Genomic DNA, 115,343 nt, shown 5'->3' with positions numbered 1-115,343 from the left:
TGGACGATCCTTTCGCCATCGTGGCGGAAAGTTCTATTAAACCTGGCAGAAGCCATGGACACATCGACATGGCTTTTGTTAACTTCACCCCGGATGTTACGACGAGGTGAACCGCCGCAGGGGCCAGCGCCACGCTCGTGACCTCCGACGGCCCCTCGGACACCTGCCCCCAACTCCCAGTTTCCCGCGCCCGCGTCGCCCACCGGCGACCCAACGGGCCATTCGGTGCTGCCCGACACCCGGAGGAGAAGCCCAGCACCCGTACGTCCCGACCTGCCCGACCCGTCCTCACACCAAGGAGAGGCAGTTGAAGAGACGACTCGCGCTCGCGGTGGCCGGTCTGACGACCATCACGCTCGTCGCCCCGCCCGCCAGCTCGATGGCCGCGCCGGCCAACCCCACGGCCGCCGGCACCAGCAGTCCCCCGCCCGACACGGCCTTCCAGAAGGTCACTCTCAACGACCGTCCCGGCGAGCCGATGGACCTCGCCGTGCTGCCCGACGGTCGGGTGCTGCACGTGACCCGCGCCGGCCAGGTGTGGCTGCACAACCCCGACACCGGGCGCAACACCATCGCGGCCACCCTCGACGTCTACCAGCACGACGAGGAGGGCCTGCAGAACGTGGCCGTCGACCCGGGCTTCGGCCGGCGCGGCAACAACTGGGTCTACCTGTACTACTCGCCGCCGATGGACACCCCGGTCGACGACCCGTCCACCCCGGACGTCAACGAGGGCGACGCCCCGGCCTGGGGCACCGAGGAGGAACTCGCACCGTTCCAGGGTGTCATCCGACTGTCCCGGTTCCGGTTGGTCAAGGACACGCTGGACCTGCGTACCGAGCAGCGGATCATCGACGTGCCGGTGAACCGGGGCATCTGCTGCCACGTCGGCGGAGACATCGTCTTCGACGCGAAGGGCAACCTGTACCTGTCCACCGGGGACGACACGAACCCGTTCGAGTCCGGCGGGTACGCCCCGATCGACGAGCGGCCCGGCCGCAACCCGGCGTACGACGCGCAGCGCACCAGCGCCAACACCAACGACCTGCGGGGCAAGATCCTGCGGATCAAGGTCGGCGCCGACGGCAGGTACACCATTCCCAAGGGGAACCTGTTCAAGCCCGGCACCCGGGGCACCCGCCCCGAGATCTACCTGATGGGGCTGCGTAACCCGTTCCGCATCGAGCTGGACCGCAGGACCGGCGACCTGTACGTCGGCGACTACTCACCCGACGCCGGTCAGCCCGACCCGCTGCGCGGACCGGCCGGGCACGGCAAGTGGTTCGTGGCCCGCGAGGCCGGCAACCACGGCTGGCCCTACTGCGTGACGCCGCAGTTGCCGTACCGGGACTACGACTTCGCCACCGAGGAGTCCGGTACGGAGTTCGACTGCGCGGCACCGGTCAACGAGTCGCCGAACAACACCGGGCTGCGCAAGCTGCCCGCCACGCAGCAGCCGGACGTGTGGTACAGCTACGGCGCCTCCGCGCAGTTCCCCGAGTTGGGCACCGGCGGCATCGGCCCGATGGCCGGGCCCGCGTACCGCTTCGACCGCTCCACCACCCGGGGCCGCAACCCGGTGGCGTGGCCGTCGTACTACGACGGCAAGCCGCTGTTCTACGAGTGGACCCGCGACTACGTGAAGGCGTTCCAGCTGGACCGGCGCGGCACCCTCGACGGCATCGAGCCGGTGCTGCCCTCGGTCGTCTTCGACAACCCGATGGACCTGGAGTTCGGCCCCGACGGCGCGCTCTACGTCCTCGAGTACGGCGACGGCTTCTTCAGCGAGAACCCGGAGGCGCAGGTGGCCCGGATCGACTTCATCGGTCGGGACGGCAACCGCAGCCCGATTCCGGTGGTCTCGGCCAGTCAGACCGCCGGTCTGGCCCCGCTGACCGTGGAGTTCTCCAGCGAGGGCACCACCGATCCGGACGGCGACCGACTGCGGTACGAGTGGTACCTCGACGACGACGACCGGGTCGACTCGCGGTCGGCGAACCCGACGTTCACCTACCGCGAGAACGGCAGCTACGAGGCGACGCTCAAGGTGACTGACCGGAAGGGACGCTCGGCGTCGGCGTCGGTGCGGGTGGTGGTCGGCAACGCCGTGCCGGTGGTCGAGCTGGTCGCGCCGGTCGAGGGCCAACCCTTCGCCTTCGGCGACACCATCCGGTACGAGGTACAGGTCACCGACGACCAGCCGGTGGACTGCGCCCGGGTCAGCGTGACCTACATCCTCGGCCACGACGACCACGGCCACCCGCAGACCACCGCCAACGGCTGCACCGGCTCGATCGTCACCACTGTCCCGTCGGGGCACGACCCGGCCACCGACAACCTGTCCGCCGTGTTCGTCGCCAACTACACCGACCCCGGTGACGACGGACTGCCGCCGCTGACCGGGACCGACCAGGTCGTGCTCGTACCCGGCGTGTAGATCCACGAGAGGAGTCATCATGTGTTACGGATATGACGGGATGGCCGCGCTGCGGCGTTCCGTTCTCGACCGGCGGGGCCTGCTACGCGGCTCGGTGGCCGCGATGGCCGGTGTCGGCCTCGCCACGGCGGGGGTGGGCGCGACCGCCGCCTCCGCCGGTTCCAAGCACGGTCCCGGCCACGGGCACGGGCATGGCGGTCGGCGGCGGGTGCCGCCGGGGCTGATCAGCATCCAGTTGTGGACCGTCCGTGACGCGCTCAACGGCGAGCCCGGCTACGACGCCACCCTGCGGCATCTCGCCCGGATCGGCTACCCGAAGGTGGAACTGGCACTGGGCTACTTCGGCCGCAACGCCGCCCAGCTGCGTCGCTTCCTGGACAGCATCTGCATCAGGGCCACGTCCAGCCACGACGGGATCAGCGAGACGCCCGCCGCGCTACAGGAGAAGATCCGCAACGCGGTGACGCTGGGTCAGAAGTTCATGGTGGTGCCGTACCTCTACTCGGAGAACGCCGACGACTGGAAGCGGTGGGCGGAGCAGATGAACGTCGAGGCCGCCGCCGCGGCCCGGGCCGGTCTGCGCTACGGCTACCACAACCACGCCCACGAGTTCACCATCGACCTCGGCGGCGGTCGTACGCCGTGGGACGTGCTGACCGAGGAACTGGATCCCCGGCTCGTCCACCTGGAGATCGACATCTACTGGGCGGTCACCGGCGGCATCGAGTCCGGCGACGGTGTGCGCGACCCCGAGGGTTTCACCCTGGACGTCATTCGCGCGGCGCCGCAGCGGGTGCTCCAGTACCACGTCAAGGACCGGCACGCCGCCGACGGCGACATGGCCGACCTCGGCACCGGGATGATCGATTTCAGGCGGATCTTCCGAAAGCACCCGGTGCTGGAGTACATCGTGGAGAACGACACTCCCGACGTGACGCCCCAGCAGACCGCCGAGGTCGGCTACCGCTACCTGCGCAACCTGCGGTACTGACGAACGTTGTCCCGGTAGTCGCCGGGGTGCCGAGTCGACCAGATCGGCACGGCACCCCGGCGATGCGGCGGCTCGTACGTCGCCGGACCTGCTCACTCAGTCGAAGTCCGCGGGGGTGAACTCCCGCTGTTCGACCAGGACCAGCCAGTTGCCCGAGTTGTCCCGCGCGACGGCCTCCACCCCGTACGGCCGATCCGCCGGTTCCTGGATGAAGTCGACCCCCTTGGCCCGCAGGTCGTCGTAGGTCTTGCGGCAGTCGTCGACGGCCAGGCCGACGGCGAACAGGTTGCCCTCGTCCTGCGCCCGGCGGAACATCTCCGCCACCTCCGGCGTCAGCGGCGGCCCGGGAAGGGTCAGGTGCACCTCCAGTTCCGGTTGGCTGGGGTGCTTGACGGTGCACCACCGGTAGCCCTCGCCGAGGGTGATGTCGACGCCCTCGACGAAACCGAGAATGTCGACGTAGAACGTCTTGGCGGCGTCGATGTCCTTGACGAACACGCTGGTCAACGAAACGTTGGTAATCATGGGACCAGGCTAGGAGACGGTCGGCGGCGTCCGGCTTCTCCTGGCTTGCGGCGTCACCCGCGGCGTTCGGCGAGCCCCCACATGAAGACGAAGCAGCCGGGGATGTGCGGGGCTCCGCTGCTCGCCCAGCGGCGCTGGAATTCGCTCGGCGTCTCACCGACCACCTCACGAAACCGGCTGCTGAACGAGCCGAGACTGGCGAACCCGACGGCGTAGCAGACCTCGGTCACCGTCAGGTTCGTGCTCCGCAGCAGATCCTGGGCCCGCTCGATGCGCCGCTGCGACAGGTACGCCGCCGGGGAGCAGCCGTAGGTGATGGTGAACAGGCGCTGGAAGTGGTACTTGCTGACGCTGGCGACAGCCGCCACGGCGGTGAGATCCAGCGCCTCGGTGTAGTGGCGGTCCATGTGATCGCGGGCGCGTCGCAGGTGAACCAGCAGGTCACCGGAGGCGCGGCGAGGTGGAGCGCTCATCACCGGCAAGCTTATGCCGTGGTCGGCCCGAATGCCCTGGCACAATCGCGGGCCGTGACCGCTGCCGCGCCGGTTCTGGTGCTGCGTTACCGCAGAGCGGTGACGTACGGCCTGCTCAGGGCGCTGGAGCAGCACGAGACCCCGACCCGCTGCGAGGTGCGATCGTCTCAGTTGGGCGAGACTGGCAGCTGCTCAAGGAAGTCGAGAACCCGGTGCCAGGCGTCGCTGCATGCCTGCTCGTGTTCATCGAAGGAGATGTCGAAGAACGAGTGGGGAGCGTTCGGGTAGATGATCAGCTGGTGGCGCACTCCCGCCTGGCGCAGAGCCAGGTCGAACTGCGTAATGTCCTCGGCGGGGATCGAGGGATCATCCCCGCCGAACAGACCGAGCAGTGGGACGCCGATGCTGCGTGCCCGCTCAGCGGGCCTGGGCAGCCGGCCGGGGCTGAGCTTGCCGTAGAAGCCGACCACCGCGTCAAGGTCGAGCCCACGGTTCGTCGCGGCCAGGAAGGCGTGAGTGCCGCCGAAGCAGAAACCGATCGCTACCGCCGGCCGGACACCGATGCGCCTGCGCAGCGCGGCAATCGCCGCCGCGATGTCAGCCTGCACCTGCTCCAGGGTGGTGGCGGAGAGGTGTGGCTGGAAATCGAAGTCGTCGCCGCGCGGCGCGAGACCGGCGGTGCGGGCAAAATAGTCCACGACGATCGCATCGTGACCTGCTTGGGCGAACCGCTCGGCGAGTTGCTCATAGAACGGGTAGAGGCCACGCACATCGGGCAAGATGACCACACCAGGCCCGCCAGGTTGAGGTGCCTCGGCCAGCGCGGCGGACACCAGGGCCCCGTCAGCGGAGATCAACTCGAGACGTTGAGCCGGCACGAGGTCGTCCGCGACTGCCCGAACACGCTCCTGAGGTAGTTCCGGCGGACTGGCATCAGCCGCAAAGCACATGATCGACTCCCTGACGCGAAGGACAGCCCGCGAACCCGGAGGCGCGACAACCGCGGAAGAGGCACGACGCGAGCCGCCAGGACTTCGCGATCCCCGCCTTGGCGGCCACCGTGCCTTGCGCAAACACGCGGTGCTGGCCGGGTGGCGGTGGTGACCCGCATCGAGGGCCGGCTGCGTCCGAACTGGATCTTGCCGGGGATCACCCTGATCCGGCGGCGCTCCGCGCGGTTGCCAGTGTCGCATACGCCCCTGGCGCATCGGTGCCCGCCAAGGTTGCCAGCGTTACAGCTAGCGCAGCCGGCGGGCGGGGAAGCGCGGCGGCGGGTCGGCGATCGCGGCCTGGGCGGCGACCAGTTGGAGTTCCCGGGTGCCGGCCGCCAGGGTGGCCTCCAGCACCGCGAAGATCGAGGCGGTGGTGCGTTCCAGCGCGGTGGCCGGCGATCCGGTCGTGGACAGGTGCGCCAGGTACAGGGCGGCGGTGACGTCGCCGCCGCCGTTGGGGTTGATCGGCAGCAGCGGTGTGGTGACGGCCCAGGCACCCGCGTCCGAGACGGCCACCACCTCCAGCGAGCCGGCCGGCAGGTCGCCGTGCAGCACGCTGGTCACCAGGACGTGCCGGGGCCCGGTGGCGCGTACCGCGTCGACGGCGGCCAGCAGGTCGTCGAGCGTGTTCGTCGGGCGGCCGGCGAGGAACTCCAACTCGAACTGGTTGGGGGTGACGATGTCCGCGCGGGGCACCACCACGTCGCGCAGGTACTCCGGGATGCCGGGCCGGACGAACATGCCCCGGCCGACGTCACCCATCACCGGGTCGCAGCAGTAGAGGGCGTCCGGGTTGGCGGTCTTCACCAGGGTCACCGCGTCGAGGATCACCGCGCCCATCGCCGGATCCCCCTGGTAGCCCGAGAGCACCGCGTCGGCGTCGCCGAGCACCCCACGGTCGGCGATGCCGGCGATCACCTCGGCGACGTCGGTGGGGGCCAGCAGCGGTCCGCGCCACGCGCCGTAGCCGGTGTGGTTGGAGAAGTGCACGGTCAGCACCGGCCAGACCTCGTGGCCGAGCCGCTGCAACGGGAACACCGCGGCCGAGTTGCCGACGTGACCGTAGGCGACCGAGGACTGGATGGACAGGATCTTCACCGTCTCATCATGGCGGTCGGCGGCCTCCGATGGAGCCGGGCCCCCGCTACCCGCCGCGCCGACAGCCGGGCGACCGGGTGGCAGCTGACCCCGACCGGGCGCGCTGACACTCCGCTGCGGCACCCTGACCGACGTGGCCGCCCGGCCGCGCTCTCCGCTATCGCCCGTCGCGCAGGGTCAGCACGTACCTGGCGGTGGCCGCGACGGTGCGGTCCGCGTCCCCGGACAACTCGGTGAGGGCCCGGGTGGCGGTGGCCCCTGGAATGTCGGCGAGCGCCTGCGTCAATCGGCTGCGTGCCGGCGGCCCGACGCCGTCGGTGGCGAGGCGCTCGACGAGCCGGGCGGCGATCTGGTCCGCCAGCGCGGGCTCACCGGCCAGCGCGGTCAGGGCGTCGGCCGCGTCGGCCTCGTTGGTCTCCTCGACGACCATCTCGATCAGGGGCGGGATCGCCTCGGCCACGCCACGTGCCCCCAGCGCGAGGGCCGCGTACCTGCGGACGACGGCGTCGGGGTGGGCGAGGGCGTCCCGCAGCAGCACGGTCGCGGCACCGTCGGGGATCTCGGCGATGGACCGGACGGCGCGTTCGCGTACCTCGGCGTCGGGTGCGTCGAGGCCCGCCGCCAGCAGCGCCGCCGCATCGCCGGCCGACTGCGCCAGCGCCCAGCGCAGCGCACCGGCGACGTTGGGGTCCGACTCGCCCAGCACCGCCTGGACAAGTGCCTCCGCCGGCATCGCCGTGTCACCGGCCGAGGACAGGGCGGCGCGCTGACGGCGGCCGGCGTTCTCCGAGCCGAGCGCCTGGAGCAGGGCGACGACCTGGAGCACGTCCGCCCAGTCGGTGGGTTGCGCGGCCCCGATCCGACGCAGGCGGGTGAGCAGCTCCGTCTGCGCCGCGATCCGCTCCCGGGTCTGTTGGATCAGGTCCGCCACGAGCCGGGCGGGGGTGAAGGCGGGATCGTCGAGCGCCCGCCTCACCTCCCGCAGCGACAGCCCCAGCGACCGCAGGCTCTCGATGTGGAAGATCCTGCGGATGTCGTCGTTCGAGTACTCGCGGTAGCCGACCCCGCTGCGGCCCGTCGGCTCCACCAGGCCGAGCGACTCGTAGTGCCGGAGCATCCGGGCACTGACGCCGGAGCGTCGGGCCACCTCACCGATCAGCACCGCCGGTCACCGGATCCGGTCGTTCTCGCCGAGCGCCACCACGCGCTTCGCCTCCTCGATCGCGAACTCGAAGCCGGCGTCCGGGTCGTCGACCAGGCGTTGCGTGGCGATCGCGTGCTGCCGCACGCCGGGGTCGGGATGCGTCCCGGCCACGGCCAGGACCGGCGTGACCACCTCACCGAGCGCGATGAGTGCCCGGCTGAGGCTCAACCGCGTCTCCCGTCCGCCGCGCCCGAGCTGGGTCGCCAGCACCTCGGCCAGCGCCGGCCGGTCACCCTCGGGTGCCAGTACCACCGCCGCCCGCCAGGCGCTGCGGGCCACCTCGTCGTCGGCGTCGGTCAGCAGCGCTCGCGTGATCGCCGGCCACGCCCGCCGGTCCCCGATCTTGGACAGCGTGTGCAACGCCTGGCTGCGCGCCTGTGCGGTCTCCGAGCGCAGCTCCGCGACGAGCCCGGGGACGGTCAGTGCGGCCGGGTGCCGGGTGAGGGCCCAGGTGAGCATCTCGCGTACGGAGAAGTCGGGCTCGACCGCGCAGCGCTCCACCAGCTTGTCGATCAACTGCGGGTCGGGGGTCGTGCCGGCCGCCAGCGCGGCCCGCAGCCGCACCGACGCGTCGCCGTGTGCCAACCCACGCAGCATCCGTGCGGTCTGCGTGGCCTCCTGTGACGTGTTCATCCGGATCACCTCCTCGACACAGTGAAGACCTTGTCACTCTGTCAAGGTCAAGCCGTGGGTGCCGGCAGATCGCCGGGGCACCCACGGCTCGCCGGGGCGTCCGGTCAGCGCTTCGGTGCCTTGACCTTCTGCTTGTTGTGGTTGTTGCCCCGGCCGTCGGGCTTGTAGTTGCGCTCCACGTTGCCGGCCGCGTCGACGGAGAACCAGTGCACGGTGGTGCCGACGGGGATGGTCAGCGTCTCGCCGCCCTCCCGGATGCCGGCCGAGCCGTAGAGGGTGGCGGCGTAGGTGGGTCGGCTCCGGTCGAGGGTGTAGAACACGGCCGCCGGCTCGCTGGTGGAGAAGGTGACGTCGACCATGCCCGGGGTGGCGCTCGCCCGCACCGACAGCGAGCTTCTCGGCCGCTTGCGGTCGGTGTCGAAGTCCCGGGCCACCCGCAGCATCTCGGTCAGGCCGTTGGCGAACTCCATCGTCTCGGCGTGCGCCTCCTGCCAGTCCGGCTGGAACGAGGTGCCGACCTCGAAGTTCCAGGCGTAGATGCCGTACTTGTACCAGAGCATGTCTCCGGAGTTGCCGGCCGCCGAGTAGAGCACGTCGGCGATCGGGCCGGTCCGGGCCGGGGTGACGGCCAGGTTGCGGTGCCGCTTGATGGCGGTCAGGATCCGCGACGAGGCGCCCCAGAACAGCGACTCCTCGGCCAGCGTCGGCCGCGGTGCCGAGACTCGGCCGGGGACGGCGTACGAGCCGGGCGACCACATGAAGTAGTTGCCGGACGAGTGCAGGTTCATCGAGAACCTGATGTTCGGTCGGGCGGCCAGCCAGTCGACGTTGCGGTTCTCCGGCTCGGACAGCTCGCCCGGGCCGGCGTAGGTGCCGCTGGTGCAGTTGGTCGACGCGCCCGCGTACCCGTCGAACAGGCTGTACTCGGTGTAGTTGCGGTTGTTGTCCACGCCCCACGAGTTGCGGCCGAGGAAGTCCGCCGGCGCCTGCGGGGCGCAGTGGTTGGTCATGTTCTTGCGCTGGGAGTTGAAGTCGTAGAACGAGTAGTGCCCGCCGTCCGGGTTGATCGACGGAGCGATCCAGATGTCGAGGTTGTCGACCAGTTCGCGGGTCTTGCGGTCGTGCGCGTAGTTGCGCAGCAGCCGTTCGGCGGTCTCGATGGTGACCAGCGGCGGCACCCACTCCCGGGCGTGTTCCTGGGCGTACGCGAGCACCCCGAGGCGGGAGCCGTCGCGGTGCTTGCCGATGCGGATGGCGTACACCGGGTGCGGGTCGCGGGAGACCGACGCCGGCGCGGCGAGGCCGTCGGAGAGCGCGGTCCGCGCGGCAGGCGCGACCACGCCGGTGCCCGGGCTGCCCCGATAGGTGTACGCGGTCAGCAGCGTCCCCGCCTGCGCGTTGAGCGCGGCGACGACCTGCTCGGCGGTGCTGGTGACGGTGCCGCTGCCGTCGGTGGCGAGGTCGACGCGGACTGCGGTGCCGGTGACGGTCACCGCCAGGGGCGCGTCGGCGACGCCGGGATCGGCCAGTTCGACGGAGATGTCGTTGCCGCCCTGGTGACCCCAGGCCAGCGAGTCGACCGCGACCCGGCTGGCGTCGACGGTGCCGAGCACCGCCTGCGCCTTGCGCCGGTAGCCGTTGGTCCGGTGCGGCAGCTCGACGATCTCCGAGATCTTCGGGTACTGCGCGGACAGCGCCTTGATCCGGTCGTACAGCTCGGTGGGGGTCAGGTAGCTGGCCACGAAGTCCTTCATGTAGCCCGGCCCCTCCGGGTCCTTCGGCGGGACGGGCAGCCATTCGTTGACCTTGGCCACCGCCACGTCGCCGCTCGGACTGGTGATCCGCACGTACGCCGGACGGCTGGTCACCTGCGCCGCGCCCCGGTGGTAGAGGTAGACACCGGCGTCGACGAACCGGGAGATGGTCTGGGTGCCACCGGAGCCGATCCCGGTGCCCGGCCCGCTGTCCCGCTCGACGGTCAACGGGCTGGAGTCGGCCTGTCCCGACGCCCACTTCGCCTCGACCGAGAGCACCTGCGTGTCGCCGGAGGTGTAGTAGTCCGCCCGGATGATCCTGACGTCGGAGACGGTGGACCGGGCCGAGAAGTCGGCGGCGGCGGCGTACTCCTGGTTCTCGGCCAGGTGGGCGGCGATGGTCGCCTCCCGCTCGGCCACCCGCTGCGCCGCGTCCTGCGGGGTGTGCAGCACCGTGCCGAAGGTGAAGCCGGCCCGGGTCAGCGTCGCGACCTCGTTGCCGGTCACCACGGCGTGCACGACGATGCCGTCACCGGTGTGGGTGACGTGGTGGTCGAGGTCGACGCCGGTGGCCACCAGGGCGTCCAGCTCGGCGGTGTCGGCCAGGATCACCTCGACCACGCTGGCCCGCTCGTCGGCGAGCCGGCCGAGGTCGGCGGGCGCGGTCACCGGGGCGGCGGCCTGCGGCACGATCGCCGCAGCGGGACTGACCAGCAGCAGGACGGCCGCGAAGGCGGCCAGTGCGGTGGCGGCGGGCAGCTGGGGTCGCCAGCGGGAGCCCGTACGGACCTTGGACATGAGGCGGTCGCCCCTCTTCTCGGCGCGCGGCGCGGAGGCAGCGGGTTCAGCGCGGATCCACCGGGCCACCCCGCCTGCGGGACGGCCACGACGGCGCGCTCGGCGGTCGACGCTGCCCGCATCGCCGATTACGCAGCGCCGCGCATCCGGGTCGTAGGAGTGATCGAGATGCCGACATCCTTCGCCCGCAGATAGGGATCTGTCAATCACTGGCGGCCCCGCCCCCGGTGACCACGCCCACCTCGCCCGACCGTCGCGGAACTCGTGTTTGACCTGCGTGCAGACTGGAGATCAAGAGCGTGAGGCTCGACTACGAGGGGGATCACGCGTGTCCGAGAACGCCACCGACCGGCACCACCAGACCGCCGACCGTCCGGCCGGAGTCACCGACCCGCTGCTGTGGCGGCTCGCCCTGGACGTCGCCGACGCGCACGCACCCGGCGAGGACGGCGGCTGCACCCACCTGCTGTGCGCCGGTCAGAACTGGCCGTGCGAGCCGTGGCAGCAGGCTCAGCGGGCGCTCAATCTCGCCCAGGGCGGCGCGGCCGACGAGACGACAGCCCCTGCCACCACTCAGGACGACACCTGGGCAGCCCCGACCGCCCGCCCGACCTGGTCGACGGACCACGCCCGCCGCCAGTCCGCCGCCGCCTGAGCGAGCCGGCCCGGCCGAGGGCTGTCAATGTAACGTTGACAGGTGGTTGACCCGATCGATCAACTCGCCGACGTCCCGGCCACCCGGGACCGGATCGACGACACCGAACTCGATCTCATCGACCGGGCCCGGCAGGCCGGCGCCACCTGGAACCAGGTCGCCGGAGCACTCGGGCTGGGCAGTCGCCAGGCGGCCGAGCAGCGCCGCCAGCGCCTGGCCGTCGCGCGCGCGAGTCGCCGGAAGGAATCCGACAGACGCTGGCCGGCCGAGGTCGCCGCACTGCGCGGTCTCCTCACCGACCTGTGGCGCTGGATCGACGCCGACCGTCGCTGGGATACCCGCTTCCCCCGGGCCGCGCTGACCCGCCGGACCACGGTGCTCGCCTTGGAGGCCGAGCCGGGTGCCCTGTACGACCTGGCCGCCCGGATCAGCGCCGACCTGCCGGCCGCCGATCCCGGACTGCCCGCCCCGGTACGCGCCGTCGCCCGCCACCTCGCCGAGGCGCTGTCAACGAGACGTTGACACCTACCCGCAGCTATTGCCTCGACGCGACTCAAGACAGGACGCTGTGAGCCACTCTGACTCGATCCCGGAGGGCTCGTGCGGCGCAACGCGATCCTGTTCGTGGCGGTGTCCCTGCTGTCCGGCCTCGGCGGCAGCGCGATGGCCCTGGTCACCGGCATCTGGATCCTCGACCTCACCGGCTCGCCCGGCCTGGCCGCGCTCGCCGGCCTCTGCGCTTACGCACCCACCCTCGCCGGCCCGTGGCTCGGCGCTGTCGTCGACCGGCTGCCCCGACGCCCGCTCGTCGTCGCGGCCAACCTGACCCTCGCCGCCACCCTGCCCAGCCTGCTGGCGGTCCGCGGCCCCGGCCAGGTGTGGCTGCTGTTCTGCGTGGCCACGGTCTACGGCATCGCGTACGTCCTGATCGACGCGGGTGAGAGCGCTCTGCTGCCGGCGGCCCTGTCGCCGGTGCATCTCGGCCGGGTCAACGGGTGGCGCTCCAGCGCCCAGGAGGGCGTCAAGCTGGTCGCACCGTTGGCCGGTGCCGGCCTGTACACCTGGCAGGGCGGGCACCTGGTCGCCCTGCTCGCCGCCGTCCTGCCGGCCCTCGCCGCAGCCGGCTTCGCGGCGCTGCGCCTGACCCGCACGCCGCCGCCGGTCGCACCCCGGGACCGGGGAGTCCGAGTCGGCCTGGCCGTCCTGTTCGGCTCCCCGTCCATCCGACGACCGGTCGTGCTGGCCGGGGTCGCCATAGGCATGTCCGGCTTCGTCACCGCCGCCGGCTACGCCGTCGTCACCGACACGCTCGGCCTGCCGGCGACGTTCCTGGGCGTGCTGCTCAGCGCCCAGGGTGCCGGGTCGGTCGCCGGTGGACTGGTCGTCGGCCGGTTGATCGCCCGGTTCGACCCGACAGCGGTGGCCCTCGCCGGAGGCGGGCTCTTCGCGATCAGCTGCCTGGGCCGTTGCTCGCCGTGGTGGCCAGTGGTGGTCGCCGCGTCGGTGGTGACCGGTCTGGGACTGCCGTGGGCGCTCGTCGCGGCCGTCACCGCCGTCCAGACACACAGTCCCGACGCGCTGCTCGGCCGGATCGCCGCCACCGCCAACACGGTCATGTTCGGGTCGATCGCGGCGACGACACCGCTCGGCTCCGCCGCCGTGCTGATCGGCCCACGACCACCGCTGGTCCTCGCCGCCGCCGTCTGCCTGACCGCTTGCGCGCTGACCTGGCGACGTCGGCGCGAGCGGACATCGTCGCGCCGCTCCCCCCCATGTCGGCCGGTCGACGGGGCTGACGTGGCGAGCTGGAATGCCGGACGCCGTCAATGAGAGAAGGGCTCCGGACACCCGAACTCGGCAGCCGAGCCGCTGACCTCGACCATGACGCGGTCGGGCCGCACGGCCCCGGTCAGGCAGCCCACGTCCGCGAAACGCACCGCGTACCCGGCACCCGGGGGCGTTGTGATAGGCGCTGATCATTGGTATCCCGCACAGCCGAGATCATTGCGCCCGATGATGCGACCACGATCTTTCGCATCAAGCGCCGACAGTTTCGCTACTCGATGGCGACCCAGGCAGCATCGCGGGACCATTCGTCCTGACGAGGTCGTTCGATTCGCGGATTGCCGAATCGATCGCGATATGGTGCTTCGTCGCCGCCACGTGCGCCAACCTCGCCGCCCTGCGGGATAAGAAGAAGCACTGCCTCTACAAACGCTTCTGCGGCACCGCCAGGAACGGCCAGCCACCGCCCGGATTCCACGGCTTCGCCGTGTGTCGGGCCGCACGCCGCCGCGTGTCACGTAAATGGTGACATTGAGGTACAACATTGACGGCCATGCGTACTTGTATTCGCCGACCTCAATTCAGTACGTGCTTTCACGCCGCACTCCGTCTAACCTTGGGTGCACAGTCGGCTCACGCCGCGAGCCAATTCCCCTTTACGTCTGGAGTACGCATGTCCCAAGTCCGTTCCTCCCGCTTCATCCGCCTGTTGGCCGCCGGCGCCGCCGGCGCGGCCGCAGTGGCCGTGCTCCCCGCGGCCGGCGCCCAGGCAGGCACGGCCCCGTTCAGCGTGTCGGTCAAGGGCGGCTACAACAACACGGTCCCGCTCGGCACCGCCACCGGCACCCTGACCGGGGCGGCGGGAAGCGCCCAGGCGAGCTACTCGGTGACGCTGTGTGGACAGAGCACCTACCCGAGTTCGACCGTGACCATCAAGGGGGGAACCGCCACCGCCACCCACGTCGTCTACTACCAGAACTGCGAGACCTTCACCGGCGAGCTCGTCTCCAGCTACGCGTTCAGCAGGGCTGACGTCACCGTGTCCGGATCAACCTTCTACCCGGGCAACCAGTACACCACGTACTCGAAGACCAAGACGGTGTACTTCTGACCCAGCCCCGCAGCACCAACCCGAGTTGTGGCACTCGTCCCCTGACCAGCTCGACACGCGGTACCGCCTCGGACGGCCGTTGACCGGCGTCGGCCAGACGTAGCCGACGCCGGTCACCATTCGAACCGCGCACCCGTACGCTCGATCGCCAAGCGGAAGACCCTGTTACGGGCATCGGTCTTCAGGTCAACGCGGGCCACTTTCCACACCTCGAACGCGTTGGCGAAAAGTTCGCGCTGGCGCTCTTGACCTGGGGTGACAATAACAACTTCATGCTGTGAATGGTGACTGTGGACTCGACGAAGGGTGAGGCGTGACCACGATCCTGGTGCCCTACCACCAAGATGAGCGGCTGCTGGACGATGAGATCCCGGTGCCGGCAGACATCACCGTTCGGTCGCAGGTACTCGACGGGGACACCTGGAGGCGCCTGGCGGGCGTGTGCTCCGCCACCGCGGCGGCAGTGTCGCCGGTGGTGGCGGCGGGCCGCGTACCGGTGGTGGTCTCCGGCGACTGCATGGTCGCCGGCGGCACCGTCACCGGGGTGCAAGGAGCGGGAGTCGACCCGGCGGTTGTCTGGTTCGACGCCCACGGTGACGTGCACACCGTGCAGACGAGCACATCGGGCTATCTGGGAGGTCTCGCGCTGCGGCTACTGAACGGCGCGCATCCGGAGCGGTACGCCGACGTGATCGGGTTGCGGCCCGTACCGGCGGAGCGCACGGTGTTGGTCGACGCGCGGGACCTGGATCCCGCCGAAATCGACTATCTGGCTGGCAGCGCGACCCGCCGGATCCCGATCCCTGAGGTTTCCGCGGACACCGTGCCGTCCGGCCCGCTGGTCCTGCACGTCGACGTGGATGTCATCGACCCCGGCGAGGTACCCGGTCTACGTTTCCCGGCGCCGAACGGCCCGTCGGCGGATGCCGTCCTGGCCGCCTGCGCGCGACTGTTCGCGACCAACCGGGTGGTGGCGTTCGATGTGGCCTGCCCATGGTTGCGGACCGAGGACGAGGGCCAGCGGGCCATCCGTACGGGGCTGCTGTCCCGGCTGACGGCTCTCGCCACCCGCTGAGCCGCAGTCCAGGCCTGCGCGCTGGTCGACTGACGGCAGCTTGTCCGGCGGTGATCGGAGGCGCATCCGCGCCCGCTGCCGACGACCCGCCTGTCGCACCTCGGTGCTCGGCTGCGACGGCGTCACTCGGGAACGTCGCGAAGCCTCTTGACCAGGAACAGACAGCGGTCGGTCACCTCGTGTCGGGTTCCTCGCTCGTCGATGTGGTGGTAGCGGTCGAGGTAGCGGTAGCCGGTGTCCTGGTATCCGAGTCGAAGGTAGAGCGCACCCGCCCGGGAGTTGTCCTCGCCGACGCCCATTCCGATCCGGTGGTGACCGCGCCGCAACGCGATTGCCTCGGCGGCCCGGATGATCGTCGTTCCGACGCCCTGAGACCGATGTCCGGCAACGACGATCAAGCCGTTGATCTCCGGGCAGTCGGGGAAGCGGCCACGCACATCCGACTCTTTGGCTCCCTCCCACAAGATCTCGCCGCAGCCAGCCGGAACGTCATCGAGGTGGGCGATCAGAAAGGTGCTGGTGCCCTCGCTCTGACGGCGATAGCGGGCCTCGTGGTAGCGGTTCCGACCGGTGGGTGCGGACTCCTCCAGAGCGGCGACGTCCCGCTGTCGGCATTTCCGGACGACTATCCGCGAAGGTCCGTCACGCACAGCGGACACTGTAGTGACGGCGGCAAGCCCTGTCCCTGCGCCACGGCTGCTTTATCCAGACGCCCGCAGCTACATCGCCGATCGATCCCCGATAATGGCCGGTGTGGATGAGGTCACGGTCGTCGTCGCCCACAGCGAGCGCGCGACCCTGCGGGTCGGTGAGCTGTTCCTGAAGGTCGACAGTGACCGGGCGCGCATCGATGTCGAGGTCGAGGCGATGCGGCTGGCGCCCGTTCCGACTCCCGAGGTCCGGTGGTGCAAGCCGCCCGTCCTCGCGATCGCCGCCGTGCCCGGCCAGGCTCTCGGTCGTCTCGGCGAGCCCTCGCCCGCGTCACCGGCGGCGTGGGCCGCGGCGGGCGCGGTGATCCGGGAGCTGCACGACACGCCACCACCGCCGTGGGTTGGCAGGAAGCTCGTCGGCCTCGACGCGGAACTCGAACGCGAATGCGCCTGGCTCGTCGACAGCGGCGCCCTGCCGGCGGATCTGGTCGACCGCAATCGCGAGATCGCCGAGGCCGCGATCCGGCCGTGGACGCCGGTGTTCATGCACGGCGACCTGCAGATCACCCACATCTTCACCGACGGCGACGAGGTCACCGGCGTGATCGACTGGTCCGAGGCGGCACCCGGCGACGCGCTGTACGACCTGGCCGTCCTGACCCTCGGGCACGAGGAGCGACTCGACGATCTCCTGGCCGGTTACGGTACCGACGTCGACCGGGACGTGATTCGCGCGTGGTGGTCGCTGCGCAGCCTGCTGGCGTCCCGCTGGCTGATCGAACACGGCTTCGACCCGTCCGCACGAGGCTGCGAGTTCGACGTGCTCAGATCGCGGATGTGAGGCTCACTGTGGCGTGGCCGGGGCCTCCTCGGCGTTCCGCTCCGGGCAGCACACGGTCAGGGCGGCGGGCACGGCGCGTACCTTCAGTTTCCGGGCCGTGCTGCGGGCACCGCCGTCCAACTCGTACGTCTTGGGGTCGGCGAAGCGGACCTTGACCTTGCGGCCCCGGGTGATCCGCACGAACTTGGAATCCTCGGAGCGGCCGGTGGCCATCTTGCCGAGGGTACGGGCCCAGTCGACGGCGCCGCTGGCGGTGGAGACCCCGATCTCCAGCGAACCGCTGTCGGGGCGGGCGTCGTCGAAGGCGGGGATGCCGCCGGTGATGGTGCCGACGTTGCCGAACAGCACGCAACTGGCCTCACCGTCGAACCACAGGGCTCCGTCGACGATGATCCGGGTCCGGGTCAGCTCGCCACGCACGTGGCGCAGCCCGGTCCACACGTAGGCGAGCCGGCCGAGGCGCCCCTTCATCTCCCGGTCGGCCTCGCGGATGAGGTCGCCGTCGAAGCCGGCACCGGCCATCACCGCGAAGTGCTCGCCGTTGAGCTTGCCCAGGTCGAGCCGACGCCGCCGCCCGTGCAGACCGATCCGGACCGCCTCGCGCAGATCCTCGGGAACGCCCAGGTTGGTGGCGAACAGGTTGGCGGTGCCGGCCGGCAGGATCGCCATCGGTACGCGGGACCCGGCGAGAGTGTCGGCGCAACGTTGGACCATGCCGTCGCCGCCCCAGACGAAGACCAGTTCGGCACCCTTGTCGAGCGCCTTGCGGACCTTCTTCGGTGCCTTACGGCTCTTGGGCACCTCGTACCAGAGCAGCTGCTCGACACCCGCGCCGACCAGGGCGGCGCGCAGCTCGTCCAGGCCCCCACCGAGGTTCTTCTTCCGGTGGGCCACCACCGCGACGGTGCCCACCGCCACGGCCGGCGCAGGCCGGTCCGGATCCACCAGCACACTCGCACTCATGCCGGCCACTGGTACCCGGCGGCCCGCGATTTCACGCCTGGTCAGGTGTTGGCGGGGCGGTACTCCACGCCGTCCGCGAGGGGCATCAGGACCGCGGCACGCCGCTCGTCGCCGCTGATGTCGCGGTCCTCATCGATCTCGAAACCGATGAGCGCGCGCTGGAACGGCACCTCGTCGTACACGGCGATCGCGATGTCGGCCAGCCACCGGTCGAGCGCGCTACGCCACGTCAACGATTCCACGCCACTGACGTCGTCGAAGGGGTAGCCGCCGATCCGGCCATCGAGGCGGGACAACGCGCCCAGTGGCAGGTAAAGCTCCAAGGTGTCCAGGCCCTCGTACCGGGACAGGAACCCACCGCAGACGACGCGGGCGCCCGAGGGCAGCGTCAGCGTCCCGAGTAAGTGACCATGCGTTTGGAGGGCGGCCACGCCAAGCTCGACCACCACCAACCCGGCCCCCTCGGCCTGACGAACATGGCAGCCTCGGACCCCGGCGGCACGCCACAGGGACCGTAGGGCCCGGTCGACGTTGTCATCGTCAGATGCGCCGAGGACCAGGCAGAGTTCGTAGAAGCCACCCGTCCAGTTCTGCTCGTCGTCCATGTCGTCCGCGATCGTCACCGCATCACGATCCCTGACTCGGCCGCGGACGTCATCCTCGTTACTCAGCCGCACGGGTCGCGGCCATTTCGCGCACTCGCCTGAACTGTTGCGCAAGGTCCGCACGCAACCGTCAAGGCTCCCGCGGGTGTCCACTCGGACGACGTGCGATACCTTGCCACCGGTGGCGAGGCGAAGGTACGTGGCGAGGGGCGTTGATGGCGGCTACCGGATCTGGGACAACCGAGGTCGCCGGTGGTGGGGCGATCTTTATGAACTCTGCCCAGACGAGTTGCTCAACGAGCTGAACGGCGCCCGTGACTACGCCAAGATTACGGCGCTGCTCCGGAAGTACCGAGCACAGAAGCGGTAACGCAGTACATCAGGCCGCCGCGTTCGGTGCGGCAGGAGCGATATCCCAACCGCTTCGATTACTGCTGGTCGCGGACAATCCGTATCGCTACGGTTCTGTGGCATGCCCGACGCCATCTTTGCCCACCCGCGCCTCGCGCCTGTCTACGACGCGTTCGATGGCGACCGCGTAGACCTCGACGCATATCTTCGCATCGCCGACGAGTTCGACGCCCGACACGTGCTCGATGTCGGATGCGGCACCGGATCCCTGGCCATCCTGCTGGCGAGAAGCGGACGACAGGTGACCGGCGTCGATCCCGCCGCCGCCTCCCTCGAGGTGGCGGCATCCAAACCCGGCGCCGCAGCGGTCACCTGGCTCCACGGGAATGCCACGACGCTCCCCGGGCTGTCAGCTGACATCGCGGTCATGACCGGCAACGTGGCTCAAGTCTTCCTTGACGACGATGACTGGAGCGCGACACTGCAGGGCATCCGTGGTGCGCTACGCGACGGCGGCCACCTCGTGTTCGAGACGAGACGCCCGCAGCGCCGCGCCTGGGAGGAATGGGTCCTCGACACCGATCCCGTCACCCGAAACCTTCCTGGCATCGGTGAGGTCGAACGGCGCATGGAAGTCACCAGGGTGGCGCTGCCATACGTCTCCTTCCGGTACACGTACACCTTCGCCTCCGACGGCTTCTCGGTGGAATCCGACTCCACCCTCAGGTTCCGCAGTCGAGCAGAGGTCGAGCAGACCCTGGTGACCAGTGGTTTCACCACCATCGACGTCCGCGAGGCCGCGGACCGCCCTGGGCGGGAGTACGTGTTCGTGGCGCGACGAACGCACTGACCGCACCAACACTGAACTTCTCGGGCGTGTCCTCGCGCCTGCCCATGGGCAGCGGCTGCGCTCCGTGACGCCCGGTCCGCGGCTAAATCCCGACGCCTGATCTTGGCGAGTCCTGTGGCCGGCAGGGAGGCAGCCCTCGATGGCTCAGCACGGCGACCTCGCGTTCTCAGGTCATCAGCCGATCGGATGGCCGACGGCGATGATCGGCTGTTTCCATGGGCGATGGACACCCTGCGACGTCTAGGAAGGAGGCATGACCAACGAGCGGACCGTTCCCCTGCTGCCGTGCGCGTCCATCGACGACATCGAGGCCTTCTACGGAGTTCTCGGTTTCCGCACCACGTACAAGCAGCGCAAGCCCAACGCGTGTGTGGGGGTGCAGCGGGAAGACCTGCAGCTGCAGTTCTTCGAGATCGCCGGGTTCGACCCGGAGCAGTCCTACGGCTCCTGTCTCGTCCTCACCGCGGACATCGAGGGACTGCACGGGGCGTTCGCCGCTGGGATGCGCGCCGCGTACGGCAAGGTCCTGGTCTCCGGAACGCCGCGGATGACCCGGCCCCGGGCGCGGAAGAACGCCGACGGGTTGGGCGGGTTCAGCGTCATCGACCCGGGCGGCAACTGGATCCGCGTCTACCGGGACGCCGCCACCGCGCCGATACCGGCCGCCACGCCGGCCGGGCGGCTGGCCAAGGCCCTGGCGAATGCTGTCGTGCAGGCCGATTCCAGAGGAAACGTCGGACAGGCCGTACGGATCCTCGACAGCGCGTTGGTCCGACCACAAGCCGACGACGACCCGGTCGAGCAGGTGGAGGTCCTGGTCTACCGCGCCGAACTCGCGATGGTGCTGCACGACCCCAACACTGCGGCCGAGATGCTGACCCGCGCAAAGTCCGTCACGCTCACTGAGGACGAATCCGAAAGGGCGGCACCCGCGTTCGACAACGCCGCCGACCTCGCCGCGGCACTGCGGTGACTCGGAACGCCGACGCCACCCATCTCGGCCGAAGCAGAACGAGGTGGTGATCCGGCGCGACGGGTGCCGGCGGCTGCGGCCGAGCACCGGACTGCCTACCACCGGCCGGCGTGGCGCGGCTGGCCACCATCGCCGGCCTCACCCGCTGAGCCGCCGCCCCGACCGACGCCGAGACCCGACGCCGCCCCGCGTCTCGACGGCATGTTGTGGGCCTTGCCGACTGCGCGCCGAGCCGGCCCGCTGACGGGATCGAGTGGGCTCCGACGTCACCCGATCCCGACAGCGGGCCGCGACTACAGGGTGCGGGCGAGACGGTCGGCGAGGATCCGGGCGAACCGCGCCGGGTCGGCCAGGTCGCCGCCCTCGGCGAGCAGCGCGGTGCCGTAGAGCAGCTCGGCGGTCTCCGCCAGGGCGTCGCCGGTGGCGCCCTGCTCGTGTGCCTTGCGCAGGCCGGTGACGAGTGGGTGGGTCGGGTTGATCTCCAGGATCCGCTTGACCTTCGGCACCTCCTGCCCCATCGCCCGGTACATCTTCTCCAGGGTGGGCGTGAGGTCGTGCGCGTCGCCGACCACACAGGCCGGCGAGGTGGTCAGCCGCGACGACAGGCGGACCTCCTTGACGTTGTCCGCCAGCACGGTGCTCATCCAGCTGAGCAGGTCGGCGTACTCGGTACGCTGCCGCTCCCGTTCGGCCTCGGCCTCGGTACGCTCCTGCTCGGTGTCCAGGTCGACCTGCCCCTTGGCGACCGAGCGCAGCGTCTTGCCCGCGTAGCTGCCGACCCGCTCCACCCAGACCTCGTCGACCGGGTCGGTGAGCAGCAGCACCTCGTAGCCCTTGGCGCGGAACGCCTCCATGTGCGGGGAGTTCTCGATGGTGGCCCGGTTCTCGCCGGTGGCGTAGTAGATGTCCTGCTGGCCCTCGCGCATCCGCTCGAGGTAACCGGCCAGGTCCGTCGGCTCGGCCGGGTCGTTGGTGGAGGCCACCGAGATGATCTCCAGCAGGGTGTCCTGGTTGTCGGTGTCCTCCAGCAGACCTTCCTTGACCACCGGCCCGAACTCGGTCCAGAAGGTGCGGTAGCGCTCCGGCTGGTCGGTCTTGAGGTCCTTGACCGTGGCGAGGATCTTCTTGACCAGGCGACGGCGGACGGCGCGGATCTGCCGGTCCTGCTGGAGGATCTCCCGGGAGATGTTCAGCGACAGGTCGTGGGCGTCCACCACACCCTTGACGAACCGCAGGTAGTTGGGCATCAGCGCGTCGCAGTCGTCCATGATGAACACGCGCTTGACGTAGAGCTGCACCCCCCGGCGGCCCTGAGGGGAGAACAGGTCCAGCGGCGCGTGGGTGGGGATGAACAGCAGCGCCTCGTACTCGAAGGTCCCCTCCCCCCGCATGTGGATGGTCTCCAGCGGGTCCGCCCAGTCGTGGCTGACGTGCTTGTAGAACTCGTGGTACTCAGTGGGCTCGACCTCGCCGCGCGGGCGGGCCCACAGTGCCTTCATCGAGTTGAGGGTCACCGTCTCGGTGGTGGCGGGGGCGTCGTCGGAACCGGGCCGCTCGACGGTCATCCGGATCGGATGGGCGATGAAGTCGGAGTAACGCTTGACGATCTCCCGGATCCTCCACTCGGCCGTGTAGTCGTGCAGGTTGTCCTCGGCGTCGGCGGGCTTGAGGTGCAGGGTCACCGCCGTGCCCTGTGGGGCGTCGTCCAGCTCGGTGATGGTGTAGGTGCCCTCGCCGGTGGACTCCCAGCGGGTACCACCGCTCTCCCCGGCCCGCCGGGTGACCAGCTCGACCCGCTCGGCCACCATGAACGCGGCGTAGAAGCCGACGCCGAACTGGCCGATCAGCTCCTGCGAGGCGCCCGCGTCCTTGGCCTCCCGCAGCTGCCGCAGCAGTTCCGCGGTGCCGGACTTGGCGATGGTGCCGATGACGGAGACCACCTCGTCGCGGCTCATGCCGATGCCGTTGTCCCGCACGGTGAGGGTGCGGGCGTCCCGGTCGACCTCGATGGCGATGTGCAGGTCGCCGGCGTCGACGGCGAGATCCTTGTCGACCATCGACGCCAGGCGCAGCTTGTCCAGCGCGTCTGACGCGTTCGAGATCAACTCGCGGAGGAAGACGTCCTTGTTCGAGTAGATCGAGTGGACCATCAGCCGGAGCAGCTGACGCGCTTCGGCCTGGAACTCCAACGTCTCGGCCCGGTCGTTCACACCAAGTCCTTTCCGGTCGTCGGCACGACGGTTCGCGGAAAGGATACGAGTCGTCGCGCTGCGCGCGCGTCGGGTGGTCCGGTCCTCGTCACCGAGGATTGATCAACACGGCGTAGTCGGCCGCGGTGAGCGGTCCCGACGACAGCGAGCCGTCCGCCCGGGGGACGCTCAGCGGCGCGCCGCCCTCCAGGAACAGCACCGCCGTGACATCGGTGCGGGCGGTGAGTGTGCAGACGATCTGACCGTACGCCAGCCGGCCGTCACTGCGTCCGGTGTCCACCGCCGTCAGCCCGACGGTGACCCGGGCCAACCCGTCGACCAGCTCGACCACCGCGCTGGTGAAGGCTCCCGGCAGGGCACTGGTCAGCCCGTCGTCGCGCTCGGCGGGGGTCGGCCCGGCCAGCAGGGCCCGCAGCTGCGCGTCGAGCGCGGGCACCTGGTCGGCCCGGCGGATCACCGGCACCAGGCGTTCGTCGCGGGCGAAGTAGAGCACCTCGGTCACCGCGCCGGTCTCCGCCGCCGTCGGCGCGGCCGAGGCGGTCGCCGGGAAGGGAACCGGCGGTGGGGTGACCGCGCGGGGTCGATCCTCGGCGGGCACCCCGCACGCGCCGAGCAGGGCGAACATGGTGACGAGCGCCGCGACCCCGACCGTCCGCGCGGCCTGGCCGGTGCCGGGGCGGGTCATGACAGGCTCCCCGGCAGGGTGACCCGGAACCGGGCGCCGCCCTCCGGGCGGTCGCTGACCGAGGCGTCTCCGCCGTGCGCGGCGGCGTGCTGGGCCACCAGGGCCAGCCCCAGCCCGGTGCCGTCGCCGCCGCCCCGGTAGTTGGCCGCCCGGCCCCGGACGAAGCGGTCGAAGATCGCCTCGCGGTCCTCCATCGGCACTCCCGGGCCCTCGTCGTCGACCTCGATCACGCCCGTGTCCCCGTCGTGGGACAGCCGCACCGCGACCGGTCCCGCACCGTACCGCTCGGCGTTGTCCAGCAGGTTCGCCAGCACCTGGGCGACCCGGCGACGGTCCACCCGCCACCCGGCTGGCGTCCCCGCCGCCAGCTGCACCATCGACTCCGGCAGGTCCCGGTCCCGGCACGCCTGCCGGGCCAGCTCGGGCAGGTCCACCGACTCCCGGTGCACCGGTTGGTCACCACGGGCCAGGTCCAGCAGGTCGTTCACCAGTTGCTGAAAGCGGTCGATCTCGTCGGCGACGAGCCGGGCCGCGGTGGCGGTCCGCTCGTCCTGGTTCTCCCGGCGCCGGGACAGCACACTCGCGGCTGCGGCGAGGGTCTGCAACGGCGACCGCAGTTCGTGACTGACGTCGGCGGCGAAGCGCCGGTCCCGGTCGATCCGCCCGGCCAGCTCGTCCACCATCCGGTTGAAGGAGGTGGAGAGACGGGTCAGGTCGGGATCGGTGTCGGGGGCGAGCCGGGTGGTGAAGTCGCCGGCCGCGATCCGCTCGGCCGCGTCGGCGACGGCGGTCAGCGGACGCAGCCCGTGCCGGGTGGCGTACCAGCCGAGGGCCGCCCCGGACCCGGCGATCATGATCGCGACCGCGGTGAGCGCCAGCGCCAGCACCTGGAAGGTCTGTTCCAGTTCCCGCAGCGAGGCGATCTCGTAGAAGGCGGTCGACTCGGACAGCGGCACGCCGACCAGCATCACCGGACTGTCGTTGACGCGGACCCGCTGCACCGCCGGCTCCCCCGCCGCGACCAGCTCCTGGAGCCGGGTCGGCACGATCGTGGTGAGCCCGTTGTCGGCGCTGCGGGCGTACCACTCGCCGTCGAGCAGCACCAGGGGTCGCCGGCCGGTGCCGGTGTCCAACGCCCGCAACGCCTCCGCGACGTCCGGGTTGTCGGTGTCGAGCCCGGCGCGGACCACCGCCGCGTCGTAGTAGGCCGCCCGCAGCACCGTGCGTTCCCGCTCGTCGAGCAGGGTACGGCGGGTCAGCTCGTACGACACCAGGGCCATCGAGGCGGACAACAGCAACGCACCGATCGCGAACGCGGCGGTGACCCGGGCACGCAGTCCGAGGCGTCTCATCGTTGCAGTTTGTAACCCAGCCCGCGCAGCGTCACCAGGTGCCGGGGGTTGGCCGGATCGGCTTCGATCTTCTGGCGCAGCCGACCGACGTGCACGTCGACAAGCCGTTCGTCGCCGCTGTCGTACCCCCAGACCCGGCTGAGCAGCTGCTGCCGGGAGAGCACCCGCCCGGCGTGTTCGGCCAGCTCGCACAGCAGCCGGAACTCGGTCCGGGTGACCGCGACCGGCTCACCGGCGCGGCGCACCTCCCCCGCCTCGGGGCTCACCTCCAGGTCACCGAAGGCGAGCACCGGCACGGGCTGCGGGCCGTCCGAGGCGGTCACCGTACGTCCGCGCCGGCGCAGCGCGCGCAGCCGAGCGGTCAGTTCCTTGATCGCCACCGGCTTGACCACGTAGTCGTCGGCGCCGGCCTCGAGGGCGGCGACGATGTCGTGGGTGTCGTCGCGGGCGCTGACCACGACGATCGGTACGTCGTCGTCGCGGCGCAACTGGCGGATGCCCTCGAAGCCGTCGATGCCGGGCAGCATCAGGTCGACCAGGACGTAGTCGGCGGGATCCCGGCGCTGCGTGCGCAGCCCCTCCTCGGCGGTGGCCGCTCCCCGGGCCTCGTAGCCCTCGTCCTCCAGAGCGAGCAGCAACGCCAACCGGATCCGGTCGTCGTCCTCGATCACCAGTACCGCTGTCATACCGGAATCATCCCCAAGCCCTGACCGCCGGGCCAACCACGATCGACAACAGGGGGTTTTGTCACGCAACTGTCATCCGTCCGCGCGGTGCCCGCCAACCCCGCTGGGCAGGGTGAGAGCCACTCGGAGACCGCAGGAGAGGGGGCCTTGGCCGTGACCGCACCACGACGCCCCGAGTGCTCGGTGCCGCTGGTGGAGGTGTCCATCACCGAGTTCGATCTGAGCTGCCTGCCGGAGACCGGCGCGGTCCTCGATCAACTCCTGGCCCTGCGGCCCGGTCAGGTCGTGATCGACCTGGCGGGTTGCCGGCACATCGACGCCGCCGCCATCGGTCTGCTGCTCGACGTGCACCGACGGATGGTCCGTGCCGGCGGTGTGCTGGCCGTACGCAACCCGAACCCGCGCATCACCCGCATCCTGCAGACCGCCCGGCTGGACCAGATCCTGCCGGTGCACACCGACGCCGGAGCCGCCTCGACCCCGGTCGCCGAGGCGATCACCGCCGCGCCGGGTGTCCCGACGGCCGACGCGACACCGGCACCGGCACCGGCACCGGGGGGTACGGTCCCGCGCGCTGCCGCGTACGGCCGCGCCGCCGTCACGGTACGCACCTGACACACCGCAGCCGACGCATCTGACCGCGAGCACGAGGAGCAGCATGACCAGCGCCGGGATCGTCACGGCCCTCGCCGTCGGCCTCGCCGTCGGCGCGCTCGGCCGACTGGTCCTGCCCGGCCGCCCGGGTGCGCCGCTGTGGCTCACCATGACCATCGGCGCCGTCGCCTCGTTGCTCGGTGCCATCACCGCCTGGCTCGCCGGCGTTCAGGGGTTCAGCATCCTGGGTCTGGTCGTGCAGGCCGGGCTGGCCGCGGTCGCGGTGGTGATCGTGGTCGCCACCACCGGCAAGGAACGCTCCGACTCCCTGTGAGGAGTCCGTACGGCGAGGGTGTCTCACCCGCCCCCGCCCCGAGTCCCGTACCGCGGCCGACCGGCCGCGGTACCGGAGAGGAAGCAGGATGACCGTCGTACCGGACGACAACCTGATGACCCTGATCTGCGACGTCTGTGGTGACACCACCACCGGCACCGCCTGCGTGCTGCCCGACGCCGAGGTCGTCTGGACGCTGGTCTCCGACCACGGGTGGAGCGGGTCACCGTTCGCCACCGGCCCGCACCGCTGCCCCCGGTGCAGCGCGTTGCCGCCGGGCAGCCCCCTCGGTGACGGCGACCGCGCTGGATCGGGCGTCGCCGAGGCGGCGGTGGTGCCCGCCGACGGCGGCGGAGACCAGGACACCGGTGACGCGCTGCGGGCCGCGCTGCGCGGCGCGTTCGACGTGGCCGGGACGGTGGTGGTGGACCTGACCCACGTGCAGGTCATCGACTCGCTCGGGCTGGGCATGCTCGTCCGGTCGCACCGCGACGTACGCGAGCGCGGCGGGCGGCTCTGCCTCGCCGCGCCGTCAAGGTTCATCCGCACCGTGCTGCACACGATGAAGCTCGACGGGGTCTTCCCGATCTTCGACAGCCTCGACGCCGCCCTCGATCAACTGCGGATCGCGGCGTCGCAGGACGCCGTCCCGGTCGGTGTCTCGCCGGTGGACGTGACACCGTCCGACCTACCGCGGCCCGCCGCCGAGGTGCCGTCGGTGTCCACGGCCCGCCGCCGGGCGGCCAGCCGAGTCACCGTCTGACCTGGACCGGCCCTCGGTCGCGCGGTTCACCCGGCAGTGCGGGCGTCCCTCACTCCACCACCGAGTCCGCCCACTGCCGCCACCAGGCTCCGTCGGTGAGCTCACCAGCGGCGCCCAGTACCGCCACCAGCGCGTCGGTGGTGCCGTCGGTGTGACCGGGCCGCAGGTCGGCCAGCATCCGCTCCAGTTCCTGCTGTCGGGCGCGCATGCCCAGGCCGACAAGTTCCTTGCCGGCGACGGTCAGCCCGACCCAGGCAGCCCGGCGGTCGGCCACCCGCTCGTGCCGGGCCACCAACCCCTTGCGGACCAGTCGGTCGCACATCCGGGTGGCGGTCGACGACTGCACGCCGAGCAGCTTCGCCAGGTCGATCACCCGCTGCGGGCCGGGCACCAGCACCACGAGCGTCCGGAACTGCTGGAGCGTCACGTCGGCGTCGATGCGCGCCAGCGTCCGCATGGCGACGGCCACCATGACCCGGCTCAGCGAGACGAGGGCGCCGACGAACTCGTCGGCCGGCTCACCGCGCACCTCGTCCGTCAACGCCATCGGGTCGGACTGGATGGTCATGTCCTCCATGCTGGCACAACACGGACGGGATCGGGCCGACCGGTCCACATGGGGCACATCCGCAGCACCGACGGTGAGCGAGGGGATCGATCCGGGACGGTCGGCGCGTACCGGGTCGCGGTCGCGTACCGGTGGCTGGACACCGATTCGGGAAAGGAGCAGCTCACGCCCGATCCGGCCCGAGTCCAACCTCGATCTAAAGGCGACGGGCGGCGGGCATCGTTCCCGAGACTAGCATTTCCGTGCGGCCCGGAGCGTTACGGATAGATTGCCAGCAATTGACGATACATATGCTCGGTTAATTGCTGGGTTCGGTTCGGCCGCTGCGCCCTGCCGGCTTGGCGGGGGCGGCGGCACCACTTGGTGCGACCCGACGACACGGTGCGCGTCTCCCGCGACCAACGAAACGCCACACCGGCATTGAGCTGCTGAAACGCGACGACTATCGGCCAATGGGGCGGCACCGGTCCACCAGTTGATCACTTAGGGTGAGCCTAACACCTCGCAGGGCGATCATGCAACGCTCGTCGGCTGATTGACTGATCAGAGCCCACCAAACCGGTCGCAAACAGGGTGAGCCTCCCGGAGGCAGCAATCCATAACCACTTACCAAAATGAGTCATATGATTGACGGTTGTCACCCGGGAAACACCCTTGTAGATTTCGGTGGTCGCCAATTCGCCGACGTTCTTCTCGTCTCGGGACAGCTCGGAGGTCGGTCATCCATGTCCGAATCCCGCACTGCCGACACAGCACCCGCGAAACGCCGCGGCACGCTCGGCTTCCTGCTCGGCGTGGCGTTGGTGACGGCCGGCGTGCTTTTTCAACTGCCCGACGTGAAGATGATGGTCGACCATGCCCGGATGGGGTCGGCCGAGCCCGGCATGGACGGCATGGACGACATGGAGAGCATGCCGGGCATGGAGGGGATGAGCCCCGGCGAGCCGATGGACATGTGGACGCCGACGATGATCCTCGGCATGCTGCTGCTCGTCGTCGGCCTGGTGGTGGCCGGGCGGGCGCTGTTCGCGGGGGTCCGACGACCGGACTCCGCGAGCGTCACCGTGGAGTCGATCGAGCACGGGCGGCTGCGACCCGCGTACTGGATCACCTGCGCGGTGCTGACCATCGCCCTGGTGGTCGACATCATGAAGCCGCTGACCCTCGGCTTCGTCATGCCCGGCATGAGCGACGAGTACGGCATGTCCCTCGAATCGGTCTCGATCCTGCCCCTGGTGGCACTCACCGGCACCGCGGTCGGGTCGGTCGTCTGGGGCCTGCTCGGCGACCGGTACGGTCGACGGACCGCCCTGCTCCTGGCCACCCTGCTGTTCATCGCGACCTCGGCGTGCGGGGCCATGCCCACCTTCGAGTGGAACCTCGTCATGTGCTTCACGATGGGCACCTCCGCCGGTGGCCTGTTGCCCCTGGTGTTCACGCTGATCGCCGAGCTGACCCCACGTCGGCACCGCGGCTGGGTGGCGGTGACCGTCGGTGGGATCGGTGGTCTGGGCGGATATCTGGCGGCCAGCGAGGCGGCACGCCACCTGGAGCCGGCGCTGACCTGGCGCGCACTCTGGTTGATCGGGCTGCCCTCCGGGCTGCTGCTGTTGCTGATGGCGCCGTTGATCCCCGAGTCGCCGCTGTACCTGCTGCGCGCCGGGCGACGCACCGAGGCGGAGGCGGTGCTCCGCCGCTACGGGTCCCATCTGGGTGCCACGCCACCGGTCGCCGACACCGCCGCCGCGACGCGCCCCGGCGTGGGGGCGATGCTGCGGGCGTATCCGGTGGTGACATCGGTGATCGGCGTGGTCGGTGTCGTCTGGGGCCTGGTGAACTTCGGCTTCCTGGTGATGCTGCCCGCCCAGCTGCGCGAGGCGGGCCTGGCCGGTGGTGTCGCGAGCGGGCTGCTGGCCGACTCGGCGCTCTACTCCACCCCGGCCCTGGCGCTGGTCGTGCTGCTCTACGCGGCCTGGAGCGGCCGCCGCGCGCTGGCACTGTTCATCGCGATAACCGCGGTCGGGCTCGGCGGAGTGGCCCTCTGGACCACCGACAGCGGCGGGACGGTGCTGCTGCTGGCCTCCATCGGCCTGCTGGTGCTGTCGTTGTCCGCGGTCAACGCGATGCTGCTGCCGTACAGCGCCGAGATCTACCCGACCGCGATGCGGGCCACCGGCTCCGGCTTCGCCGGCGCGGCCACGAAGGTCGGTGGCATCCTCGGACCGTCCACCATGCTGCTGATTCTCTCCCTCGGCGGCGGGCTCGTCGCGCCGGCCATCGCGCTGGGTGTGCTGTGCCTGGCCGCCACCGCCCTGCTGCTGGTGTTCGGACCGGAGCTGGGCGCCTCGGTCGGGCCGCTCGCGCGTCGCGGCGTCGGCACCGGGCCGGTGGACCGGACCGGGGCCGCGCCAGCCACCGGCCCCACCGGCACCGAAAGCCCGGCGCCGGTGGCGTGGCCGGCGACCGGCAACGGTGTGCCGGCGATCCGGCCGGCAGCCTCCGACGACGACGATCCGCAGGATGCCCGTACCGCCGCGACACCCACCCGCACGTAGTTGCGCAACCACTGTCGGCACGGAAGCCTCTACCACGGCAACGGGCGTGACAACAAAAAGGAGCGAGGAGTGTCGATGGCCACTGAGGACGAAGGTCGACCACGCGGCGCCCGGCTGGTGCTGCTCATCCTCCTGGTGGCGCAGATCATGGCGACGATGGACAACTCCATCGTCGCCGTGGCCACCAAGACCATCAAGGATGACCTGAACACCTCCGGCGCCGTTCTGCAACTGATCCTGTCCGGATACACGCTCATGTTCGCGGTGCTCGTGGTCACCGGCGCGCGCCTCGGCGGCGACGTGGGGCACCGGCGGCTGTTCATGATCGGGCTGGCCGGTTTCACCGCCAGCTCCCTGCTCTGCGGGATCGCCCCGACCGCGGGCACCCTGGTGGCCGCCCGCCTGCTGCAGGGCGCGTTCGGGGCCATGATGGTGCCGCAGGTGCTCTCGGTGATCCAGCTCGTCTTCACCGGCTCGGCCCGGGCCCGCGCCATCGGGCTCTACTCGATGGTCCTGGCGCTCGGCGTGGCCGCCGGTCAGATCGCCGGCGGCGTGATCGTCAGCGCCGACGTGCTGGGCAGCGGCTGGCGAGCCGCGTTCCTGGTGAACGTGCCGATCGGGTTGGCCCTGCTGGCGGCGGCACCGCGTTACCTGCCCGGGCACACGCCCAGCTCGCGGTTCCGGCCCGACATCGTCGGCATCCTGCTGCTCGCCGTCTCGATGGGTGCGGTGGTCGCACCGCTGGTCTTCGGCCGGGAACAGGGCTGGCCCGCGTGGGCACTGGCCAGCATCGCCGCCGGCACGGCCGGGCTCGTCCTGTTCGTCCGGTACGAGCTGCGGCTGGGCGCCCGGGGCGGACAACCCGTGCTGGAGATCGACGCGCTGCGACCCCGAGGAGTCAAGTCGGGACTGCTGGCCTGCTGCATCCTCAACTTCGCCTTCGCCGGGGTGCTGTTTCCGCTCACCCTGCACGTGCAGAACGGGCTGGGCTACACGCCGTTGCAGGCCGGGCTGATGTTCATCCCGTACCCCGTGGGTTTCGCGGCCGTCAGCCTCACCTGGACACGGCTGCCGAAACGCTTCCACCGCCCGCTACCGGTCGCCGGCCTGCTGGTGTTCGCCCTGGCCCTGGCCGCACTCGCGGTCGTGGTGGCCGGCGGCTGGCCGATCGTGGTGGTGTCGGCGCTGCTGCTGCTCGCCGGTGCGGGGATGGCGGCCGGTTTCAGCACGCTCGTGGAGCAGACGGCCGCGACCGTGGGTCCCCGCTACGCCGCCGCCCTGTCGGCCCTGGTGTCGACCGGAACGCTGCTGGCCAGCGTGGTGAGCGTGGTCGTCGTCGGCGGGGTCTACCTGGCGACCGCCGAGAACGACCCGAGCCGTTCCGCGCTCGGGCTCAGCCGTAGCCTCTGGGTCGACGCCGGTCTGCTGATGCTGGGATTCCTGCTCGCCTACCGGACCTGGCGGCTGTCCACCCGGGTGTCGGCCGAGACGACGCCGAGCAGCGACGCCGTCGAGCAGGTCGAGGCCGTGGCGGCGCCGGGCAACGCACCCCCCGGTGAGGTCGAGGTCGAACCGGCAGCGGACCCCGTCGAGGAGGCGTCCACGCCGACCGGAGCGCGCCCCGCCCCGAGGTGACCCGGGGCCGCCGCCGGTGACGATGCTCGTCCGGGGCCCGCCCAGCCGATGGTCTGGGCGGGCCCCGACGCCGGTCAGCCGAGGTCGAGCACCCGCGCCACCTGGTCGTCGATGAGAGCCGCCAGCGCGGGCAGGTGCTGCGGGGACCACATCGAGTAGTGGTCGCCCGGCAGCGTCACCACCTCCATCGCCGGGCTCCACCGGCGCCACGCCGCGCGGCTGGCCTCCCGCTCCGCCTGCACCAGCACCGTCCGGCCGGCGTACGGTGCCGGTTGGTAGCCGTAGATGGCCCGCATGTTGGCGCGGAACACCGCGTACCGGTTGGCGACGAAATCGGCCCGCACGTCCGAGGGGATCAGTCCGTGCCGGACGAGGAAGCCGGTGAGCGCCGCGATCGGATCGGCCGCGTCGACCACCTCGGCGTCCAGCGGCGGTGCCGGTGCCGCGGAGAGCCCGGCCAGGTCGGCCACGAAGGTCTCCATCACCTGGCGCTCACTTGGCAGCGGCAACGGGCCGGGTTCATTGGAGTCGATCATCACCACGAGATCCGGTGCGGCACCGGCGGCGGCGAGCTGCCGGGCCATCTCGAAGCAGAGGAAACCCCCCATCGACCAGCCGGCGAGCAGGTACGGCCCGTGCGGCTGCCGCTCGCGCAGCGCGCCGACGTACCGCCCGGCGAGCGTCACCAGGTCGTCGACCGGCTCGATGCCGCCCTCCAGTCCCGGCGCCTCGAAGCCGTCCACCGTCTGCTCCGGGTGCAACGCCCGGCTCAGCGGCAGGTACCAGTACGGCGAGCCGGAGACCGCGTGCGGGCAGTAGAGGCGGGGCCGCGAACCGGCGGCCTTGAGCGTGACGAGTGGCGAGGCGTCCACCACCGGCCCGTGCTCGACGAACCGGGCCACCGCCCGGACGGTCGGGGTGGCGTAGAACTGCTTGAGCGACACCGACGTGCCGATCCGTCCGGCGATGCGGGCCAGCACGTGCGCCGCCTGCAACGAGTGCCCGCCGAGGTCGAAGAAGGACGTCTCCGCGCCCACCCGCGCCACCCCCAGCACCTCCGCGAAGATCTCCGCGACCTGGCGCTCGGCCCCGGTGGTGGGGGCCGCGCCGGTGTCGTCGGTGTCCGCCGCCTCCGGTGCCGGTAGCGCCCGCCGGTTGACCTTGCCGCTGGTGGTCAACGGCAGGGCGGGCAGTCGGACGAACCGGCCGGGCACCAGGTGGGCGGGCAGCTCCGTGCTGAGGTGCGTGCGCAGGTCCGCGTCGCTGGCCGGCTCGGCACCGTCCACCACGTACCCGACGAGCCGCTGCACCCCGTTGCCGTCTCGGACCACGGTCACGGCGGCGCGGGCCACCCCGGAGTGCCGGCTCAGCAGTGCCTCGATCTCGTCGAGTTCGACGCGTAGGCCGCGCAACTTCACCTGGCCGTCCAGCCGGCCACCGAAGTGCAGCCGGCCCTGCGCGTCCCAGTGACCACGATCGCCGGTGCGGTAGACCCGCCCCTGCGGATCGAACGGATCCACGGTGAACCGGCTTCGGGTCAGCTCGTCGTCGTTGAGGTAGCCGGTGCTCAGCGCCGCGCCGCCGACCAGGATCTCCCCCGGCACCCCGACCGGGACCGGGTTGTCCCAGCGGTCGACCAGGTAGGTGCGGCGGTTCGGCATCGTCACGCCGATCGGCGGTGGGGTGGCTGCCGACCAGTCCGTACAGTCATGGGCGAGGCAGCCAACCGTGGCCTCGGTCGGGCCGTACAGGTTGACGAACCGACGCCGGCCCGGGCGCGCCCACCGGGCCACCAGGTCGGCGGGGCAGACCTCGCCGCCGACCAGCACCTCCCGCAGCGCGTCGAACCGCTCGGTGTCGCCCTCGACCAGACCGAGCGTGGTCGGGGTCAGGAACAGGTGCGTGATCCGTTCGGCCGCCAGGACCTCGGCGAGCCCGCCCGGCGATAGCAGCCGGTCCTTGCCGATCACCACCACCGTGGCGCCGGAGGTGAGCGCCGCCAGCACCTCGCCCGCCGCCAGGTCGAACACCGGCGCGCAGCCGTGCAACACCCGGTCACCGGGCCCGCAGCGCCACTGGTCGCGCATCCAGTCCAGATAGGTGACGAAACCCCGGTGCGGCAGCTGGACACCCTTCGGATCACCCGTCGTGCCCGAGGTGTGCAGCACGTACGCCAGGCCGTCCGGGCCGGTGGACGGCTCCGGGGCGAGCCCGGCGGCGGAGTCCAGGTCGCCGCTGTCGAGCAGGAGGGTCCGCCACGGACCGTCCGGCACCCCGGCGACGTGCTCGGTGCGGGTGAGCACGAGCCGGGCGGCGCAGTTGGTCAGGATCCGGCGCAGCCGGTTCGGTGGGGCGGCGGTGTCCAGCGGCACGTACACCCCGCCGGCGTGCCAGATCGCCAGCGGCGTCAGCACCTCGTCGACGCCCCGGTCCAGCAGCGCCGGCACCCGGTCGCCGGGTCGCAGGCCGGCGGCGCGCAGACCGGCCGCCCGCCGCGCGGCCCGATCCAGCAGCTCGCGGTAGGTCAGCTCGTGATCGCCGTGCCGGACGGCCACCGCGTCGGGGTTGCGTTCGGCCTGCGCCCGGACCAGCTGGTGGACGGTGGCCGGAGCCACCTCACGTCGTTCGCCCGTGCCGAGGGCCAGGACCCGATCGCGTTCGGCGGGATCGAGCATCGGCAACCGCGACAGTGTCGTACCCGGGTCGGCCAGACCCGCGTCGAGCAGCCGGGCGACGTGGTCGAGCATGGCGCGTACCCGCCGTGCGTCGAACAGGTCGGTGGAGTACTCGGTGAGCACCGAGTACCGGTCGCCGTGGTCGACGAGGCTGACCATCATGTCGAAGCGGGACCGGTCCAGCCGCAGGTCGACCGGGGTGCTGTCGGTGCCGGGCAGCGTCGGTCCACCCCAGGTGGAGCCGTCCAGCAGTTGCACGGCCACCTGGAACAGCGGGTTGCGGCCCGGGTCGCGGGGTGGGGCGAGCCGTTGCACCACCCGCTCGAACGGGGCGTCCTGGTGTTCCCACGCGCCCAGGCAGGTGTCCCGGGCCCGGTCGACCAGGGTGGCGAAACTGGGGTCGCCCGAGGTGTCCAGTCGCAGCACCCCCATGTTGGCGAAGAACCCGACCACACTCTCCAGCTCCGGGCGACTGCGCCCGCTGAAGGTGGTGCCGACGGCCAGATCGTCGGTGCCGGTGTAGCGGGCGAGCATCGCCGCGAAGGCGGCCACCAGCACCATGAACGGACTCGCGCCGGTCTCCTTGGCCAACGCCTGCACCCCGGCGTGCAGTTGCGGATCCAGTGGTTGCTCCAGCAGCGCCCCCCGGAACGACGCGGTGGTCGGTCGGGGTCGATCGGCCGGCAGCTCCAGGGTGGGCAGATCGGCCAGCCGCTGCGCCCAGTACCCAAGGTGGTTGTCCAGTTCGGCGGTGGCCAGCTGCTGATGCTGCCAGCGGGCGAAGTCCGGGTACTGCAGGGCGGGCGGGTCCAGCCGCGCTGGCGTGCCGTGCCGGTGGGCGTCGTACGCGGCGGCCAGTTCCCGCAGGATCAGGCCCATCGACCAGCCGTCGACCACGATGTGGTGCGCCGCGACGGCGAGGGCGTGCTCGGTGGGACCGAGCCGGACCAGCCGGGCCCGGAACAGCGGGCCGGTGGCCAGGTCGAACGGGCGGTGCACCTCCTGCTGTTGCAGCAGGGTCAGCGCCGCCGGCCGGCGCTGTTCCTCGGGCAGCCGGGACACGTCGTCGACGACCAGGCTGGCCGGCCCCGGCGGCAGCACCCGCTGGTACGCCACGCCGTCGACGCTCTCCACGACCGTGCGCAACGCCTCGTGCCGGGCGACCACACCGTCCAACGCCCGCCGCAGCGCGGCGGTATCCACCTCGCCGGTCAGGTACGAGGCCTGCACCAGGTTGTACGTCGGCTCGGCCGGCGCGAGCTGGGCGAGGAACCACAACTGTTCCTGGGCCCGCGACAGCGGCACCCGCTCGTCGCCGGCCGGGCGGGCGCCGATCGTCGCCGGTGGCTGCCGGCGCTGTTGCCGCATCCGTTCCAGCAGCAGCCGCCGACGCTCGTCCAGTCGGGCTACCCTGCCGTCGAAGGTCTCGTCGGACATCTCACTCCTTTCAGGACACCGCCGGCCCCGCCGCGCGCGGCGGCGGGGCCCGCGGACGCGACCGGCGATCAGTCCGCCGCCAGCAGCCGTTCCACCTCGTCGTCGCTGAGCTGCTCGATCTCGTCGAGCAGCTCCCACTGCGCCGCCTGCTCGGCGGCCCGTCGGCGTCCGGCCAGCTCGGCCAGGGCCGCGACGGTCGGTGCCGCGTAGAAGTCCCGCACGGTCAGCGGCACACCGAGTGCGTCGTTGAGCCGGCCCACCGCCCGGATCGCCTGCAGCGAATTGCCACCGCTGAGGAAGAACTCGTCCTCGCGGCCGGCCCGTTGCAGACCGAGCAGGTCGGCGAAGACCCCGGCGATGAGCCGCTCGTCGTCGGTGCCCGGCGGCACGTACGCGGCCTGGCCGGCACCGGCGTCGGGAGCGGGCAGCCGCTTGCGGTCCACCTTGCCGGTGCGGGTCAGCGGCAGCTGCGGCAGGCGCAGCACCACGTTGGGCACCATGTACCCGGGCAGCTTCCCGGCGAGCGTCGACCGCAGGGCCTCCGCGTCGTCGTCCGACAACTCGCCGACCACGTACCCGACCAGGACCGCCTCGGCGCCCGTGCCGTGCACCGCCGCGGCGGCCCCGGACACGCCGGCCGCCGTGCGCAGGGCATGCTCGACCTCGCCCAGCTCGACCCGCAGGCCACGCAGCTTGACCTGCCCGTCGCGGCGGCCGAGGAACTCCAACTGGCCGTCCCGGTTCCACCGGGCCAGGTCACCGCTGCGGTACGCCCGCCCCTCCCCGGCCCGCTCGTCGGCACCGAACGCCGAGGCGGTCAGCTCGGGGCGGTCGAGATAGCCACGCGCCACCCCGTTGCCGGCGACGACCAGCTCACCGGGCACACCGACCGGTGCCAGGTCGCCGCTGTCGTCGACGACGTACACCCGCCGGTTCGGCATCGGACGACCGATCGGCACCGTCGCCGCGGGTGCGCTGCCGGCCGGGCACTCGTACCAGGTGCAGCCCACCGTGGCCTCGGCCGGGCCGTACAGGTTGAGCACCCGCCGGCCGTCGACGTGCCAGGCGGCCACCAGCGACGGCGGCGCCGGCTCGCCGGCCATCATCACCGACCGCAGTTGCGGCAGTTCGGCCGGATCGAGCAGACCCAGCACCGTGGGAGTGGTGAAGATGTGCGTCGCGCCGGTCTCGCGGGCCAGCCCGGTCAACGCGCCCGGACGGTGCACGTCGTCGTGACCGGCCACCACCACGGCCGCACCGGCGGTGAGGGCACCGAACAGTTCACCGACGGCCAGGTCGAACACCGGCGCGCAGCAGTGCATCATCCGGGACCGTGGCTCGATGCCGAAGTCCGGCACCATCCAGTCCAGGTAGCCGGCGACCATGCCGTGCTCGATGAGCACACCCTTCGGCTCGCCGGTGGAACCGGAGGTGTACAGCACGTACGCCAGCGACTCGGGGGTCAGCTCGGACAGCCACGGCTCGTCGGCCGCGTCCGGCAGCTCCGCCGCCGGGTCCACGACGGTCACCCCGGCCACGCTGCCGAGCCGCGCCGGGTCGCCCACCACCACCCGGGCGCCGGTGTCGCGCACCTGGAAGGCCAGCCGGCTCGGCGGCGCGGCCGGGTCCATCGGCGCGTACGCGGCACCGGCCCGCAGCACGGCCAGCACGCTCACCACCTCCGCGAGGCTGCGCTCCAGCAGCACCGGCACGACGTCCCCGGTGCCCACCCCGGCGGCACGCAGCCGCGCGGCGAGCCGACGACTGCGCTCGTCGAGTTCGGCGTAGCTCAGCGTGCCCTCGGCGGCGATGACCGCGGTGGCCTGCGGGGTGCGGGCCACGCTCGCCGCGAACAGCTCCGGCAGGGTCGCGGGCCGGTGGGGTCGTCGCTCCCCCTGAGCCAGCGCCAGCAGTTCGGCCCGCTCGGTGTCGTCGAGCAGTGGCAGGGCCGACAGCGGCGTCTGCGGTGCCGCCACGGCGGCCCGCAGGAGCCGCTCCAGGTGGCCGAACATCGCCTCGATCCGGGCGCTGTCGAACAGATCGGTGGCGTACTCGATCCGGAAGGTGATGCCGTCGGTCTCCTCGTACGCGTTGATCGCCATGTCGAAGCGGGAGACACCGGGATCGACGTCGAGGAACTCGGCGGCCAGCCCGGGGAACCGGAAGTCCACCAGGTCGCCGCTGAGCAGGTCGATGGAGACCTGGAAGACCGGGTTGCGGCTGGCGTCGCGACGTCGACCCAGCCGCCCGACGACCCGCTCGAACGGCGCGTCCTGGTGGTCCCAGGCCGCCAGCAGGGTGCCCATGGTGCGGCGGACCGCCTCGCCGAAGCTCGGGTCGCCGGAGAGGTCGGTACGCAGGGCCAGCATGTTGACGAAGAAGCCGACCAGGTCCTCCAGCTCCGGACGACCGCGACCGGCACCGGCGGTGCCGACCACCACGTCGTCGACGCCGGTGTAGCGCATCAGCACCGTCTTGAAGCCGGCGAGCAGCACCGCGTACGTGCTGGCCTGCTCCTGTTGGGCCACCCGGCGCAGGCCCTCCAGCACGTCGACGGGCATCCGACGCACCAGCAGGGCGCCACGGTTGCTGGCCGTGGCCGGGCGGGGCCGATCGGTGGGCAGGTCCAGGATGGGCGCGTCCGCCAACTGCCCCGCCCAGTACGCCAGCTGCGACTCCAGCTCACCGGCGTCGAGTTGCCGGCGCTGCGCCAGCGCGTGGTCGGCGTACTGCAACCGCAGGGCGGGCAGCTGCGGCTGCCGGTCGTGACGCAGCGCGTCGTACAGCTCGGCGAGATCACGTACCAGCAGCCCGGCCGACCAGCCGTCGGCGCAGATGTGGTGCAACACCATGCTGAGCACGTGCTCCTGGCCGTCGAGGCGGATCAGCCGGGCCCGCAGCATCAGGTCGCGAGCCAGGTCGAACGGTTCGGTGGCGTCGCGCTCCAGTTCCACGCGCAGTGCCTGCTCCCGGTCGTCGGCTGCCGTCGCGTCCAGCTCGTGCACCGGCAGCGGCACCTCACCGACGGGTGACACCAGTTGGTACGGGGTGTCGTCGTCGGTGCCGAAGGTGGTGCGCAGCGCCTCGTGGCGGGCCACCACGGCGGTCAGCGCCCGACCGAGCAGCTCGACGTCGAGCGGTCCGGTGAGCCGTACCGGCACCGGGATGTGGTACGTGGGCTGGCCGGGTGCGAGCTGTTCGAGGAACCAGAGCTGCTCCTGGGTCGGTGACAGCGGCAGCCGCTGTCCCTCGTGCCCGCCGGACGCCGGACCGTCCTGTCCGGCGAGGGCCGCCCGGGCGGCCCGGAGCCGCTGTTCCAGGTCGGCGATCTCCTGCTCCAACCGGGCCCGGGTCTGGTCGGCCACCGGTGCCGCGTCGGTCGGGGTCGCGGTGTCGGTGCCCGACGGCGTGCCGGCGAGCAACTGCGCGATCTCGCTGACCCGCGGTTTGGTGTAGAAGTCCCGCATGGTCGCGCTGGCCCCGCCGAGTTCGGCGATCCGGGACAGCACCCGGGCCGCCATCAGCGAGTTGCCGCCCAGCTCGAAGAAGTTCGCGTCGGCACCGACCCGCTCGACACCGAGCACCGCGGCGAAGATCTCGGCGACCCGCTCCTCCTCGGGGGTGCGGGGCGCGACCAGCTCCACCTCGGCCGACCCGGTCTCCTCGGGAACCGGGAGCCGGTTGCGGTCCACCTTGCCGACGCTGGTCAGGGGCAGTACGTCCAGGGCCACGAAGACGTGCGGCACCATGTACGGCGGCAGGTCGGCGAGCAGGTGTTCGCGCAGTTCCTCGGTCGGTGGTGCCGCCGCGCCGGCCGGGACCACGTAGCCGACCAGCCGCTTGCTGCCGGGGCTGTCCTCGCGCAGCGCCACCGCCGCCTCGGCGACGCCGGGATGCGCGGTGAGCGTCGACTCGATCTCCTCCAGCTCGATGCGCAGCCCGTTGAGCTTGACCTGGGTGTCGATGCGGCCGAGGAACTGGATCTGCCCGTCCTCGGTCCACACGCCCAGGTCGCCGGTGCGGTACATCCGCTCCCCCGGCCGGTACGGGTTGTCGATGAACTTCTCGGCGGTCAGCTCCGGCCGGTTGAGGTAGCCCCGGGCGAGGCCCTCACCGCCGGTGACCACCTCACCGGGCACCCCCACCGGTTGCAGGTTGTTCCAGCGGTCCAGCACGTAGGCCACCCGGTTGGGCATGGCCCGCCCGATCGGCGGTTGGCCGATCCAGGTGCGGTGCTCGCACTCGTAGAAGATGCAGCCGACGGCGGCCTCGGTCGGTCCGTACCCGTTGATGAACCGGCGGCCCGGGGTGTTCCAGCGGTTGATGAGATCACCCGTGACCGCCTCACCGCCGGCGATCATGTACTTGAGGTCGGGGTAGCTGCCCGGCGGGATGCGGCCCAGGATGGCCGGCGGCCCACCGATGTAGGTGATCCTCTCCGAGACCAGCAGCTGCCCGATCACGTCCGGGTCGGTGCGGTGTTCCTCCGGTACGAAGACCATCGTCACGCCACGGGTCAGCGCGGTGAAGATCTCGCCCTCGGCGAAGTCGAAGATGGGCGCCATGTGTTGCAGCAACCGGTCGCCGGGGCCGAAGTCGAAGATGTTGCCGAGCCAGAGCAGGAACGTGTTCAGTGCGTGATGCTCGATCATCACGCCCTTGGGTTTGCCGGTCGACCCCGAGGTGTAGAGCACGTAGGCCAGCGAGTTCTCGTCGGCCAGCTCGTCGAGCGGCGCCGCACCGGCGGCCGCCGCCGACAACTCGTCCCACTCCGTGTCGACCAGCACCGGCGTGGCGGCGGTGCCCTCGGGCAGCCGGTCGGCCAGCGCGCTGCGGGTGACCACCGCCTTGGCCGCAGTGTCTTCCAGGATGAACTCGATGCGGCGTACCGGGTGGCCCGGGTCCATCACCACGAACGCGCCGCCGGCCTGCTGCGCGGCGACCATGCCGACGATCAGGTCGAAGCCCCGTTCCAGCAGCAACGCCACGATGTCGTCCCGGCCCACGCCGAGCGCCCGGAACCGGTGCGCCAGCACCCCGGCACGGCGATCCAGCTCGCCGTAGGTCAGCTCGGTACCGTGCAGGGTGGCCGCCACCAGGTCGGGTCGTTCGGCGGCCAGCCGCGCGATCTGCACGTGCACCGGTTCGCGGGCGCGCTCCCCCCGCGGTCCCTGCCAGGTGTCCAGCAGCAGCGTCCGCTCCTCCTCGTCGAGCAGCGGCAGCGCCGACAGCGGGGTGTCGGGGGCGTCGACAGCGGTCCGCAGAACCCGTTCCAGGTGCCGCAGCAACCGCGCCATCCGCGGCTCGTCGAACAGGTCGACCGAGTAGTCGGCGACCAGCCGCAGCTGGTCGGGGCTCTCGGTGCAGGTGATCGACAGATCGAACGGGTGCCCGCCCGGGTTGGCGTCCAGCGAGGTGACGGTGAGCCCGGGCAGGTTCGGCTCGGTGCTCTGGGTGGCGCTGCCCAGCAGTTGCAGGCCCACCTGGAACAGCGGGTTCCGCGAGGGGTCACGGACCGGCTGGATCCGCTCGACGACCTTCTCGAACGGCACCTGCTGGTGCTTCCACGCCTCCAGCACCACGCCGCGGACCCGGGTCAGCAGTTCGCCGAAGGTCGGGTCGTCGGCGACCTCGGTCCGCAGCACCACCATGTTGACGAAGTAGCCGATGAGGGGCTCCAGCTCCGCCGGCTCCCGGCCGGTGGTGGTGGTGCCGACGACGATCTCGTCCTGTCCGCTGTAGCGGGCCAGCACCGCCTGGTACGCCGTCATCAGCGTCATGAACAGGGTGGCGTTGTTGCGGGCGGAGAGCTGACGCAGCCGGTGCAGCAGATCACCGTCGAGGGTGCGGGACACCGCGGCGCTGCGGTACGACATCGTGGCCGGTCGCGGTCGGTCGGTGGGCAGTTCCAGGGTGGGCAGCCCGCTCAGCCGCTGCTGCCAGTGGTCGAGCTGGTCGGTGAAGACCTCGTCGCTGAGCTGGTTGCGCTGCCAGGCCGCGTAGTCGCCGTACTGCACGGGCAGCGGTGCCAGCGCCGGCGGGCGGCCGGTGTGGTGGGCCGCGTACAGCTCGGACAGCTCGTTGGTGAGCACCGCCTGCGACCAGCCGTCGGAGGCGATGTGGTGCATGGTGACGGCGAGCAGGTGGTCGGCGTCGTCGAGGCGGACCAGCAGCGAGCGGAACAGCGGCCCCTCCGCCAGGTCGAACGGTCGCCGGATCTCCTCCTGCACCCGCCGCTGCGCCTCCGCCAGCCGCACCGCCGGGTCCGCGACGTCGCTGAGGTCGTCCACGACCAGGTGGTGCGGCTGGTCCCCCGGCTTGGCGATGTGCTGGTACGGTTCGCCGTTCTCGGCCCGGATGGTGGTCCGGAGCGCCTCGTGCCGGTCGACGATGTCGGCCAGCGCCCGGCGCAGGGCCGTCAGGTCCAGCGGTCCCTGCAACCGGAACACCGACGGCACGTTGTACGTGGACTGTCCCGGCACCAACTGGTCGAGGAACCACAGCTGTTCCTGCAGGTAGGACACGGGCGCCCGGTCCGCGTCCCCGACCCGGCGGGGGATCCGGGTGGACGGACGTTGGCGTTCGGTCAACTGCGCACCGACCTGCTTCAGCAACAGGGCGCGCTGCTCGGCGGTCAGAGTGGAGAGGCGTTGGGCGTGCTGGTTCATCTCGCTCCTCGGCACGGACTGCGGTGACGACTGTCGGATCGGTTCGGAGGTCATCGGTAGTGGCTGCCTATGACGGACAACGCCTCGTCGAGGATGTCCAGGCCCTCGCGGATCTCGCGCTCGGTCGCGGTGCACGGCGGCACGACGTGGATCCGGTTGGTGTGCAGGAACGGCCAGAGCCCGCGCTTGCGGCAGGCCGCGGCCAGCTCGTCCATCGGACCGGGCGGGCCGCCGGGCGCCCCCAGCGGCGGCAGCATCTCGCGGGTGTCCCGGTCCCGCACCAGCTCCACCGCCCAGAACACGCCCAGCCCGCGTACCTCGCCGATGACCGGGTGGCGTTCGGACAGCTCCCGCAGGCCGGGGCCGAGTACCTCGGCACCGAGGTGGGCGGCGTTCTCGACGATCCCTTCCTCGCTCATCGCGGTGATGGCAGCCACCGCGGCGGCGCAGGCCAGCGGGTGACCGGAGTAGGTCAGGCCGCCGGGGTAGGGCCGGTCGGCGAAGGCGTCGAAGACGCGCGGACCCATCAGCACCCCGCCGAGCGGGACGTAGCCGGAGTTCACCCCCTTGGCGAAGGTGATGAGGTCGGGTACGACGTCCCAGTTCTGCACCGCGAACCAGCGTCCGGTCCGGCCGAAGCCGGCCATCACCTCGTCGGCGATCAGCAGGATGCCGTGCCGGTCACACAGCTCGCGTACGCCGGCCAGGTAGCCCTCCGGCGGCACCAGCACCCCGTTGGTGCCGACCACCGGTTCCAGGATCACGGCGGCGACGGTGCCCGGCCCCTCCAGCGCGATCACCTGCTCGAGGTGGGCCAGCGCCCGCTGGGCCTCCTCCGGCTCGGTGCGGGCGTGGAACGCGCTGCGGTACAGGTAGGGGCCGAAGAAGTGGACCACGCCGGCCGCGCCGGTGTCGATCGGCCAGCGGCGAGGGTCGCCGGTCAGGTGCAGCGTCAGGTGGGACCCGCCGTGGTAGGAGCGGTACGCGGCAAGCACCTTCGGCCGCCCGGTGACCAGGCGGGCCATCCGCACGGCGTGTTCCACCGCGTCGGTGCCGCCGTTGGTGAACAGCACCCGGTCGAGGTCGCCCGGTGCCCGTTCGGCGATCAGCCGGGCCGCCCGTGCCCGCTGGTCGTTGCCGAACGCCGGGCTGACCGTGCACAGCCGTTCGGCCTGGCGCTGGATCGCCGCCACCACCTTCGGGTGCTGGTGACCGATGTTGACATGCACGAACTGGGACGCGAAGTCGAGGTAGCGGTTGCCGTCGTAGTCCCAGAAGTACGAGCCGAGCGCCCGCGCCACCGGCATCGGCGACAGTTGTCGCTGCGCGGACCAGGAGTAGAACAGGTGGGCCCGGTCCTCGGCCAGGATGCCCTGCGCCGTGTCGGGCAGCGGATCGCTGTGGTGGTCGTGCGCGCTCACGCGGCTGCTCCCGTCGGACTGAAGTGGTGGATACTGCCGGGCATCGATGACCGAGAGGGGTGATGGGCGTGCCGAAGCTGGCCGTGGTTTCCGGAGGTGGCACCGGGATCGGGCGGGCGATCGCCGAGGAGCTGGCCGCGGAGCACGAGGTGGTGCTGCTCGGCCGGCGCGCGGAGGTGCTGCGACGCACCGCCGAGGAGTTGTCCGGCGAGCACCGCCGGGTCCGGGCGGTGGTCGCCGACCTGTGCGAACCCGACGAGGTACGCCGCGCCGCCGACGAGATCACCGCCGGGGACCGTACGGTCGACGTGCTGGTCAACAACGCCGGGGGCAACTTCGCGCCGCAGCCCGCCGAGGATCTGTCCACCCTGCGCGAGCAGTACCTGCGCAACCTCGGTGGCAACGTGTTGCCGGTGGTGCTGCTGACCCAGGCGCTGCTGCCCGCGCTGCGACGCCCGGGTGGGCGGATCGTCACGGTGACCTCCATCGCGGCCTTCCGTGGCAACGCCTCCTACGGGGCCGCCAAGGCGGCGCTGCACCCCTGGTCCACGGAGTTGGCCGGGCGGCTGGCCGGTGCGGGCATCACGGTGAACGTCGTCGCGCCCGGCTACGTGGGCGGCACCGAGTTCTACCGGGACCGGATGACGCCGGAGTTCCACCGGCAGCGTTCGGCGCAGGCGCCGGTCGGCCGCGGCGGCACGGTGGCCGACGTCGCCGGGCTGGTCGGCTACCTCGCCGGCGCCACGGCGGGCTTCGTCACCGGCCAGATCATCCAGATCAACGGCGGCGCGCTGATGGGCCGCGGCTGAACCGGAACCGGCCGGCGGCCGCCGGACGGGCCCCCGCCGGGGTCCGCCGCCGGCTCGCCGGCGCGTCGGCCGGTCCCGTCGTCGCGCACCGGTCACCCGCGGCCTGCCAGCCACTTGCGCGCCTCCGCCACGGCACGATGGGTCAGGTCGGTCGACGCACCGAGATAGCGGGCCGGATCGAAGATCACCTCGACCTCGTGGTCGGGCAGCAGGCGGCGTAGCTCGGCGCAGCCGTCCAGGGACTCCCGCAGCGAGCCACCCGCGTCGTGGGCCTGCTGGCTCAGCTCGTAGACACGCTCGTGGGCGGTCTGTTTGCCCACGTGCGCGCCGAGGGCGAGCATCAGCCGCTCGGAGGCGAGCTGGTCGGCGACGACCCGGGTGTTCTCCCGCAGCCGGTCGACGTTGACGGTGAGGCCGCTGACCAGCTCCCGGGTGATCTCGCAGGCGGCCAGGGTGTAGTGGGACACGTCCGGCACGCACGCCCACTCCACCCGCAGCGCCCGCGAGTCCCGCTCGTGGTCACCGATCATCCCGCTGTACGCGATGCCCGCCTGGGCGGCGGCCAGCTTCGCCATCACCACCACCTGCTCGCACCGCTCCGGGTTGCGCTTGTGCGGCATGGTGCTCGACCCGACCTTGCCGTACCGCCACGGCTCGGTGACCTCGCCGAACTCGGGCCGGCCGATGGTGCGGATCTCGTCGGCCACCCGGCCCAGGGTGCCGGCCACCATGGCCAGGGTGGTGACGAACTCCACCACCCGGTCGCGGGCCACGTGCCAGCCGATCGTCGGTACGCCCAGACCCAGCCGCGCGGCGAACCGCTCCAGCAACCCGATGCCCTCGGTGCCGAAGCCGGCCATCGTCCCGGCACCGCCGAACAGCTGGGCCACCACCACCCGGGACCGGACGGTCGCCAGCCGCTCGGTGTGCCGCAGGATCTCGTCGATCCAGCTGGCCGCCTTGAGGCCGAAACTCATCGGCAGCGCCGCGCGGGCGTGGGTGCGTCCCACCGCCACCGTGTCGGCGTGTTCCTCGGCCAGCTCCACCAGGCAGCCGAGAATCTCCGTCAGCTCCCGGTCGATCTCGTCGAGGGTGTCGCGGATCTCCAGCGACTGCCCGGTGTCCTGGATGTCCTGGGTGGTGGCGCCGAAGTGGATGAACTCCCCGGTGCCGTCCGGGCAGGCCGCCTGGAACACCCGCAGCAGGCCGACGAGCGAGTGCCCGGAGCGTTCGATCTCCTGCTGCACCGCGTCCAGGTCGATGCGGTCCAGCCGGGCCGCCGACACGATGCCCTCGACCGCCGTGGCGGGAATCATGCCCAGCTCACCCTGCGCCTGGGCCAGCGCCGCCTCGATGTCGAGCCAGCGCTGCTTGCGACAGACGTCGCAGTAGATCCGCCGGCTGGCGGCGGTCGCGTAGCGGTTGCCGTAGAAGCGGGAGTCGGTGATGTGGCCCCGCTCGTGGCGGCAGGTCTCGACCGAATGGGCGTGGGTGACGGACATCGGTGCCTCCGTGGTTCAGCGACGAACGGATCGGCTGGTCGCGGTCAGTGGTCGGGTGAGGAAGGGGCTGGTGCCGTACGGCGGCTGATCGGGGGTCACGTGGGCGGCGGCGGCCGTGTCGTACGCGACCTGGCGCAGCGGGAGGCCCCGGCGGCGGGCCTCGTCGGTCAGGTGGTCGACGAGCTGACCCATCAGCTCCGTCACGCCGTCGAGCACCCCGCGCGGGCTCGGACAGCGGGTGGGCCCGAACAGCGCCTCCATCGAGGCCGATCCGCCGATGCCGCCGACGAAGTCGGGCACCACGAGTACCCCCGCCCGGTGCAGCGCGTGCTCCGCCTGCGGGCTGAGCCCGCAGTTGGCACCGACCACCACCACCGGTGCCGGCAGCCGGTCGGCCCGCTCCGCCGGCAACCCGTCGGCGCCGGCGGCGAGCAGGACCAGGTCGGTGGGGAGGTCGAGCAGCGCGGCAGCGGGCATCCGTCGGGCGTGCCGGGCCAGTTGCGACACCGGCGTGCCGGCCGGCTCGGCCAGCATCGCGGCGACGTCCAGGCCGCGCGGGTCGGCGACGCAGCCGTACTCGTCGGCGATCCCGGTGATCCGTACGCCCTCCTGCGCCAGGGTGTACGCCGCCGCGCGTCCCAGGTTGCCGAACCCCTGCAGCGTGCAGGAGAGCGGACCCGGCAGGGCACTGGCCCGGGCGGCCATCACCGCCGCCTGGGCCAGGGCGTGCCCGGCGCGGCGCTGGGCCAGGGTCAGCGCGCCGACGTGCTGGTCGAGCAGGCCCATCCGGGCGACGAACTCCGCCTCACTGAACTCCTGGGCGCCCCGGACGGCGTACTTGATCGACGGGATGCCCTCCAGCAGGGCGAGCTGTTCCAACTCGTCCCACTGGGTGCCCATGTCGCAGCCCATGCTGAACCGGGTCATCAGCTGCCCGCGCAGGAAGCGGAGGAAGCGACGCAGCGCCGCCGCCTTGCCCGGTGCCCTCGGGTCGTAGTCGATGCCGCATTTCGCGCCGTCGACGTTGATGCCCAGCAGCCGCTCCTTGAGGGTCATCCGGGAGGCCAGTTCGCCCAGCTCCGCCGCGGTCAGCCCGGGTTTCACCCGGCAACCACCGGCGGCCAGCCGGCAGTCCAACCCGTCGTAGACCAGCCAGCCCCGGAACCCCTCGATCGGGTCCACGTACTCGATGACAGCGTTCACGGCTTCCCCCGCGATGATGGTGCGGACCCGCGCACGCCCCCACCCTCGCCCAGGTACGCGACCAGGCAGCGGGCGGTCAGCAGGCAACGCGGGAGTCCTCCGTCGACCACCAGCACGGCGGTCGACGGCTCGGACAGCATCGGAACCACGTCCGGCAACGGCGTGCCGGCGCCGACCTGCGGCGGCGGCGGACTCAGGTGATCGCCGACCAGGTCGTCGGCGCCGGCGCCGGCGGCGTACGCACCGGCGAGCGTCGCCTCGGTGACGCACCCCAGGATCTCCGCCAGCCGCAGCGGCGGCGCCGCCGCACTGACCAGCAAATGCGTGGTGTCGGCGTCGCGCAGCAGCTTCGCCGCGTTGGCCAGGGTCTCGTCCGGCCGGATCAGCGGCGGATGTCCACCGGTCGCGGCGTCGCGCACCCTCGGCTGGTCGGTGGGTGGGTCGTACAGGCCCAGGCCGGCGAGCCAGTCGTCGTTGAAGATCTTGGACAGGTAGCCACGGCCGGAGTCCGGCAGCAGCACGACGACGAGGGCCTCCGGTCCGGCCGCGGCGGCGACCCGCACCGCCGCGGCGGCGGCCATCCCACCGGAGCCGCCGGTGAGCAGGGCGTCCTCGCGGGCCAACCGGCGGGTCATCAGGATCGACTCCTGGTCGGTGACCGCGATGACCTCGTCGACCACCGACGGGTCGTAGGAGTCCGGGCGGCTCGGCTGGCCCACCCCTTCCACCAGGTACGGCCGCCCGGTGCCACCGGAGTAGATCGAGCCGTCCGGGTCGACGCCGATGATCCGCACCGTCCCGCCGGAGACCTCCCGCAGGTAGCGCCCGGCACCGGAGATCGTGCCGCCGGTGCCGATTCCGGCGACGAAGTGCGTCAGTCGGCCCTCGGTCTGCCGCCACAGCTCCGGTCCGGTGGTGTGGTAGTGCGAATCCGGGTTGCTGCGGTTGGCGTACTGGTTGAGTTGGACCGCGCCGGGCCGCTCGGTGGCTATCCGGGAGGCCACGCTGCGGTACGAGTCCGGGTGCTCGGGCCGCACGGCGGCGGGACACACCACCACCTCCGCCCCGTACGCCCGCAGCACGTCGATCTTGTCCCGGGACACCTTGTCGGGGCAGGTGAAGACGCAGTGGTAGCCCTTCTGCTGGGCCACGATGGCCAGCCCGACCCCGGTGTTGCCGGAGGTGGGCTCGACGATGGTCCCGCCGGGCCGCAGCAGGCCGTCGGCCTCGGCCGTCTCCACCATCCGCAGGGCGATGCGGTCCTTCACCGAGCCGCCCGGGTTCAGGTACTCCACCTTGGCGTAGAGCGGGGCCGAGCCGGGCGGCACCACGCTGCGCAGGCGCACCAGCGGGGTGTCACCGATCAGCTCGGTAAGGGATTCGTGCAGGTTCACGCGACACCCACCTCCATGCTCACCGGGCCGCGCACGCTCATCCGGCGGTACGCCGAGATCCAGGACAGGCTGGTGCGGACGTCGACCACCACCGGCCCACCGTGGGCCAGCGCCCGGGCCAGGCACGGCTCCACGTCCTGTTCCGTGGTGACCGCGAGCCCCAACGCGCCGTACGCGCGGGCGAGCGCGACGAAGTCGGGGTTGTCGAGGTCGGTGGCGATGACCCGGCCGGGATACACCCGCTCCTGGTGCGCCCGGATGGTGCCGTAGCTGCCGTTGTTGGCGATCACCACGATCAACGGCAGGCGGCGGCTCACCGCGGTGGCCAGTTCGGAGCCGGTCATCAGGAATCCGCCGTCGCCCACGATCACCACCGTCGGCCGGCCGGTACGCAGCGCGGCGGCCACCCCACCCGGCACCCCGAAACCCATGGCGCTGGAACCGACGCCGAGCATCCGCGCGTCGCCGGTCAACCGCAGGTAGCGGTAGAGCCAGCTGGTGAAGGTGCCGGAGTCGAGGGTCACCACCACGTCGCCGCCGGTCAGCTCGTCCAACCCGGCGACGAGCGCACCGAAGGCCAGGCCGTCGTCGCTGGGGTGCGGCGACCACCGGGCCTTGGCCACCTCCAGCTGGTGCAGCTCGTCGACCCAGCCGACCCGTCCCGCGTCCACCCCGGCCGGTGCGAGGTCGGCCAGTTGCCGCAGGAACTGCACCGGGTCGGCGGCCAGCCCGACCGTCGGCGGATGGGTGCGGCCGAGCCGCTGCGGGTCGGGGTAGACGTGCACCAGTGCCTGTGCCGGGTTGCCGGGCCTCGGCAGCCGCCGCGACAGTGTGGTCACGTCGTCGAGTCGGGTGCCGACCGCCAGCACCAGGTCGGCGCGGTCGAGCAGGGTCCGCTGCCGTTCCTGGGTGTTGTTGTGCAGGTGACCGGCGTAGCACGGGTCCCGGTTGTCGAACAGGTCCTGCCGCTTGTTGCTGGTCAGCACGGGCAGGTGGTGCCGGTGGGCGGCGGCGGCCAACGCCAGCCGCCCGGCCTCGCCGCCGAGGGTGCCGCCGGCCAGCAGCAGGGGACGTTCCGCACCGTGCAGCAGCTCCCGTACCCGGTCGAGATCGGCCGGGGCGGCCGCGGGCGCGCCGGGCTGCCAGCGGGTCGGTGCCGCGCCGACGGGGTCCGGCAGGTCCAGCACGTCCTCGGGCAGCACCAGCACGACCGGTCCCGGGGTGCCCGACTGGGCGGTGCGGAACGCGCGGGCGACGAACTCACCGGTGCGGGCCGGCTCCAGCAGCACCAGCACCTCCTTGGCCAGCCCGCTGAAGGCGCGGGCGTAGTCGACCTCCTGGAACGCCTCGGTGCCGAGGTCGCAGCGGGGCACCTGGCCGACCACCAGGACCAGCGGTGTGGCGTCGTACCAGGCGGAGTGCACCGCGATGCTCGCGTTGGTGGCTCCCGGGCCCCGGCTGACCAGGCACACCCCCGCTCGTCCGGTGAGCTTCGCGTCGGCCACCGCGGCGAAGCCGGCGGAGGCCTCGTGCCGGCTGGTGACCACGTCGACCGTCGACGCGGCGTGCAACTCGTCCAGCACCGCCAGGTAGCTCTCCCCGGCGACGCAGAAGACCCGGTCCACGCCGTGCGCGAGCAGCGTGTCCACCACGGTGGCGGCGACGGTGCGCGGTGCCGGCGACGCCCGGCCCGCCGCCTGCGGGGCCGTTGTCACGGCAGTTCCGCGTCGGCTGCGGAGGACCGGAACTTGCTGTCGGCCAGGGCCGGCGGGTAGATGATCGCCGCCTCGTCGAAGGTCTGCCCGACCGTCTGGTACTGCATGACCACCAGCTCCGGCGGGTTGTGGTGCCAGTGCTCGGCGCCCCGCTCGAAGCGCAGCGGGCCCCGCCAGGTGTCGAACTCGGTGGACTCCAGGGCGTCGAGCAGTCCTTCGCGGCTGTCCGTGCCGGCCACCTGCAACGCCTGGCCGATGATGGTCACGTCGGTGAAGGCGCTCAGGCAGGTGTCCGGCGGTGCGAACCCGTAACGCTGCATGAACCGGTCGGTGAACCAGCGTCCGATCGGGGTCATCTCCGACCACGAGGGACGGAACTTCGTGGCCGGCCACATCACCCCGTTGCCGCCCGCGCCGGCCATCCGCCAGTAGTCCTGCGAGCGCATCGGGAAACCGAACGTCACCATCATCGGCACCGCCGGCAGCAGACCGAGCTCGATGGCCTGCTGGAGGATGTGGTAGCTGTTGCCGACCGGGCCGCCACCGGCGACGACGTTGAGGCCGCCGTTGATGAACGCGTCCGGCTGCCACTGCTTGATCTGCCGCAGCTGCTCCCGCCAGTCGAGCGCGACCTCCTGCTCGAAGTCGAACCGGAGGAACTCCATGCCGTGCCGCGACTCACCGTACTGCTGGAGGGTGTCGGCCATGGTCTTGCCGAACACCGTGTCGGGCGCGATCATGCCGATGCGGCGGGCACCGATGTCGGCCAGGCAGTCCATCATCAGCGGCACCCGGTCGGCGATCGAGAAGTAGGTGCGGAAGATCGTGCGCCGCCCGTGGGTCACCGTGCTGTGCCCGTTCTCGACGAACATCGGCACGCCGATCTTCTCGCACATCTCCGCCACCCACGGGGTGGTACGCAGGTGCCACTGGCCCAGCACGGCGAGCACCTCGTCGACCATGGCGAGCTTCGCCATGCCCGCGACCGCGGAGCGTGGGAAACCCTCCTCCGCGGCGGTCGCCATGTCGTTGTACGCGATGAACGAGACGTTGCGTCCACCCAGTACGCCGCCGTGCTCACGCAGGTACTCGGCACCCAGGCGGGCACCTCGTGAGACCAGTACGCCAGCCATCGCGTCACCGGGGCGGCTCATCGGCGACAGGATGCCGATCTTGATGGGGTTCTCGCCGGCGACCGAGTTCACCGCCTCGATCTCCTGCAACGCCAGCTCCATCGGAGTGCTCGCCGGTGCGGTCGGCTGCGGGTTGCGCGGCGCGGGAACCTCGGCGTTCGTCGTGGTGGTCACGGCATCTCTCCTTCTGCGGTCGGCTCGTGCCAGATGGGACAAGGTCACAGTCGGTAGGCGGCCCGGTAGTCGGCGAAGCGACGGCGCAGGCCGTCCGCGTCGAGCCCGTAGTCGCTCAGTCGGTACTGGTGGCGGCCCGGAGCGGTGTGCGCGGCGGTGCGGATCGCCGACCGCACGGCGTGCTGGGCCGACGCGTCGAACGGCAACCCGGCGAACTCGCAGACCCGGCCGACGGTCGTCACCGGGTCGGCCACCAGGTCCCGGTAGCGCAGGTCGAGCACCGGCAGACCGGCGAACGCCTCGGGGTCGCGCAGGCCCGGCAGGGCGGCGGCGGTGCGGTCCAGCCAGAAGGCACCGATCTCGTACGGGTCGACGTGCCGGGAACGCGCCGCCCGCACCGTCCGGGTGAGACTGCACACCGAGGCGACCGTGGTCACCGGATCCCGGTGCAGCCGGACGACCCGGGCCTGCGGGTAGGTGCCGGCCAGATCCGCGGCGTGCCACAGGTGGAACGGGCATTTGAGCACCACGTGCCGGCCCGCGCCGCAGCCGACGATCGCGGTGAGCTGTTCCCGGTGCAACCCGTACGCCGCGGTGTGGTCCTGACGGGACAGCCAGTCGAGGTATCCGGGCACGTGGTAGCGCAGGCCGAAGATCTCGGAGTGGAAACTGTTGGCGATCAGCCGGTGGCACTCCTCGGGCTTGCGCGGATGCAGCGGATGGATCGCGGCGAAGGCCGGGGCGGCGCGGTGGTACTCCGTCACGTATCGGTCGGCCGCGGCCACCAGTTCCTCCGGCGGCTGCGTCGCGGCCGGTGCCAGCAGCTCCCACAGCTGCGGCGCGCGCACCCGCGGATGCGCGGCGAGCAGCAGTTGCAGCAGGGTGGTGCCGGTGCGGTGCAGTCCGGTCACCACGGTCACGGCCGGCGGCGGCTCCGTCGACGACCGCTGTCGGGCGGCCAGCCGCTGCTGGACGCGCAGCGCGTTCACCAACGAGTCCCGCGCCACCCGTGCCCCGTCGGGCGTGAGCTGCGCCTCCTCGTTGATCGCCCGGACCAGCCGGTGCAGCGCGGGCTGGAAGCGCAGCTGTGCGGTGGCCGCCTCGCCCGCGCCGAGCGCGGCCCGGGTCACCTCGTCCGGATCCAGCAGGACGGTGGTCATCATCGGACACCTCCCGAACTCGCGGCGGCGCCCGGTCCGGCGGTGGCCGGGCCGGGGCACTCGACCGTCGCGCGGTCCGCCTGGAACCGTCGCTCCGCGTGCAGGAAGAAGTTGATGTCGGAGCGGATCTCGTCGATCAGCCGGCGGCTGAGGCTGGCCCGGTCCACCCGCAGACACTGCTCGTTGCGGCGCAGGGTGGGCCGGCTGAACGGCAGCCGGCCCGGGTTGAGATAGCGGATTGCGCCGGTGGCGTCCCGCTTGGGGATCACCTCCGATCGGGCGTGCACGCTGGCACTGAACGGGATGTCGAGCCGTCCGTCGGCGAAGGCGTCGACGATCGCCGCCGCGAGGTCCGGGGCGGCCAGCACCGGTTCGACCAGCTCGGCGACCTCGCGTTGCAGCCAGTAGGTCTCCTCCTCGACCGTCGCCTCGTCGACCCGTACGAAATCGAGCAGGTCGGTGCAGGCCAGCGCGGCGGTGCGGATGCCGGCCACGTTGGCCTGCGCGTCGGGGATGCCGCGGGCCTCCTGGTTCGTCTTGTTGATCACTTTGGCGGCGCCGCCGAGTCGGGCGGTGAGCCCGCCGTACAGGATCAGGGCGTCGGCGACGTCCGGGTCGGCCGGGAAGACGCCCATGAACTCGTGCAGGACCGGGAAGATCTCCACGTTCTCCGGCAGGTACCGGCGGGCCAGTACCGGGATCGAGCGTAGGGCGGCGATGTCCTGGTGCACCTCGCCGCCCTGCGGATACGCGATGGACAGGCAGCGCACCCCGGCCAGGCTCGCCGCGCGCGCCTCCAGGACGCAGACCGCCAGGCTCACCGACGGGGGCACCAGTACGGCGGTGAGGGTGCCGAACAGTTCCCGGTCGACGATCACCCCCTCCTCGGCGAGCAACCCGCAGAGCCGGTCGACCTGCGCCCACGCCGCCAGGGACCGGGTCAGTGACACGTCCTTGGAGTACGGCAGGTTGTAGTCGATCCCGCCGCCCTCGAACGAGGTGAACCCCGAGGCCAGCGAGACCGCGAACAGCTCACGCGGGTCGGGTGAGCCGTGCCGGACCTCGATCGGGGCGTCCACCGACTCGTTGAGTTCCCGGCCGCGCCGCCAGCCGTGGGTGACCAGCGGGTAGCCGTTGAGGTCCGCCGGCTCGCGCTGCAACGTCTGGGCCGCGGTGCGGAACTGTTTGAGCCGGGTGAACGAGTCGATGGTGATGGTCAGGATGCCGGGCCGGGCGCTCCGTTCCAGAGTCGTCAGCAGGGTCCGCATCTCGTCGTGTCCGCCGACGCCGCAGCGGGGCTGCACCACCGGCCGGCCGCGCGCGGCCGCGGCCCGCAGCACCTCCACCGGTGCTCGCTTCGGCGACTTGCGGATGTACTGCATGGTCTCCGTCCAGGGCGGCAGCATGGCCGCGACTCGTGGCTCGACGTCGAGCTCGGGTAGGTCAGACACCGGTCAGCGGGGTGGCCCGGGCGGCGTGCAGCAGGTCCAGCAGCAGCGGGATCTGGTCGGCCTCGTCGAGGATGTGGTCGACGCCGAGACTCAACAGCCGTTCCCGCTCGTCGCCGTCCTTGTGACTGCCCACCGAGAGGTTCCCGCCGACGATCAGTGGGCAGTGCAGGCGTCCGGCGGCCCGCAGCGCCGGCAGGTCACGCAGATCCTCGTACGCGTGGCCGTTGAGGCTGCCGATCAGCACCGCCTCGGCGTCCGGGTGGGCGACCAGCGCGTCGGCGAAGTCCTCCAACGGCGTGCAGACGCCCAGGTTGACGACGCAGAAGCCGGCTTCGCGCAGCCGCATCGCGATGAGATGGTTGGCCACCGCGTGGGCGTCGCTGCGGGCCACCCCGATGATGACGGTTCGTTGGGTCTTGCGACTGGACATGTCGTCGTACCTCCCGATGTGCGCAGTGCGTGCCGGCCGTCAGTCGTCGAAGGCGGAGAAGACGCTGCGCCCGCTGACCTGAGCGATCCGGGCCCGGTCGTACTCCTGTGGATCGGCCCGGCCCAGCGAGTCGAAGACCAGGTTGATCGCCGGGACCAGGCCCCACACCTCGCGGTACGGCGGCCATCCGCGATGTCCCGCCTCGATGTCGGCGTGCCGGGCGAAGATGTAGTTGGCCCAGTCGCGGCTCATCGGGTGCCGGTGGTGGAAGTCGTGCACCACCGTGTCGCCGGTGAGCACCAGGTACCGTGCCGGCAGGTGCACCACCAGCATCCGCAGCGACCAGCGCAGCCACCGGCCGGCGCGGCGCAGCGGCCCACCCGACCGGTCGGCCGGCGCGCGCTCCCCGATCAGGATGGCGTTGGTGAGACTGGCGAAGTAATCCCGACCGCGCCGCTGGGTGACCTCCGGGCCGGGGAAGGTGTGCTTGACGCACAGCCGCAGGGTGTTGCTGATCTGGTAGAAGACCGTCATCGGCAGCACCCAGGCGACCAGCAGGAAGACCCACATGTCGAGCAGGACGGCCGCCGCGACCACGGTGGCGTAGCCCGCCACGGTCGCCACCCGCAGCGTCCGGCTGGCCGGGGCGAAGTAGGACTGGATCCGGCCCAGCAGGAAGTTCAGGTGAAACGCCGGGGACAGCAGCTTGTGCCGGACGAGGTGCCGCCACATCTGCCGTCGGGTCATCCCGGGCCGCAGTTCCAGACCGATCAGGAACGCCTGGACGGTGGGGTCGCGGACGGTCATGTGATGCACCGCGTGGTGGTCGATGACGTGCTCGGTGCTGTAGCGGTCGAAGTCCTGCACCATGAGCGCGGCGGCGACCAGCCGACCGACCACCCGGTCCCGGCGGGGGCGGGCCCACATGTTCCGGTGCGCCGCCTGGTGGTACATCATCATCCGCAGGTTCCGGGCCCCGTGCAGCGTCATCGACCAGCCCAGCAGCAGAAGCAGCAGCCACCAACCGCCGGTCGCCAGCGCGACCCAGCTGACCGCCAGTCCACCGATCATCGAGGCCGTCGCCGCCCAGAGATGGAATCCGGGCGTGAGCCGTACCGGCCGCTGACCGGTGTGTGGCTTGCCGGTGAGGAACGTCAGCGGCATCGCCAGTACCCGGGGCAGGACGTTCATCGAGTCACGGATCGACACCGACTCGTCCGCCGGTGTGTAGGCGAGCGTCGTACCGTGTTGCTGCATCACCATCGTTGCGCTCCCTGACGGATCTCTGCGGAAGGGGCGTCAGGACCGGCCCGCCGCCTCCAGCGCCGCACCCGCGGCCAGCACGTCGTCGATAACCTGGTCGAGCTGCTCACCGGTGGTGTCGGGGTTGAGCAGCATGAGCTTGAGCCACACGTCCTTGCCGCCGCCGGGGCGCGGCAGGAAGACCCGGGCGAGCATGGCGTGCCCGTCCCGCATCAACTGCCGCCGCAGGCTGCTGTTGAACGCGTCGAGATCGCTCCCGTCGCCGGGCAGGTAACGGAACAGCACGGTGCTGAGCACCGGCTCCGCGGCCAGTTCGAGCTTCGCCTCCCGAGCGACCCGCGCCGCGCCGTACCGGGACAGCTCGTGGCAGGCGTCGACCATGGCGCCGATGCCGTCGCGGCCGTACGCCCGCAGGGTGGCGGCAATCTTGAGCGCGTCGCAGCGGCGGGTGGCCTGGATGGAGTGCCCGTAGCGGCCGACGAAGCCCTCGGCCACGTCGTCCGGCGAGTTGAGGCTGGTCTGCTGGACGGCGAGATGGTCCAACATGGCCGCGTCCCGGGTCAGGAACACCCCGGCCGACGCCGGTACCCAGCCGAACTTGTGCAGGTCGAGGGTGACCGAGTCGGCCTCGGCGAGCCCGTCGAACAGCGGCCGCAGCCGCTCGGAGAACAGCGCCCCACCGCCGTACGCGGCGTCGGCGTGCAGCCACACACCATGCTCGCGAGCCACCCGCGCCAGCTCGGGCAGCGGATCCACCCAGCCGAAGTCGGTGGAACCGGCGCAGACGAAGAGCATCACCGGCAGGCAGTCCGACGGCAGCTCGCGCAGGATCCGGTCGGCCTCGGCGGGGATCATCCGGCCCAGCTCGTCGGCGGGTACCCGGATGATGCCGTCCGCGCCGATGCCCGCGATGCTCGCGCCCCGGTCGACGGAGAAGTGCACCGTCTCGGTGCACAGCACCACCGGACGGACGCCACCGACGGCCAACCCGCTGTCGAAGGTGGACCGGCCGAGTCGACGGCGGTACGCCTCGTCGCGGGCGATCAGCATGGCCATCACGTTGGAGATGCTTCCGCCGGCGGTCAGGGTGCCACCCGCGTCGGCGCCGTAGCCGACCAGGGTGGCCAGGTCCTCGATCAGCCGACGCTCCAGCTCCAGCGCGAACGGGCCCGCCTCCCACGCGTGCATCGACTGGTTGAGCGCGCCGGCGACCAGGTCGGCGGCGACGGCGACCGCGGTGGGTGGGCACTGCATCCGGGCCACCGTCGCGGGGTGGCTGACGTCCACCGACCAGTTGGCGTACGCCTCGACGAGCTTGCGCAGCACCTCGGCGGGGTTGCCGCCGGTCGCCGGCAGCAACGGCTCGGCGAGCACGTCGTCCGCGTACGCCCGGACGGCCGTCGGGCCGCCCGGCGCCACCGGGTTGGCCCGTCCCTTGCCCACGTCCTCCAGGACGCCCAACACGTCGTCGATCAACGTCCGGAGCTGTCGCATGCTGTCGTGGTCAGCGGTCGCCACGAAGGTGGGTGCGTCGCCGACGCTCGGCACTGACACGGCTTTCCCCTTTCTGGTTCAGCAGCGGGAAAGGGCATTCGGGTACGGCCCTACACCGAACCGAATCCACCTTCGTGGAGTCGGCCCGGAACCGCCGTCAATTATGTGACCGAAAGTAGTCGCCGAACTGGACTGCCAAACATGGGCGTACCAGGAAGCGAATGTCTCATCGCTGCTCATCGCGCTCCGACAACGACGGTACAACCGACCGGCCCCTTGCGCCAGTGGAGAATCGAGGAACTAGAATCTCCGGCATGTCCGATTTGGAGAGACTAAGTACGACCAGTTGGGAACGGTCCGACCGACTGTTCCTGGAAATGGGCAAACTCGACCGGACGCCGACCGGCTTCCGGCTGTCGGGAACCGCCCTGTACCGAGGCAGGGGCGGACCGACCAGTGCCACCTACCTCGTCGAGACGGACGCCTCGCGGCGGTCCCGGTCCGTCCGGATCGAGGTGGACGAGCCGACCGGGTTACGCACGCTGGCGCTGCACGCCGACGACGAGGGTCGCTGGCACTCCGCCGACGGCCCCCTCGACCTGCCGTTTCCCTGCGAGGACGTGGATCTGGCGGTTACCCCGGCCACGAACGGCCTGACCATCCGACGGCTCGATCTGGCCGTCGGCGCCGAGGCCACCGCCCGGGTGCTGTGGATCCAGGTGCCCTCGTTCGGCGTACGCGCCGTCGAACAGGGATACCAGCGGATCGACCGCGACACCTATCGGTACAAGGGCCGATACGGCAGCTACAAATTGACGGTCGACGCCAATGGAATGGTGCTCGACTATCCCGGCGGCGGGTGGCGCTCAGTGGCGCACAAGGTTAGCCGTCGGGTGCCGTGACAATTGTGCGGTCGGGGGTGGGTGCGGCCCACCCGACCCCGACCCGCAATTGCGGCCTCAGCCGCCGATATCTGCGAACATACGCTCCAGCTCCTCCGCGGGAATGGCCTCCAGCATGCGCTCCTCGATACGCGTCGCGAGCGCTTCCAGAACGGGTACCTCAAAGATGTCCTGAACCGCCAGGTCCACGCCGAACCGCATGCTAACCGCCGCGATCATCGGTACGGCACGCAGCGAGTGGCCACCCAGCTCGAAGAAGTTGTCGTCGAGACCGACCGACGGCACACCGAGGATCTCCTGCCAGATCTCGGCGACGGTCTGCTGGGTGCCGGTCTCCGGCGGTCGGTGCGCCGCGCCGGCCGCCAGCTCCGGCGCGGGCAACGCCCGGAAGTCGACCTTGTTGTTCGGAGTCAGCGGGATGGTGGGAATCGTGACGTAGTGGGCCGGCACCATGACACTGGGCAGCGCGGCCGCCACCCGGGCCCGCACCGCGGCGGGGTCGAAGGTGTGCCCGTCGGCCGGCACGACGTACGCCACGAGCGTGCGCCGCGTGCCGATCACCGGTGCGGTCACCACGGCGGCGGCGACCGACTCGTCGTCGGCCACCGCACTCTGGATCTCGCCGAGTTCGACCCGCAGCCCGTCGATCTTCACCTGGGTGTCCAGCCGGCCGTGGAACTGGATGGTGCCGTCGGGCAGCCAGCGGCACCGGTCGCCGGTGCGGTAGAGCCGGTGACCGTCGCCCGGGCGGAAGGTGTCCGGCAGGAACCGCTCGGCGTTGAGGTCGGGACGGTTGTGGTAGCCGAGCGCCACGCCGGGGCCGCCGAGGTACAGCTCGCCCCACACCCCGACGGGTACCGGCTGGCCCAGCGGGTCGAGGATGTAGGCGGTGGTGTTGTGCATCGGCCGCCCGATCGGGATCGACGGCCAGTCCGGGTCCACGTAGGTGATCCGGTGGCTGACGCTGAAGGCGGTCACCTCGGTCGGCCCGTACCCGTTGACCATCGACACGTGCGGCAGCCGCTCCAGCACCTGACGGATGTGCGGCAGCGACAGCACGTCCCCGCCGGCCATGAACTGGCGCAGGTCGCGCAGATCCTCCAGGTGGGTGTCGATGGTGAGGTTCGCCAGCGGCGCGACCAGCCAGAGGGTGTCCACGCCCTGCTCGCGGACGGTGCGCGCGACCCGGGCCGGGGTCGGCACCCCGGGCGGCAGCAGCACCACCCGTCCGCCGTTGAGCAGCGGCCCGAAGATCTCCAGCGTGCAGGCGTCGAAGGACAGCGGGGAGATCTGCAGGTAGCTGGTCCGCTCGTCGAGTTCGAGGATGTCGGTGTTGATGACCAGACGGACGACCCCCCGGTGGATCGTCTCGACTCCCTTCGGCCGGCCGGTCGAACCCGAGGTGTAGACGATGTAGGTCAGGTCGTCGGCGGTGTTGACGTTCACCGGGTTGTCGGTGGGCTGCGCGGCCAACGACGCCGCGTCGGCGGGGTCGTCGAGCACGAGCACCGCGACGTCGTCGCCGACCGGTGCCAGCTCACGCAGCCGCTGCTGGGTGACCAGGAAGCGGGCCTGCGTGTCGGCCAGCATGAAGGCCAGCCGGTCCGTCGGGTACGCCGGGTCGAGGGGCACGTACGCGCCGCCGGACTTCAGCACCGCCACCACGGCGACCATGAGTTCGAGCGAGCGTTCCAGGCAGAGGGCGACCAGGGTGCCCCGCCCGACGCCACCGGCCCGCAGCCGGTGGGCGAGCCGGTTGGCCTGCTCGTTGAGCTCGCGGTAGGTCAGGTGCCGCCCCTCGATGGTGACCGCCCGGGCGTCCGGCGTACGCAGCACCTGCTCCTCGAACAACTCGTGCACGGTGACGTCCTGCGGGAACGGCGCGTCGGTGCGGTTGAACTCGTCGAGCAACCGGGCCCGCTCGGCATCGTCGAGGATGTTCAGTCGGTGCACCGCGGTGTCCGGGTCGGCGACCGCGGCACGCAGCAGGTTCACGTAGTGGCCGAGCATCCGCTCGGTGGTCGTCGGGTCGAACAGGTCGGCCCGCCAGGTCAGGGTGAGCCGGGTGCCGCCCGGGTCGGGCTGGGCCAGCAGCGCCAGGTCGGGCAGGGTGGCCGCGGCCGGTACGAGGGTCTGCGCCAGCACCGTGAGCTCGCCGAAGCAGTCGGTCGCGGCGGTGGCCCGGCGTGCGGTGAACGCCGCCTGGAACAACGGGCTGCGAGCCGGATCGCGGGGCGGACGCACCTCCTCGACGAGCGTCTCGAACGGCAGCGGCTCGGGGGTGTCGGACGGGGCGCACAGCGCGGCGAACGGGGTGTGCTCGTCGGTCTCGCTGCGCAGCACCCGCCAGGTCGCCACCGGTCCCACCAGGCCGGCGGTGTCCGGCGTCCGGCGCTCGTCGCTGACTCCCAGCGCCAGCACCGGTTGGCCGGACCAGCGGTGCAGCAGGGCCTGGAAGCACGCCCGCAGCACGTCGGCCGAGGCCACGCCGAGCCGGGCGGCCAGGTTCTCCACCTGCTCGTGCAGCACCGGCGGCAGCCGCAGGTCGGCGGTGCCGGCCGCATAGTGAGGTTGCACCGGGCGGATCCGGTCGGTGGGCAGCTCGAGCGGGGCGACGTCGGCGAGGTACTCCCGCCAGGCGGCACCAGCGACCACCCGGGCCGCCTCCGCCGCGGCGCGTTCCCGCTGCGCGAAACCGGCGAACTCGTCCCGGACGGTGGTGTCGGCCGGCGCGGACGGTTCGGCGAGCCGGGCCCGGTAGGCCGCACCGAGACGGGCGACGACAAGAGTGAGGGAGGCCGGGTCCACCACGGCGCGGTGGGCGATCAGCAGCAGCAGGTGTTCGTCGGCCGCCAGGCGCAGCAGCTCGGCGCGGATCAGCGGGCCACGGCCGAGGTCGAACCGGGTCTCGCCGGCCCGCCCGACGGCTCGCCGGACCGCCTCCTCGCGTTCGGTGTCCGACAGCCCGGACAGGTCCGCGCCGGCCAGCGCCGCCGGAACCGGCGCCGCCGCCCGACGGTCGGCCCGGCCCTGGTCGGTGCCGATCGCCAGGCCGAGCACGGCTTCGGCGGCGACCACGTCGCCGAGCGCGGCGGCGAGCGTGGCCGCCCGCAGCGGGCCACGCAGCCGCACCTGCTCCACCAGCACCTCTACCGGCGCGTCCACGTACTGATCGATGAACCAGGACCTCTCCTGCCCGAGCGACAGGCTCGGTCCGGTCTCCCCCTGCTGCATCTGCTCGTCACTCCCGTCTCGACATGCGGTGGTCATACATACGGAATGGAAGATCAACGTGGACACGACGATGCGGCCTGTCCCTGCCTGTCGGGTGCCACCCGCCGGCCGGTCTGTTCACTCCTCGGCGGCGATCACCTCCCGGCGGGTCGGCACCGAGGAGACCGGATAGGAACCGGCGGAGTGCGCGTTGTGGAAGGCCATCGCGATGCCGAGCAGGATCACGCAGCCGAGCAGGACAGGTACGAAGAGGAACAGCCATCCGGGCTGCGCCAGCATCACCAGCACGGTGTCGCCGCCGGCCGGCGGGTGGAACGACCGGGTCAGTCCCATCAGGGCCATGGCCAGGCCGACCGCGGCGGCGATCGTCCACGGGGCGTTGCCCAGCACGCGTACGCCGAGCAGACCGACCAGGGTGCAGATCGTGTGTCCACCGAGGACGTTGCGCGGCTGGGCGAACGGCGCCTGCGGCGCCCCGAAGATCATCATGCAGGTGGAGCCCAGCGGAGCGATCAGCAGGGGCGTACCGACCAGCAGTGCGATGGAGCCCACCGCTCCGATACCCAGGGTGCCTCCGACCCCGGCGAGCACCGCCGTCCGAGGCGGCCACGGGCGTCCGACTCCACGCACCAACGACCGTACGACAAGCACGCGCTTCCCCCAGCCATGCCTTGATGTTGCCGTCGCGTTAAACCGCGCCCGAAAGGGCTCTCGATCCCACGAATCCCGACCCACGGAGCGGACGCCGGTCCGCCCTCCAGCCTTCGATTGGCACCCCGGACAGCTCGACTACCAGGCAAGACATCGGATCCCCGGTCCCCGCACCGACGGATCCAACGACCGGAAGCTTATCGCTTTGGATGCATCCTGTCACTGGATGACATGTGACATGGAAGTGACATTCACCGATGTTGCTGATTTGCGGTTATCCCACGCGAGGGACGAGAAAACATGGCCTAACCGGGCACTGGCGACATCCCGCGAGAGGTTTCCCGGCACCTGATTGAACCCATCCACCACCTCCGCCCGTACCTCTGTGCGAAGGGAGTGGCCCATGAAGCGCCTGACCCCGTTGCTCACCCTCCTGTCGGGGGCGGTGACGGCTGCCGTGCTGTTCACGATGAGTGCACAGGCATCCCCGCCGGGCACCCAACCCGCCGCCGGCGGCGGTGCACCGGCCGCCGCGCCGGCCCCACCCGCCGACGAGGCGGCGGATGCCGACGCCGAGGTGGACCCCGACGCGGCCGCGCCCGACGAGGAACCGAGCGACGCCGACGCCCGCCGACCGGCCGGCACCTCGCCACCGACGGACCCGGACGGCTCGTCGGCCGGCACCGAGGTGACGTCGGTCGAGCAGAACTGGATCGGTGAACTCGAGAACGGGGCCACCATCGCCATCACCGTCACCGACGGCAAGGCCGAGGCGTACGTCTGCGACGGTCGGAGCATGGAGCTGTGGCTGTCCGGTACGGTGCGCGACGGCAGGATCGAGCTGACCGGCAAGGACGCGAAGCTGACCGGTGTCATCCGGGGCGACCGTGCCAGCGGTGAGATGGTCGTCGGCGTACGGCGCTGGAAGTTCACCGCCCGACCCGATGACACGTCGACCGACGAGGCGGTGGTGAAGTCCGGGTCGGGTACCGCGCCGGCGATCTACCGGGTGACCGACGAGACCCGTGAGGCCGGCTTCGACGGCGGCTGGATCATGCTGCCCGACGGCACCCAGATCGGCATCGTCACCTGGAACGGCAAGCCCATCCCGGCTCCGCCGCTGGACCCCGCCTTCAACAGCACGGTGGTCGACGGCGTCACCCTCGTCGCCGAACCGGTCATTCCCGGGGCGCGGTGATGTCCCAGCATCGGCAGGGCGGGGCACGCACCGTGCCCCGCCGGGCGTCCGAGCCCACCATCGAGGTGATGCGCGACTTCGGCGCCCCGCCGCCGAGCGCACCGAGACGGCGGCCCTCGCTGCTGGTGCCGCTCGTCGTCGGGGCCGGGGTGGCGGTGGCACTCGGCGTCTACGGGCGTACCCACACCCCCACCGGCATCGCGGTGAACGTGGCCGGCTTCTCCTCGCCGTTGACGGTGAAGGTGTGGCTCGGCACCGGGGCGGCGTTCTTCGCCGTCATCCAACTGCTGTCCGCGCTGGCGATGTGGGGTCGGCTCGGTGGCTTCTCCCCGTCCTGGGCCGGCGCGGCGCACCGCTGGTCGGGACGGATCGCGTTCCTGCTCACCGTGCCGGTCGCGGTGCACTGCCTCTACGCGCTCGGCTTCGCCGACTACGACACCCGTACGCTGCTGCACTCCCTGCTGGGCTGCTTCTTCTTCGGGGCGTTCGCCACCAAGATGCTGACCCTGCCCAAGCGGGGCCTCGCCGGTTGGGTGCTCCCCACGGTCGGCGGGGTCGTGTTCGTCGCCCTGATCGGGATCTTCCTGACCTCCTCGGTCTGGTACTTCACCACGTTCGGCATCCAGTTCTGATCATCACCGGAAAGGCAAGGCACCGCAGATGAACCACGAGCAGGCTGACTGCTGCCGGTCGCGACGCGCCCTGCTGGCCGGTACCGGCGCGGTGGGTGTGGCCGCGTTGGCCGGTTGCGCGACGTACGGTCAGCCGACGGCGGCGCCACCGGCCGCACCGCCCGCCGGCACCGCCGGCGCCGACCCGTCAGGCACCTCCGGTGCCGACCCCTCCGGCACCGCCACCCCGGGCGACGACGGCGCGGACGCCGGCCCACCGGCACTGGCCACCCTCGCCGACATCCCGGTCGGTGGCGGCGCGATCTTCGCCGACGCCGGCGTGGTGGTGACCCAGCCGACCGACGGAATCATCAAGGCGTACTCGGCGACCTGCACCCATCAGGGCTGCACGGTGACCTCGGTCTCCGACGGCACCATCGTCTGCGCCTGCCACAACAGCGTGTTCGACATCGCTGACGGCTCGGTACGCAGTGGCCCGGCGGGAGCACCGCTGCCCGCCGCGAACGTCACCGTCGACGGTGACGCCATCCGGTTGGCCTGACCCGGCGCCCGGCGATGCGAACGCGGTGACGCGGCCCACCCAGGCCCGGGCCGCGCGGGGCCGTCCGAGGTGGCGTCACGCCCCCGGACGGCCCCTGCTCCACCCACGATCCGCAGGTGGAGCAGGGGACGCCGCCGGGTCAGGACGCGGCGCAGGTCAACCCGGAGGGCGTACCCGATCCGCTGCCGGTCAGCCCGAAGGTGGTGCTGGCGCCGGCGGCGAGTTGCCCGTTGTAGGGCTCGTTGCGCACCGTCACCGTGGTGCCGGAGGTGGTGAGCCGGCCGTTCCACAGTGACGCGATCGTGGTGCCGGCGGGGGCGGTCCAGGTGACCGTCCAACCGGAGATGGCCGCCGTACCGGTGTTCCGGACGGTGACCTCCGCCTGGTAGCCACCCTGCCACGAGCTGGTGACCCGGTACGTCGCGGCACACCCGCCGTCGCCGTTGTCGTTGCCGGCCGGAGTGGTGACGGTCAGCGCCGGCGAGGCCGCCGAGACGTTTCCGGCCGCGTCGCGGGCCCGCACGGTGAAGGTGTAGCTGGTCGAGGCGCTCAGCCCGGTCGCCCGGTAGGTGGTTCCGGAGACCGTGCCGACCACGGTGGCCGCTCCCGATCCGGTGGCCCGCAGCACCTCGTACGAGGTGACACCCACGTCGTCCGTGGCCGCCGCCCAGTTCAGCGTGGCCGCGGTGGCGGTCACGTCGGTGGCGGTCGGTCGTCCGGGGGCGGTCGGCGCGGTGGTGTCACCGGGGCCGGGCCCGCCGGCGTAGCGCTCGGCGAGGCTCATGCCGGTGGTGGAGTCGGTGCCGCCGAGGCGCACCTGGTGGTCGAGGCCGACGAACTTGCCGTTGTGCTGCCACAGCGCCGGCTTGAGCATCTGGTTGTACTTCGTCTCGTCCCAGCTGGCCCAGTCGTCGAGCAGCAGCCCCCCGGTGTCACCGGAGTTGGGGTTGAGACACCAGAACGTGTGGTGGATGCCGTTTTCGATCATCAGGTCGCGCAGCGCGGCCATCCAGCGGTCCTGCCGGGCGTCCTGCCCCAGCCGGCCGCCCCACTCCCCGATCAGCAGCGGCGCGATGTTCTGCTCGTGGATGTAGAACCAGTTGGGCCGCCACACGTCGTTGGTCAGCGAGTCCTTGTCGAAGTCGCCGGCGAACCACGGCTGCTCGTACACCAGCGGTCCGTAGTCGTGCGGCGAGTAGACGAGCTGGTCCTGCTGGGCACCGAGGTTGACCGGGTGCTCGGCGACGCCGCGCAGGTTGCCGCCCCACCAGTTGTAGTGGTAGTTGGGGCTGCGGTCGGGGTTGGTGTTCGGCGAGTTCCAGGTGGCACCGGCGCGCGGGTAGATCTCGATGCCCTCGCAGAGGATCAGCAGGTTCGGGTTGATGGCCAGGATCCGCCGGCCCGCCGTCTCGCACGCGTACTTGAAGTTGTCCTGGTCGGTGCTGGAGTCCCACTTGGCCCGTTGGGGGTCGTTCGGGGTCCCGTGCGGCTCGTTCTTGATGTCCATCGCGACGATGGTGTCGTTCGTCCGGTAGCGGGTGGTGATCCACTCCCAGCCCTGGAAGAACAGCTCCGGGGTGATGCTGCCCTTCCACCACACCGGATAGACGTGGCCGGAGTTGTCCGCCTCGGCGCTGTGCACGTCGAGCATGACCTTCAACCCGTACTTCTCGCACAGGGCGAGCCAGTGGTCGAAGACCTGGAGGTTGTTCAGGCCCTCCAGCTCCGGGTTGACGTACGTGTTGACGTTCGGCCGGATCGTCTGCCCGGCCTTCCACTCCAGCAGCAGTTGCGTGGAGATGGGCACCCGGACGATGTTGATGCCGCGCTGGGCCATCTGGCGGGTGATCGATTCGAGGTTGCCCGACCACAGGCCGTGGAAGACCCGCTCGCTGGCGTTGAAGCCGAACCAGTTCGCCCCGGTGAGCCAGACCTGGTTGCCGGCCTCGTCGACGATCCGGTTGCCGTCGGTGTGCAGCCAGTCGGCGGTCGGCGCGGCGGCGACGGCCGGAGCGCCGACCGTCGGCGCCGCCGTCGCGGCGGGCGCGGCGGCGGCCAGGCCGAGCAGAGCCACGGCCACCGTCGCGGCGGCCTGAAGTTTTGTACGTGCAGACATGCGACTTCCTCTGTGGTGGGTGAGGGAGCGAGCACGTCGAGAAACAGTCCTGCCCAGGGACCGTGGGAGCGCTTCCACACCCACCTTAGGCGCTCACCCCCGCCAACGGAAGGCCCACCCGCCGACCTCGCCGATCTTGCACTTTCCGTCGTCACAAAAGCCGCGACAAGGGGCATCTCGGCGACCGAAAGTGCAAGATCGCGGGGGTCACACCGCGAGAGCCTCCCGGACGGTGTGTTCGGCGGTGGTGCCGCCGTCGCCGGCGGAGGTGACGCGGCCGGATTCGAGGACGTGGTAGCGGTCGGCGACCCGCAGCGCGAAGCCGAGGTGCTGCTCGACCAGGAGCACGCTGAACCCGCTCTGGGCGATGAGCGCGACGATCCGGTCCTGGATCTCGGTCACCACCGACGGCTGGATGCCCTCGGTCGGTTCGTCGAGCATCAGCAGCCGGGGCCGGGTGATGAGTGCCCGGGCGATGGCCAGCTGCTGGCGCTGGCCGCCGGAGAGCAGCCCGGCCCGTCGGCGCAGCAGCGGACGCAGCGCCGGGAACAGGTCCAGCACCTCCGCGGTGGCCGTCGCACCGTCCCGGCGACCGTCGGCGACCAGGCGCAGGTTCTCCGCGGCGGTCAGGTGCGGGAAGCACTGCTGCCCCTGCGGCACGTACGCGATCCCCCGGGCGACCCGCTCGTGCGGCGCCAGCCGGGTGATGTCCTCGCCGTCCAGCTCGACCCGGCCGGCGGTGGGCCGCAGCAGGCCGGCGGCCACCCGCAGCAGGGTGGACTTGCCGGCTCCGTTGTGGCCCAGCACCGTGGCGACCCCGTCGTCGGGCACCGCCACGTCGACGCCGTGCAGCACTCGGCTGCGCCCGTAACCGGCGTGCACGCCGCGCATCGCGAGCATCATGCCTCCGTCCGCGTCGGGGCCGACCCGGCGTCGACCGGGTGACCGAGGTAGACCTCCTGCACGCGTGGGTCGGCCTGCACCTCGGCGACGGTGCCCTCGCTGAGCACCCGACCCGCGTGCAGCACGGTGACGGTACGCGCGAAGCGGCGCAGGAAGTCCATGTCGTGCTCGATCACCACCACCGTGCGGTGCTGGCTCACCTTCTCCAGCAGTTGCCCGGTGGCGTCGCGTTCCTCGTGGCTCATGCCCGCGACCGGCTCGTCGAGCAGCAGCAGCCGGGTGTCCTGCACCAGCAGCATGCCGATCTCCAGCCACTGCTTCTGCCCGTGGGCGAGGGTGCCGGCGAGCTGGTCGGCGCGGCTCGCCAGGCCGATCACGTCGAGGGCCTCGGCCACCTCGTCGGGCACGCCGTGGCGGCGGCGCAGCAACGTCGCCCAGTTGCGCCGGGCGCCGGCGGCGATGTCGAGGTTCTGCAACACGGTCAGCTCCTCGAACACCGTCGAGGTCTGGAAGGTGCGGCCGACGCCGAGCCGGCTGATCCGGTGCACCGGCCGGCCGAGCAGCTCCCGGTCGCCGAAGCGCACCGAGCCGGTGGCCCGGACCAGCCCGGTCACCGCGTCGACCAGAGTGGTCTTGCCCGCGCCGTTGGGCCCGATCAGGAAGCGGATGTCGCCGGGGGCGACGTCGAGGGATACCCCGTCGACGGCGGTGAACCCGTCGAAGCTGACCCGCAGGTCACGCACGTAGAGCCCGTGCAGCTGCCCGGTCATGCCGCCCCCTCCCGCCGCCGTGCTCGGAATCTGGCGAATCGGCTCGGGCGGGGTTCGCCGTCGTCGCGGCGGCGGGCCAGACCGATCAGTGAGGCCAGGCCGCCGGGCAGGAACGCGACCACCACCACGAACAGCAGCCCCTGGAGGTACGTCCAGGTGCCCGGGAAGCGCTCCGACAGGGCGGTACGCGCCCACGCCACCGCGACCGCCCCGAGGACCGGGCCGAGCAGCGTGGCGCGCCCGCCGATGGCGACGCCGATGACGAACTCGATGGACGGCACGATCCCGATCAGGGCCGGGGAGATGATGCCCACCGCCGGCACGAACAGCGCGCCGGCCAGCCCGGCCATGCCGGCCGCGACCACGTACGCGACAAGCTTGACGGTGGCCGGGTCGTAGCCGAGGAAGCGGACCCGCTCCTCCGAGTCGCGCACGGCCACCAGCAGCTCGCCGTAGCGGCTCTGCATCAGGTGCCGGGCCAGGGCCAGCAGCGCCAGCAGGGTCCCGGCGATGATGAAGTAGACCATCCGCTGGTTGACCGGGTCGTCCAGGTCGTAGCCGAAGAAGCCCTGGATGTCGGTGAGCCCGTTGGTGCCGCCGGTGGTGCCCTGCTGGCCGATCAGCAGGATCACCATGGCGGCGGCGAGGGCCTGGCTGAGGATGGCGAAGTAGGCGCCGCGCACCCGGCGGCGGAACACCAGCGACCCGAGTACGAAGGCGACCGCCATCGGCAGCAGCACCGTGGCGGGCAGGGCGAACCACGGGCTGGCGAACGGCCGCCACCACAGCGGCAACTCGTCGAGCTGCCCGTAGAGCATCATGAAGTCGGGCATGTTGCCCGGCCCCGCGTCGGCGAGCTTGAGGTGCATGGCCATCGCGTATCCGCCGAGGCCGAAGAAGACGCCCTGGCCGAGAGTGAGCATGCCACCACGCCCCCAGGCCAGGCCGATGCCGACCGCGACCATGGCCACGCAGAGGTACTTCGCCAGCAGGGAGAGCCGGAAGTCCGACAGCAGCAGCGGCGCGACGGCGAAGAGCAGGGCCGCGCCGAAGGCGAATCCGACGGCGGCCCGGTACCGGTGGCGCGACGGTCCGGCCGCCGGTCTGGTCGGTGGTGTCGGCACCGGGTCGGCGGCGGCGACGGGATCTCGGGCGACGGTGGTCATGCCAGACTCCTGGTGCGCAGGGTGAACAGGCCCTGGGGTCGCCACTGGAGAAACGCGACGATGGCGATGAAGACCATCACCTTGGCGACGCTGAGGGTGGTGAGGTACTCGCCGGTCGCCTGGAGCACACCCAGGGCGAAGGCGACGATGACGGTGCCCTTGAGCTGGCCGATCCCGCCGACCACGACGACCAGGAAGGCGTCGATGATCAGGTTGGTGCCCATGGTGGGACCGATCGGCCCGAGCAGGGTGAGGGCCACGCCGGCGATGCCGGCCAGGCCGGAGCCGATGAAGAAGGTCATCCGGTCGACCCGGGCGGTGGGGATGCCGGACACGGCGGCCAGGTCCCGGTTCTGCACGACGGCCCGGATCCGGCGCCCCAGCGGGGTGACCCGCAGGGCGAGGGTCAACGCGACGACCGCGCCGCCGGCCAGGGCCAGGATGAACAACCGGTTGTTGGCCACCGTGATGCCGCCGGGCAGCGCGATGTTTCCGGTGAGCAGCTCCGGCGCGCGGGTCTGCACGTTGGGGCTGCCGAAGATGTCCCGGGCGAGCTGTTGCAGGATCAGCGACACCCCCCAGGTGACCAGCAGGGTGTCCAGCGGGCGGGCGTAGAGGCGGCGGATCAGCAGCATCTCCAGCAGCACGCCCATCGCGCCGGCCACCACGAAGGCGACCGGCAGGGCGATCAGCAGTGACCAGCCGGCCGCGGTGATGACCTGTTGCAGCACGTAGGTGGTGTAGGCGCCGGCCATGATGAACTCGCCGTGGGCCATGTTGATGACGCCCATCTGGCCGAAGGTCAGGGCCAGGCCGAGGGCGATGAGCAGCAGCACCGCCCCGATGCTGACGCCGGTGAAGAGTTGGCCGATGAGAACTGTCACGGTGCGTACTCCGAACTGCTGGTGGGTGCGGGCCCGGGCGGGTGCACCGCCCGGGCCCGCCGGGTCAGCTCAGGCCGCCGGCCCACGGGTAGCTCTTGAGGTACGGGTCGGGGGTGATCGGTTCGCCGGAGTTCCAGACCTCCGTGATCAACCCGTCCGCACCGACCTTGCCGACGCGCGCCGTCTTGGCGATGTGCTGGGTGGCGCCGTCCACGGTGACCAGTCCCTCGGGCGCCTCGAAGGTGATGCCGTCGGAGGCCTCCCGGACCTTCTCCACGTCGAAGGTGCCGGCCTTCTCGACCATCGCCTTCCACAGGTAGACCGAGACGTACGCGGCCTCCATCGGGTCACTCGTCGGCTTGTCCGCCCCGTACTTGGCCTTGTACGCCGCGACGAACTTCTCGTTCGCCGCCCCGGGCGTGGTCTGGTAGTAGTTCCAGGCGGTTAGCTGGCCCTCCAGGTACTGGGTGCCGATGCTCTTGACCTCCTCCTCGGCGATCGACACCGACACCACCGGCATGCTGCCGGCGGTCAGCCCGGCGGACTTGTACTCCTTGAAGAACGCCACGTTGCTGTCACCGTTGAGCGTGTTGAAGACCGCGTCCGCGCCGGAGGACTTCACCTTGTTCGTGATGGTGCCGAACTCGGTGGAGCCCAGCGGGGCGTAGTCCTCGCCCAGCACCTTCATCCCGTTGGCCTCGGCGTACGCCTTGATGATCTTGTTTGCGGTGCGCGGGAAGACGTAGTCGGAGCCGACCAGGTAGAGCGACGTGGCGCCCTGGGCCTTGAGGTAGTCCAGGCCCGGAACGATCTGCTGGTTCGTCGTGGCTCCGGTGTAGAAGATGTACGGCGACTGCTCCAGACCCTCGTACTGCACCGGGTAGAACAGCAGCGCCTTGTTCTTCTCGAACACCGGCTTGACGGCCTTGCGGCTGGCCGAGGTCCAGCAGCCGAAGACGGCCGCCACGCGGTCCTCGCGGATCAGCTTCTCGGCCTTCTCGGCGAAGGTCGGCCAGTCCGAGGCGCCGTCCTCGCCGACAGGTTCGATCTTCTTGTCGAGTACGCCCCCGGCGGCGTTGATCTCCTCGACCGCCAGCATGATCGCATCGCGGACGGTGACCTCGCTGATGGCCATCGTGCCGGAGAGGGAGTTGAGCAGGCCCACCTTCACGGTGTCCCCGGAGACATCGGCGGCGACTCCCGCCGAGGTGTTCCCGTCGGTGGTCTTGCTGCCGCACGCGGCCAGCGCGGCCGCGGCGACCAGGGTCATGGCACCCGCCAGGATGCGGCGGCCCCGGATCAGTGTCATCAAATCTCCCTGCGTCGCGCGTGTGACGTCAGTCAGTGCCCGGGAACGGTCGTCGGCCCCGAGTCGAAGTGCGGATCTGTCTAACTGCGGTGCGGTCCGTCGGAACATTGGGCGCTGCCCGGCGCGGTGGGTGGACACCGATCCGGTCGCGCTGCGAATATCGGGCAGGGCAAGCTTCAATCCGTTTCATTGCACGGATGTTTCCCAGTCCTCAATAGACTGTTTCCGCTGGCCGAGCCGCCCTCGTCACGGGCACGAAAAATGCCGGTGCCTCGCCGGGAAGAATCGGCGCGATGACACCGGCACACGATTTTCAGCCGCAATCGGCTGCGCTATTCCGTCCCACATCGGACGGTGGTGGAATCCGGCATGACGGCCGGATGCTTCACGTAGGAAGTATCTTTGCCGCCGGCCGGCGGACCTGTCAAGACACGGTCCGGTCACGCCCGGCCGGGGTCAGAGTTCGGTCAGGACGGTGAAGTCCAGGCCGTCGGCCTCGGCCAGGTAGATGCGCTGGCGCACGTGCCGACGGTGCAGCCGCAACTCACCGCGCGGTCCGTCGTACGTCACCACCTCGGCGGAGGCCTCCACCGCCCGTACGTCGAGCGTGCCGGCCTTGGCGATGAGCGCGGCCAGCAACATCACGCCCTCGTAGCAGGACTCACCCAGGCTGCCCAGCGGCGGTGCCTCCAGCCCGAAGCGGCGACCGAAGCTGCCGTGGAAGTCGAGATTCTCCTGGGTCACCAGGCCGGCGAAGAAGCCCGCCGCACTGAACAGCCCTCGGGTGTTGGCGGCACCGCTGGCCAGCAGCATGTTCTCGTCCATCAGGGTGCTCAGGCGCCGGCACCGCTGGTCCAGGCCGGCCCGGGCGAACGCCCGGTTGAACCGCACCGCGTCCGCGCCCACCAACAGCATGAGCACCGCGTCGGCGTCGCTGTGTTCGACGCGCCGCAGCACCTCGGTGTAGTCGTGGGTCTCCAGCGGCAGGAAGTGCTGGCCGACCACCCGCCCGCCGCTGCGTAGCGCGTACCGGTGCGCCGCGCGGGCGGTCCGACGTGGCCAGACGTAGTCGTTGCCGACCACGAACCAACGCCGCACCCCGAGATCCCCCGCGAGCACCCGCATCGCCGGCCACAGCTGCGCGTCCGGCGTCTCGCTGGTCAGGAAGACACCCTCGGTACGCTCGCCCCCCTCGTACAGGGCGGTGTACACGTACGGCACCCGGTGCGCGATGCGCGGCGCCACCGCCTGACGTACCGAGGAGATGTGCCAGCCGGTGACGCCCTGCACCGCGCCCACCGCCACCAGCGCCTCGACCTCGGCGGCCACCTCGGCCGGCGGCGCCCCGCCGTCGACCGGCACCAGCCGCAGCTCCCGGCCGAGCACACCGCCACGCCGGTTGAGTTCCTCGACCGCGAGCTGCGCGCAGAGTTCACAGCTCGGACCGAACATGCCCGCCGGTCCGCGCATCGGGTACACCAGCGCGATGCTGACCACGCCCCGGTCGACGGTCAGCCAGGACGCCCCGGCGGCGATGTTCTCCCCTGCCTGCGGACGCCCGGACCCTGGTGCCGGCGCGGACATGAACACATGGTGGCCGCCGCCCGCTGGTGAAGACCAGCCCTCCCAGCCAGCGGGACATCTCGGTACGATGACAGCGCATCAGCGAGGCGGGAGTGCCATGTCAGACCTTCCCGGTTCCGCAGCCGACCTGCTACCCCTGCTCACCCGCGCCGAGCGGCTGCTCTCGCGCCGGGTCGGCGGGGTGCTCGCCGCCGAGTCGCTCACCATCGAGGCGTGGCGGGTCCTCTGCCTGCTCGCCGACGGTCTCGGGCACCCGATGAGCGAGGTCGCCGCCGAGGCGTCGCTGCCGCCCGGCACGCTGACCAAGCTGGTCGACCAACTCGTCGACCGCAACCTCGTCTTCCGCCGCGTCGATCCGATCGACCGCCGCCGCATCCGCGCCTACCTCACCGTCCGGGGTCGCCGCGAGCACGAGCGCCTCTCCGCACGGATCCGCGACGAACTGGCCGAACTACCTGGTGACGCCGACCTGGCGGCACGCCTCGACGAGCTGATCCGGCACCTCGATCCGAAGCGCCGGCACATCCCGGTCGGCTCCTGAACGCGCCCGTCCGCGGAAACGACGACGGTTCGGGCAGCCACGGCGGCCAGACCACCACACCGACCGGCCACACGAGCGGGCTCAGAAGTGACCGAAGCTGCTCGGCCAGGTGGTGGCGTGCCGGGTCGACGACCGGGACTCCGACGTCCGTGGTGCCGGCGCAGGCCACGGGTCGGGGCGACCGTTGCGCCGTGCGACGGTCCGGAAGTGCTCGTGCTCGTAGAGATAGGACTGCGTGGCGAGGATGGCGCGTAGCCGGGTGCCGTCGGGGTCCTCACGGTCGTACCGCTCGAACTGCTCGGTGAGAAAGAGCACCGGCAGCGCCGACCCCTCGTGCTCCCCCGGTAGGTAGCCCGCGTCGACCACAGCCGCCACCGCCTCGGGCACCAGCTTGGCCGCGTGCGCCAGGACTGCCCTCCGCATCGCCCGGCGGCCAAATTCCTCGTCCGGAGGGGCGCCCGAGGGGCCGAGGTCGCGCAGGGACCGCCGCACGGATGCGGCCACGTCGTCCGGCAGATCCGTGTCCAGGACGTGCAGGACCCGATCGATGATGGTGCCCTTCCTGACCTGCAACTCGTCGAGGACATCCTCGTCCGCGCTCCCCCACTCGCCGGCGAAGCACGCCAGTTGCAGCACCCGCCACTCCGGATCGGCCTCACGGTAGGCCGCGAACTGCCGGGTGAGGAGCAGGAAGAGGGGCAGCCAGGCGGGGTGAGCCGGCCGGTGCCCGGCGGCACGGACCGCTGCGGTCGCCTCGGTGTCGCCGAGCATGGCCTGCTTACAGACCACGGCGACGCCATCTCGGGCAGACAGCTCCCGCAACGCACGGCGACACCGGTCGTGGACCTCGTCCGGCAGCCAGGTGTCGAGACACTTCAGCAGTCGCTGGGCCAGGGCGGCCTGGTCGAACGCCGGCAGCAGATCGAGCCGGTCCTTGACAAGCGGCAGCAAAACCAGGTTGACGTCTCCGGGATCGGCGGGCGGGCGGGGCAGATGGGGGTTGGCGCAGACGATCCGCAGCAACGCGGTCGGCTCGCCCCCGTACCACAGATTGCACAGGGTTTCGTGGCCGGGCGGTGCCGCGCCGACGTAGGTCGAGTCCAGCCGCGCCCGCGATCGGAACTCGATCTCCAGGGCGTCCAGCAGCCCGGGCTGGTCGGTCACCGACATCAGCTTGGCCAGCCGTCGGCGGAGTTCGAGATCGGGAAACGCGAGCGCGGCCTGAACCAGCCGCCGCACGTACGGGTCGCCCTCGTACAGGCCTTGCGGCGGGTCGGCGGCGGTCTGCGGAAGGCAGGCGGTCAACCGCACCCGCGGAAGGTACCCGGATGTGGGGTCGGGTTCGAGCAGGAACTCCAGCGCCGGAGCGACCTGCTCCGGCCGTTCGTGATTGCCGAACCTGAAATACGCGGCGCTCAGCAGAAACCACGCACCACGCCATACCCGGTCGCGATCGGCGCCGCCGGCCGCCCACCACCGGTCGATTCGCGCCCGGGCGCGGGCGTTGCCCGCAAGGGCGTCGGCCAGCACATACTGGCCACGCCTGGGACTGTGGAACGGTCTGCGCCAGCGACGAAGCAGCATCACTCCATTATCGGTGGTCCGCTACTGCTCGTGACCAGGCGGGAAACGCACGGGATCGACCGAGCCCAATGGTTAGGCTCGATCAGCCGCCGTTGACAGGGCGGAACCGCTGGACGGAGTGGCGGGCGCGCGGGGCGGGGTTGGTGGTTCGGGCGATGGTGTCGAACATGGTTCGGCCCAGGGCCGCGTGGGCGCGTACGGCCGGGTGGGTGCCGCCGTAGTTGTCGAGTTCGCCGAGGGAGTCGGCGAAGAACGCGTACGTGAGAGTGGGCGCACCGGCCGCGTCGAACATGATCCCGACCTCGTGCCGCGCCGCCCCCGAGGAGTCGTAGTCCGCGCCGTACTTGGTGGCGACCCGGCTGCGCTCGGTTGAGGACATGTCGCGGCGGATCCCGTCGTGGTAGCCGTTGATCCAGCGCAGGATGCCGAGCAGGAAGTCGCTCGACCGGGCCGAGAGCAGGGTCTTGTTGGCCAGCCGCCACAGCAGGTCATGGGTCTCGCGCGGGGTGGTGACGCCGAGGAAGAACCGGTTCGGGTTGGCCACCGGCTCGACCCGGGTGTGGGTGAAGCCCTTGGCCGCCAGGATCTCGTTGATCTCCAGTGCCGGCACCACCCGGCCGCACATCCGCACCGCGGTGTTGTCGGAGACCAGCAGCATCGCGGTGAGGAAGTTCGCCACGGTGACCTCGTCACCCCAGACCGTCTGCAGGAAGTAGATCCCGCTGCCGCCGAGGATGATGTCGGCGGTGAGGTCGAGGCGCTGGTCGAGCCGCAGCTCACCACGATCGATCTTGTCCATGACGGCCACCGCGACCGCGAGCTTCTGCACGCTGTACCCGTGCGTGACCCGGTCGGCGTCGTCGGCGAGCACGGTCCGCAGGGCGCCGGACTCGTCCACCATCGCGACGTGCGAGCGCCACACCCCGCCCGCCCGGGCCTTCTGCTGCCGGTACGCCCGCCGGATCGCCTGGCGCGGCGAGGTCGTGCCGGGGGCTGGTGTGGTGTCCTCCGGGGCGGCGACGGCACCGGATGGCCTCGCTGCCAGCGCCGCCGCTGCCGCACCGAACCCGATCGCTGCCCGACGACTGACCCGCATGGTCATTGACTCTCCCCAGGGTTTCCACTGACGCCGACGAGCACCGGCACCCGACACACCCTGCCATATGACCACAAAGGACAGCCAGCCTGGCCGCACCGGGGTCTGTCGCGAGCTGGCCGAGGTGGCCGGCCTACCGAAGGCCGCGGGTGGCCTGCCGGCAGACGATGGCCGAGGAGCCCGGGCGTGAGCGGACCCGTTCCGGGCTGGTGGCGCAGATCAAGTGGTCAGAGTGCGCTGATGGACTCCGGGGCCCGTTCCCGCCGGGACAGGGCCCGCACCACCGCGAGGGGACCGTGCCGCCAGGCGGCGATCCGGGTGAGCAGATCGGTGGTCAGCTCGGTGGCGGCCGTCGGCATCTCCGGCGTCGGCAGGTCGAGGCTGACCGCCAGATCGTCGGTGTGCACCACCAGCTCCAGCAGCCGGGTCAGCAGGAAGTCGTCGACGGCCAGTCCCCAGTCGCCGAGGTCGACGATCCGGTACGGCGGCTGCGCCGGCACCGTGCGGTGCAGCCTCGCCAGGCACCCGTCGACCTCGGCGGCGAGCCGATCGGCGGTGGTGTCGGCGGCGGCCCGTTCGCCCCGGTCGCGGATGTCGGTGTTGTCCGCGTCGTCGGCACCGGTGGTGACCCAGGCGCTGCCGGTGAAGTGCGCCAGGACGTCGATCGCGGTGAACCCGGGCGGCGCGTCGAGCAGTTCCGCCGTCCGGGTGATCTGGTTGGCGAGGTGCCGGGCCAGCCCACCGGTCGAGTAGTACGGCAGGGCGCTCGGCGACGTCCACCGCTCCGCCAGCACCGGCGTACGCAGCAGCGCGGCGGCGACGTCGGCAGCGGCGAGGTAGGCGTTCCGGGTGATGGCCTCAGGCCCGAACCCCGCGATCCGCCGCTCGGGAACGACCTCACCCAACTCGGACAACTCCACGCTCCTCGCCCCCGCCCGACGCAGCGATGGTATCCGACGCGGTATCCGGTTCGAGGTACTCGCGCAGGGTGTGCGCGTCCGGCGCGGTGGCGCTCCACAGGGTCGCCGGACCACCGGCAAGCGGCAGCCGGGCCCGCGTACCGCACACCGCGGGCGGCTCCGCCGGTCGGTTCGGGTCCACGATCAACAGCGAACCGGTGGCCGGTGCGCCGGCGAGCACCGCCGGTCCGGCCCAGCCGGGAGCGTTCGGCCCCACCGTCAGGGACTGCCGCAGCAGCGGCCGGCCGGCCAGGTCGACCCAGGTGTTGATCTCGACGGCACCGGGTGGCTCACCGTGCCGCCCGCAGATCAACTCGTCGCGCCAGTGCAGGGTGCCACCGGCGGCGACGTCCACCCGTGTGTCGGCGACGTGCGCGCAGCCGGCCGCCGCGACCAGTTGCTCGGGCAGCCAGTACAGGGCCGCCCGTTCGGCGACGGTGGCCCGGACCAGCATCCGGGACACCGCGCCGGGACGCCCCGGCAGCGCCACCGAGGCGGCCACCGTGTGCACGCGGACCGCCGCGCCGGGGCCGACCTCGACGTCCAGGCGCAGGTCGTCACCGGCCAGCGGACCGGCCGCCCCGCCGACGACGTACACCGTGACACCACCGCCCGGGGTCGGCACCTGGCGCAGCAGCAGCGGGCTCTCGCCGCGCAGGTCGGCCAGCACGGTGCGGCCGTGCCGGTCGCGCCGGGCCGCCAGCCGGGCGGTGGCCCGCATCAGGCCTGCCCAGCCGGGACGGCCTGGGCGGCCCGGTGGTGGGCCAGCTCGTGCCGGATCCAGCCGGCGACCCGGGTCGCCAGCGGATCCTCGCTGATGGACTGGAACACCGTGGGCAGGTCGCCGCGGCGGGCCCGCGCGTCCCGGTCCATCACGGACAGGTCGGCACCGACCATCGGCGCCAGGTCCGTCTTGTTGATGACCAGCAGGTCGGCCGCGGTAACCCCGGGACCGCCCTTGCGGGGCACCTTGTCCCCACCGGCCACGTCCACCACGAAGATCTGCCGGTCGACCAGGCCCCGGCTGAACGTCGCGGTCAGGTTGTCACCGCCGCTCTCCACCAGCACCAGGTCCAGCGGACCCAGGGCGTCGGTCAGGTCGTCGACGGCGTCGAGGTTGGCGCCGATGTCGTCGCGGATCGCGGTGTGCGGGCAGCAGCCCGTCTCCACCGCCCGGATCCGGGCCGGGTCGAGCACCCCGGCGCGCTTGAGGAAGTCGGCGTCCTCGGTGGTGTAGATGTCGTTCGTCACCACGCCGAGGCGCAGCTCACCGGCGAACGCCCGGCACAGCGCCGCGACCAGGGCGGTCTTGCCGGAGCCGACCGGCCCGCCGATGCCGACCCGCAGCGCCCGCGCGGCGGTCGGTAGCGGGGCGTGCGGGTCCACCCCCGGCTCGGGGTGGGTGTGGGGAACGGACTCGTCGTGGTCGAATTCAGGACGCAAAGAGACGCACCTCCCAGGTGACGTGGGCTTCGGCGTGGATGTCGGCGAGCGGAGCGGCGGCGGCGGGCAGCCGCTCCGGTGGTTCCTCGGCGGCGCGGGCCGCCCGCGCCGCGGTGGCGTCGCAGGCACCGGCGAGCCGCACCAGCAGGGCCTGCACCTGGTACGGGTCCAGGCCGAGCAGGCGTACGGCGGCACTGGCCGCGCCGGTCACCGTCGCGTGGGCGGCGACCGTGGCCACCTGCCCGGGGTCGAGGCCGGCGGCGGCACCGACGAGTCCCAGCACCAGCGGCTGGTGCGGCCCGTCCGGCGCGGCGGGCAGGTCGTCGAAGGTGACCGCCGGCCAGATCCGGCGACCGGCCCGCAGCAGCGCCCGCCCCTGCCGGCGGGACACCGACCGCTGGGCGGGCGAGGCGGTCCGGGCGTCCAGTTCGGCGTCGAGCCGGGCCAGCGCGGCGGTCCGGCCCGCCGACCAGGCCGCACCCCGGGCCGCCGCCGCGAACGCGGCCGCGACGAGTCCCGCGGTGGCCAGCCGACCCCGCAGGTACTCCCCCAGCGTGTCCAGGTCGGTCACCCGGCCGGCGGCGACCGCCGCCTCCAGTCCGGCCGAGTGCGCGTGCGCACCGGCCGGGAAGCGCCCGTCGGCGAGGAGCAGCAACATCGTCGTGGCGGCCATCAGAACAGGAAGTACCGCTGGGCCATGGGCAGTTCGGCCACCGGATCCGGCTCCACCACCACACCGTCGATCCGGACCGTGAAGGTGTCCGGGTCGACCTCGATGCGGGGCAGCGCGTTGTTCTCCGGCAGGTCGGCCTTGCCGCGCGACCGTACGTCGGCCACCGGCACCACCCGACGCCGCACGTCCAGTCGCAGCCCGGCCTCGAGCGCCGCGGGCGCGACGAACGCCAGGCTGGTCGCGGCGGCCGCGCCGCCGTACGCGCCGAACATCGGCCGGGGCAGCATCGGCTGCGGGGTGGGGATCGAGGCGTTCGCGTCACCCATCTGCGCGTACGCGATCATGCCGCCCTTGACGACCAGGTGCGGTCGTACGCCGAAGAACGCCGGCTCCCACAGCACCAGGTCGGCGAGTTTGCCCGGCTCCACCGACCCGATCTCGTGGTCGAGTCCGTTGGCCATCGCCGCGCAGATGGTGTACTTCGCGACGTACCGGCGGGCCCGGTGGTTGTCGGCGGCCCCGTCCCCGGGCAGGGCACCCACCCGGGCCTTCATCACGTGTGCGCTCTGCCAGGTTCGCAGCACGACCTCCCCGATCCGCCCCATCGCCTGCGAGTCGGAGCCGATGATGGAGATCGCCCCGAGGTCGTGCAGCAGGTCCTCGGCGGCCATCGTGGACGGCCGGATGCGGCTCTCGGCGAACGCCAGGTCCTCCGGCACCGCCGGGTTGAGATGGTGGCAGACCATCAGCATGTCGAGGTGCTCGGCGAGGGTGTTGCGGGTGTACGGGCGGGTCGGGTTCGTCGACGACGGCAGCACGTTCGGCTCACCGGCGACCGTGATGATGTCCGGCGCGTGCCCGCCACCGGCCCCCTCGGTGTGGTACGAGTGGATCGCCCGGCCGCCGATGGCGCGCAGCGTGTCGGCGACGAACCCGGCCTCGTTGAGGGTGTCGGTGTGGATGGAGACCTGCACGCCGGAGGCGTCGGCGACGCGCAGGCAGGCGTCGATCGCCGCCGGGGTGGTGCCCCAGTCCTCGTGCAGCTTGAACCCGCCGGCCCCGGCCCGCAACTGCTCCCACAGCGCCTCTTCCGAGACGGTGTTTCCCTTGCCGAGCAGCAGCACGTTGACCGGGAAGGTGTCGAGGGCCTCGTGCATCCGGGCCAGGTGCCAGACGTTCGGGGTGACGGTGGTGGCCCGGGTGCCCTCGGCCGGTCCGGTGCCGCCGCCGACCAGGGTGGTGACTCCGCTGGCGAGGGCCTCGGCGACCAGCTGCGGGCAGATGAGGTGCACGTGGGTGTCGACCGCCCCGGCGGTCAGGATCCGGCCGTTGCCGGCGATCACCTCGGTGGCCGGGCCGATCACCAGGTCCGGGTGGACACCGTCCATGGTGTCCGGGTTGCCGGCCCGGCCCAGCGCGACGATCCGCCCGTCGCGCAACCCGACGTCGGCCTTCACCACCCCCCAGTGGTCGAGGACGACCGCACCGGTGATGACGGTGTCCAGGGCGCCCTCGGCGCGGGTGGCCCGGGACTGGCCCATCGACTCACGGATCACCTTGCCGCCGCCGAAGACCGCCTCGTCGCCGCCGGCACAGTGGTCATGCTCGATCTCGATGAGCAGGTTCGTGTCGGCCAGCCGGATCCGGTCGCCCGTGCTCGGGCCGTACAGGGCGACGTAGCGGTCCCTTTCCACGCTGCTCATGCCGGCACTCCACTTCGCTCCATGCCGCCGGGCGGCGGGTCCAACCTGCTGATCCGCGCGCTCATGCCGTCCGTCCTTCGTCGAGTGCTCCGGCGCACTCGCCGCGCAGGCCCGGCACGATCCGTGCGCCACCGAGCGGCACCAGGTCCACTCGGCGGCTGACCCCCGGCTCGAACCGCACCGAGGTGCCGGCCGGTACGGCGAGCCGCTGCCCCCAGGCGACGTCCCGGTCGAAGTCCAGCGCCGGGTTGGCCTCCGCGAAGTGGTAGTGCGAACCGACCTGCACCGGCCGGTCAGCGGTGTTGACCACCAGCAGCGTGGTCACCGGCCGCCCGGCGTTGATCTCCACCGGTCCGTCGGCCGGCAGGATCTCCCCGGGGATCACGGAATCGGGTGGTGCACCGTCACCAACTTGGTGCCGTCCGGGAACGTCGCCTCCACCTGCACCTCCCCCAGCAACTCGGGGATGCCGTCCTGCACGTCGTCCCGGCTGAGCACGGTGCGTCCGGCGGCCATCAGGTCCACCACGGACTGCCCGTCGCGCGCCCCTTCGAGCAGGAAGGCGGTGATCACCGCGACGGCTTCCGGATAGTTGAGGCGCAGGCCGCGCTCGCGGCGGCGCCGGGCGACGTCGGCCGCCACGTGGACGAGCAGGCGGTCCTGCTCGTGGGGGGTGAGATACACGGGTGGCTCCCGGTGGATGTCCGCGCTCCCGTCGACCGCCGGCCCGGCGCCTCGACGCGCCGCCGCACGGTTCGGGGATCGCCCGCCGACTCGACCGTCACGCGCGTCGGACCCGGGAGTTCCACCCTCCCGGCCCACGTGACGGACCACCGGCGGTGTCATCGGATGCGGACCGCACCCACCGCTGACCAGACCGTAGAGGATCACCCACTCCCCCGGCAACACCCACAACGGCCCCCGGCCCCTGCCCCCCGCTCGCGTTGATCATGAGGTCAGCGGTGGTCGAGGGAGATCAGCTTCGCCGCCAACCTCATGGTCAACCTGGCTCGGGGTGGGGGTGAGGGTGGTCATAACGGGTGGACGGCGGGCGGTCACGGGATGCTAGCGTCGGCGGCAGGTCATGAGTGCCAGCGCGAAGCCCCGGCTTGCTGGCCGGCAACCCTCGTCCGCGCAGGGGTGCCCCGGGTGAGGACCAGGCATCGGTGCAACCACCGGTGCAAGCGTGGCCTGGGTTCCCGGGTCATCACGACCTTGAGGAGCACCATGTCGTACCGCCATCGACCTGTGGCCCGCCCGGGCCTGACCCGGCGTCGGCACGTCGACATGATGCGGGTGTGCAGCGCCGCGTGTAGCTGACCGCGTCGCCGCCCGTCACCGATCCGCCACGGACCGGCTGACCCCTCTGCCATCGATCCCATTCCCAGCGGTCCGCCCTGCGGCGGACCGTCGGTGCGGCACGTCCGTGCCCGCCGCAGCTCAACCAGGAGACACCCGTGCGATTCCTTCCTGCCCTGACCCGCGCCGCCGCCGTCGGTGTCGCCGCGCTCCTCGGCGCCGCCACCCTCACCGCCTGCGGCTCCGACTCCGCCGGCAGCGCGGCCGACAACCCGTACGGCCTGCTCCAGCCGGGCGTGCTGCGGGCCGGCACGCTCACCGACGCCCCGCCGAACGTGTACCTGAAGGACGGCACCTTCACCGGCTTCGACAACGACCTGCTGGTCGCCGCCGCCGGCAAGCTCGGCCTGAAGGTCGAGTTCGTCGGCACCGACTTCTCCGCCCTGCTCGCCCAGGTCGGCAACCGCAAGTTCGACATCGGCAGCTCCTCGATCACCATCACCGAGGCACGGAAGAAGACCGTGGACTTCGGCAACGGATACGACTTCGGCTACTTCGGGCTCGACGTGCCCGCCGGATCGCCGCTGCGCAGCTTCGACGAACTGCCCGGCAAGCGGGTGGTGGTCGTGCAGGGCACCGTCCAGGACGACTACGCCACGAACAAGGGCCTGGACCCGGTCCGCGTACCCGACTACAACGGCGCGATCAACCAGCTCAAGGCCGGTACCGCCGACGCGTGGATCGCCCCGGCCGAGATCGGTGAGAAGACCGCCGCGGACAGCGGCGGCAGGATCACGGTCGCGGCGAAGGAACTCAGCCCGGCACCCACCGCGTACGCCTTCGCCAAGGGCAACGATGCGCTGCGCGAGGCGCTGAACAAGGCCCTCGACGAGGTGATCGCCGACGGCACCTGGACCCGGCTGCAGGAGCAGTACTACCCCGGCCGACCGATCCCGGCCGACTTCACCCCGGGCAGCGGCGACGTGGTGGCACCCTCCGCATCGGTCGGCGCGGCGGCACCGTCGGCGTCGGCCGCTTCCTGACGGTAGGGCCACGAGCGAGTAGGGCGGAGGTTGACCGTGGATCCGTTGCGCACCCTGTGGGAGACGTTCTTCGACTGGGAGTCGATGCGCGAGGCGCTACCCGAGATGCTCACCGTCGGGTTGCCCAACACGCTGATCCTGGCGGTCACCGCCGCCCTGCTCGGCTCGGCGCTGGGCATCCTGCTGGCGGTGGCCGGCATCTCGCGTACCCGCTGGCTGCGGTGGCCGGCTCGGGTGTACACCGACGTGTTCCGGGGCCTGCCGGCGGCGGCGACGATCCTGCTGATCGGGGTCGGCCTGGCCCCGCTGGGCATGCGGGTCTGGGGACCGAACCCGTACCCGCTGGGCATCCTGGCGCTGTCGCTGATCGCCTCGGCGTACCTCGGGGAGATCTTCCGCTCGGGTATCCAGTCGGTGGAGGCCACCCAGCTGGAGGCGGCCCGCGCGCTGGGCTTCTCCTGGCGCGAGGCGATGCGGCGAGTGATCATCCCGCAGGGCATCCGGCGGATCCTGCCGGCCTGGGTGAACCAGCTCATCGCCCTGATCAAGGACTCCAGCCTGGTCTACTTCCTCGGCCTGCTGGCCAGCCAGCGCGAGCTGTTCCGGATCGGTCAGGACTACGCGGCGAACACCGGCAACCAGTCGGCGCTGCTGCTGGCCGGGCTGTGCTACCTCGTGCTGACCGTGCCACTGACGCACGTCGTCAACTGGATCGACCGGCGGCTGCGACACGGCCGGCCGGTGGCCGGGCCGACCGACGACCCCGACGACCTGGACCTGGCGCTGCCCGGCGCCGCCGGAGGCAACCAACGATGAACACCTCGGTCAGTCTCAGCCTGCGCGACGTGCACCTGGCCTTCGGCAGTCATCGGGTGCTGCGCGGGGTGGACCTGGACGTGGCGCGCGGCGGCACCGCCTGCGTGATCGGCCCGTCCGGGTCGGGAAAGTCCACCCTGCTGCGTACCGTCAACCGGCTCCTCGAACCGGACCGGGGTGACGTGCTGCTGGACGGCCGCAGCGTGCTGCGCGACGACCCCGACGCCCTGCGGCAGCGGATCGGCATGGTGTTCCAGCAGTTCAACCTCTTCCCCCACATGAGCGTGCTGCGCAACATCACCCTGCCGTTGCGCCGCATTCGCAAGCTCGGCGAGGACGAGGCGGTCACCCGGGCCCGGGCCGAACTCGACCGGGTCGGCCTGGCCGCGAAGGCCGACGCCCGGCCGGCGCAGTTGTCCGGCGGCCAGCAGCAGCGGGTGGCCATCGCCCGGGCGCTGGCCATGCGGCCGCAGGTGATGCTCTTCGACGAGGCCACCTCGGCGCTGGACCCGGAACTGGTCAAGGGGGTGCTGGCGCTGATGGCGGACCTTTCGTCGGAGGGCATGACGATGGTGGTGGTGACCCACGAGATGGGCTTCGCCCGCCAGGTCGCCGACACCGTCGCCTTCATGGACGCCGGGGCGGTGCTGGAGGCCGGCGAGCCGGCGGCCATCTTCGAGTCGCCACAACACCCCCGGCTACGCCGCTTCCTGTCCCAGGTGCTCTGAGCCTGGCCCCTCCGGACAACAGTGGCGGCCGGCGAGGATCGCGAGGGTTTCCCGGCGCACCTCGCCGGGCTCCCGTAAGAGGCGACGGTGGCTGAACCTGACCACCATGATGCCGACCGTGGCGAGTAACGCATCGCGCCGCAGGTCGATCTCCCGCTGGCGCGGGTCGCCGTGCGAGGCGGCACCGTCCAGCTCGATGTTGACCCGCTCCTGCTCGGCGAACAGGTCCAGGTACATGGTTCGCTGCCCCACCCGGACACGTACCCGACGCCTCAGCACCGGCATCTCCGGACCGGTGAAGACGCGGTCATGTCCCCAGATCTCCAAGGGGCTGCGACAGCCGGCATCGAGCCGGTCGATGAGTGCGGACAGTGCCGCCCGCCCGGTCAGCTTCGGAGCGAGCGCGTCACGGAGCCGGTACCCAGTGGTCATCCGGTCGTTCACAGCGCGGACAACCAGCCCGAGGCGGCTCTCCTCGGACAACAACGGCCACGAGCGCACCAGCGCCTCCTCCAGCCGGACGAGAGGCAGGCCCCGTCGCACCACGACGTGTGGTGGTTCCGCCGCAAATGCCGTCCGATGCCGCACCAGCAGACTCTCCTTGCTCCGCATCCCGGTACCAGCCGGCACATCGAGGTACACGGGCTCGCCTGCCGGTTGAGGCCGAAGGCCGTACACGTCCAGCGCGGTCAAGGCGCTCAAGGCCGCCCGGCCGTCGGCGTACGCGAGTGCCGCCCGACGGGCGACCTCGGGTGTCACACGTGCGAGCAGGTTTCTCGAATCCGCGCTGGTGAGCAACGAGCCGTCGACGTAGACCGCCGGCAGCACGCGACACAGCCAGCCACTGCGGTACGCCCGCCGCAACGTCCACGGCGGTACCACCTCAAGGGCCCGGGCGCGGGTCACCACACCACCACCAGCTTCGACGAGCGATCGGAGCAGGGCATCCACGGCGACCGAGCCTGCCCCAGGCCACGCCGACCCCCAGCCCCCTGTGGACACCACGCGGAGCTGTGGACAACCCCGCACTCCAGTGCCGCGTGTGCTATAGCTACTGATCGTTTGCAGTCAAGTGACCGGACCAGCGGCGTGTCGAGTCACTCGACTGCAAGTGATCAGTCAGATCGGTCCGAATCAGGTGGGGGTGTCGCGGCGGCGGAAGGTGGTCAGGCCGAGCGTCAGCAGGGCGGCGGCTACGGCGGTGAGGACCACCAGGGGCAGGACGGTTACGTCGACGGCGGGCACCGACGGCACGTGGGTGTACGGGGAGACGTTCAGCGCCGCCTGCGGCAGGTCCAGCGCGGCGCCCAGCTGGCCGAGCAGCAGGAACACGATGAGCACCGCCCAGCTCGACGCGACCGACAGGCGTGGCACGGCACCGAGCAGGGCGGTCACCACCCCGGCGACGACGAGCAGGGCGGGCAGCCGCAGTAGCGCGGCGCCGGTCAGGTCTACCGTCCAACCGACCGGGTCACCGACCGCCAGGCCGTACCCGAGGCCGGTGGTGGCACCGGCCAGCAGCATCAGCGCCAGCGCACCGAGCACGGCACCGGCCACCTGCGTGCCGAGCCAGCGGTAGCGGCTGACGGCGGTGGCGAGCAGCGGTTCGAGGATGCCGTCGGACTCGTCACCGCGTACCCGCAGCAGGGCCTGCACCACGTACGCCCCGATGGTCAGGGCGAACAGACCGAGCATCGCGGCCAGGAAGGCGTCGACCAGCTCGGCCCCGCCGCCGAGTTGGGCGATCGCCTCGGCGGCGGCCGGGTTGTCGGCGATCATGTCGTCGACCTCGTTGCCGGCCAGACCCATGGCGAGGCCGAGCACCGCCACCGCGACCGCCCAACCGGTCAACGCGCCACGGTGCAGCCGCCAGGTGAGTCCGGCCGGGCTGAGCAGGCCGGCCGTGGCTCGGGCCGGCCCCCGGCGGGCGGCGAGCAGGCCGGCGCCGAGGTCGCGTCGTTCGGCGAGCGCGTACGCCCCGGCGATCCCGGCGACCAGCAGGGCGACCGGCAGCGTGAGCACCCACCACCGCTCGTCGTCGAAGGCACGGATCTGGGTGCCCCAGCCCAGCGGCGACAACCAGGTGGGCCAGGCGCTGTCCAGGCGCACCCCGTCGGCGGCCGGCTGACCGAGCACGTCACCGGTGGCGCGCAGCAGGAACGCCACCCCGACCGTGGCCGAGGCGAGGGCGTTGGCGCCCCGGGAGGTCACCGAGAGCTGGGCGGTGACGGCGGCGACGCCGGTGAAGGCGAGGCCGACCCCGACGATCGCCGCGGCGGCGGCGACCGAGCCGGCGGCCGGTAGCCCGGCACCGACGAAGGCGAGCGCGAGCAGCAACCCGGCCAGCACGTTGGCGCCGACCACGACCACCAGGGCGGCGGTGAGCAGGGCGTACCGGCCGACGGCGGCGGCACCGAGCAGTTCCGCGCGACCGGTCTCCTCGTTCTGCCGGGTGTGCCGGACCACGGCGAAGGTGCTCAGCAACGCGGCGAGCACGGCCAGGGTGAGGTACGTCTCGGTGACCACCACGGCACCGAGATCGGTGCTGGCGACCGGGCCGTTGAAGGCGCGGGCGACGACGCTGGTGTTGGCTACCTCGGCGTACCCGATGCGGTTCTGCTCGTCGGGGTAGATGCTGGCCACGCTCTCGGCGAGGGCGTAGCCGATCAGCGGGCTGCCGAGCGTCCAGATGGCCAGGCGGATGCGGTCCCGACGCAGGGCGAGCCGGGTGAGTCGGCCGGTGCCGGTGAAGGCGCTCATCGGGTGCCTCCGGCCGGCGCCTGCCGGTCTGCGTCGATCGTCTCGCCGTAGTGCCGCAGGAAGAGTTCCTCCAGGGTGGGCGGTGTGCTGGTCAACGCGCGGACCTCGAAGCGGACCAGGTGGCTCAGGAGCGTGTCGAGGTGCTCGGGCTCGACCTCCAGGCGGACGCGACCGTCCACGGGGCGGACCTCGTGCACGCCGGGCAGTTCGGTCAGGCCGGTCACCGGTCGTCCGGTCTCGACGGTGACGGTGGTGCGCGCCAGGTGGCGCAGCTCGGCCAGCGTGCCGGACTCGACGATCCGGCCCTCCCGGATGATGCTGACCTGGTCGCAGAGCGCCTCGACCTCGGCCAGCACGTGGCTGGAGAGCAGGACGCTCGCGCCGGCCTGGGTGAGCTGCCGGACCTCCTCCTGGAACACCGCCTCCATCAGCGGGTCCAGCCCGGAGGTGGGCTCGTCCAGCACGTACAGCTCGACGTCGCTGGCGAAGGCGGCGACGATGGCGACCTTCTGCCGGTTGCCCTTCGAGTAGGTGCGGCACTTCTTCGTCGGGTCCAGGTCGAAGCGGCGCAGCAGTTCGTCGCGACGGCGCGGGTCCAGCCCGCCGCGCAACGCCCCGAACAGGTCGATCGCCTCCCCGCCCGAGAGGTTGGGCCAGAGGTTGACGTCGCCCGGCACGTACGCCAGCCGCCGGTGCAGCGCGACCGCGTCCCGCCACGGGTCCCCACCCAGGATGCGCACCTGCCCGGAGTCCCGACGCAGCAGGCCGAGCAGGATCCGGATGGTGGTGGACTTACCCGAGCCGTTGGGTCCGAGGAACCCGTGCACCTCCCCCGGTTCCACCGTCAGGTCGAGCCCGTCAAGTGCGCGTACGCCGCCGAAGGTCTTGACGAGGTTCTCGATGGCGATCACGGACATGGACGCCTCCTGTCGTTGCCGGTGTCTACCACTGACCGATGGTAAGGGATCCGCGCACCGCCACCGTCCGGCGGTCAGGAGCGGCTACGCTTGACGCCATGACCTGCGCGGCGACCGACGGCACCCGCAGTCGGATCATGCGCGCCGCCCTGGACCTCTTCGCCGAGCAGGGCTACCAACGCACCTCGCTGCGGCAGATCGCCGAACGGTTGCGGCTGACCAAGGCCGCCATCCTCTACCACTTCCCCAGCAAGGTGCATCTGCTCGCGGCGCTCGCCGAGCCGTTGATCCGCGACCTGGAGGCGCTGCTGGACACCGCCGGGGAGCTGTCCGGCCGGCGGGCGAGATGGACGCTGCTGGAGGGCTGGGTGGACACCATGCTCGCGCATCGTGGCCCGCTCGGCATGCTCTTCCACGACCTCGCGCTCGTCGACCGGGGCAGCACCTACCACCGGCTGGTGCGGATCGCCATGCGGGCCAACCAGATCGTCGCCGGGCCGGACGCCGAGCGACGGGACCGGGTACGGGCGGTCCAGGCCATCGCCATGTGCAGCGACCCGGTGGTGTTCATGATCGACGTTCCCGCGCCGGTGCTGCGGGCGGACATGCTGGACGGCGTCCGCCGGCTGCTGGGCGAGACGCCACCCGGTGCCCGGCAGCCGGCCGCCCGCCCCACGCCGGCGACCGATCCGGCCGCCGGCGCCGCGCCGCCCGGACAGGTGGGTCGGCGGCGGCCGGGCCGCCCCCGTGCGATGAGCCCGGAACAGGTGCGCGCCGCCCGGCGGATGCACCTGGCCGGCACCCACTCGGCCGACGAGATCGCCGCTGAGTTCGGTGTCTCGCGGGCAACCGTCTACCGCCACCTCGACGCGGAGCACAATAACGAGACAGTTACGAGATAGTTGTGAGACACCGCCGGCGGGTCACCGGACCAGGTTGATCCCGGTGTACGTGCGCGCGTGCGCCGGGAACTGCTCGTCGGTGTGCGGCGCGTAGATCCAGGTACGCAGCGAGTCGGCCGTCGTGTCGATCTCCACCAGCCGCACCGGGTTGGTGCTGCGGGAGTGGAACGTCTGCAGGAAGGAGTAGATCCGGTTGCCGTGCACCCCGGTGTCCACCCGGGACGCCGCCGTGCCGGTGTGCCCGGAGAAGACGAACCGGATGTTCGGGTACCGCCGCACGAGATTGTCGAAGACGTACTGCGGGCTGGTCGAACCGTAGCCGGCCGACTGACCGATCGAGGCGTCGCTCTCCAGGTGGTGATGGGTGACGATGACGACGTTGTGCCGGGGATGGGCCGCCACGACCGCCTTCGCCCAGTCGACGGCCGCCCGGCGCGGCCACAGTTCCAGGCTCAGCACCAGCCACCGCACCCCACCGGCGGTGTAGGTGGCGTAGGCGTTGTCCACCTTGCCCGCCTCGAACTGGCCACCCACCGCGCCGAACCGCCCGGCGGTGAAGTACCTGTTGAACACCGTCGTGTCGCGCAGCAACTGTCCGGCGGGAGTGCGCAGTTCCCCGTCCGGGCCGGCGGCCTGGGTGTCGTGGTTGCCGACGGCGAGGGTGTACGGCAGGCCGGCCGTCTCCAGCGGACGCAGCGCGGCGCGGGCCCGTTCGTACTGCGCGTGGTCGGGGGTGTCGTAGTTGACCACGTCGCCGGAGTGCGTGACGAACCGCAGGTCGAGGGTGGCGCGCTGGGCGACCAGCCAGTCGACGCGCTGACGCAGTCGGGTGTCGCGGGCGTTCAGCACCTCCTCCTGCGTGTCCGGCACCACGGCGAAGGTGAAGCGCGGGTCGACCGCCGGAGGCGGCTGCGTCCGCACGTACGCCAGGTGCGCGTTGCGGTCACACGCGCCGGTGTACCGGTCGTTGACCAGCTCGATCCGGACGTCGTGGGTACCGTCCGGCAGCTCGGCACCGACCGGATACCCGCCGTAGTCGGTGGCGCTGGTCACGGTGACCTCGCCGACCAGCGCGCCGCCGACCCTGACCCGCAGGGTCGGCCAGCCGTCGCAGTGGTCGCCGATCGCACCGACGACCAGCCGTCCGGCGCCCCGCACGACGATCGTCGCGTAGCTGGCGTTGTGCCACAGCGTGGCGTGGGTGCCCGAGGACGGCCGGGGCGTGCCCGTGGCGGCTTGGATCGAACCGTTGACCACGGTGAACGGTGACGCCGCGTGTGCCGCGCCGGCCGGTACGCCGGCCGACAGGACGACCACGACCGCCATGATCGCGCGCGTGATCCGCATGGATGCCCTCCCTGTGCCACCTCCGGCGGCTGCCGGACATCGGGATGCTAAGGCAGACCGACCGGGCATTCCGGCACCGAAACATCGACACGCAGTGACATTTACCTTGACGAAACGTGACACGTGACGCGGCGGATCGATCAGCCGACGTCGACCCAGTCAAGCGTGCGCTGCACCGCTTTCCGCCAGCCGGCGTAGCCGGTGGCCCGCTGTTCGGGCGACCAGGACGGCTGCCAGCGCCGGCTCTCGTTCCAGTTCTCCCGCAGTTCGTCGGTGTCCCGCCAGAAGCCGACGGCCAGTCCCGCGGCGTAGGCCGCGCCGAGGGCGGTGGTCTCGGCGACCACGGGCCGACTCACCGGCACGCCGAGGATGTCCGCCTGCAACTGCATGCACAGGTCGTTGACGGTGACCCCACCGTCGACCTTGAGGCACTCCAGCGACACGCCCGAGTCGCGCGCCATGGCCTCGGCCACGTCGCGGCTCTGGTAGCAGATGGCCTCCAGGGTCGCCCGGGCGATGTGCGCGTCGGTGTTGTAGCGGGACAGGCCGACGATCGCGCCCCGGGCGTCGGATCGCCAGTACGGGGCGAACAGACCGGAGAAGGCCGGTACGAAGTAGACCCCACCGTTGTCGTCGACCTGGCGGGCGAGGTCCTCGCTCTGCGCCGCACTGCTGATGATCTTCAACTGGTCGCGGAGCCACTGCACGGCCGAACCGGTGACGGCGATGGAACCCTCGAGCGCGTAGACCGGCGGCTGGCCGGCGAACTGGTAGCACACGGTGGTGATCAGTCCGGCCTCGGAGCGGACGATCTCCGGTCCGGTGTTCAGCAGCAGGAAATTGCCCGTGCCGTAGGTGTTCTTCGCCTCGCCCGGGGCGAAGCACACCTGACCGACGGTGGCCGCCTGCTGGTCACCAAGGTCCCCGGTGATCGGCACGGCGCCGGCGAACGGGCCGTTGGGCAGGGTGACGCCGTAGGCGTCCGGGTCGGAGGACGGGACGATCCGGGGCAGCATGGCGCGCGGAATGCCGAAGATGGACAGCAGCTCGTCGTCCCAGTCCAGCGTCTCCAGGTTCATCAGCATGGTCCGGCTGGCGTTCGTGGGGTCGGTGACGTGGATGCCGCCGTCGGTACCACCGGTCAGGTGCCACAGCAACCAGGTGTCGGTGTTGCCGAAGATCGCCTCACCGCGTTCGGCCGCCGCCCGCACCCCGTCGACGTGCTCCAGAATCCACTGGATCTTGCCGCCCGAGAAGTAGGTCGCCGGCGGCAGGCCGGCCTTGCGCCGGATGATCTCGCCGCGCCCGTCACGCTCCAGCGCCGAGGCGATCCGGTCGGTCCGGGTGTCCTGCCAGACGATGGCGTTGTAGTACGGCCGGCCGGTACGCCGGTTCCACACCACCGTGGTCTCCCGCTGGTTGGTGACACCGAGAGCCGCCAGGTCACCCGCGGCCAGGCTGTGCGTGTTCAGCGCCGTGCGTACGACCGTCTGGGTGCGTTCCCAGATCTCCAGCGGATTGTGCTCGACCCAGCCGGCGCGCGGCAGGATCTGCTGGTGTTCGAGCTGGTGGCGGCCGACCTCGTTGCCACCGTGGTCGAAGATCATGAACCGGGTGCTGGTGGTGCCCTGGTCCACGGCGCCGACGAAGTCAGCCATGCGGTTCTCCTTGTCCTGGTCCTCGCTGCGGGTGCGGCCTCGGGTAGATCCTTCCCGATCTCCGCGTCGCTCACCACGAACGGTTGGCGCGGGCGCTGGTCGGGTATGCCCGCCGGGCGCGGCGGCGCCGGGTGGGAGGGCCGGCGGATGCCCGGTAGCGTTCGGCAGACCACCACTGGGTCGTCGCTGGCGGCGACCGGGAGCAGGAGCGCAGCCATGCGGTTAGATCTACGCGACCGGACCATCATGATCACCGGAGCGGCGCGGGGTATCGGCGCCCAACTGGCCCGGGCGGCCGCCGCCCGGGGCGCCCGGGTCGCCCTGGTGGGCCTGGAACCGGTGCCGTTGCGGCAGGTCGCCGCCGAAGTGGGTGGGCACTGGTACGAGTGCGACGTCACCGACCAGGCGGGCCTCAACGACGCGGTCGCCTCGACCGTGCAGCGCTACGGCGGCATCGACGTGGTGGTGGCCAACGCCGGCATCGCCAACATCGGCACCGTGTCCACCGGCCCGGTCGACGCGCTGGCCCGCACCATCGAGGTGAACCTGACCGGGGTGGTCCGCACGGTCAGCGCGGCGTTGCCGCACGTGCGCGCCGCGCGGGGTCACGTCCTGATCGTGTCGTCGGCGGCGGCCTTCGCCGCCATGCCCGGGATGGCCGCGTACTGCGCGTCGAAGGCCGGGGTCGAACAGTTCGGCAACGTGCTGCGGCTGGAGAACCGCCGGCGAGGGCTGACGGTGGGCACCGCCCACCCGATCTGGATCGACACCGACCTGGTGCGCGACATCCGGGACGACCTGGCCTCGTTCCACACCGCGCAGCGCAAGCTGCCCTGGCCGCTGAACACCACGGTCAGTGTCGAGCGGTGCGCCGAGGCACTGCTGCGCGGCATCGAAGGTCGCCGACGCAAGGTCTACGTGCCCCGGTCCATCGCCCTGGTCCAGGCGCTGCGTCCGGTGGTGCTCAGCGGGTTTGCCGACCGACTGATCGACCGGTTCGGCGGCGCGGAGCTGGCCGAGCGGATGGAGGCGGAGGTACACCGTCTCGGCCGGTCCTTCGGTCGAACGTCGGTGGAGGGTGGCCGGTAGCGTCCAGATGGTTGCCCCTCGGCAAAGGTCGCGGATCTTCGCGGAGGACGTAATCTGCCTGCATGAACAACCTCGGCCCGTCGGGCGCCCGGGACTCCCGCGACCCGGCCCGCGGCGGCGGCGAGGCCACCCCCCTGCTGTCCGAGACGTTCACCGCACAGACGGTGACGGCGCTGCGGCACCTGCTCACCGCTCAGGTGGCCGCCGCCGGTCTCACCGGCGACGTGGCCGAGGATCTCGTCCTGGCCGTGCACGAGCTGGTCACCAACGCCGTGCTGCACGGTGGGGGCCAGGGGCGACTCGATCTCTTCCGGCGGGCTGACCTGCTCGTCTGCGAGATCACCGATCACGGGCCCGAGCGCGGCGCGGACCTGCCGGTGAACCTGCCGGCGACGAACACCCCGGGCGGCCGGGGTCTGTGGCTCGCCCATCACCTGACCGGGGCGCTGACGCTGACCCGCCGGCCCGACGGCCTGACCGCGACCGTCACCGCCAGTCTGCGTGTCGAGCCGTCCGCGACGACCGGACCGCCCGAGGTGTCCACGGACCGGCCGTCGCACCCGTGAGGCCGACGGCCGGTCCACCCGGTCAGCCCTGCCGCTTCTGCTGGCACGGCACGCAGAACCGCGCGTGCGGCAGGATCTCCAGGCGTTCCCGGGGAATGTCCGTTCCGCACCGCTCGCACCTGCCGTAGCCGCCGGCGGTGAGGCGCCGCAGCGCCCCGGCGATCTGGTCGAGGCTCAGCCGGGTCGCGGCGATCAGCGCGGCATTCGTGTGCGCCTGCCCCGGATCGCCGGTGTCGGCCGTCAACTCGGTCAGCCGGGCCGTCTGGGCCTCGAACTCGTGGTGGAGCGTCGTTTCGAGTTCGCTGATCCACTGCTGGTCGTGGCTGCTCATGCCAGTTCCCTCCGGAGAAAAAGAAAAGGGCCGAAGCGGAACGCTTCGCCCTTGCCGTCACGTGTCCGTGCACGATGTCCGGAGGGCTGCGACCGGCGGGGCGCGGCTGGCCGTGCCCGGTCGGTGCCGAGTACCGGGGCGCCGGAGTGGCCGCGCCCGGCACGCGCAGACCGGCCGCCGCCGGGACGGCGGCGGCGGGGCTGAGCAGGACGGCGGATCGCATCGGACCACCATAGGCGGCGGCCGGCCGGAAACCAACGCCGATCTCCGACCCTCAGCTCGGACGCCCGGGCCCACCTGAAGGTGGGCCAGTAGTACAGAGCAGCACCAGAGCGGATCAAAGCCGCTAAGGTGACCATGGCGGAGGAGTTGACCGGCGCTTCGCCGCCGGCTCGGGTCGCCCCGGCAGCAGCCCTCGTCGGCCGGGCACAGCCCGCAGGAGGTCCGGGATGTCGGAGGCGGTGCACGACTTCTTCGACGGTCTCACCAGGGGTGGGGGGCGAATGCTGCGGCAGGTCTCCGGCACCGTTCGTTTCGACCTGGCCTATCCCGACCGGGTCGACCACTGGCTGGTCACCATCGACCGGGGCCGGATCACGGTGTCACGCGACGACGTCGCGGAGGTGGACACGGTGATCCGGGCCGACGCGCGGTTGTTCCTCCGGATGACCCGCGGCGAGGTCAAGCCACTGTCGGCGTGGCTGCGCAACGACTTCACCGCGGACGGCGAGTTCCGCTTCGTCATCATGCTGGAGCGCCTGTTCGCACCGCCGCCCGACGCGCACCACCCGCAGGAGGTGGCCGCCCGCCGGAATCACCGGGCTCCGCACGACCCCGGACAGCCGTCGCGGCACGACGTGGTCCCCCCGACCGGCGAGGGGGAGCCGCAGTGAGGAAACTCGTCCGCATCCTCGACGGCAACATCTTCGCGCTGAGCGACGACAACGGCGACATGGACTTCAGCCCCACCAATCCGGCCGGGTTCTTCGCCTTCGACACCCGCTTCCTGTCCACCTGGCGGGTACGGCTCGACGGGGAACGGCTGCACCCACTGGCCGTGCACGACCCGAGCTACTACAAGATCCGGTTCTTCCTGGTGCCCGGTCATCCGACCCACTACGTCGACGCGAAGGTCTCGATGATCCGCGACCGGTGGATCTCCGACAGCGCCTTCATCGAACATCTGACCGTGCTCAACCACACCAACGGCCCCGTCGACTACGTGCTGCGCATCGACGTGGACAGCGACTTCGCCCCGGTCTACGACGTCGTCTGGCCGCACGCGTCGGCACTGCGCGGCTACCGCGAGGTCTCGGCGGGCGGCCTGCGGCTCGGCTACCGGCGGGAGAAGTTCCACCGGGTCACCGACATCTCGGCGAGCGAGCCGGCGGAGTTCGACGAGCACGGGCTGACCTTCCGGATCCGGGTCGACCGGCAGGGCCGGTGGAGCACGACCCTGCGGGTGCGGGCGCTGGTGCTGCGTCCGGACGGCGCGGACATCCGGGAGCGGCTGCGGCACCCGCACGGCAAGATGGGCACCGAATTGCGCCACGACCTGAGCGAGTGGATCGCCGAGGCCCCCCGGCTGTACTGCGACTGGGAGTCGCTGTGCACGACCTACCGACGAGGGCTGGCGGATCTGGCCGGCCTGCGTTTCTCTCCGCTGGCGCTGCCGCACGAGACCATGCTCGCCGCCGGGTTGCCCTGGTCGGCCACCATCATCGGCCGCGACAACCTGCTCACCTGTTACCAGACGCTGCCGTTCGTTCCCCGGATGGCGGCGACCACGCTGCGCCTGCTCGCCATCGACCAGGGCACGGTGCTCGACGACTTCCGGGACGAGGAGCCCGGCAAGATCCTCAACGAGTTCCGGTACGGGGAGATGGCCGCCTTCGAGCAGCGTCCCCAGTCGCCGTACTACGGCGGAGCGGACGTGACGCCCCTGTTCGTCGTGCTGCTCGACGAGTACGAGCGCTGGACCGGCGACGCCTCGCTGGTGCGCGATCTGGAGGACGCCGCCCGCGCGGCGCTGAACTGGATCGACGAGTACGGCGACCTGCGCGGCGACGGCTACCTCTGGTACCAGCCGCGCAACGACGCGAGCGGGGCGCAGAACCACTGCTGGAAGGACTCACCGGAGGCCATCTGTTACCGGGACGGCCGACTGCCGGGGCTGCCGCGCGCGACCTGCGAGTTGCAGGGCTACGCGTACGACGCCAAGCGGCGCGGAGCTCGACTGGCTCGCGAGTTCTGGGGCGACCCGGAGTACGCCGACCGCCTGGAACGGCAGGCCGAAGAGCTCAAGCGACGGTTCAACCGCGACTTCTGGATCGACGGAGGTGAGTATTTCGCGCTGGCGCTCGGCCCCGACGGTGACCAGGTCGACGCGCTGGCGTCGAACATGGGGCACCTGCTGTGGAGTGGCATCGTGGACGACTCCCGGGCCGCCGCCGTCGCCGGTCACCTGCTCGGGCCACGGTTGTTCTCCGGCTGGGGGGTCCGGACGCTGGCCACCGGGCAGGCCAGCTACAACCCGCTCGGTTACCACGTGGGTACGGTCTGGCCGTTCGACAACTCGCTGATCGCCTGCGGGCTGCGCCACTACGGCTTCGTCGAGGAGGCGGGAAAGGTCGCCGAGTCCGTCATCGAGGCGTCCCAGCACTTCGCCGGACGGATGCCGGAGGCCTTCGCCGGCTACGACCGCGAACTGACCCGGTACCCGGTGCCGTACCCGGCCGCGAACAGCCCGCAGGCCTCCGCGACCGGTGCCACGTTCCTGCTGCTGCGCAGCCTGCTCGGCCTGGAGCCCTACGGCGAGCACCTGGTGGTGCACCCGGCGATTCCGGCGCGCTTCGGCCGGATCGAGCTGTTGAACATTCCGGGCCGGTGGGGACGCAAGGACGCGATCGGCAACGCCCGGGCGGGCCGGCCGGTGGCGCACAGCGCCAACCGGTGAACCTCGACTGGTCCGAGGTAACGTGCTGCGGCATGAGCGGCGTGGCGTACTCGCATTGTTCGTACTGTGGTGCGGCCTACCCGCCGCCGGTCGGCTGGCCCCGGCTCTGCGCGACCTGTGGCCAGCAGGTCTGGCGCAACCCGCTGCCGGTGGCGGTGGCCGTACAGCCGGTGCTGACCGCCACCGGCCTCGGCGTGGTCGTCGTCCGGCGCGACATCGAACCCGCCCGGGGGCGGCTCGCGCTGCCCGGCGGGTTCGTCGAGTACGGCGAACGGTGGGAGGACGCCCTGGTCCGCGAACTGCGCGAGGAGACCGGTCTGTATGCCGAGGCGGCCGGTGCCACGCTGCTCACCGTGCGGAACGCGCCGGCCGGCGGCACCATGCTGGTCTTCGGCGAGCTGCCGGCACGCCCCGCCGAGGAGCTCCCGCCGTCGGCGCCGACCACGGAGGCCACCGAGTGGCTGGTGTTGACCGAGCCGACCGAGCTGGCCTTCTCCACCCACACCGAGGTCCTGGCCGACGTCCTCGCCCGCCGGTCGGTCTGACCGGCCGGGCACCGCGAGCAGGCGTGTTCGTCGGCTCGGTGGGTAGACCGGGAGACCGCACCGGGACGTCGCGCCCGTGCCGGGTCGGGTTGGTGCACACGTTCCGGGGGGTCGATGACAAGCCAGCCGGGGACGTCGGACGACGTCGTGGAGCTGCGGGTGCACGGCGTGTCCGGCGCCGACGCCGAACAAATCCTCGACCGTCCGCACAGTCACCAGGTCGCCGGGGACCGTAACGGCGGGTTCTACCGGCCACGCCCAGGCTATCCGGACACCAGGGGCCCGGCGGGCGTGACGATGGAGGCGTACCGCTGGAGCGAACTTCCCTCCGGCACCACCGTCCGCACGCTGTCGCTGATGTTCCTGCTGCCGTTCATGCTGTGCAACGTCGCGATCTGGATGCGGCCGGCCCCCGGGGACAACGCCGGCTCCGGGGTGAAGGCGCTGTGCCGGCTGCTCGCCCTCAGCCTCACCATGCTGTACGTGCTGGCGGCGATGGGCGTGGCGCTGGACCTGCTCGCCTGGCGGTGCGTACCGAATCCCTCCTGCCTGGCCGGGCGGCCGTGGCTGTCCTGGCTCAGCGACCGACCCACCGGGCTGACCCTGGCCGTCTTCGCGCTCCTGCCCTTCGGCGCGCTCATGCTGGTCTGGCTGCTCGGTGTCCGCCCCGGCCGCAACTTCGACGCCTTCCACAACCCCGTCAGCACCTCCGGGAGCCACCAGCTCAGCGCCGTGGGCCAGTGGGACAGCGCACCGACCGTGGACCGGCTCTGTTCACTGCACGGCGCCGCCGGACTGATGACCCTCGCGCTCGGCCTGGTCGCCGCCCGGATCGGCTCGGGCCCGTCGCCGCTGAGCGTGACCCTGGCCGTTGTCAGCGGGGCGGTGCTGGTGGCCAGCATCGTGCTGGTCTGCGCGCACCCGTTCGTCGACCTGCTGCCGACCGGCTCGTACGCGGACCGGATCTCCAGCGGTCTGCGCAACCTGGCCTTCGCACTGATCGCCGTGGTGCTGGTCGCGGTGTCCGTCGACCCCACTCCGTGGCGGATCCGGGACGGGCTGCCCGGCTACGCCACCGCCGTCGGGCTGGTCATCTCCTCCCAGGCGGTCCTGCTGATCCTGCTCGGCACGGGCGCGCTGATCGCCCGGAGCCGACGACGCCAGGACACCGCCGACCGCCCCGAACCGTTCGACCGTGCCGACGCCGGCCGCGATGCGAGGCCCGTACCCAGTGTCGAGCCCGATGAGGCGCGGCGCGGATTCGGCCGTGACGGGCTCGGCGCCGGACCGCTACGCGGGCTGGGTGCGCCGGTGATCGCGGCCAGCGCGACCGGGCTGGCGGTGGCGATCTCCGCGGACCTGGTCTACCGGGTGGCCGATTTCCTCAACCGCCGTGCCGACGCCGACGGTGAACGGGAGATCAGCCCGCCGCTGGGCTACAAGTGGGCCATCTTCGTCTTCCTGGTGGCGGCGGCAGCCACCCTGCTGGCGGCGCTGATCATCGTGCTGGCCAGTCGTGTTCCCCGGATGCGTACCGCCCGGGCCACCGTCGCGCACGACTTTCCCGACGCGCCGCCGGCCGCCCGGTACCGCCTGCACCAGGTCGAGCGCATGATCGCCCGGGCACGGTTCACCGAACGGGTGGAGTCACTCGCGGTGGTGTACGCCTGTGTCGTCGGGGTGGGCATGCCCAGCAGCCTGCTCGGCATGCTGGGGCTGGCGCCGGACACCACGGTGCAGCAGTTGACCGGCATCCCGGCCGCGGCGACCAGCTTCGGTATCCAGATCGGCAGTTTCCTCATCGCGGCGGTGCTGCTCGCGCTGCTCGTCGGCGGCGTCTTCGCCTACCGTACGTCCCGGTTCCGCAGGTACGTGGGCGTGCTGTGGGACCTGGGGACGTTCTGGCCACGGCTGGCGCACCCGTTCGCACCGCCCTGCTACGCCGAGCGCGCGGTTCCCGAGCTGGGCCGACGGATCGTGTACCTCACCGAACAGGGTCACGGAGTGCTGCTCACCGGGCACAGCCACGGCTCGGTGCTGCTCGCCGCCACGATCCTGCAACTGCCACCCGAGGTGTGCGGCCGGTTGGCGCTGCTGACCTACGGCTCACCGCTGCGCCGGCTCTACGCCCGGCTGTTCCCGGCCTACGTCAGTGACGAGGTGCTCCGTGACGTGGGCGACCGGGTCAACTGGCGGTGGATCAACCTGTGGCGGGACACCGACCCGATCGGGAGCTGGGTCTTCTCGCCGCACCGGCCGGAGCGTCCGCCGACGGTGTCCGGTGCCGCCGGCAGGGTGGACCGGCGGCTGCGCGACCCGGTCGGTGTCGTCCCGCCGCCCGGCGACAGCGTTCCGCACCCGATCGTCGGGCACTGGCCCGGCGAATCGGATCCGCGCTTCGAGACCGCGGTGGCGGAGCTGGCGAGCCGGCTGCGGGCCCGGCTGCGCAAGCACGACAAGCCGGCGTGAGCCCTCCTGCGGTGCGGCTATCCTTCCCCGGATGGGCACCTCCTCCAGCGCCGAGCGGACCCTGATCGCGGCCAACCGCCGGGCCCGCCACGACTACGCCGTGCTCAAGACCTACGAGGCCGGCATCGTGCTGGCCGGCACCGAGGTCAAGTCGCTGCGCGCGGGGCGGGTCTCGCTCGTCGACGCCTTCGCGCAGGAACGCGACGGGGAGATCATGCTGTACGGCCTGCACATCGCCGAGTACGGCTACGGCAGCTGGACCAACCACGCACCCCGGCGGACCCGCAAGCTGCTGCTGCGCCGGGTGGAGATCGCCCGGATCCTCGACCGGACCCGCGAGGGCGGCATCACCCTGGTGCCGCTGTCGATGTACTTCTCCGGCGGCTGGGCGAAGGTCGAGCTGGCTCTGGCCAAGGGACGCCGGTCGTACGACAAGCGACAGGTGCTCGCCGAACGTGACGCCAACCGGGAGATCGCCCGCGAGCTGGGCCGCCGGCTCAAGGGCCGCCCAGGTCGGCGCTGAGCCGAAGCCGTGGCTCGCCCCCCCGGGGGCGGGTCGAGCCCGCGCGGAAACCCGGCGGGAACCTGCGCCGGCCTCCCTTGAACGGTCGCTCAGTCGGCGAGCAGCTGGGTGTGCGCCGCACGCAACCGGGTGAGCGCTGGATCGCTGCCCGGCGGAAAGCGCCGATCCAGCTCGGCCCAGACCTCGGCGAGCGCCATGGTCACCGCCCGCAGCTCGGCGGCGTGCCGGCGCCCGCTCTGCTGCCGCTGCGCGTCGAGGCGTCGGGACCAGCCGGCGGTGACCTCGGCCAGGCGGCCGGCGTCGGCGCGGGCCTCGGCGACCGTGCGGGCGGCCGCCGCCGGCACGATCGCGGCGACCGGCCGGGAGTCACCGTCGCGGGTCACCACCGTGACCGAGTCGGTCAGTTCGGCCATGGCGACGAGTTGGCTGAGTCGGGTGCGCGCCTCGCGGAGGGGCAGCGAGCGCGCCGGGGCGTTTCGCGGAGTGAGGGCGGGGACAGCCATGAATACATCGTCGGTTCCGGGTACGACACTTTCCGCGACCGTCAGCGCGACGAATGGTCCCGGCGGGACGGGAACTGGGCACCGGGACGGGCCAGTGTCGACCGGGCGCGCAGACCCACCGGATCGGGTGCGCTGACGTCCGGTGCGGTGGCGACCGTGGACGGCTGCGGCCGTTGCCGGCCGTCCAGGTAGGCGAGCGCGGCGCGGTCCTCGTCGGTGGGCGCGGCCAGCAACGCGTACACCAGGCCGACCACGCCGAAGATGACCAGCAGCACGATCGGGATCAGCAGCGTACCGACACCGGCCCCGGTGACCTCTCCCCGTTCCTCGTGCAGGTGCACCGACAGGGCGCTCATCCCGGTGAAGTGCATGCCGTTGACCGCCACCCCCATCACCAGCGCCGAGGCGAAGATCGCCACTGCCTTGCGTACGGTCACCGCGAGCCAGAGGGCGACGGACGCGGCGACCACGGCGATCAGCACCGACAGGCCCACCCGGAGGTCGTCGTAGACCAACCGGCCGTCCAGCCGCATCGCCGCCATGCCCGTGTAGTGCATCGCCGCCACCCCGGCGCCGGTGAACAGGCCGCCACCGAGGATCCGGGCCGCCGAGAGCCGACCGGTGCCGACGATCGCCAGCCCGAGTCCGACGGCCGCCACCGCGATCAACGCGCTGGCGACCGTGATCGGCACGTCGTAGCGGATCCGCGTCCCGGTCACCGCGAAGCCCAGCATCGCCATGAAGTGCATCGTCCAGATCGCCGTGCCACCGAGCGCCCAGGCGGCCAGGGTTCCCCACCAGAGTTTCTGGCCCGTACTGGTGGCGGTCCGGATGCGGCCGGCGCAGACCAGGCCGAGGATGGAACCGAGCACCGACAGCGCGTAGCTCAACGCCGGTGTGATCCAGCCGTACTCGAAGTGATTGATGTCCGCCACGTGGGCTCCCCCCAGAGCTGCTACCGGCGCGTAGCGCACGCGCCGATGACATCATCAGGGACGCTCTCACCAGGCACAACAGGACCCCTGGCCAATTCGGGGGGTGCCGCGGCGGTGACGCAGCGATGCGTCGATTCGACGGTCGACCGGCCGCCGTCGCGGCCGGCTCAGGCCGGTGAGTGGTACGCCAGCACACCCCGGTTGACGGCCTTTATCGCCTGGCGGGCGGTGGCGCGCAGCTCCGTCGACGCACCACCGGAGTCGGCGAGCTGGCCGAGCAGGTCCACCACCTGGCGAGCCCAACGGACGAAGTCGCCGGCGGGCATCTCACCGTCGAGTTCGTGCCCGCTGGCGAGCACCTTGGCCAGCGCCTCGCCGCGGGCCCAGCGGTACACCGGCCAGGCGAACCCGAGATCCGGCTCACGGGTGACGGCCAGCCCGCGCGACGCCTCGTCGGCCTCGATCTCGCTCCAGAGCTTCAGTGTCGCGTCGACCGCCTCGGCCACCGCGCCACGGGGCAGCGAGGCCCGTTCGTCGACGTCGCGACGGGCCTCGAAGACGACCACCGACACCGCGGCAGCCAGTTCGGCCGGTGACAGCCCGTCCCAGACGCCACGCCGCAGGCACTCCGCCACGAGCAGGTCCGCCTCCGTCCAGATCCGGCCGAGCATCCGGCCCGCGTCGGTGACGGTGCCGTCGGCGGCGAGATAGCCGCGCCCGGTGAGCAGCGCGACGATCCGGTCGAAGGTACGCGCCAACGAACCCGTCCGGCCGGCGACCCGCTGGCGCAGTTCCTCGGTGTCGCGCTCCAGCCGGCGGCGACGCTCGGCCCAGCGGGCGTGTTCCTCCCGCTCCGGGCAGGCGTGGCAGGGGTGCCGACGCAGCTCGGTGCGCAACTGGCTGAGCTGGTGGTCCTCGCCGGACTGCCGGCCCCGGGCCCCCCGGCGGGAGTGCCGGTCCAGCCCGGTGCCGCTGACCTGGGCAGCCAGGTCCCGCCGGGCGGCCGGGTTGCGGTGGTTGAAGTGCTTGGGCACCCGGATGCGGGCCAGCACCTCGGCCGGCGTGGTGAAGTCGCCGGGGCTGATCCGGCCGGCCCAGCGGTCCTGGGTGAGCACCAGCGGGCGCGGCTCGCTGAAGCCGCCGGCCGCCGGATCGAGCACCACGGCCAGGCCGGCCCGCCGCCCGGACGGCACCCGGATCACATCACCGACCCGCAGCCGCTCCAGGGCCGCCACCGCCGCCGCCCGGCGCTGGCTCTGCCCCTGCCGGGCGATGGCCCGTTCCCGGTCGGCGATGGCGACCCGCAGGGCGAAGTACTCGTCGAAGTCACCGTGGTGGCACTCCGACTCGACGCCGTACGCCTCGATGGTCTCGGTGTTGCGCTGCACCTGCCGGGCCAGGCCGACCACCGAACGGTCCGCCTGGAACTGCGCGAACGACGACTCCAGCAGCGCCCGCGCCGACTCCGCACCGACGCTGCCGACGAGATTCACCGCCATGTTGTACGACGGTCGGAAGCTGGAGCGCAGCGGATACGTGCGGGTGGAGGCCAGACCCGCCACGTGCCGGGGGTCGGTCTCCGGGGACCACACCACCACGGCGTGCCCCTCCACGTCGATGCCTCGACGCCCGGCCCGCCCGGTGAGCTGGGTGTACTCACCGGGGGTCAGGTCGACGTGTGCCTCGCCGTTGTACTTCACCAGGCGTTCCAGCACCACGCAGCGGGCCGGCATGTTGATGCCCAGCGCGAGGGTCTCGGTGGCGAAGACCGCCTTGACCAGCCCACGGACGAACAGCTCCTCCACCACCTCCTTGAACGCCGGCAGCATCCCGGCGTGGTGCGCGGCCAGCCCACGCTCCAGCCCGTCGAGCCACTCCCAGTAGCCGAGCACCGACAGGTCCTCGCCGGGAATGGCGGTGACCCGGGACTCCACCACCCGGCGGATCTCCGCCCGCTCCTCGGGCGAGGTGAGCCGCAGCCCGGCGGCGAGGCACTGCTGCACCGCGGCGTCGCAGCCGGCCCGGCTGAAGATGAACAGGATCGCCGGCAGCAGTCCCTCGCGGTCCAGCCGGTCGACGATGTCGGGGCGTAGCGGGCCGCGCCAGCGGGGGCCGCGTCGGCCGGCACCGAAGCCGGCGGAGCGTCCCTCGCCGAGATCCAGCCGGCGTACCGTGTCGCGCGTGTAGCGCAGCAGTTCCGGGTGCACGTCGTGCTTGCGGGCGGCGGCGGCGTCGTGGAACAGGTCGAACATCCGCTTGCCGACCAGCATGTGCTGCCACAACGGCACCGGCCGGTGCTCGCTGACCACCACGGTGGTCTCGCCCCGGACGGTGATCAACCAGTCGGCGAACTCCTCGGCGTTGGAGACCGTGGCCGACAGCGACACCAGGGTCACCGAGGCGGGCAGGTGGATGATGACCTCCTCCCACACCCCGCCACGGAACCGGTCGGCCAGGTAGTGCACCTCGTCCATCACCACGTACGCCAGGCCCTCGAGGGTGGCCGAGCCGGCGTACAGCATGTTGCGCAGCACCTCGGTGGTCATCACCACCACCGGGGCGTCGCCGTTGATGGCGTTGTCGCCGGTGAGCAGCCCCACCTGGGCGGCGCCGTACCGGTCGACCAGGTCGTGGTACTTCTGGTTCGACAGCGCCTTGATCGGCGTGGTGTAGAAGCACTTGCGCCGGGCCCCGTCGGCCGGTTCCGGCCGCCCGGGCGCACCCCGCAACGCCAGGTGTACGGCGAACTCGCCGACCACGGTCTTGCCGGCGCCGGTCGGCGCGCAGACCAGGACGCCACTGCCCCGCTCCAGGGCCTGGCAGGACTCCCGCTGGAAGTCGTCGAGATCGAACCCCAGATCCGAGGTGAACTCTTCAAGCGCCGGGAACTGTGTGGCCTGGGCGGCCCGGCGGCGCGCCGCGGCGTACCGCTCGGCGGGGCTCGACATGCCCCAAGATTAGTGCCTGCCCACGACGGGCACCGGGCAAGGCCGAGCGCCGGGGCGGTCCGAGTGGGTCGGTAGGGTGCACCACGTGCCGGATCATGCCGAACCGACCAGCCCCGTACCCGACATCGACGATCGGGGCCCCTCCCGTCGGCGGGTGCGGGCGGTGCTGTTCGACTTCCATGGCACCCTCGCGCAGGTGGAGGAGGCCAGCCAGTGGGTGCTGGCCGCCGCGTCGGCATGCGGCGTGGACCTGGACCGGGCCCGCGCGACCGCCCTGGCCGACCGGCTGCTCACCGCCGGCCGCGCCGGTGGGCCGCTGCCCGCCCGGGTACCGCCCCACCTGGCCGAGCTCTGGGCCGACCGGGATCTCTACGAGCACGCCCACCGGGGTGCCTACACCGGGCTGGCCGACACCGTCGACGCCGGCATAGCGGGCTTCGCCGAGGCGCTCTACGAACGGCTGTTGGTGCCGCAGGGCTGGGTGCCCTACCCCGACACCGGGCCGACGCTGGCCGCCCTGCGGGCCGCCGACGTCCGGGTGGCCGTGGTCAGCAACATCGGCTTCGACATCCGGCCGCTCTTCGACGCCTGGGGGCTGGCGGAACTGGTCGACGCCCACGTGCTGTCGTACGAGGTGGGCCGCTGCAAGCCCGACCCGGCGATCTTCTGGCGCGCCTGCGGCATGCTCGGGGTCGACCCCGAGGAGGCGCTCATGGTCGGCGACTCCCCCGCCGACGCCGGTGCCGTCGCCGCCGGCTGCGCGGCGCTGATCCTCCCCGCCGCCGACCCCGGCCGCCCCAACTCCCTCGGCTCCGTCCTCGACCTCCTCCCCACCCCCTGATCTCCGCGATCTTGCAGTTGTGGTCGCCGGTATGCCGCCTTCGGGTGGTTACTTCCCGACCGAAAGTGCAAGATCGCGGGTGGTCAGCGGAGGAGGTGCAGGGCGGCCGGTGTGGCGGTGACGGTCAGCGGGAGGGGGAGGGAGCGTTCGCCGTCGGCGTAGGTGGTGATGCCGGCCGCGGCCAGGGTGACGGTGCGGGCGCGGTAGGTCTGCACCAAAGGATGGGTGACGTGGGTGCCGGCGTAGATGCGCGGCTTGACCCGGATCAGGGTACGTCGGTCGAACCGGCCGCCGACCACCACGTCGAGCAGGCCGTCGGTCGGGTCCGCGTCCGGGCAGATCCGCATCCCGCCGCCGTAGCTGGCGCCGTTGCCGACCGCCACCAGGACCGCGTCGACCTCGATCCGCTCGCCGTCGAGGGTGAGGGTGTACCGGCGTGGCCGTAGCTTGGCCAACTCGACCAGGATGGCCAGGTCGTAGCGGCGTGGGCCGCGCGGCCAGCGCATCCGGTTGGCCCGCTCGTTGACGATCGCGTCGAAGCCGGCCGCCAGCACCGCGCCGTACCAACGGGCCGTACCGTCGGCCCCGATCATCCGGGCCAGGTCGACCGGCCGACTGCGTCCCTGGCGCAGGGCCGCCGCGATGACGTCGACGGCCGCGCGGGGATCGGCCGGGAAACCGGTCTCCACCGCGAAGTCGTTGCCGGTGCCCGCCGGCACCGGTCCGAACGGCACCGAGGTGCCGGCGACAGCCTGCATCGCCCGGTGCACCGTGCCGTCGCCACCCACCGCGACCAGGGCGCCGATCCCCTCCGCCACGGCGGCCCGGCAGGCCGCCTCGGCCTCGACCGCGCTGCCGGCCCGCAGCAGCCGCACCGGCCGGTCGGCGGCCGCGAGCCGGTCCAGCAGGTCCGGCAGCAGTCCCCGGTGCCGGCCACGGCCGGCGGACGGGTTGGCCAGCACGGCGACCGGCCCGCCGGGCACCCAAGGGTGATCGTCTGAGGTCACGGCGAGCACCGTACCCGCCCGGACCGGCACGGGTGCGACTGTGCCGACCCGGCAGCGGCCCGCGCCGGCAGGGCGAAAACGGACAGTCCCGCCACTACGCCGCAACTGTCATTTGTCACGACCGGTCGTGCGGCACGCATTCATCTCCATGACTGAAAACACTAGGGACGCCATAGGCCGAACGGACAGACTCGTATCCATCGACAGGACCACAGCCGACAGGCGGACGGGAGGCGACACAGTGGACGAGCGCTACGACAGCTACTGCGCCGCCGACCCGCTGTTCTACGACTCCCTCGGCAGCGCCGTCGCGCAGCCCACCTTCCCCGCGGCGACCCGGCCGCTGCCGGCGGGCTGGCGCCGGGAGTCGCTCGACGACTGGCTCATCCACGCCCCGGACGGCGAACGCCTGCCGCAGCAGGGCTGGAAGGTGCACGTGTCGGCCACGGTCGCCAATGCCGACCGGGTCCTGGACACCGTCTGGGACTACTGCGTACCCCGGGGCCTGTCGTTCAAGTTCCTGCGCGGCCCCCGCACCCTGCTGCTGCGCAACTCCAAGTACGCCGCCCGGGCGGCCAGCGGCAAGTTCGTGACCGTCTACCCTCGCGACGACGCCGAACTCGAACTGGTCTGCAAGGAACTCGACGAGCTGCTCACCGGCGAGGCCGGCCCGTACATCCTCAGCGACCTGCGGTACGCCGCCGGGCCAGTGTACGTCCGCTACGGCGGCTTCGCCGCCCGGTACTGCCACTCCCCCGACGGCCAGGTGGTCCCGGCCGTCGAGGACGAGACCGGCACCCTGGTGCCGGACCGGCGCGACCCGGTCTTCCACGTGCCGTCCTGGGTGGCCCTGCCCGACTTCCTCGCACCGCACCTGGCCGCCCGCAACGCGACAAGCACCGACGAGGTCCCCTACCAGATCGAGAAGGTCATCCACTTCTCCAACGGCGGCGGCCTGTACGTCGGACGCGACCGACGCACCGACACCCAACTGGTGTTCAAGGAGGCCCGACCGCACGCCGGCCTGGACGCCGACGGCACCGACGCCGTCACCCGGCTCGCCCGGGAGGCCGCCGTCCTGCGCCAGCTCGCCGACCTGCCGCAGGTGCCGCGGGTGCACGACGAGTTCGCCCTGGGTGACCACCGGTTCCTCGCCCTGGAATTCATCGAGGGCCGCCCGCTGAACAAGGTCCTGGTCGACCGCTACCCGCTGATCGACGCCGACGCCACCGACGAGGACCGCGCCACGTACGCGCGCTGGGCGCTGGACGTCCACCGCCAGGTCGACGAGGTCGTCCGGGCGATCCACGCGCGCGGCCTGGTCTACGGCGACCTGCACCTGTTCAACATCATGCTGCGGCCGGACGACCAGGTCGCGCTCGTCGACTTCGAGGTGGCCGCACCGATCGACGGGCACCGCCGGCCGGGCCTGCGCAACCAGGGCTTCGCCGCGCCCCGGGGACGCACCGGCGTGGCCGTCGACCACTACGCCCTGGCCTGCCTGCGGCTGGCCCTGTTCCTGCCGCTGACCCAGCTGGTCCGCCTCGTCCCGGCGAAGGCGGCACACCTGGCCGACATCATCGCCGAGACCTTCCCGGTGCCGCGGGACTTCCTCGACGCGGCGGTGGCGGAGATCACCGCACCGGACGCCGGGACCGGGGGCCGCGTCCCACCCACCGCCGCCAGGCCGTCCGTCGACCGGGACCGGCTCGCCCGCGCCGTCCTCGCCAGCGCCACGCCCGCCCGCACCGACCGGCTGTTCCCCGGTGACATCGAACAGTTCCGCAGCGGCGGGCTCAACCTCGCCCACGGGGCGGCCGGCGTGCTGTACGCGTTGCACCAGGGCGGCGCCGGCCGGTGGCCGGAACACGAGCAGTGGCTGGTCCGCCAGGCCACCTCGCCGCCGTCGGGCACCCGGTGCGGCTTCTACGACGGCCTGCACGGCGTCGCGTACGCCCTGGAGGTGCTCGGTCGCCGGCAGGACGCGCTCGACGTGCTCGACATCTGCCTCCGCGAGTCGACGACCGGACTGGACCACAGTCTGGCCGGCGGGCTGGCCGGCATCGCCCTGAACCTGGCCGAGCTGGGCGGGCGTACCGGCGAACCGGCGCTGCGGGAGGCCGCCTGGCAGGTCACCGCGGAGTTGGTGGAACGGCTCGCCGACGACCCCGGCGGCGAGATCAGCGGCGGCCGGCACCCCTACGCCGGGCTGCTGCGCGGCCGGACCGGCGCGGCGCTGCTGCTGGTGCGCCTGTACGAGCTGACCGGCGACCCCGACCTGCTCGACCACGCCGCCACCGCGCTGCGCCAGGACCTGCGCCGCTGCGTGGTCCGACCCGACGGCGCGCTGGAGGTCAACGAGGGTTGGCGCACCATGCCCTACCTGGGGCAGGGCAGCGTCGGCATCGGGCTCGTCCTCGACCAGTACCTGCGCCACCGCGACGACGAGCAGTTCGCCGAGGCCAGCGCCGGGGTGCGTCGCGCCGCCAGGTCGCCGTTCTACGCGCAGTCCGGCCTCTTCGCCGGGCGGGCCGGCATCATCGCCTACCTCGCCGCCCACCGCGACGATCCGCAGCTGCGACAGGAGATGGAGAGCCAGGTCCGGCGGCTGGGCTGGCACGCCCTGCCGTACCGGGACGGCACCGCCTTCCCCGGCGAGCAGTTGCTACGGCTGTCCATGGACCTGGCCACCGGCACCGCGGGCGTCCTGCTGGCGCTGGCCACCGCCCGACGTGACGCCCCGACGACCCTGCCCTTCCTCGCGCCCCTCACCGGCGCACCGGACTCCCCCGCGACAGCGGGGGCGACCCTGACCCCGATGCCCGATGGGAGGTGACACGACATGGCGCTCCTCGACCTTCAGGGACTGGAGGCGGCTCCGGCCGACCGGACCGGCGGTGGTAGCCGGGCGAGCCTGCTGCTCTGCGGCGACAGCTCGCTGTCCGTGACGACCTGCAACTGATCGGACCGCACCACGCGAGGCCCTGGACGGTTACCTGACCGTCCAGGGCCACGCCGTACGACCGGGAGGACCGATGCGAACGCTGGCCGGCGCGGACCGCCTGCTGTTCCGGGTGGTCCGAGACGGTGGCGGCTGGACCGTCACGCTTGTGGTGGTGGCGCTGGCCGGTGCCGCTGCCGAACTGGCCCTGCCCGCGGTGCTGGGGCTGGCCGTGGACGCCGCCGTCGGTGGTGACGCCGCCCACCGGTGGCCGCTGGTCGCCTGCCTCCTCGTCGTCGTCCTGCTGGTCACCGACGTCCTCGGTGACCTGGCTGGCGGGTACGGCGCCGCCCGGGCCACGGCGCGGCTGCGCCGGAGGCTGCTGCGGCACCTGTTCGCGCTGGACGTCCGGGCCGTGCGCCGCTTCCCCGTCGGTGACCTGGTCGGCCGGTTGGCCGGGCAGGCCGCCGACACCGGCCAGGCCGGTAACGCCGTGGCACTTGGCGGGATCGCGGTCCTGCCGCCGCTGGGCAGCGTCGTGGCGCTGTTCCTGCTGGAGCCCGTGCTCGGCTTCACCCTCCTCGCCGGGCTGGCCGTGCTGACCGTCCTCATGGCCACGTTCGTCACCGACGCCTCGGCGGTTGTCACCGCGTACCAGCGGGTGCTCGGGGCGATCGCCGGCCGGCTGCAGGAGGCGCTCGGTGGTGCCCGCACCATCGCCGCGGCCGGCACCACCGGCGTCGAGTGCGACCGGGTGCTGGCGGCGTTGCCCGAGCTGCGCGGCCACGGCCGGTCCGGGTGGCGGTTGCTGGCCCGGGCCAACGCCCGCGTCGCGGCCGTGGCACCGCTGCTCCAGGTCGCCGTCGTCGCCGTCGGCGGGTACGCGCTGAGCGTCGGCTGGCTCACCGCCGGCCAACTGGTCGCCGCCGTGCAGTACGCCGCGCTCGGCGCCGGGCTGGGCGCGGTGCTGGCCACCCTCAACCGGCTGGTCCGTAGCCGGGCAGCGGCCCGCCGGGTCGCCGAGCCGCTGTCCTGTCCGGTGCGCCCCGGTGGTGCCGAGCCGTTGCCGCCCGGCGGCGGCCACCTGCGGCTGCGCGGGGTCGGTGTCCGCGCCGACGACCGGGCGGTCCTGGACACGATCGACCTGGACGTGCCCGCCGGTTCCACGGTGGCCGTGGTCGGGCGTTCCGGTGCGGGCAAGTCCGCCCTCGCCGCCGTGGCCGGGCGGTTGTACGACCCGGACACCGGCGAGGTGCTGTTGGACGGGGTGCCACTGGCCCGCCTCGACCGGGCCGCGCTGCGTCGGGCGGTCGGTCACGCCTTCGACCGTCCGGTGCTGGTCGGTGAGACGGTGCACGACGCGATCGGCCTCGGTCTGCCGGAACGGTCGGCCCGGCCGCCCTCGACCGGTGCGCCGGCCACCGCCGCCGTGCTGGCGGCAGCCCGGTCCGCGCAGGTCGACGGGGTGGTGGCCCGGCTGCCCGACGGGTTCCGCACCCGGACCGTGGACGCACCGCTGTCCGGAGGTGAGACCCAGCGCCTCGGGCTGGCTCGCGCGTTCCACGCCGAGCGGCTGCTCATCCTGGACGACGCCACGTCCAGCCTGGACACCGCCACCGAACATCGGATCACCCGCGCCCTGACCGGCCGGGACGGAGGGCGTACCCGCCTGGTGGTCACCCACCGGGTGGCGACGGCCGCCGCGGCCGACCTGGTCGCCTGGCTCGACGCCGGTCGGCTTCGCGCCCTGGCCCCGCATCGGCGACTCTGGACGGACCCGGACTACCGGGCGGTGTTCGCGGACGACGGTGTCCCCCGGTGAACGGTCCGGGCGTTGGGCGGACGACGTGGCGGGCACTGCGCGCCCGTCGCCGGGACGTCGGCCGGCTCGCCGCCTGGTCGGCGGTCGAGTCCCTGCCGGCGCTGCTCGCCGGGCTGCTGGTCGCCCGCGCCGTCGACCAGGGTTTCCTGGCCGGCCGGTTCACCACCGGCCTGGCCTGGCTCGGCGGACTCGCGGTGGCCGTCCTGCTCGGCGCGGCGGCGACCGGACGCGTCTACCGGAGCCTCGGTGACGTGGTGGAGCCGTTCCGCGACGAGCTGGCCCGTCTGGTGGTCCACGGCGCGTTGCACGACGCCACCCGGGCCGGCGCTCACCCGGACAGCGCCCCGGTGGCCCGCCTGACCCACCACGTGGAGATCGTCCGGGACACCTTCGGTGGCCTGGTCATGGTGGTACGCGGCTTCCTGTTCACCGCCGGAGCGGCGCTGCTCGGCCTGCTGGCCCTGGATCCGACGGTCGCGGCGCTGGTGGCGGCCCCGCTGCTCGTGGGGCTTGTCGTCTTCGCCGCCGCGCTGCCGTCGATGCTGGCGCACCAGCGGACCCAGGTGCGCGCCGGCGAGGCGCTCGGCCGGTCGGCGGCGACCGCGCTCACCGGTCACCGCGACGTGCTCGCCTGCGGCGCCGAGGAACGCACGGTGGCCGAGGTCGACCGCAGGGTCGGCGACCACGCCGCCGCCGAGCGGACGCTGGCCCGGATGTCCGCGCTGCGCAGCCTGAGCCTCGGCCTGGGCGGCTGGCTGCCGGTGGTGGTCCTGCTGCTCGCCGCGCCGTGGCTGGTGCGGCGCGGGATGAGCACCGGCGCGGTGCTCGGCGCGCTGGTCTACGTCACCACCAGCCTGCAACCCGCGCTGCACGCCCTGGTGCAGGGGCTCGGTGGCGGCGGGCTGCGCTACGCCGTCACCCTGGAACGGATCCTGCGCACCTGCCGGCCCCCGTCGCGCGACCGGTCGGCCACCCCCGGCCCGGACCCGGCGGGCGGCACCCCGGCGGTCCGGTTGTCCGACGTGACCTTCCGGTACGGGCCCGGTGCACGGCCGATCCTGGCCGGCTTCTCGATGGCCCTGCCCGAGGGAGAACATCTGGCGGTGGTGGGACCCAGCGGCACCGGCAAGTCCACCCTGGCCGGGCTGGTCGCCGGGCTGATCGAGCCGGAGCGCGGCACGGTCCACCTCGCCGGTCGGCCGGTGGCCACTCTCGGCCGAACCGAGCTCGCCGCGCTACGGGTGCTCGTGCCGCAGGAGGCGTACGTGTTCACCGGTTCCCTCGCCGACAACCTCCGCTACCTGAGTCCGGACGCCGACGACACGGCCGTCGAGACCGCGCTGGCCCGGCTCGGTGCCGACGCTCTTGCGCGGCGGCTGGGCGGCCTCGCCGCCACGGTCGACCCGACCACGCTCTCCGCCGGTGAGCGACAACTGGTCGCCGCCGTACGCGCCTATCTGGCCCCCGCCCCGCTGGTCATCCTGGACGAGGCGACCTGTCACCTGGACCCGACCCTGGAGGCCACCGTCGAGTCGGCCTTCGCCCGACGACCGGGCACCCTGGTCGTCATCGCCCACCGGATCAGTTCCGCCGTCCGCGCCCGACGGGTGCTGGTGTTCGACGAGGACGGACCGCTGGACGGCAGCCACCAGGAGCTGCTGGCCCGCTCGCCCGGCTACCGCGATCTGGTCGGGCACTGGGACGGTGTCGCGGCGGCGGCCGGCGGCGCCGACCGGGTCGCCGCGCCCCGCGGCTGACCTTCGGCGGTCAGATCCAGCCGGCGTCGCGGGCCAGTTGCACCGCCTCGACTCTGGTGCGCCCGCCCGTCTTACGGATGATCCGGCCGAGATGATTACGGACGGTTCCAGGGGCCAGACCGAGCGAACCGGCCACCTCGGCGACCGGCGCGCCGCCGGCCGTCAGGGCGAGGATCTGCGCCTCGCGCGGGGTGAGTGGGTTGTCCCGGTGCAGCGCCGCCAGCACCAGATCCGCGTCGACCACCGGCTCGCCACGGGACAGCCGGCGGATCCCGTCGACCACCCGGTGCGGCGGAACGTCGCTGCCGAGGACGCCGACGGTCCGGGACGGGGTGAGCGTGCGGTACAGGCTTCCGGCCCGACGCGGCTCGGCGAGCACCAGCAGCGGACAGCAGCCGGTCGCCGGCAGCCCCTCGACGAGGTCGAGGTCGACCACCGCGACGTCCGGACGACGGGTACGGATCGTCCAGGTGACCACGTCACCCCGAGCCGCCTCCGCCACCACGCTGATGTCGTCCTCCGCGGCGAGCACGAGGGACAGGGCGCCCCGAACCAGGGCGCCGTCGATAGCGAGCAAGGTACGGATCACTGCAGCCTCTCCGAACTCGTCGGCTGGATCACGGACCGTAAGCATTCAAACACGCCCTGGCCGGTTTCGCCCGTCGGGCGGGCGACG

At 71.9% G+C, this 115,343-nt stretch carries 94 protein-coding genes, 2 pseudogenes and 1 riboswitch; of the genes and pseudogenes, 39 read left to right on the top strand and 57 right to left on the bottom strand.

The annotated features are described in order from the left end of the window. The first annotated feature begins 307 nt into the window (after nucleotides 1–307). Both V5O40_RS07115 and V5O40_RS07110 read left to right on the top strand, forming a co-directional pair. Entirely contained in the window at nucleotides 308–2,437 is a 2,130-nt protein-coding gene (locus tag V5O40_RS07115; protein WP_332904724.1) for a PQQ-dependent sugar dehydrogenase, read from the top strand. A gap of 19 nt (nucleotides 2,438–2,456) precedes the next feature. Beyond that, a complete protein-coding gene (locus tag V5O40_RS07110; protein ID WP_332904723.1) occupies nucleotides 2,457–3,428 on the top strand; it encodes a sugar phosphate isomerase/epimerase family protein in 972 nt (323 codons plus the stop codon). A gap of 96 nt (nucleotides 3,429–3,524) precedes the next feature. On the opposite strand, the gene V5O40_RS07105 is transcribed toward V5O40_RS07110, so the two are convergent. The 7 genes from V5O40_RS07105 to V5O40_RS07075 all read right to left on the bottom strand — a co-directional run bounded on the left by V5O40_RS07105 (nucleotide 3,525) and on the right by V5O40_RS07075 (nucleotide 10,905). Continuing rightward, nucleotides 3,525–3,953 carry a VOC family protein gene (locus V5O40_RS07105; protein WP_164446885.1) on the bottom strand — a complete coding sequence of 143 codons (429 nt, stop codon included), beginning with the start codon at nucleotides 3,951–3,953 and terminating at the stop codon, nucleotides 3,525–3,527. A gap of 53 nt (nucleotides 3,954–4,006) precedes the next feature. Next, nucleotides 4,007–4,426: an AraC family transcriptional regulator gene (locus tag V5O40_RS07100; RefSeq protein ID WP_332904722.1), complete on the bottom strand. Its 420-nt coding sequence runs from the start codon at nucleotides 4,424–4,426 to the stop codon at nucleotides 4,007–4,009. 167 nt (nucleotides 4,427–4,593) lie between these two features. Further along, entirely contained in the window at nucleotides 4,594–5,376 is a 783-nt protein-coding gene (locus V5O40_RS07095; RefSeq protein WP_332904721.1) for a dienelactone hydrolase family protein, read from the bottom strand. A 288-nt stretch (nucleotides 5,377–5,664) separates the two neighbouring features. Next, nucleotides 5,665–6,516, bottom strand: a complete 852-nt coding sequence (gene pdxY, locus V5O40_RS07090) for a pyridoxal kinase PdxY (protein ID WP_332904720.1) — start codon at nucleotides 6,514–6,516, stop codon at nucleotides 5,665–5,667. A gap of 157 nt (nucleotides 6,517–6,673) precedes the next feature. After that, nucleotides 6,674–7,678, bottom strand: coding sequence for a MerR family transcriptional regulator (locus V5O40_RS07085; RefSeq protein WP_332904719.1), 1,005 nt, complete (start codon nucleotides 7,676–7,678; stop codon nucleotides 6,674–6,676). A gap of 6 nt (nucleotides 7,679–7,684) precedes the next feature. After that, nucleotides 7,685–8,353: a HEAT repeat domain-containing protein gene (locus V5O40_RS07080; RefSeq protein WP_332904718.1), complete on the bottom strand. Its 669-nt coding sequence runs from the start codon at nucleotides 8,351–8,353 to the stop codon at nucleotides 7,685–7,687. Between the two features lie 104 nt (nucleotides 8,354–8,457). Continuing rightward, entirely contained in the window at nucleotides 8,458–10,905 is a 2,448-nt protein-coding gene (locus tag V5O40_RS07075) for a M14 family metallopeptidase (protein WP_332904717.1), read from the bottom strand. Between the two features lie 328 nt (nucleotides 10,906–11,233). On the opposite strand from V5O40_RS07075, the gene V5O40_RS07070 reads away from it, so the two are divergent. From V5O40_RS07070 to V5O40_RS07050, 5 genes are all read left to right on the top strand, one after another. Continuing rightward, nucleotides 11,234–11,560, top strand: coding sequence for a hypothetical protein (locus V5O40_RS07070; protein ID WP_332904716.1), 327 nt, complete (start codon nucleotides 11,234–11,236; stop codon nucleotides 11,558–11,560). Between the two features lie 42 nt (nucleotides 11,561–11,602). Further along, on the top strand, nucleotides 11,603–12,082 hold the full coding sequence (locus V5O40_RS07065) for a hypothetical protein (protein WP_332904715.1): 480 nt from the start codon (nucleotides 11,603–11,605) through the stop codon (nucleotides 12,080–12,082). Nucleotides 12,083–12,160: 78 nt separating this feature from the next. Next, nucleotides 12,161–13,390: an MFS transporter gene (locus V5O40_RS07060; protein ID WP_332904714.1), complete on the top strand. Its 1,230-nt coding sequence runs from the start codon at nucleotides 12,161–12,163 to the stop codon at nucleotides 13,388–13,390. A 628-nt stretch (nucleotides 13,391–14,018) separates the two neighbouring features. Then, nucleotides 14,019–14,456: a hypothetical protein gene (locus V5O40_RS07055; RefSeq protein WP_332904713.1), complete on the top strand. Its 438-nt coding sequence runs from the start codon at nucleotides 14,019–14,021 to the stop codon at nucleotides 14,454–14,456. A 313-nt stretch (nucleotides 14,457–14,769) separates the two neighbouring features. After that, entirely contained in the window at nucleotides 14,770–15,531 is a 762-nt protein-coding gene (locus tag V5O40_RS07050; RefSeq protein WP_332904712.1) for an arginase family protein, read from the top strand. Nucleotides 15,532–15,653: 122 nt separating this feature from the next. On the opposite strand, the gene V5O40_RS07045 is transcribed toward V5O40_RS07050, so the two are convergent. After that, nucleotides 15,654–16,181 carry a GNAT family N-acetyltransferase gene (locus V5O40_RS07045; protein ID WP_332904711.1) on the bottom strand — a complete coding sequence of 176 codons (528 nt, stop codon included), beginning with the start codon at nucleotides 16,179–16,181 and terminating at the stop codon, nucleotides 15,654–15,656. Nucleotides 16,182–16,275: 94 nt separating this feature from the next. Between V5O40_RS07045 and V5O40_RS07040 the strand changes: the two genes are divergently transcribed. Continuing rightward, nucleotides 16,276–17,022 (top strand): phosphotransferase family protein, encoded by a 747-nt coding sequence (locus V5O40_RS07040; RefSeq protein ID WP_332904710.1) that lies wholly within the window; start codon nucleotides 16,276–16,278, stop codon nucleotides 17,020–17,022. Between the two features lie 3 nt (nucleotides 17,023–17,025). On the opposite strand, the gene V5O40_RS07035 is transcribed toward V5O40_RS07040, so the two are convergent. Next, nucleotides 17,026–17,985 (bottom strand): diacylglycerol/lipid kinase family protein, encoded by a 960-nt coding sequence (locus V5O40_RS07035; RefSeq protein WP_332904709.1) that lies wholly within the window; start codon nucleotides 17,983–17,985, stop codon nucleotides 17,026–17,028. 41 nt (nucleotides 17,986–18,026) lie between these two features. Next, complete coding sequence (locus V5O40_RS07030) at nucleotides 18,027–18,608, bottom strand: hypothetical protein (protein WP_332904708.1); 582 nt, start codon at nucleotides 18,606–18,608, stop codon at nucleotides 18,027–18,029. A gap of 163 nt (nucleotides 18,609–18,771) precedes the next feature. Between V5O40_RS07030 and V5O40_RS07025 the strand changes: the two genes are divergently transcribed. From V5O40_RS07025 to V5O40_RS07015, 3 genes are all read left to right on the top strand, one after another. Beyond that, on the top strand, nucleotides 18,772–18,960 hold the full coding sequence (locus tag V5O40_RS07025) for a hypothetical protein (protein WP_332904707.1): 189 nt from the start codon (nucleotides 18,772–18,774) through the stop codon (nucleotides 18,958–18,960). Between the two features lie 102 nt (nucleotides 18,961–19,062). Further along, nucleotides 19,063–19,791, top strand: coding sequence for a class I SAM-dependent methyltransferase (locus V5O40_RS07020; protein ID WP_332904706.1), 729 nt, complete (start codon nucleotides 19,063–19,065; stop codon nucleotides 19,789–19,791). Nucleotides 19,792–20,044: 253 nt separating this feature from the next. Beyond that, nucleotides 20,045–20,764: a VOC family protein gene (locus V5O40_RS07015; protein ID WP_332904705.1), complete on the top strand. Its 720-nt coding sequence runs from the start codon at nucleotides 20,045–20,047 to the stop codon at nucleotides 20,762–20,764. A gap of 293 nt (nucleotides 20,765–21,057) precedes the next feature. Here the strand turns inward: V5O40_RS07015 and htpG are convergent, their stop codons facing one another. The 4 genes from htpG to V5O40_RS06995 form a co-directional block, all read right to left on the bottom strand. Then, nucleotides 21,058–22,914, bottom strand: a complete 1,857-nt coding sequence (gene htpG, locus V5O40_RS07010) for a molecular chaperone HtpG (RefSeq protein WP_408631836.1) — start codon at nucleotides 22,912–22,914, stop codon at nucleotides 21,058–21,060. Between the two features lie 148 nt (nucleotides 22,915–23,062). Beyond that, nucleotides 23,063–23,659, bottom strand: coding sequence for a GerMN domain-containing protein (locus V5O40_RS07005; protein ID WP_408631834.1), 597 nt, complete (start codon nucleotides 23,657–23,659; stop codon nucleotides 23,063–23,065). Further along, complete coding sequence (locus V5O40_RS07000) at nucleotides 23,656–25,011, bottom strand: HAMP domain-containing sensor histidine kinase (protein WP_332904703.1); 1,356 nt, start codon at nucleotides 25,009–25,011, stop codon at nucleotides 23,656–23,658. The genes V5O40_RS07005 and V5O40_RS07000 overlap by 4 nt, the downstream gene beginning before the upstream one ends. After that, complete coding sequence (locus V5O40_RS06995) at nucleotides 25,008–25,697, bottom strand: response regulator transcription factor (RefSeq protein WP_269741554.1); 690 nt, start codon at nucleotides 25,695–25,697, stop codon at nucleotides 25,008–25,010. The genes V5O40_RS07000 and V5O40_RS06995 overlap by 4 nt, the downstream gene beginning before the upstream one ends. Before the next feature lie 153 nt (nucleotides 25,698–25,850). On the opposite strand from V5O40_RS06995, the gene V5O40_RS06990 reads away from it, so the two are divergent. From V5O40_RS06990 to V5O40_RS06980, 3 genes and pseudogenes are all read left to right on the top strand, one after another. Then, entirely contained in the window at nucleotides 25,851–26,312 is a 462-nt protein-coding gene (locus V5O40_RS06990) for an STAS domain-containing protein (protein WP_332904702.1), read from the top strand. Nucleotides 26,313–26,355: 43 nt separating this feature from the next. Continuing rightward, the gene (locus V5O40_RS06985; protein WP_164446898.1) at nucleotides 26,356–26,625 is read left to right on the top strand and encodes a GlsB/YeaQ/YmgE family stress response membrane protein; all 270 of its coding nucleotides are present in this window, start codon (nucleotides 26,356–26,358) and stop codon (nucleotides 26,623–26,625) included. 88 nt (nucleotides 26,626–26,713) lie between these two features. After that, a pseudogene (locus V5O40_RS06980) lies at nucleotides 26,714–27,253 on the top strand (STAS domain-containing protein); the annotation flags it as partial. A gap of 184 nt (nucleotides 27,254–27,437) precedes the next feature. On the opposite strand, the gene V5O40_RS06975 reads toward V5O40_RS06980, so the two are convergent. Then, a complete protein-coding gene (locus V5O40_RS06975) occupies nucleotides 27,438–27,956 on the bottom strand; it encodes a MarR family winged helix-turn-helix transcriptional regulator (RefSeq protein WP_332904700.1) in 519 nt (172 codons plus the stop codon). A 725-nt stretch (nucleotides 27,957–28,681) separates the two neighbouring features. On the opposite strand from V5O40_RS06975, the gene V5O40_RS06970 reads away from it, so the two are divergent. Next, nucleotides 28,682–30,511, top strand: coding sequence for an MFS transporter (locus V5O40_RS06970; RefSeq protein ID WP_332904699.1), 1,830 nt, complete (start codon nucleotides 28,682–28,684; stop codon nucleotides 30,509–30,511). A 75-nt stretch (nucleotides 30,512–30,586) separates the two neighbouring features. Next, nucleotides 30,587–32,146, top strand: a complete 1,560-nt coding sequence (locus tag V5O40_RS06965) for an MFS transporter (protein ID WP_332904698.1) — start codon at nucleotides 30,587–30,589, stop codon at nucleotides 32,144–32,146. Between the two features lie 74 nt (nucleotides 32,147–32,220). On the opposite strand, the gene V5O40_RS06960 is transcribed toward V5O40_RS06965, so the two are convergent. The 3 genes from V5O40_RS06960 to V5O40_RS06950 form a co-directional block, all read right to left on the bottom strand. Further along, nucleotides 32,221–36,258, bottom strand: coding sequence for a non-ribosomal peptide synthetase (locus V5O40_RS06960; protein WP_332904697.1), 4,038 nt, complete (start codon nucleotides 36,256–36,258; stop codon nucleotides 32,221–32,223). Between the two features lie 68 nt (nucleotides 36,259–36,326). Continuing rightward, nucleotides 36,327–42,926 carry an amino acid adenylation domain-containing protein gene (locus tag V5O40_RS06955; RefSeq protein ID WP_332904696.1) on the bottom strand — a complete coding sequence of 2,200 codons (6,600 nt, stop codon included), beginning with the start codon at nucleotides 42,924–42,926 and terminating at the stop codon, nucleotides 36,327–36,329. A gap of 50 nt (nucleotides 42,927–42,976) precedes the next feature. Continuing rightward, on the bottom strand, nucleotides 42,977–44,347 hold the full coding sequence (locus V5O40_RS06950) for an aspartate aminotransferase family protein (protein ID WP_332904695.1): 1,371 nt from the start codon (nucleotides 44,345–44,347) through the stop codon (nucleotides 42,977–42,979). A 68-nt stretch (nucleotides 44,348–44,415) separates the two neighbouring features. On the opposite strand from V5O40_RS06950, the gene V5O40_RS06945 reads away from it, so the two are divergent. Further along, complete coding sequence (locus V5O40_RS06945) at nucleotides 44,416–45,156, top strand: SDR family NAD(P)-dependent oxidoreductase (RefSeq protein WP_332904694.1); 741 nt, start codon at nucleotides 44,416–44,418, stop codon at nucleotides 45,154–45,156. Between the two features lie 92 nt (nucleotides 45,157–45,248). On the opposite strand, the gene V5O40_RS06940 is transcribed toward V5O40_RS06945, so the two are convergent. The 10 genes from V5O40_RS06940 to V5O40_RS06895 all read right to left on the bottom strand — a co-directional run bounded on the left by V5O40_RS06940 (nucleotide 45,249) and on the right by V5O40_RS06895 (nucleotide 58,135). After that, a complete protein-coding gene (locus V5O40_RS06940; RefSeq protein ID WP_332904693.1) occupies nucleotides 45,249–46,658 on the bottom strand; it encodes a class-II fumarase/aspartase family protein in 1,410 nt (469 codons plus the stop codon). Nucleotides 46,659–46,673: 15 nt separating this feature from the next. Continuing rightward, nucleotides 46,674–47,861, bottom strand: a complete 1,188-nt coding sequence (locus tag V5O40_RS06935; RefSeq protein ID WP_332904692.1) for a Glu/Leu/Phe/Val dehydrogenase dimerization domain-containing protein — start codon at nucleotides 47,859–47,861, stop codon at nucleotides 46,674–46,676. Next, the gene (locus tag V5O40_RS06930; RefSeq protein ID WP_332904691.1) at nucleotides 47,858–49,255 is read right to left on the bottom strand and encodes a pyridoxal-phosphate dependent enzyme; all 1,398 of its coding nucleotides are present in this window, start codon (nucleotides 49,253–49,255) and stop codon (nucleotides 47,858–47,860) included. The genes V5O40_RS06935 and V5O40_RS06930 overlap by 4 nt, the downstream gene beginning before the upstream one ends. Continuing rightward, entirely contained in the window at nucleotides 49,252–50,970 is a 1,719-nt protein-coding gene (locus tag V5O40_RS06925) for a thiamine pyrophosphate-dependent enzyme (RefSeq protein WP_332904690.1), read from the bottom strand. The genes V5O40_RS06930 and V5O40_RS06925 overlap by 4 nt, the downstream gene beginning before the upstream one ends. Beyond that, the gene (locus tag V5O40_RS06920) at nucleotides 50,967–52,205 is read right to left on the bottom strand and encodes an ABC transporter substrate-binding protein (RefSeq protein WP_332904731.1); all 1,239 of its coding nucleotides are present in this window, start codon (nucleotides 52,203–52,205) and stop codon (nucleotides 50,967–50,969) included. The genes V5O40_RS06925 and V5O40_RS06920 overlap by 4 nt, the downstream gene beginning before the upstream one ends. A 116-nt stretch (nucleotides 52,206–52,321) precedes the next feature. Further along, nucleotides 52,322–53,437, bottom strand: coding sequence for a sulfotransferase family protein (locus V5O40_RS06915; RefSeq protein WP_332904689.1), 1,116 nt, complete (start codon nucleotides 53,435–53,437; stop codon nucleotides 52,322–52,324). Continuing rightward, the gene (locus V5O40_RS06910) at nucleotides 53,437–54,888 is read right to left on the bottom strand and encodes a methylaspartate mutase (protein WP_332904688.1); all 1,452 of its coding nucleotides are present in this window, start codon (nucleotides 54,886–54,888) and stop codon (nucleotides 53,437–53,439) included. The genes V5O40_RS06915 and V5O40_RS06910 overlap by 1 nt, the downstream gene beginning before the upstream one ends. Continuing rightward, the gene (locus V5O40_RS06905) at nucleotides 54,881–55,318 is read right to left on the bottom strand and encodes a cobalamin-dependent protein (protein ID WP_164446911.1); all 438 of its coding nucleotides are present in this window, start codon (nucleotides 55,316–55,318) and stop codon (nucleotides 54,881–54,883) included. The genes V5O40_RS06910 and V5O40_RS06905 overlap by 8 nt, the downstream gene beginning before the upstream one ends. 39 nt (nucleotides 55,319–55,357) lie before the next feature. Next, the gene (locus V5O40_RS06900; RefSeq protein WP_332904687.1) at nucleotides 55,358–56,581 is read right to left on the bottom strand and encodes a stearoyl-CoA 9-desaturase; all 1,224 of its coding nucleotides are present in this window, start codon (nucleotides 56,579–56,581) and stop codon (nucleotides 55,358–55,360) included. 36 nt (nucleotides 56,582–56,617) lie between these two features. Further along, on the bottom strand, nucleotides 56,618–58,135 hold the full coding sequence (locus V5O40_RS06895; protein WP_332904686.1) for a pyridoxal phosphate-dependent decarboxylase family protein: 1,518 nt from the start codon (nucleotides 58,133–58,135) through the stop codon (nucleotides 56,618–56,620). Nucleotides 58,136–58,389: 254 nt separating this feature from the next. Here V5O40_RS06895 and V5O40_RS06890 point away from each other — a divergent pair, with 254 nt between their 5' ends. Then, a complete protein-coding gene (locus V5O40_RS06890; protein ID WP_332904685.1) occupies nucleotides 58,390–58,977 on the top strand; it encodes a putative glycolipid-binding domain-containing protein in 588 nt (195 codons plus the stop codon). Nucleotides 58,978–59,034: 57 nt separating this feature from the next. On the opposite strand, the gene V5O40_RS06885 is transcribed toward V5O40_RS06890, so the two are convergent. Both V5O40_RS06885 and V5O40_RS06880 read right to left on the bottom strand, forming a co-directional pair. Next, nucleotides 59,035–62,211 carry a non-ribosomal peptide synthetase gene (locus V5O40_RS06885; protein WP_332904684.1) on the bottom strand — a complete coding sequence of 1,059 codons (3,177 nt, stop codon included), beginning with the start codon at nucleotides 62,209–62,211 and terminating at the stop codon, nucleotides 59,035–59,037. Between the two features lie 117 nt (nucleotides 62,212–62,328). Next, a complete protein-coding gene (locus tag V5O40_RS06880) occupies nucleotides 62,329–62,841 on the bottom strand; it encodes an HPP family protein (protein ID WP_456299388.1) in 513 nt (170 codons plus the stop codon). Between the two features lie 424 nt (nucleotides 62,842–63,265). On the opposite strand from V5O40_RS06880, the gene V5O40_RS06875 reads away from it, so the two are divergent. From V5O40_RS06875 to V5O40_RS06865, 3 genes are all read left to right on the top strand, one after another. Then, a complete protein-coding gene (locus tag V5O40_RS06875; protein WP_332904682.1) occupies nucleotides 63,266–64,060 on the top strand; it encodes a hypothetical protein in 795 nt (264 codons plus the stop codon). A gap of 68 nt (nucleotides 64,061–64,128) precedes the next feature. Beyond that, nucleotides 64,129–64,692: a DUF6529 family protein gene (locus V5O40_RS06870; RefSeq protein ID WP_332904730.1), complete on the top strand. Its 564-nt coding sequence runs from the start codon at nucleotides 64,129–64,131 to the stop codon at nucleotides 64,690–64,692. Nucleotides 64,693–64,720: 28 nt separating this feature from the next. Further along, nucleotides 64,721–65,233 carry a Rieske (2Fe-2S) protein gene (locus V5O40_RS06865; RefSeq protein WP_332904681.1) on the top strand — a complete coding sequence of 171 codons (513 nt, stop codon included), beginning with the start codon at nucleotides 64,721–64,723 and terminating at the stop codon, nucleotides 65,231–65,233. 139 nt (nucleotides 65,234–65,372) lie between these two features. On the opposite strand, the gene V5O40_RS06860 is transcribed toward V5O40_RS06865, so the two are convergent. The 7 genes from V5O40_RS06860 to V5O40_RS06830 all read right to left on the bottom strand — a co-directional run bounded on the left by V5O40_RS06860 (nucleotide 65,373) and on the right by V5O40_RS06830 (nucleotide 73,965). Continuing rightward, nucleotides 65,373–67,349, bottom strand: a complete 1,977-nt coding sequence (locus V5O40_RS06860; protein WP_332904680.1) for a cellulase family glycosylhydrolase — start codon at nucleotides 67,347–67,349, stop codon at nucleotides 65,373–65,375. Nucleotides 67,350–67,556: 207 nt separating this feature from the next. Beyond that, a complete protein-coding gene (gene urtE / locus V5O40_RS06855; RefSeq protein ID WP_332904679.1) occupies nucleotides 67,557–68,240 on the bottom strand; it encodes an urea ABC transporter ATP-binding subunit UrtE in 684 nt (227 codons plus the stop codon). An 8-nt stretch (nucleotides 68,241–68,248) separates the two neighbouring features. After that, entirely contained in the window at nucleotides 68,249–69,022 is a 774-nt protein-coding gene (urtD, locus tag V5O40_RS06850; protein WP_281581110.1) for an urea ABC transporter ATP-binding protein UrtD, read from the bottom strand. Beyond that, the gene (gene urtC, locus V5O40_RS06845) at nucleotides 69,019–70,188 is read right to left on the bottom strand and encodes an urea ABC transporter permease subunit UrtC (RefSeq protein WP_332904678.1); all 1,170 of its coding nucleotides are present in this window, start codon (nucleotides 70,186–70,188) and stop codon (nucleotides 69,019–69,021) included. The genes urtD and urtC overlap by 4 nt, the downstream gene beginning before the upstream one ends. Then, nucleotides 70,185–71,072, bottom strand: coding sequence for an urea ABC transporter permease subunit UrtB (gene urtB / locus V5O40_RS06840; RefSeq protein ID WP_164446921.1), 888 nt, complete (start codon nucleotides 71,070–71,072; stop codon nucleotides 70,185–70,187). Before urtB ends, urtC begins: the two co-directional genes overlap by 4 nt. A 64-nt stretch (nucleotides 71,073–71,136) precedes the next feature. After that, the gene (gene urtA, locus V5O40_RS06835) at nucleotides 71,137–72,381 is read right to left on the bottom strand and encodes an urea ABC transporter substrate-binding protein (protein ID WP_332904677.1); all 1,245 of its coding nucleotides are present in this window, start codon (nucleotides 72,379–72,381) and stop codon (nucleotides 71,137–71,139) included. A 456-nt stretch (nucleotides 72,382–72,837) separates the two neighbouring features. Further along, nucleotides 72,838–73,965, bottom strand: coding sequence for a substrate-binding domain-containing protein (locus tag V5O40_RS06830; protein ID WP_332904676.1), 1,128 nt, complete (start codon nucleotides 73,963–73,965; stop codon nucleotides 72,838–72,840). Nucleotides 73,966–74,062: 97 nt separating this feature from the next. On the opposite strand from V5O40_RS06830, the gene V5O40_RS06825 reads away from it, so the two are divergent. Next, the gene (locus tag V5O40_RS06825) at nucleotides 74,063–74,506 is read left to right on the top strand and encodes a MarR family winged helix-turn-helix transcriptional regulator (protein ID WP_332904675.1); all 444 of its coding nucleotides are present in this window, start codon (nucleotides 74,063–74,065) and stop codon (nucleotides 74,504–74,506) included. An 81-nt stretch (nucleotides 74,507–74,587) separates the two neighbouring features. Here V5O40_RS06825 and V5O40_RS06820 read toward each other — a convergent pair whose 3' ends face one another. From V5O40_RS06820 to V5O40_RS06780, 9 genes are all read right to left on the bottom strand, one after another. Further along, complete coding sequence (locus V5O40_RS06820) at nucleotides 74,588–76,090, bottom strand: hypothetical protein (protein WP_332904674.1); 1,503 nt, start codon at nucleotides 76,088–76,090, stop codon at nucleotides 74,588–74,590. Between the two features lie 82 nt (nucleotides 76,091–76,172). After that, complete coding sequence (locus V5O40_RS06815) at nucleotides 76,173–77,192, bottom strand: serine hydrolase (RefSeq protein ID WP_332904673.1); 1,020 nt, start codon at nucleotides 77,190–77,192, stop codon at nucleotides 76,173–76,175. A gap of 221 nt (nucleotides 77,193–77,413) precedes the next feature. Further along, nucleotides 77,414–78,100, bottom strand: coding sequence for a maleylpyruvate isomerase N-terminal domain-containing protein (locus tag V5O40_RS06810; protein WP_332904672.1), 687 nt, complete (start codon nucleotides 78,098–78,100; stop codon nucleotides 77,414–77,416). Further along, on the bottom strand, nucleotides 78,084–78,866 hold the full coding sequence (locus V5O40_RS06805; protein ID WP_332904671.1) for an urease accessory protein UreD: 783 nt from the start codon (nucleotides 78,864–78,866) through the stop codon (nucleotides 78,084–78,086). The genes V5O40_RS06810 and V5O40_RS06805 overlap by 17 nt, the downstream gene beginning before the upstream one ends. Beyond that, nucleotides 78,866–79,588: an urease accessory protein UreG gene (ureG, locus tag V5O40_RS06800; RefSeq protein WP_332904670.1), complete on the bottom strand. Its 723-nt coding sequence runs from the start codon at nucleotides 79,586–79,588 to the stop codon at nucleotides 78,866–78,868. The genes V5O40_RS06805 and ureG overlap by 1 nt, the downstream gene beginning before the upstream one ends. Next, the gene (locus tag V5O40_RS06795; RefSeq protein WP_332904669.1) at nucleotides 79,578–80,261 is read right to left on the bottom strand and encodes an urease accessory protein UreF; all 684 of its coding nucleotides are present in this window, start codon (nucleotides 80,259–80,261) and stop codon (nucleotides 79,578–79,580) included. Before V5O40_RS06795 ends, ureG begins: the two co-directional genes overlap by 11 nt. Next, entirely contained in the window at nucleotides 80,261–81,964 is a 1,704-nt protein-coding gene (locus tag V5O40_RS06790) for an urease subunit alpha (RefSeq protein WP_332904668.1), read from the bottom strand. The genes V5O40_RS06795 and V5O40_RS06790 overlap by 1 nt, the downstream gene beginning before the upstream one ends. Before the next feature lie 61 nt (nucleotides 81,965–82,025). Then, entirely contained in the window at nucleotides 82,026–82,349 is a 324-nt protein-coding gene (locus tag V5O40_RS06785) for an urease subunit beta (RefSeq protein WP_332904667.1), read from the bottom strand. Further along, a complete protein-coding gene (locus V5O40_RS06780) occupies nucleotides 82,346–82,648 on the bottom strand; it encodes an urease subunit gamma (protein WP_332904666.1) in 303 nt (100 codons plus the stop codon). Before V5O40_RS06780 ends, V5O40_RS06785 begins: the two co-directional genes overlap by 4 nt. 396 nt (nucleotides 82,649–83,044) lie before the next feature. Then, nucleotides 83,045–83,157: riboswitch (SAM riboswitch) on the top strand. 264 nt (nucleotides 83,158–83,421) lie between these two features. On the opposite strand from V5O40_RS06780, the gene V5O40_RS06775 reads away from it, so the two are divergent. Genes V5O40_RS06775 through V5O40_RS06765 form a run of 3 tightly spaced genes read left to right on the top strand, consistent with a single transcriptional unit; the run spans nucleotide 83,422 to nucleotide 85,850 of the window. Then, on the top strand, nucleotides 83,422–84,306 hold the full coding sequence (locus tag V5O40_RS06775; RefSeq protein ID WP_332904665.1) for an ABC transporter substrate-binding protein: 885 nt from the start codon (nucleotides 83,422–83,424) through the stop codon (nucleotides 84,304–84,306). Between the two features lie 36 nt (nucleotides 84,307–84,342). Continuing rightward, on the top strand, nucleotides 84,343–85,122 hold the full coding sequence (locus V5O40_RS06770; protein WP_332904664.1) for an amino acid ABC transporter permease: 780 nt from the start codon (nucleotides 84,343–84,345) through the stop codon (nucleotides 85,120–85,122). Next, nucleotides 85,119–85,850 (top strand): amino acid ABC transporter ATP-binding protein, encoded by a 732-nt coding sequence (locus tag V5O40_RS06765; protein WP_332904663.1) that lies wholly within the window; start codon nucleotides 85,119–85,121, stop codon nucleotides 85,848–85,850. The genes V5O40_RS06770 and V5O40_RS06765 overlap by 4 nt, the downstream gene beginning before the upstream one ends. Here the strand turns inward: V5O40_RS06765 and V5O40_RS06760 are convergent. The 3 genes from V5O40_RS06760 to V5O40_RS06750 all read right to left on the bottom strand — a co-directional run bounded on the left by V5O40_RS06760 (nucleotide 85,821) and on the right by V5O40_RS06750 (nucleotide 89,527). Then, nucleotides 85,821–86,801, bottom strand: a complete 981-nt coding sequence (locus V5O40_RS06760) for a DUF559 domain-containing protein (protein WP_332904662.1) — start codon at nucleotides 86,799–86,801, stop codon at nucleotides 85,821–85,823. The genes V5O40_RS06765 and V5O40_RS06760 overlap by 30 nt on opposite strands. 183 nt (nucleotides 86,802–86,984) lie before the next feature. Beyond that, nucleotides 86,985–88,610, bottom strand: coding sequence for an ABC transporter permease (locus V5O40_RS06755; RefSeq protein ID WP_332904661.1), 1,626 nt, complete (start codon nucleotides 88,608–88,610; stop codon nucleotides 86,985–86,987). Next, complete coding sequence (locus tag V5O40_RS06750) at nucleotides 88,607–89,527, bottom strand: ABC transporter ATP-binding protein (protein ID WP_332904660.1); 921 nt, start codon at nucleotides 89,525–89,527, stop codon at nucleotides 88,607–88,609. Before V5O40_RS06750 ends, V5O40_RS06755 begins: the two co-directional genes overlap by 4 nt. Nucleotides 89,528–89,625: 98 nt before the next feature. Here V5O40_RS06750 and V5O40_RS27910 point away from each other — a divergent pair. Both V5O40_RS27910 and V5O40_RS06745 read left to right on the top strand, forming a co-directional pair. Beyond that, nucleotides 89,626–89,782, top strand: a pseudogene (locus V5O40_RS27910) (helix-turn-helix domain-containing protein); the annotation flags it as partial. 122 nt (nucleotides 89,783–89,904) lie between these two features. Then, nucleotides 89,905–90,429 (top strand): helix-turn-helix domain-containing protein, encoded by a 525-nt coding sequence (locus V5O40_RS06745; protein WP_408631835.1) that lies wholly within the window; start codon nucleotides 89,905–89,907, stop codon nucleotides 90,427–90,429. Nucleotides 90,430–90,450: 21 nt separating this feature from the next. On the opposite strand, the gene V5O40_RS06740 is transcribed toward V5O40_RS06745, so the two are convergent. Then, the gene (locus tag V5O40_RS06740; protein ID WP_332904658.1) at nucleotides 90,451–91,776 is read right to left on the bottom strand and encodes a carbohydrate-binding domain-containing protein; all 1,326 of its coding nucleotides are present in this window, start codon (nucleotides 91,774–91,776) and stop codon (nucleotides 90,451–90,453) included. 140 nt (nucleotides 91,777–91,916) lie between these two features. After that, nucleotides 91,917–93,434, bottom strand: coding sequence for a glycerol kinase GlpK (gene glpK / locus V5O40_RS06735; protein ID WP_332904657.1), 1,518 nt, complete (start codon nucleotides 93,432–93,434; stop codon nucleotides 91,917–91,919). A 216-nt stretch (nucleotides 93,435–93,650) separates the two neighbouring features. Here glpK and V5O40_RS06730 point away from each other — a divergent pair, with 216 nt between their 5' ends. Both V5O40_RS06730 and V5O40_RS06725 read left to right on the top strand, forming a co-directional pair. After that, entirely contained in the window at nucleotides 93,651–94,523 is an 873-nt protein-coding gene (locus V5O40_RS06730; protein ID WP_332904656.1) for an SDR family oxidoreductase, read from the top strand. Between the two features lie 62 nt (nucleotides 94,524–94,585). Next, nucleotides 94,586–95,089: an ATP-binding protein gene (locus V5O40_RS06725; protein WP_332904655.1), complete on the top strand. Its 504-nt coding sequence runs from the start codon at nucleotides 94,586–94,588 to the stop codon at nucleotides 95,087–95,089. 22 nt (nucleotides 95,090–95,111) lie between these two features. Here V5O40_RS06725 and V5O40_RS06720 read toward each other — a convergent pair whose 3' ends face one another. Beyond that, on the bottom strand, nucleotides 95,112–95,420 hold the full coding sequence (locus V5O40_RS06720) for a TraR/DksA family transcriptional regulator (protein ID WP_332904654.1): 309 nt from the start codon (nucleotides 95,418–95,420) through the stop codon (nucleotides 95,112–95,114). 449 nt (nucleotides 95,421–95,869) lie between these two features. Between V5O40_RS06720 and V5O40_RS06715 the strand changes: the two genes are divergently transcribed. The 5 genes from V5O40_RS06715 (at nucleotide 95,870) to smpB (ending at nucleotide 101,913) form a co-directional block, all read left to right on the top strand. After that, nucleotides 95,870–96,313, top strand: a complete 444-nt coding sequence (locus V5O40_RS06715; protein WP_332904653.1) for an SCP2 sterol-binding domain-containing protein — start codon at nucleotides 95,870–95,872, stop codon at nucleotides 96,311–96,313. Continuing rightward, nucleotides 96,310–98,376 (top strand): amylo-alpha-1,6-glucosidase, encoded by a 2,067-nt coding sequence (locus V5O40_RS06710; RefSeq protein ID WP_332904652.1) that lies wholly within the window; start codon nucleotides 96,310–96,312, stop codon nucleotides 98,374–98,376. Before V5O40_RS06715 ends, V5O40_RS06710 begins: the two co-directional genes overlap by 4 nt. Nucleotides 98,377–98,408: 32 nt before the next feature. Further along, the gene (locus V5O40_RS06705; protein ID WP_332904651.1) at nucleotides 98,409–98,921 is read left to right on the top strand and encodes an NUDIX domain-containing protein; all 513 of its coding nucleotides are present in this window, start codon (nucleotides 98,409–98,411) and stop codon (nucleotides 98,919–98,921) included. Nucleotides 98,922–99,035: 114 nt separating this feature from the next. Beyond that, nucleotides 99,036–101,390: a hypothetical protein gene (locus V5O40_RS06700; protein WP_332904650.1), complete on the top strand. Its 2,355-nt coding sequence runs from the start codon at nucleotides 99,036–99,038 to the stop codon at nucleotides 101,388–101,390. A gap of 31 nt (nucleotides 101,391–101,421) precedes the next feature. Then, nucleotides 101,422–101,913 (top strand): SsrA-binding protein SmpB, encoded by a 492-nt coding sequence (smpB, locus tag V5O40_RS06695; protein ID WP_332904649.1) that lies wholly within the window; start codon nucleotides 101,422–101,424, stop codon nucleotides 101,911–101,913. Between the two features lie 89 nt (nucleotides 101,914–102,002). Here the strand turns inward: smpB and V5O40_RS06690 are convergent, their stop codons facing one another. The 3 genes from V5O40_RS06690 to V5O40_RS06680 form a co-directional block, all read right to left on the bottom strand. Then, nucleotides 102,003–102,416 carry a type II toxin-antitoxin system Phd/YefM family antitoxin gene (locus V5O40_RS06690; protein WP_332904648.1) on the bottom strand — a complete coding sequence of 138 codons (414 nt, stop codon included), beginning with the start codon at nucleotides 102,414–102,416 and terminating at the stop codon, nucleotides 102,003–102,005. 41 nt (nucleotides 102,417–102,457) lie between these two features. After that, entirely contained in the window at nucleotides 102,458–103,351 is an 894-nt protein-coding gene (locus V5O40_RS06685; protein WP_332904647.1) for an MHYT domain-containing protein, read from the bottom strand. A 167-nt stretch (nucleotides 103,352–103,518) separates the two neighbouring features. Next, nucleotides 103,519–106,299: a DEAD/DEAH box helicase gene (locus tag V5O40_RS06680; RefSeq protein ID WP_332904646.1), complete on the bottom strand. Its 2,781-nt coding sequence runs from the start codon at nucleotides 106,297–106,299 to the stop codon at nucleotides 103,519–103,521. 85 nt (nucleotides 106,300–106,384) lie between these two features. Between V5O40_RS06680 and V5O40_RS06675 the strand changes: the two genes are divergently transcribed. Further along, complete coding sequence (locus V5O40_RS06675) at nucleotides 106,385–107,140, top strand: HAD family hydrolase (protein WP_332904645.1); 756 nt, start codon at nucleotides 106,385–106,387, stop codon at nucleotides 107,138–107,140. Nucleotides 107,141–107,223: 83 nt separating this feature from the next. Here the strand turns inward: V5O40_RS06675 and V5O40_RS06670 are convergent, their stop codons facing one another. Beyond that, entirely contained in the window at nucleotides 107,224–108,156 is a 933-nt protein-coding gene (locus V5O40_RS06670) for a diacylglycerol kinase (RefSeq protein ID WP_332904729.1), read from the bottom strand. A 232-nt stretch (nucleotides 108,157–108,388) separates the two neighbouring features. On the opposite strand from V5O40_RS06670, the gene lanKC reads away from it, so the two are divergent. From lanKC to V5O40_RS06650, 4 genes are all read left to right on the top strand, one after another. Then, nucleotides 108,389–110,983, top strand: coding sequence for a class III lanthionine synthetase LanKC (lanKC, locus tag V5O40_RS06665; RefSeq protein WP_332904644.1), 2,595 nt, complete (start codon nucleotides 108,389–108,391; stop codon nucleotides 110,981–110,983). A 6-nt stretch (nucleotides 110,984–110,989) separates the two neighbouring features. Beyond that, nucleotides 110,990–111,109 carry a SapB/AmfS family lanthipeptide gene (locus V5O40_RS06660; RefSeq protein ID WP_093405935.1) on the top strand — a complete coding sequence of 40 codons (120 nt, stop codon included), beginning with the start codon at nucleotides 110,990–110,992 and terminating at the stop codon, nucleotides 111,107–111,109. A 73-nt stretch (nucleotides 111,110–111,182) separates the two neighbouring features. Beyond that, nucleotides 111,183–112,910 (top strand): ABC transporter ATP-binding protein, encoded by a 1,728-nt coding sequence (locus V5O40_RS06655; RefSeq protein ID WP_332904643.1) that lies wholly within the window; start codon nucleotides 111,183–111,185, stop codon nucleotides 112,908–112,910. Beyond that, a complete protein-coding gene (locus tag V5O40_RS06650) occupies nucleotides 112,907–114,667 on the top strand; it encodes an ABC transporter ATP-binding protein (protein ID WP_332904642.1) in 1,761 nt (586 codons plus the stop codon). Before V5O40_RS06655 ends, V5O40_RS06650 begins: the two co-directional genes overlap by 4 nt. A gap of 10 nt (nucleotides 114,668–114,677) precedes the next feature. Here the strand turns inward: V5O40_RS06650 and V5O40_RS06645 are convergent, their stop codons facing one another. Then, nucleotides 114,678–115,256: a response regulator transcription factor gene (locus V5O40_RS06645; RefSeq protein ID WP_332904641.1), complete on the bottom strand. Its 579-nt coding sequence runs from the start codon at nucleotides 115,254–115,256 to the stop codon at nucleotides 114,678–114,680. Nucleotides 115,257–115,343: the final 87 nt, after the last annotated feature.

This window comes from Micromonospora palythoicola (assembly GCF_036689795.1).
GTDB classification, from domain to species: Bacteria; Actinomycetota; Actinomycetes; order Mycobacteriales; family Micromonosporaceae; genus Micromonospora; species Micromonospora palythoicola.
The sequence above is the reverse complement of the archived record's forward strand: the minus strand, read 5'-3'. Positions and strand labels throughout refer to the sequence as shown.

Excerpts from the sequence above, each read along its gene's own strand:
- V5O40_RS07110 (WP_332904723.1), top strand. The coding sequence starts at position 2,457 with ATGTGTTACGGATATGACGGGATGGCCGCGCTGCGGCGTTCCGTTCTC.
- V5O40_RS07105 (WP_164446885.1), bottom strand. The coding sequence starts at position 3,953 with ATGATTACCAACGTTTCGTTGACCAGCGTGTTCGTCAAGGACATCGAC.
- V5O40_RS07100 (WP_332904722.1), bottom strand. The coding sequence starts at position 4,426 with ATGAGCGCTCCACCTCGCCGCGCCTCCGGTGACCTGCTGGTTCACCTG.
- V5O40_RS07095 (WP_332904721.1), bottom strand. The coding sequence starts at position 5,376 with ATGTGCTTTGCGGCTGATGCCAGTCCGCCGGAACTACCTCAGGAGCGT.
- V5O40_RS07080 (WP_332904718.1), bottom strand. The coding sequence starts at position 8,353 with ATGAACACGTCACAGGAGGCCACGCAGACCGCACGGATGCTGCGTGGG.
- V5O40_RS07075 (WP_332904717.1), bottom strand. The coding sequence starts at position 10,905 with ATGTCCAAGGTCCGTACGGGCTCCCGCTGGCGACCCCAGCTGCCCGCC.
- V5O40_RS07055 (WP_332904713.1), top strand. The coding sequence starts at position 14,019 with ATGTCCCAAGTCCGTTCCTCCCGCTTCATCCGCCTGTTGGCCGCCGGC.
- V5O40_RS07040 (WP_332904710.1), top strand. The coding sequence starts at position 16,276 with ATGGCCGGTGTGGATGAGGTCACGGTCGTCGTCGCCCACAGCGAGCGC.
- V5O40_RS07035 (WP_332904709.1), bottom strand. The coding sequence starts at position 17,985 with ATGAGTGCGAGTGTGCTGGTGGATCCGGACCGGCCTGCGCCGGCCGTG.
- V5O40_RS07020 (WP_332904706.1), top strand. The coding sequence starts at position 19,063 with ATGCCCGACGCCATCTTTGCCCACCCGCGCCTCGCGCCTGTCTACGAC.
- V5O40_RS07015 (WP_332904705.1), top strand. The coding sequence starts at position 20,045 with ATGACCAACGAGCGGACCGTTCCCCTGCTGCCGTGCGCGTCCATCGAC.
- htpG (WP_408631836.1), bottom strand. The coding sequence starts at position 22,914 with ATGGTCCACTCGATCTACTCGAACAAGGACGTCTTCCTCCGCGAGTTG.
- V5O40_RS07005 (WP_408631834.1), bottom strand. The coding sequence starts at position 23,659 with ATGACCCGCCCCGGCACCGGCCAGGCCGCGCGGACGGTCGGGGTCGCG.
- V5O40_RS07000 (WP_332904703.1), bottom strand. The coding sequence starts at position 25,011 with ATGAGACGCCTCGGACTGCGTGCCCGGGTCACCGCCGCGTTCGCGATC.
- V5O40_RS06995 (WP_269741554.1), bottom strand. The coding sequence starts at position 25,697 with ATGACAGCGGTACTGGTGATCGAGGACGACGACCGGATCCGGTTGGCG.
- V5O40_RS06985 (WP_164446898.1), top strand. The coding sequence starts at position 26,356 with ATGACCAGCGCCGGGATCGTCACGGCCCTCGCCGTCGGCCTCGCCGTC.
- V5O40_RS06975 (WP_332904700.1), bottom strand. The coding sequence starts at position 27,956 with ATGACCATCCAGTCCGACCCGATGGCGTTGACGGACGAGGTGCGCGGT.
- V5O40_RS06970 (WP_332904699.1), top strand. The coding sequence starts at position 28,682 with ATGTCCGAATCCCGCACTGCCGACACAGCACCCGCGAAACGCCGCGGC.
- V5O40_RS06965 (WP_332904698.1), top strand. The coding sequence starts at position 30,587 with ATGGCCACTGAGGACGAAGGTCGACCACGCGGCGCCCGGCTGGTGCTG.
- V5O40_RS06960 (WP_332904697.1), bottom strand. The coding sequence starts at position 36,258 with ATGTCCGACGAGACCTTCGACGGCAGGGTAGCCCGACTGGACGAGCGT.
- V5O40_RS06955 (WP_332904696.1), bottom strand. The coding sequence starts at position 42,926 with ATGAACCAGCACGCCCAACGCCTCTCCACTCTGACCGCCGAGCAGCGC.
- V5O40_RS06940 (WP_332904693.1), bottom strand. The coding sequence starts at position 46,658 with ATGTCCGTCACCCACGCCCATTCGGTCGAGACCTGCCGCCACGAGCGG.
- V5O40_RS06920 (WP_332904731.1), bottom strand. The coding sequence starts at position 52,205 with ATGGAGCTGGCGTTGCAGGAGATCGAGGCGGTGAACTCGGTCGCCGGC.
- V5O40_RS06915 (WP_332904689.1), bottom strand. The coding sequence starts at position 53,437 with ATGACCACCGTCCTGCTGGATCCGGACGAGGTGACCCGGGCCGCGCTC.
- V5O40_RS06905 (WP_164446911.1), bottom strand. The coding sequence starts at position 55,318 with ATGTCCAGTCGCAAGACCCAACGAACCGTCATCATCGGGGTGGCCCGC.
- V5O40_RS06900 (WP_332904687.1), bottom strand. The coding sequence starts at position 56,581 with ATGGTGATGCAGCAACACGGTACGACGCTCGCCTACACACCGGCGGAC.
- V5O40_RS06890 (WP_332904685.1), top strand. The coding sequence starts at position 58,390 with ATGTCCGATTTGGAGAGACTAAGTACGACCAGTTGGGAACGGTCCGAC.
- V5O40_RS06885 (WP_332904684.1), bottom strand. The coding sequence starts at position 62,211 with ATGCAGCAGGGGGAGACCGGACCGAGCCTGTCGCTCGGGCAGGAGAGG.
- V5O40_RS06875 (WP_332904682.1), top strand. The coding sequence starts at position 63,266 with ATGAAGCGCCTGACCCCGTTGCTCACCCTCCTGTCGGGGGCGGTGACG.
- V5O40_RS06870 (WP_332904730.1), top strand. The coding sequence starts at position 64,129 with ATGCGCGACTTCGGCGCCCCGCCGCCGAGCGCACCGAGACGGCGGCCC.
- V5O40_RS06865 (WP_332904681.1), top strand. The coding sequence starts at position 64,721 with ATGAACCACGAGCAGGCTGACTGCTGCCGGTCGCGACGCGCCCTGCTG.
- V5O40_RS06860 (WP_332904680.1), bottom strand. The coding sequence starts at position 67,349 with ATGTCTGCACGTACAAAACTTCAGGCCGCCGCGACGGTGGCCGTGGCT.
- urtE (WP_332904679.1), bottom strand. The coding sequence starts at position 68,240 with ATGCGCGGCGTGCACGCCGGTTACGGGCGCAGCCGAGTGCTGCACGGC.
- urtD (WP_281581110.1), bottom strand. The coding sequence starts at position 69,022 with ATGACCGGGCAGCTGCACGGGCTCTACGTGCGTGACCTGCGGGTCAGC.
- urtC (WP_332904678.1), bottom strand. The coding sequence starts at position 70,188 with ATGACCACCGTCGCCCGAGATCCCGTCGCCGCCGCCGACCCGGTGCCG.
- urtA (WP_332904677.1), bottom strand. The coding sequence starts at position 72,381 with ATGACACTGATCCGGGGCCGCCGCATCCTGGCGGGTGCCATGACCCTG.
- V5O40_RS06830 (WP_332904676.1), bottom strand. The coding sequence starts at position 73,965 with ATGTCCGCGCCGGCACCAGGGTCCGGGCGTCCGCAGGCAGGGGAGAAC.
- V5O40_RS06825 (WP_332904675.1), top strand. The coding sequence starts at position 74,063 with ATGTCAGACCTTCCCGGTTCCGCAGCCGACCTGCTACCCCTGCTCACC.
- V5O40_RS06820 (WP_332904674.1), bottom strand. The coding sequence starts at position 76,090 with ATGCTGCTTCGTCGCTGGCGCAGACCGTTCCACAGTCCCAGGCGTGGC.
- V5O40_RS06815 (WP_332904673.1), bottom strand. The coding sequence starts at position 77,192 with ATGACCATGCGGGTCAGTCGTCGGGCAGCGATCGGGTTCGGTGCGGCA.
- V5O40_RS06805 (WP_332904671.1), bottom strand. The coding sequence starts at position 78,866 with ATGCGGGCCACCGCCCGGCTGGCGGCCCGGCGCGACCGGCACGGCCGC.
- V5O40_RS06795 (WP_332904669.1), bottom strand. The coding sequence starts at position 80,261 with ATGGCCGCCACGACGATGTTGCTGCTCCTCGCCGACGGGCGCTTCCCG.
- V5O40_RS06790 (WP_332904668.1), bottom strand. The coding sequence starts at position 81,964 with ATGAGCAGCGTGGAAAGGGACCGCTACGTCGCCCTGTACGGCCCGAGC.
- V5O40_RS06765 (WP_332904663.1), top strand. The coding sequence starts at position 85,119 with ATGAACACCTCGGTCAGTCTCAGCCTGCGCGACGTGCACCTGGCCTTC.
- V5O40_RS06755 (WP_332904661.1), bottom strand. The coding sequence starts at position 88,610 with ATGAGCGCCTTCACCGGCACCGGCCGACTCACCCGGCTCGCCCTGCGT.
- V5O40_RS06750 (WP_332904660.1), bottom strand. The coding sequence starts at position 89,527 with ATGTCCGTGATCGCCATCGAGAACCTCGTCAAGACCTTCGGCGGCGTA.
- V5O40_RS06745 (WP_408631835.1), top strand. The coding sequence starts at position 89,905 with ATGCTCGCGCATCGTGGCCCGCTCGGCATGCTCTTCCACGACCTCGCG.
- V5O40_RS06740 (WP_332904658.1), bottom strand. The coding sequence starts at position 91,776 with ATGCGGATCACGCGCGCGATCATGGCGGTCGTGGTCGTCCTGTCGGCC.
- glpK (WP_332904657.1), bottom strand. The coding sequence starts at position 93,434 with ATGGCTGACTTCGTCGGCGCCGTGGACCAGGGCACCACCAGCACCCGG.
- V5O40_RS06730 (WP_332904656.1), top strand. The coding sequence starts at position 93,651 with ATGCGGTTAGATCTACGCGACCGGACCATCATGATCACCGGAGCGGCG.
- V5O40_RS06725 (WP_332904655.1), top strand. The coding sequence starts at position 94,586 with ATGAACAACCTCGGCCCGTCGGGCGCCCGGGACTCCCGCGACCCGGCC.
- V5O40_RS06720 (WP_332904654.1), bottom strand. The coding sequence starts at position 95,420 with ATGAGCAGCCACGACCAGCAGTGGATCAGCGAACTCGAAACGACGCTC.
- V5O40_RS06715 (WP_332904653.1), top strand. The coding sequence starts at position 95,870 with ATGTCGGAGGCGGTGCACGACTTCTTCGACGGTCTCACCAGGGGTGGG.
- V5O40_RS06705 (WP_332904651.1), top strand. The coding sequence starts at position 98,409 with ATGAGCGGCGTGGCGTACTCGCATTGTTCGTACTGTGGTGCGGCCTAC.
- V5O40_RS06700 (WP_332904650.1), top strand. The coding sequence starts at position 99,036 with ATGACAAGCCAGCCGGGGACGTCGGACGACGTCGTGGAGCTGCGGGTG.
- smpB (WP_332904649.1), top strand. The coding sequence starts at position 101,422 with ATGGGCACCTCCTCCAGCGCCGAGCGGACCCTGATCGCGGCCAACCGC.
- V5O40_RS06690 (WP_332904648.1), bottom strand. The coding sequence starts at position 102,416 with ATGGCTGTCCCCGCCCTCACTCCGCGAAACGCCCCGGCGCGCTCGCTG.
- V5O40_RS06680 (WP_332904646.1), bottom strand. The coding sequence starts at position 106,299 with ATGTCGAGCCCCGCCGAGCGGTACGCCGCGGCGCGCCGCCGGGCCGCC.
- V5O40_RS06660 (WP_093405935.1), top strand. The coding sequence starts at position 110,990 with ATGGCGCTCCTCGACCTTCAGGGACTGGAGGCGGCTCCGGCCGACCGG.
- V5O40_RS06655 (WP_332904643.1), top strand. The coding sequence starts at position 111,183 with ATGCGAACGCTGGCCGGCGCGGACCGCCTGCTGTTCCGGGTGGTCCGA.